Origin of the sequence: Mesorhizobium erdmanii USDA 3471, from assembly GCF_000472705.1 — a bacterium.
In the GTDB taxonomy this organism is placed as follows: domain Bacteria; phylum Pseudomonadota; class Alphaproteobacteria; order Rhizobiales; family Rhizobiaceae; genus Mesorhizobium; species Mesorhizobium erdmanii.
This window is the reverse complement of sequence record NZ_KI421453.1, coordinates 226,066-339,306: the sequence shown is the minus strand read 5'-3', so window position 1 is coordinate 339,306 and position 113,241 is coordinate 226,066. Positions and strand designations below refer to the sequence as shown.

Genomic DNA, 113,241 nt, shown 5'->3' with positions numbered 1-113,241 from the left:
CGTCATGCCGACACTGCGCATGAAGTTCGAGCGCGCCTATCCCGAGGTGCGGTTCCGCCAGTTCGAGCGCAACCAGGGCCAACTGCTCGAAATGCTGCAGCGCGGTGAAATCGACGCGGCGCTAACCTACGATCTCGAATTGTCGCAGGACACGACCTTCGAACCGCTGATGCTGGTGCCGGCCTATGTCATGCTGCCGCAGGGGCACCGCTTCGCCGGCAAGGCGTCGATCACGACGGAAGAACTGGCCGTCGAGCCGATGGTGCTGCTCGACCTGCCGTATAGCCGCGAATATTTCCTCTCCGCCTTTCATTCGCGCGGCATCAGGCCGAACATTGCCGAGCGCACCGGCGACATCGCGGTGATGCGTTCGATGGTCGCGAACGGCTTTGGCTATGGCATCGCCAACATGCGGCCGCTCAACACTTTGGCGCCCGACGGCAAGCCGCTGGTCTTCGTGCCGCTGGAGGGGGATTTGCGGCCCCTCACCATGGGAGTCGCCTTGCCCAATGCCGAGCACCGCACACAGACCGTGCAGGCCTTCATCGATCACTGCCGCCGTTTCGTGGTCGAACAGGGCGTGTTCGGCAGCGGGCGGGTCGTGGAATAGCCGCGTTCCCTCACATCGCCTGAAGCCAGTGATCGGCAAGCCGCCGCAAGAGAGTGTCCAGCATGTCGTCGCAGCGGCGCAGCTGTTCGACGCTGACGAATTCGTCCGGCCTGTGCCCTTGTGCCATCGATCCCGGTCCGCACACGATGGTCGGCGTGCCGAGGTCGCGGCTGAACAACCCACCTTCTGTGCCGTAGGCAACCTTGATGGTGTCGTTGGCGCCGGTCAACGACTTGACGAAGGCCACGGCCCGCGAATTCGCCGGCGTGTCCAGGCCCGGATAGGTGTTGGTGATGTCGATGTCGATGGCCGCCTCCGGCGCGATCGTCGAAGCGGCAGCGGCAATACGGGTGGCCTGCGCACGCAGCCCATCGAGGATTTGATCGGCATTGTCGGCCGCGACGTTGCGGATCTCGAAATCGAGTTGGCACAGGTTCGGCACGATGTTGAGCGCCACGCCGGCATTGATCTTGCCGACATGGACGGTGGTGTAGGGAACGTCATAGTCGCCGTCACGCGCGCCATCGCGCGCCAGCCGATCCTGTTCCTGACGCAGTGCGGAGATGAAGTCGCAGCCGAGATGAATGGCGTTGAGAGCCAGGGGAGCCAGCGCGGAATGGCCTTCCCGTCCCTTGCAGAGGGCGCGCGCCGCAAGCTTGCCCTTATGCCCGGTCGCCACCTGCATGTTGGTCGGCTCGCCGACGATGCACAGCAACGGCCGGTGCGGTGCGGCCTTCAGCATGTCGATCAAGCTGTGCACGCCGATGCAGCCGATCTCCTCGTCATAGGAAAGCGCCAGATGCAAGGGCGTTTGCAGGTTCATTTTCGCGGCCTTGACAAAGGCCGCGAGCGCGCAGGCGACGAAACCCTTCATGTCGGACGCGCCGCGGCCGTAGAGTCTGCCGTTGCGCGCGGTCATCTCGAAGGGCGGCAGCGTCCAGTCCTGGCCGTCGATGGGGACGACATCGGTGTGGCCGGACAGCATGACGCCTGGAGTGTCGGCCGGCCCGATGGTGGCGAACAGGTTGGCCTTGTGGCCATCCGCGCTGCGGATGATCTGGCAGGCAATGCCTTGTGCCGCCAGCAACTCCGTCACGTAGCCGATGAGGTCGAGGTTCGAAACGCGGCTCACCGTCGGGAATGCGATCAGCTTTTCAAGGATCTGGATACTGTCCATGCGTCTCACATCTTATTAGTCAGGCACTGTCTAGCATCGCGCGGCCACGGCGTTGAAGTCGCATTTGGCTCAGCGGGGATTCACCGGAGGCTAACCCGGCCGGCTTGGAGATTAGGCCGGTCCTAATCGGCACAGAAGAAATCTGTAATTTTCCGGCGCTGGCGGCAACTTATGAGTAGGTTCACGGCATCTGCCACCGGGCGGACCGGCTTGGGCCAAGGTTTTGAAACCATCGCCGCGCATGCCGCGATGCGACGCTGGCAGGAAGGAATCTTATATGCGCGACCCACGCTACGCCATTCTGTTCGAACCCGTGAAAATCGGTCCGGTGACCGCCAAGAACCGCTTCTACCAGGTGCCGCACTGCAATGGCGGCGGCTACCGCGATCCGTCCGCTGCCGCCGAGATGCGGCGCATCAAGTCGGAAGGTGGTTGGGGCGTCATCTTCACCGAACAAACCGAGATGCACCACACCTCGGAGATCACCCCCTTCATCGAGCTCAGGCTGTGGGACGATGCCGACATCCCGGCGCTCGCCAGGATGGCCAAGGCCATGCACCAGCATGGCGCGCTGGCCGGCATCCAGCTCGCCTATTCCGGTATTAATGGTCCGAACCTCTACACCAAGGAAGTGCCGCGCGGACCGTCGGCCTTGCCCATTCGAACCTTCACCAACGATCCGGTCCAGGCCCGCGCCATGGACAAAGCGGACATACGCGACCTCAGGCGCTGGCACCGCAATGCCTTCAAACGCGCCAAGCTGGCGGGTTTCGACCTGGTCTGTCTCTATGGCGCGCATGGCTTCGGCATCATCCAGCATTTCCTCTCGACCGCCACCAACCAGCGCAGCGACGAATATGGCGGCTCGCTGGAAAACCGTTCGCGGCTGATGCGCGAGCTGATCGAGGAGGGCAGGGATGCGATCGGCGACACCTGTGGCCTGACGCTCAGGCTATCGCTGGACGAGATGATCGGCGATCTCGGCTTCGCCAATTCCGAAGTTCGCGACATGATCGAGATGCATGCCGACCTGCCCGACCTCTGGGACCTGGCCCATGGTGCCTGGGAGGATTGTTCGGGGCCGTCGCGGTTCAAGGAGGAGGCGGCGCAGGAGAGCCTGGTGTCGGGTATCAAGACGCTGACCTCGAAGCCGGTTGTCGGCGTCGGCCGCTTCACCTCGCCGGATGTCATGGTCAGGATGATCAAGTCCGGCACGCTCGATTTCATTGGCTGCGCGCGTCCATCGATCGCCGATCCCTTCCTGCCGAGGAAGGTGGAGGAGGGGAGGATCGAGGATATCCGCGAGTGCATCGGCTGCAACATCTGCATCACCGGCGACATGACCATGTCGATCTCGCGTTGCACGCAGAACCCGACCTTCATGGAGGAGTGGCGCAAGGGCTGGCATCCCGAACGCATGCAGGCCAAGGGCGACAGCGACAGCGTGCTGATCGTCGGCGCCGGCCCGGCCGGGCTGGAGGCTGCCCGCGCGCTTGGCCTGCGCGGCTATCAGGTGGCCATCGCCGAGGCCGGCACCGAACTCGGCGGCCGCGTCGCGCGCGAATGCCCTCTGCCGGGGCTGTCTGCCTGGGGCCGCGTGCGCGACTATCGCCAGTACCAGCTCAGCCAGATGCCCAATGTCGATATCTACTTCGAAAGCCGACTGTCGGCCGAGGAGATCCTGGCCTTTGGCTTTCAGAACATCGCGCTCGCCACCGGCTCGTATTGGCGCCGCGACGGCGTGGCGCGCGCCCATGTCGTGCCGATGCCGATAGATCCGGCCATGCCGGTCTACACCCCGGACGATCTGATGGCCGGCAGCGTGCCGACAGGCAACATCGTGCTGTTCGACGACGACCACTACTACATGGGTGGCGTCCTGGCCGAGCTGATGGCGCGCAACGGCGCCAAGGTGACGCTGGTGACGCCGTCCGCCTATGTGTCGGACTGGACCCGCAACACGCTGGAGCAGGGCGCCATCCACCGCCGTCTGGCCGAGCTCGGCGTCGAGATCGTGCTGAACCGGACTGTGACGCGCATCGTGCCGGGCGGCGTTGCCACCGCCTGCGCCTACACCGGCGCCGAACGCGACATCGCCGCCGACGCCGTGGTGCTGGTGACCTCGCGCCAACAGGACGACGCGGTGTGGCGCGACCTGAAAGCGCGGCGCGACGAATGGGCCGACAATGGCATTCGCTCGATCAAAATCATCGGCGACGCCGAGGCGCCAGGCCCGATCGCCTGGGCGACCTATGCCGGCCATCGCTTCGCGCGGGAAATGGACGAACACGATATCGGCGATGCGCTGCCGTTCCGGCGGGAAGTGACAGCCCTGGCGGCGGAATAGGCGGGGGTTGCGCCTGGCAACCATGGTCCGTAGACAGGCGGCCGTGAAGCACGTTTGCCGATGGCGGAGAAGAAACCATGCCGGACCGGATGAAGACCATCTCCTCTGCCAAGTCGCATGGCGGCGTGCAGGGCGTCTATTCGCACGCTTCGGATGCCTGCTCCTGCGAAATGACTTTTGCCGCCTTCGTGCCGCCACAGGCACGTGAAAAACCTTGCCCGGTCGTCTGGTATCTTTCCGGCCTCACCTGCACGCATGCCAATGTCATGGACAAGGGCGAGTACAGGCGGATGGCCGCGGAGCTTGGCCTGATCGTCGTCTGTCCCGACACCAGCCCGCGCGGCGCCGATGTTCCCGACGAGGCGGACAATTGGCAGTTCGGTTGCGGCGCCGGCTTTTACGTCGACGCCACGCAAGCGCCCTACGCAACGAACTACCGCATGTATTCCTACGTCACCGAGGAATTGCCGGCGTTGATCGCGCGGGAGTTTCCGGCCGATATGACGCGCCAGGCGATCTTTGGCCACTCGATGGGCGGGCATGGCGCGCTGACGATCGCACTCAAAAATCCCGAACGCTTCAAAAGCTGCTCGGCCTTCGCGCCGATCGTGCAACCAAGCACCGCCGGCTGGTCGCGGCCGGCTTTCGAAAAATATCTCGGCGCTGACGAGGGATCATGGCGGGGCTACGATGCCACCTTGCTCATCGAGGACGGCCACCGCTTCCCCGAGCTTTTCGTCGATCAAGGCACGTCGGACGGTTTTCTCAAGGATGGGCTGAGGCCTTGGCTTCTGGAAGCCGGCTGCGCCAAGGCCGGCATCCCGCTGACCCTGCGCATGCAGGACGGCTACGACCACTCGTACTTCTTCATTTCGACGTTCATGGACGACCATCTGAGATGGCATGCCCATAGATTGTCCGACCCGGCGCTCGGCACCGGGCCACGCTGAACCCAAAAACCGAGCGGGTCTAATCCCGCAGCAGGTCGAACATCAGCTTGAAGAAACGGTCGGCGTCGACCTCATGGGCGATACGCGCATTGTCCTTCTCGCCGCGCTCGCTCCAGAAATCGGCAACCGTCGCGCCGAAAGCATAGGTGCCGGACAGGTCGACGCCGATATGGGCCGGGCGCGTACGCACCAGTGTCGGGTCGATGGCCAGCGCCAGTGCCAAAGGATCGTGCATGGCGCCGCCGACGCCCATCGAGTTGCGGTGCAGCTTCTCGTAGAACAGCAGCCAGTCGTTGACGAGCTTGCCGAGCGGCGTGTCGATGGTAGCCAGTTCGGCATATTGCGGCGCCTCGATCAGCACCTGCATGGTGACATCGAGCCCGACCATAAGGATCGGGACGCCGCTGTCCAGCACGATCTTCAGCGCCTCCGGGTCGCAGAAGGCATTGAATTCCGTCGGCGTGATGATCTCGCTCTTGCGGTAGAACACGCCGCCCATCCAGATCAATTCCTTGATCTTGGGCAGCACGTCGCGATGCTTGAGGATCATGAGGCCGATATTGGACAGCGGGCCGGTGGCGACGACCAGGATCGGTTCGGGCGCGGCGCGCAGCTTGTCGGCCAGGAAATCGACGGCGTGCTGGTCGACCGGTTTGATCGTGGCCTGCGGCAGATAGGGCGAGCCTTCGAGGCCGCTCGGGCCATCGGCGGTGCCAAGCACCAGCGGCCGCGCCAGCGGGCGGTGGCAGCCTTGGGCGACGGGCACGTCGCCGGCGCCGATATACTCCAGGATGCGCAGCGCATTGGCCGTCGTCTTTTCGACCTCGGCATTGCCGCAGGTCGTGGTGACGCCGATGAGTTCGATGGCGGGCGAGCGATGCGCCATGACCAGCGCGATGGCGTCGTCGTGGCCGGGGTCGCAGTCGCGCGTGGTTTTCGGTCCGCCGCCGGGCAGCAGCTGCCGGCCGCGATGGGCAACCGTCTGTCCGCGTGCGAGGCGCCCGTCCAGCACGACATCGACGAAGAGCGGCTCGGTCATCGTGGCAAGGGCCGGGTCGAAAGCCAGCGCCACGGTGATCGCGTCGTCCATCGGGAATCCGACCAGGTCGAAGAACTCGCGCCAGATGTCGATATAGATCGGAAAACTGTCGGCGATCATGTCGACGACGGCGTTCTTTCGGGCAACGGCCTGCATGTCGGCGATGTCGTCGCGCGTCAGCATCGAGGCAGCGACCCGGTTGTCCTCACAGATATCGAGCGGCACCAGGATCTTCTCGACATCGGCGTTGAGCACGATGCGCGACGCCTCCGGATCGGCCCAGATATTGTACTCCGACAGCGGCGTGATGTTGCCCGGCGTCTGGAAGTTGCCGCCCAGCACCAAGAGCTGCTTGAGCGCGACCGTCAGGCGCGGCTCCTGCAGCAGCGCCATCGCGGCATTGGTCAGCGGCCCCGTCGTCACCAGCGTGATCTCGCCCGGATTGGCCATGACCGTCTCGATGATGAAGTCGACCGCATGTCCGGGCGTTGCCGGGCGGACGGGAGGTGGTGCCGGCGGATTGAATTTCTTGAGCCGGTCGCCGAAGCGAGCGACGAGCCGCTTCTCGAAATGCACCGGCGCCTCCATGTCGGCCTTGGCATTGCCGACGATCGGCCGCCACGCGCCGGCGTGAACCGGGATATCGTCGCGCCCGGCAAGCGTCAGCGTGTTGAGGACGACATTGGTAACCTGTTCGATCGGCCCGGCTGCACCGGTCACCGTGGTGACGCCTTCGAGCCTCACATTCGGGTTCGCCGCGGCAAACAGCACGGCCAGAATGTCGTCGCCGGCAGAATCCACGTCGAGGATTATGCGTTCCATGAGAGTTCCTTCATTGCGGATTTTTATCGACCTGGGCGCTGTTCCTGTCCGCCGACAGCAGTTTCTGCATCGACGCCAGCGTCTCCTTGATGATTTTTGGCCGCGCCCGGTAGGACAGCGCGAACAATGCCGTTAGCGCGACGACGTAGGGCACGGTAAGCACCAGATAGGATGGGAAGCCAAAGGTCTGCAGGCGCAGCGAGAAGGCATCGGCGAAACCGAACAGCAGGCAGCCGGCCAGCACCTTCAGCGGATCGCCGTTGGAGAAGATCAGGATCGCCACCGCCATGAAGCCGCGGCCCGAGGACATGTTTTCGGTGAACATGGTGATGTAGCCGAGCGACAGATGCGCGCCGGCGAGTCCCGCCAGCAATCCGCACAGCAGCGAGGCGATGTAGCGGACGCGGGTGATCGAGATGCCGAGTGCCTCGGCGGCTTCGGGCTTTTCGCCGACGACGCGGATATAGAGCCCGAGCCGGGTGCGGTTGTAGAACAGCACCAGCAACGGCACGGCGAGGAACGCGACGTAGACGATCGGCGTGAAGCCGGAGATCAGCGGCGCCCACGAGCCGAGCAGCGCCTGGGCGCCTGGTATTTGCACCTTGGGCAGGCCGACAATGCCGTGGCCGACGATCGATCCGCGCGTGCCGAAAATCGCTTTCATCAGCGAAATTGTCATGCCGCCGGCAAGGATGTTGAGCGCCAGCCCGACGACGACCTCATTGGCCCGGAACGTCACCACCAGCACGGCAAAGGCAAGCGCGAAGGCGAGGGCGGCGGCGACCCCGCAAGCGACGCCCGCGAACGCCGAACCTGTCCAGATCGAGCCGATGACGGCGAAGAAGGCGCGGGCCAGCATCTGCCCTTCGAGGCCGATGTTGAAGATGCCGGCCTTGGTCGTGAACGACCCGCCGAGCGCCACCAGCAGGATCGGTGCGGTGGTGCGCAGCGTCGCCGCGATCAGCGCGACGTTGATCAGCTTGTCTAGAATTTCCATCGCCGCTCCCCCGCCTGGCTGTCGCCACGGCGTTTGATCAGAACCTGCGCCGATACGCTGAGGATGATCAGCGCCTGGATCACGGTGATGATTTCCCGCGACGCTGTGGTGTCGACCTCGAGCAGCAGTGACCCGCTGCGCAGCGCGCCGAAGAAAAGCGCCGTGACGATGGTGGCGACCGGCGAGCCGTTGGCGAGCAGGGCGGCGATCAGCCCGTCGAAGCCGAAACCGGGAGCAAAGCCTTCCATGAAACGGTGATGCACGCCAAGCGTCTCGACGCCGCCGGCAAGGCCCCCGACGGCGCCCGAAAGCAAGAGCACGACAAAGCCCTGCCGTTTGACGTTGACGCCGCCATATTCCGCGAATTTCGGCGCCGATCCGACCATGGTCACGCCGTAGCCCCAACTGGTGTAGCGGAAGATCAGCGCGGCACCGACCGCCAGCACGAGGCCGATGAACAGCCCCCAGTTCAGCCGCGAGAACGAAAAGATCTCGGGCAGGTAGGCTGTTGCCAGGATCGGCGGCGTCTCCGACCAGCCGCCGGGCCGCTTGAACAGGAAGATGGTGAAATAGGAGGTGAGCAACACGGCGATGTAGTTCGACAGGATGGTCGAGACCACTTCGTTGGTGTTGTAGCGGGCGCGGAAATAGGCCGGGATGGCGACCCAGGCCGCGCCCGCGACGACCGCAAGGGCAAGTGCGGCCAGCGTATGGATGCCCGCGGGCAGGGAAAAGCTGAAACCGACCCAGGCGGCGGCAAACCCGCCGAGGAACAGCTGGCCCTCGATGCCGACATTGAACATGCCGCCGCGCAGGCCGATGCAGGCCGCGACGCCGCAGATCAGGATCGGCGTCGTCTGCAGCAAGGTGCCGGCAATCTTTTCCTGGTCGCCAAAGGCGCCGCGCAGCAGCGTCATCAAGACATGGACCGGGCTTTCGCCGACCAGGAGGATGATGATGGCCCCCATCAGCAGGGCTACGCCCACGGCGATGATCTGGCCGGAAATGGCGCGCAGGCGGTCAGTCATCACGCGGGCTCCAACTGCGGCATCACGCCCGCCATCATCATGCCGATCCTGTCCTCGTCGGCATCGTCGCCGGCGACTTCGCCCATGATCCGTCCGTTGAACATGACCAAAATGCGGTCGGCGAGCGCCGCCAGTTCGTCAAGCTGCACGGAAATCAGCAGGATCGCACGGCCGGCAGCGCGCTGGCGCATGATCTCGTCATGGATGGCCTCCTGGGCACCGATGTCGACACCGCGCGTCGGCTGGTCGATCAGCAGGAAGTCGGCGCCATTGGTGAATTCGCGCGCCAGCACGACCTTCTGGATGTTGCCGCCGGAAAGGCGCTTGACCGCATCGTCCGCTCCCTGCGCGCGGATGTCGAAGCCCTTGATCAGCGCTCCGGCATTCCCGGCAATCGCTTTCCAGTCGAGCATGCCGTTGCGGCTCCACGGCGCGCGGTGCTGGCGGCCCATCAGCGTGTTTGCCGCGATCGACGCATTGCGATCGACCCCGCGCACCATGCGGTCGCCCGGAACATGGGCAAGGCCGGCCTCGCGGATCGCGGCGGGGGAGAGTGTGGTGAGGTCCTGGCCTTTCAGCCAGGCTTCGCCATGGCTTGCCGGGCGCAGGCCCGACAGCACTTCCGCCAACTCCGTCTGCCCATTGCCGGCGACGCCCGCAATTCCCACCACCTCGCCGGAGCGGACGGTAAAACTGGCGCCACGGACAGCCGGCAGCCGGCGATCGTCGCGCGCCCAGAGATCCTTGACGTCCAGCACGATGTCGCCGTCAGGCGCCGCCCGCGGCCGCCGGTCGAAACTGACCTCGCGGCCGACCATCATGCGCACCAGCTCGTCCTTGCTGAGTTCCGATGTCGGGCGGGTCGCCACCTTGCGGCCGTTGCGCAGCACCGTCACCGTGTCGGACACCTCCATCACCTCTTCCAGATGATGTGAGATGAAGATCACGGTCATGCCCTCGGCGACGAAACTGCGCAGCGTCTGGAACAGTTCGCGGCTTTCCTGCGGCGTCAGCACCGCGGTCGGCTCATCGAGGATGATGGTGCGGGCGCCACGCACCAACACTTTCAGGATTTCGATGCGCTGCTCGATGCCGACCGAGAGCAGCCCAACGCGCTCGGTCGGATCGACATGCAGCCCGAAACGCTTCGACAACTCCTGCGTGCGCGCGATCTGCGCTTTATGGTCGATCAGCCCATGACGGCGGATTTCCATGCCGAGAAAGACATTGTCGGCGACCGAGAGGGAAGGCACCAGCTTGAAATGCTGGTGCACCATGCCGAGCCCCGCCTTGATGGCGGCCGCCGGATCGGCGACCACCGTCGCTTCGCCATTCAGCCGGATCGACCCTTCGTCGGGCTGCAGCAGGCCGAACAGGATGTTCATCAGCGTCGTCTTGCCGGCGCCGTTCTCGCCGATGATGGCGTGTATTTCGCCCCGGCGAACGGCAAGGTCGATGCCGTCATTGGCAACGAAGGCGCCAAAACGCTTTGTGATGCCTGTCAACTCGACGGCCATTGCGGCTGTGCTGTGGAGGGTCGGGGACCCCGGCGCGTTCGACACCATGCTCTCGCGGATTGAGGGGGCTCTCGCAGATTGGACACTGATCCGCCGCGGCTTGCCGCGGCGGATCAGTGTAGCGCTTTCTTGGGAGGGATGCGCTGTTGCTGGCCTATTTCGCCTTGGCGATCACGATCTTGCCGTCGAGGATGCCCTTCTTGATGTCGTCCAGCTTGGCCGTCACTTCGGCCGGGATCTTCGGCGCGATGTCGTCGCAGACCTTGAACTCGACACCGCCCGACTTGAGGTCGAAGGTGCGCGTGCCGGCGGTGACCTTGTTGCCCCCGACCTCGTCCTTGATCAGCGTGTAGACGGCGATGTCACCGCGCTTCAGCATGCTGCCGAGCACATTTCCGGGAGCCGTGCCGCACATGTCGATATCGACGCCGATCGAGTATTTGTCGGCGGCGGCACTTGCCTGCATCACACCTTCGCCGGTCGGGCCGGCGACATTGTAGACGATGTCGGAGCCTTGGCCGTACAGCGCCTGGGCGAGTTCGCTGCCCTTGGCCGGGTCATCGAACGTGCCGGCGAAGACGGAGTTCACCTTCACGTCGGGCGCGGCGTATTTGGCGCCCTGTTCGTAGCCGCCAAGGAAGTTGCGGATGACCGGGATGTCGCGGCCGCCGACGAAGCCGATTGCCTTGCCGTCGCCGATCTTGGGAATTCGCTGCCCTTGGCCTCGATCATGCTGGCCAGCGCGCCGGCGACGAAGGAACCTTGTTCCTCGGCGAAATTGGCATAGATCATCTTGGGATTGTCGAGCACACCATCGATGAAGACGAAGCGCTGGTCGGGATATTCCTTGCTGACCTTCTGCAGCGAATCCACCAGTTCCCAGCCCATCACGAAGATGAGGTCGTACTGTTTGCCCTTGGCGAGATTTTCGAACTGCTCCTGGTAGTCCAGGGCGCGGTTGCCGGTGTCGACCAGCTTGAGGTCGATGCCGAAATCGGTCTTGGCCTTGTTGAGGCCGTTGACGATCGAAACGCCAAAGCCCTGTGCAAAATAACCCGAGATGGCGGCGACCGAAACCTTGGTCTGTGCGGCGGCCGATCCCAACGAAACGGCCAGCATCGTACCGGCCAGACATAAACTTTTGAGCGCCCTTGTCATGTTATTCCCCTTCAGCTTTTTTCAGCTTTTGAAGCCACGCCTTGACCATCCCCACATGTCGCCGGAACGTCGGCGAGTTCGTTGATGGTCATATGAGTTTAGGAGCGGCCCGACAGGCTGTCAATCGTCCTCCCATGCAGTTTTCCAGGCCCGTCATCGGCATCCTCCGCCTCCGTGCTTGACAAATATCGGCGATCCATAATTGTTGATACTCTAACGGATTTCGAGAGCGACGGGACGAAGGATACGCGCAATGCCAGCAGTGGTGGTCAGGAAATTTCTGGTCCAGGTCGAAGAGATTTTCCATGAGGGCGGTCCGCCTGCGGCACGCCCGCCAAAGCGCGGGGCGATCGTCGCCGTCATCGCCAACCCTTTTGCCGGACGCTACGTCGAGGAGATCACCGGCTTCATGGAGGATCTGAAGCCGCTCGGCCTCGAAATGGCGCGGCGCCTGATCGATGCCATGGGGGATGGCGTGGCCGCTGTCGAAGGCTATGGCAAGGGCGCCATCGTCGGTGCCGCCGGCGAGCTCGAGCATGGCGCACTGTGGCACAATCCCGGCGGTTACGCGATGCGCGAACTCCTCGGCAACGCCAGGGCCATTGTGCCCTCGACCAAGAAGGTTGGCGGCCCCGGAACGCGCATCGACATTCCGATCACGCACATCAACGCCTCCTATGTGCGCAGCCATTTCGACGCGATCGAGATCGGCGTCGGCGATGCGCCGCGGGGCGACGAGATGGCGGTCATCCTGGCGATGACCACCGGTGCGCGCGTTCATGCACGGGTCGGCGGCCTGGCTGCCGCCGACATCAAGGGCGAGGACGGATTGCGATGAGCACGGAAATCCGCCGCATCATCACCATCGTCGAGGAAACCCGGATGGAGGGCGGCCGCCCGGTCGACCCGCCGACGCGGCGTGCCGCGGCGATCGCGGTGATCCGCAACCCTTATGCCGGCACGTTCGTCGAGGACCTGTCGGCATTGAGCGATATCGGTGAAGCGCTGGGCGACATATTGCCGAAGCGGGCCGTCGCTGCGCTTGGCATTGCCGGCGATCAGGTCGAGAGCTTCGGCAAGGCAGCCGCCGTCGGCGCCGATGGCGAGCTTGAACATGCCGCCGCCATCCTGCATCCGAAGCTCGGCGCGCCGTTCCGCGATGTGCTGGGCAAGGGTGCGGCGCTCATTCCTTCCTCGAAGAAGCGCGGCGGCCTCGGCGTGCCGCTCGACATTCCGCTCGGCCACAAGGACGCGGCGCGGGTGCGTAGCCATTTCGACGGCATGGAGGTCCGTGTCCCCGATGCCCCGCGTGCCGACGAGATCGTCGTCGCCATCGCCGTCACCGATTCCGGCCGGCCTCACCCGCGCGTCGGCGGGCTGACCAAGGACAAGATCGTCGGCAAGGACGGCGTCGGTTGATGCGCTCGCGGGCGGCTGCCGCCAGGCAGCCTTGATCTCTACGCCGCCTTGACTTCCGGCACCCGCATCGCCGGCGGCGTGTTGCGGCTTCGGCCGGTCCGCACCTCGCCGTCGATGACGACCATGCCGATGCCCGGCAGATTGCCGAGCGCCACGCTGTCGAGCAGCCCGTCACCGGCGCCGCCGATCGCCTGATCGATGAAGATCAGGTCGGCGGCACGGCCAACTTCGATGATGCCGCGGTCAGCCAGCCCACGCACGCGCGCCGTGTTGCCGCTGGCGAGACAGAACGCCACTTCCGGCGCGATGCCGCCCAGCGACGCCAGCATGGTCAGGGTCCGCAGGATGCCGAGCGGCTGAACGCCGGATCCGGCCGGGCTGTCGGTGCCGAGGATGACGCGCGAAAGTTCGCCGCGCTGCCTGGCTAGGTCGAGCACGAACAGGCCGGTGCGCAGATTGCCGTTGTGAACGATTTCCAGCGCGCGCGAGCCGCTTTCGCAGATCCGCCGGATTTCGGCCTCGGGCAGCGCCGTCGGTCCGCCATTGACGTGGGCGACGATGTCGGCGTCGACCTCCAGCACGACATCGGCGCCGATGCGGCCGGAGCCGGGCAGGGAAGGGCCGCCGGTATGGGTCATCGAGGTCATGCCGTATTTGCGTGCCCAGGCGATCATCTGGCGGCCGGTCGGACCATCCTTGACACCGCCAAGCCCGACCTCGCCGACAAGCGTCACGCCGGCTTCGGCGAGGTACCGGAAATCTTCCTCGACCAGGCCGTGTTCCAGGATGGGGGCGCCGGCCAGGATCTTCATGCCGTTGGGGCGGAAGTTGGAAAAGGTCCGCTGCGCCGCGATCGCCAGCGCCTTCAGCCCGATCAGGTCGCGCGGGCGGCCAGGCGTGTGGACCTCTCCCGCCGAAATGATTGAAGTGACGCCGCCATGCACGGTGGAATCCATCCAGCCGATCTGGTTTTGCCGCGGCGTCCAGTCGCCGGCCACCGGATGGACATGGTTGTCGATAAGACCCGGCGCCACCGCGCAGCCCATCGCATCGATGATCGTCGTCGCATTGCCGCTGTCGACGGCGCCGGCCTTGCCAATGGATGATATGCGCCCGTCGGTAACGGTGATGGTGTCGGCATCGAGGATCGGCTGGCCGAGGTCACCGCTCAGCAGCAGGCCGATATTGCGGACGACGAGCGAGTTGGCAGACGACTTGGGGTCGGACGACATCGGATCTCACTTCTACTGGTATGGGAAAGGTCTGGACGCGACTTACTTGCCGCCGTCGCCATTCGATGGATCGTCGTCATTGATGCGCTTGAGCAGGCGAAGCAGCGTTGCCTGCTCGGCGGGTGAAAGCGGCGACAGGAAACGGCGTCCGACCTCGACGCTGCGTGCGAGCCGCTCGAGCGTGTATTCGGTTCCTTTCTCGGTCAGCGCGATCATCGACAGGCGCTGGTCGGTGTCGGAAGCGCTGCGTGTGATCAGATCGTGTTTGAGCAATTTGCGCATGACGATGCTGATGGTCGATGGGTCCATCGCCGTCAGCCGGCCGAGATGGTTCTGCGAGACCTCGCCATGTTTGAGGATGGTGGCAAGGGCCGCGAACTGGGTCGGCGAAAGGTCTTCGCCAGCCATGACCTGCTGGAAACGCAGCGTCGCGCGCTGATGCGCCTTGCGGATGACGTGGGCCGGGTGCTCGTCCAAAGCGTAGCCGGTCTCGGCGTATCGCTCCAGCACCTGCTCGCGAGTCAGGGGTTCCACCTTGCCGCCTTGCCGCTTCGGCATCGCGCTTTTCTCGGATCTTTTTTCGGTCGTCAAACCGGACTCCTGTTGCCTGTCTCGGATGCCGCTGGCTCTGGATCGTTCAAGCCGCGACTTCGGTCGGTTGCAGCGACGTCCCATCGCGCAGCGCCGCGACGACATCAGCCGAATCGCTGACCACGCCGAAATGCGTCGCTATATCGTAGAGCGAGCTTTCCTGCTCGCGCGGTCCCGTCGCCGCGCAGCAGTCGCTCGGTACCACCACTTCATAGCCCTGGAAGAAGGCGTCGTGGACGGTCGATCGCACGCAGATGTTGGTGACCACGCCGAAGATGACCAGTTGGTCGATCTGCATGTCCTTGAGCGTCAAATCGAGGTCGGTCTGAAAGAAGGCCGAGTAGCGCCGCTTGATGACATGGATCTCGTCGTCGCGGGCGCCGAGATCCTCGATGATTTCGGGTCCCCAGCTGCCCTCCACGCAATGCGGTGTGCGCTTGACCCATTCGCGCTCGCGGCGCATGCCCGGCCTGTGCGCGTCGTGAACCCAGATCACCGGCACGCCGCTCGCGCGCGCCGCCTCGATGACGGCCAGTTGCGGGCCGACCAGCGTCTCGTATCCGGGCAGGACCATCGCCCCGCCCGGTTTGCAGAACTCGTTCACCATGTCGATGACGATAATGGCCGCGCGTTGCGGATCAAGGTGCACCGCGTCGTCGTGCCGATGTGAGGAAAAAACATCCACGGCCATGGCGGACTCCTTTGGTCGATCGTTGATGCTCATACAAAAAACCCTGGCGGATGCCAAGTCAATCCCGTTCGACGCAAAGCTCTGGCCACCAGCCTTGCGTACGCCGCTCGCACGAGCGTATGCGCTATTTGTCCAGCGCGAAATGGCCTTGACAAGGAATGGCAACCATGTGCTCGATTTGTATGACCATCAATGATATTCAAGCCGCCGGGCTTGCCGTGCCGAGGGCCATGATATGAGGACGATCGTCACCGGTGCCAGTGGCCTGCTAGGCCGCCATGTGGCGGAGGCCTTGCTTGCCGCCGGCCATGATGTGCTGGGCATCGATACCGTGGCGCCGCTAGGGGGTGCATGGCCGCACGCCACCGCCGACCTGGCGGATCTGGGATCGACCCTGCAGCTGGTGCGCGATTGCGATGCCGTCGTGCATGTCGCGGCGATTCCGCGCCCGACCGGGCGGGCCGGCGGCGAGGTGTTCAGGACCAATGTCGCCACCGCCTACAATGTCGTCGAGGCCGCCGCCATGGCCGGCATCAAGCGCTTCGTTTATGCCTCGTCCTTCAGCGTCTTCGGCTACCCGTTCTTCGAGAAGGCTGTCGTTCCGCCCTATCTGCCGGTCGACATGAACCACCCAGTCGGCGCGCAGGATCCGTACGGCCTGTCCAAATGGCTGGGCGAGGAAATCGTCGACGCGGCGGTGCGCCGCGGCGCCTTTTCGGCGGTCAGCATCCGCATGCCATGGATCCAGACCCCGCAAACCTTCTTTGCCGGCGTCGGTCCGCGCCGCGCCACCGCCGACAGTGCCCGCGACCTATGGGCCTATCTCGACGCGCGCGATGCCGGGCAAGGTTTCCTGCGGGCGCTCGAATGGCGAGGCGAGGGCCATCTGCGCGTCCTGCTCAGCGCCGCCGACACTTTCATGGAGGAGGAGACCGAAGCGCTCATGCGTCGGGTCTATCCAGGCGTCGCCCTGTCGCGGCCGATCGCCGGTTTCGGCTCCGTGCTCGATACGGCCCATGCGCGCGAAACCATCGGCTTCGCGCCGGAGCATTCATGGCGTGCCTATCAAAAACCGGAGACCGAGGGATGAAAAGGTTCGACCAGAAGAGGGTCCTTGTCACCGGTGGCGCTGGCGCCATTGGCGGTGCCGCCGTCCGGCGTTTCCTCGACGAAGGTGCCAAGGTGGCGATCGTCGACCGCGATGGCGTGGCCGCGCGGGAATTGGCTCGCTCGCTCGGCGAGGACGCCATCGCCATTGAAGCCGACGTCACCGACGAAGGCCAGGTGCGAGGCGCCGTCGAAGGGGCGCTCGCGAAGCTCGGCGGGCTCGATGTGGTGTTCAACAATGCCGGCATTTCGGGTGCGGTCGCCCCGGTTCATGAATTGCCGGTCGCGGACTGGGACACCATAATCCGCATCAATCTGCGCGGCATCTTCCTCGTCCTGCAGGCGTCGCTTCGGGCGATGATCAAGGCCGGGGCCGGTGGCTCGATCGTCAATATGGGATCGTCCATGGCCGGTTGGGACGTGCTTGCCGGCGGCGCCGGCTATGTCGCGTCGAAGCATGGCGTGGTCGGGCTGACGCGGGTCGCCGCACTCGATGCCGCGCCCTACGGCATACGGGTCAACGCCATCTGCCCCGGCGTGATCGAGACGACGCTCGGCGTACCGGCTTCCGGCGACGGCGATTTCAAGAGCAGCGTCCAGCACTTCGCCGACCGGATCCCGTTGCGCCGCATCGGCCAGCCGGACGATGTCGCGGCCGCCGTTGCCTTTCTCGCCTCCGACGAGGCGAGGCACGTCACCGGCGTCGACTGGCTGATCGACGGCGGCCAGACCTTGCAGAGCTGGGCCAACGCGCCGGCCGGCAACGCGTTTCCGAAATTTCGCTAGAGCAATTCCAGGAAAAGTGTGGAACGGTTTTCCGTCTGGAATTGCGTCAAACAGAAGATCTAGACCTCGATCTCTCGTCCTGGCTTGCGTCTCAAAGTCGCTTCGGCGGCATTGCCTGGATGATCCGGACCGCAAGGTCGAGATCGGCGAGGCCGCCTGAAAGCGGCGTGCGCGGTGTTGCCCCGGCCAGGATGCAGTCAGCGAAATGCTGCCATTCGCGGCGGAACGAGGTGTCGGAGATTCCCGGTATGACGCGCTCGGAGGCGGCTTCGCCCACCGCCTCGCGCAGGCGCACGATTGCTGAGGCGTTGCGGAAATAGGGGTTCTGGAATTCGATTCGCACCTCGTCGCGCTCGCCATGCACGTGGATCCACTCGTCCCACCATTCATACTGGGCGAGCGCCATGTCGAAGAGGCAAGGAACGCCGCCATAGTCGAGCACGGCCAGCAACTGGTTGGGACCGGTCTGCTGCGCATGGACGATGCGGTCCGGCGTGCCGAAGGCGCCACGCATGACCGCAAGGTCATGGCTGCTGAGACCGAGCAGCAGGAGATAGAGGTCGCGATAGCCGGCATGATCGCCTCCGAGTGCCGCCTCGACGCGCCGGGCGACCGCTTCGCGTCCCGCCGCAAGCATCTCGGCCGGCACGTCGGCGATGCGGGTCTGCGTGTAGAGCTTGCCGTAGCGGTCGAAGCGGCCGGCGAAATCATGGACATGGATCGACTTCGGCCGGCCGATCGCGGCAATGCGTTCCAGCCCGGTCTCGTAGCCGGGATCGTAGAATTTCATGTAGCCGACAAGGGCGACGAGGCCGCTCCGCTCCGCCTGTTCGACCAGAGGCCGTGCCTCTTCGGGCGTAAACGACAGCGGCTTCTCGACGATCAGGTGCTTGCCGGCACGGATCGCGTCGGCGACCATTTCGCCATGATCGTAGGTGCAGATCACCACCGCATCGACATCAGGATCGGCGAGCAGCGCGCGATGATCCGTATAGCGGGCCGCGACACCGTATTGCTCGCCGACCGCGTCGACGGTGCCAGGCGAGATGTCACACAGGGCGGCGATGCGAAACGCCGGCAATTCCATGAGATACGGCAAATGCATCAGCTGGGCGATCTCCCCGCAGCCGATGACGCCAACGCCAATAATGCGATCCTGCATGTCAACCCTTCACCGCGCCGGCTGTCAGGCCGGCGATGAACTGCCGTTGCATGGCGAGGAAGACGACGATCACCGGCAGTGTCGTGATCGTCAACGCGGCGAAATAGAGGGTCCAGAGCGAATCGTATTGCTGGAAGAAGGAGACCAGCCCGAGCGGGATGGTTTGCACCGACGGGTCGCGCAGCAGCAGGAAGGCGAGGAAGAAATCGTTCCAGATCTCGATGAAGCCGAAGATCAGGATCAGCGCGACGCCCGGCCGCACCAGCGGCAGCATGATGTGGATCAGGATCTCGAGCCGGCTCGCCCCGTCGACGCGCGCGGCATCCTCGAGATCGGCCGGCAGCGTGACGAAGAAGCTGCGCAGGATGAAGACCGACAGCGGCAGCGACGTAGCCGCATAGACGAAGGCGACGCCGAGCCGGTTGTTGATCAGGCCAAGGTCGCGCGCCACCATGAACAGCGGGATCGCCATCACCTGCGGCGGCACCAGCATGGCCGCCACCGCCACTGCCAGCACCAGGCCGCGTCCGGGAAACCGCAGCCGCGCCAGCGCATAGGCGCAGGGCGTTGCCACGACGACAAGGATGACCAAGGCCGAACCGGTGACCAGCACGCTGCTGACGATGCGCGATCCCATGCCGGCGATGCGCCAGGCATCGGCATAGTTCTGCAACACCAAGCTCGACGGCGGGCCCCAGATGTTGCTCAGCATCTCCTCCTTGGTCTTGAGCGAACCGAACAGCACCCAAAGCAGGGGATAAAGTGTCTCGATGAGCACGAGAGCTAGCGCCGCGTAGATGCCCGCGACTTCGAGCAGCCCGCGTGCGCCGAGGCGCCGGGGGCGGCGGGCCGCGCCGGCATCATGGGAAAGCACAGGCTCGGCTGCTCCGCTCATCAGACATCCAGCCTTTGCCGCCGCATCAAGGCGAGCAGGCCGACGCTGGCCAGCCCGACGATCAGGAACAGCACATAGCCGATCGCCGCGGCATAGCTCATGGCGCCCTCCTGGAAGGCCTTGCTCATCATGTAGGTGAGCACGACTTCGGTGGCATGGTTGGGGCCGCCCTTGGTCAGCACATAGACGATGTCGAAGTTGCGCACGAAGGCGCCGGACAGACCGAGAATGGTGTTGATGAAGATGATCGGCATCATCATCGGCACGGTGATGTGCCGGAAGCGCTGCAGCGGGCCGGCGCCGTCCATCTTGGCGGATTCATAGAGTTCCGAAGGGATCGTCTGCAGTCCCGCGAGATAGATGACGGCATGGAAGCCCAGCCATTTCCAGACGTCGACGACGATGATCGAGTAGAGCGCGATGTCGGCGTCGCCGAGCCATGACCGTTTCAACCCGCCGAGGCCGAACAGATCGAGCGCGCCGTTGAGCAGGCCGAAGACCGGATTGTAGATCCAGGACCAGAGCAGCCCGACGGCGACGAAGGACATCGTCACCGGAACGAAGGCGGCGGCACGAAAGAAAGCGCGGCCGACCAGCGCCCGGTCAAGCAGCAGCGCCAGCCCGAGGCCGAGCACGTTCTTGAGGAGGACGACGGCGACGACGAAGATCAGATTGTTGCGCAGCGCGCCAAGGAAGATGCGGTCGTGCAAGAGGCGCTGGTAGTTGGAAAGGCCCGCCCAGGTCGGGTCGGAAAACCCGTCCCAATTGTGCAGGCTGAGCCAGAAGCCATTGACGAAGGGCCAGAGGTAGAAAAGGCAAAACAGGATCGCGGCGGGCAGGATCATCAAGAAGGCCACCGCTCCGTCCCCGGCAAGAAAGCGCCAAGGGTCGGAACGGCCAGAAGCAGCGGCCTTTTGCGATCGCGTGGTCATGCGGCCTTGGCGTTTGGTGGCGTCAGCACCAGTCCGAGCGTGTCCCTGACATAGGCGATGCTTTCCAGCGTGCTTTGTTCCGCCGTCTTCTTCGACGCGTCCAACTCGATGATGGCGAGACCGTCGTAATCTGCCTCCAGCAGCACGTCGACGATGCCGGCAAGATCGACGACGCCGGCGCCGAGTTCGCAGAACGCACCGTAGCGGTCATAGCCCTTCAAGCCAGGGTCCACCCTGGTGTCCTTGAAATGCATGTAACGCACGGCCGACATGTAGGTCCGGACCGCGTCGACCGGATCGGAGTTGGTGTGGGCAAGATGCGCCGGGTCGATGCAGAGGCCGGCGAGATCGGTATCGAGCTCATCCATCATGCGGTCGAGCTGGTCGCGGCGCTCGATGAAAGTGTCGAGATGCGGGTGATAGACGGTCTCGATGCCGAGGTCCTTTGTCCGCCGGCCGATGTCCTCCAGGGCCCGGCAAAAGGCGCGGTAGTCGTCGGCGGTGTGGGCACCGGCAATCGCTTCCGAGGGACCGCCGCCGAGAACCAGCACAGGCGACCCAAAACCCTTCAGCATCCTGGTCAGCGCCACCAGCACGTCGCGTTCGTAGGCCCAGGCGACGGGGTTGGTGAAGATCGCATTGACGTAGAACGAGGAGAGCTTGATGCCATGCTCGCTCTGGCCTTCAGAAAGCAGTGCGTAGCGCCGCAGGATGTCGGTGTCGGTGGTGACCCCCATCGGCGGCTGGTTGCCCAGCTGCATGTATTTGCGGGCATACTGGTCCGACAGGCTGGTGAAGGCGAGGATCTCGAACCAGCCGAAACCCTGCTCGGCGAGGAACTTGATGGCTGGCCTCAGCGGCAGGCCAGTCAGATCCCAGCTGTTCAGATGATAGCCGATCGAGAAGCGCTGTCGTTCGGCACGCGTTTGCGTCATGGGATCTCTCCGGTTGATGAGGCGGCCCGAAACGGGCTGCCTCTGTTTGTCATGCCGCGCGGCTCAGCCTGGCAGGATGCGCGCCGGGAAGCGCTTACTTCGGCGGCCAGTTGCCCTGCGCCTTGAGGTCGTCGAAGGTGGTCTGGATCGAGGCCGCCGCATCCTCGGGCGTCGTCGTGCCGCCGACGATGCCGGCGATGGCCGAAGCCGTGGCCGTAGCGACCTCCGATGGCCAGATCCAGTCGAGGAACTTGATCGTGCTCGGGAAGGCCTGCTTGCGCAGCTCGACGGCATAAGCATCCTCGACCTGCGGCACGCCCTTGATCGAGGCAGCGATCGGCTGCTCCGGGGCAAGGTAGAGCGTCGCCACCTCCGGCCGGGTCAGGTATTCGATGAACTTGACCGCCGCATCGAGCTTTTCGGGCGGGATCGACGAGGCGACGCACATGCCGTTGTCGGCGCCGCCGCCATGGCCCGGCGCGCCCGGCGTTCCGTCCATCTTCGGAAAGGCGAAGACGCCCCATTTGAACGCCGTGACGCTGGTCTGCAGCGAGGGGATTTCCCAGGTGCCGCCATAGTACATCGCGCTCTTGCCGGCGGCGAAAGCTGCCCGCATGCCGTCCTGGTCGACCGAAAGCGAGTCCTTGGACAGGATGCCGTCGTCGACCCATTGCTTGATCAGCTTGAAGCCTTCGACATCGGGCGCGTCGGTGAACTTCGCCGTGCCTTCGAGGTTCTTCTGGGTCTTGCCGATGGCGTCGCCCGAGGCCTGCGAGAAGGTTTCGAAATACCACATCGGCCACATCACGGTGTTCGAGCCCTGATGCAGGAGCGGGATCACGCCCGCCGTCTTGAATTTCGGCACGGCCGCCTTGAGGTCGTCATAGGTCGGCGGAACGGGGATGCCGAGTTTCTGGAAGAGGTCGACATTGTAGAAGATCGTCGATGTCGACAGCGTCGAGATCGGCACCCCATAGACCTGGCCGCTGATGGTGAAGGCGCCGAGCGCGGCGGCGTCGATTCGGTCCTGGAAGGGCTTGATCTTGTCGGTGATCGGCATCACCAGCTTGCGCCGGACATAGGCGCCATTGGTGTAGAAGGCTGGGCAGGCGATCAGGTCCATTTCCTGGTTTGCGAGCTTGGCGGTCATCAGCCGCTGGATCGAATCGGTCTGCGGCCCCTGTGCGTCCCACTCGACAGCGGTCACCTCGGGATTGGCCTTGAGGAAGCCGTCAATGACCTGCTGCTGGATTTTCTTCTGCTCGTCCGGCGGCTGGCGCGGCGCGAGCTCGTCGAGGGCCGAGCCGCCGAAAACCTTGAGCGTGATCCCGTCGGCATGGGCGTGGCCGGGTATTGTGATCAGGCTTAGGCTTAGCAGTGCGGCGGCAAGGATGGGGCTGGCGGGGCTTTGTTTGGAACGATGGGTCACTCTCTGCTGAATGGGCATATGGCTCTCCTTTTCGCCAATGCCGAGGGGCAACCTCGGGACCAAGATCGTTGATGGTCATATGATCTTGGTCGCCTGTTATGATTTTTGTCAATCGGCAAGTGTGCCTATAATTTGATCGGTCGCGCGGGAGTTCCACGGATGCCAAAATGGCTTGGCCCGCCTTCGAGTATGCGCGCGTTCGAGTGTGAAAAAGCCGTGCCAGCAAGACCAGAGCCCGCCAGGCCGGGCTTGCGATCTGGCGGGCTGTCAGGCTTGGCGGGCTCCGCGCGTCAGATGCCGAACCGGTCCTTCAGCCGCCCCGAAAGAATCGCGGCCTTCACGCCCAGCGGCCAGAAGCGGTGGAACCGGATCGGCTTGAGCGGCGATATCGGCATCGGGAACGGCGACGTGTCTTCGCCTCGCAGCCGCTGCGCCAGGACAACCCCCATCGCCGAGGCCATGGCGACGCCGCGGCCGTTATAGCCAAGGCAGATCAGCACGCCGTCTTCCGGTTCGTGAATGTGCGGAAGATGGTCCTTGGTGATCGCGACGCGGCCGTTCCAGCCATGTGTCCAGCGTGTTCCCGCAAGTGCTGGCCAGAGCCGCAGCGCATAGTCGGTGAGGTAGCGGATGGCGGAAGCATCTCCGATCGGCCTCATCGGTCCTCGGCCGCCCATGAGGAGACGGTTCTGGCAGTCGATGCGGTAGTACACGGTGATGTTGCCCGCTTCGTAGACGACAGGCCTATCGGGGAGGATCGCGGCCGCGACTCCCGGTGCAAGCGGTTCGGTCGCCGCGATGGCACTGAACACGGGGACGAGCGACTGCTCGAGGCCTGGCCACAGGGCTCCTGTATAGCCATTGGTCGCGACAAGGACTTTCTCGGCGCTGACGGAGCCATTGGCGGTTTTGAGCACCCATCGGCCGGCCTCCCTCTTCAGCGAGAGGACTTCACCGCCGCCGAATATCCGCGCGCCGGCGTTTTGAGCGGCGGCCGCCAGGCCAAGGTTGTATTTCAGCGGATGAAGGTCACCGCCGCGACTGTCGAACAAGCCGGCTATGTAGCGGTCGGTTCCGGTTCGCGCCGCCATCGCCTGTGCGTCCAGCATTTTGACCGGCATCCCACGCCGTTCGCATTGCGCGGCGGTGGTCCGCACCGCGGTTTCCGGCTTCGGCCGGATCGCCGCGCGGATGGTGCCGTTCTGCCGCGCTTCGCAGGCGATCGACAGGCGCCTGATCAGACCGAAGGTGAAATCCGGCGCGCCATGGGAGAAATCGATCATCCGTGGCCCGAGCTCGGGGCCGAACATCGCCTCGATCGTGTCGGGGTCGTATTTGAGACCGGGATTGACCTGGCCGCCATTCCTGCCCGACGCGCCCCAGCCCGGCTGCTGGGCCTCGAGCACGGCAACGTCGTCGCCGGCTTCCGCCAGATGCAAGGCGGTGGAAAGGCCGGTGAAGCCGCCACCGACAATGGCGATCCTTGCCCGCTGCGCGCCGGCAAGCGCAGGGTAGTTGCCGGTGCCGCTTGCCGTTTCGCGGTAGAGGCTCCGGGGCGGGATGCTGTCGGACATATGGTTAGGCTCTTCCGGTAACAGGCTGATGGAACGCGTCACCGCGCACCGAGAAGAAACTCCATGCGGAACGGCAGTCCTTCGAATATCGGCCAGGCGCGCCAGGCAATTCAGCATGGCTTCCGGAAAATCACAACAGCTGCGACAGCGCACTCATGAAGTGGTCGTTTTCAAATGGCGAGCCGATGCTGACACGCACATAGTTGTCGAAGCCTTCCTGTTTCCACGGCTTTACGATGACGCCTTCGCGCAGCAGGCCTTCGACGAAGGCGCTGGCGTTTTGCCGGCAGTTGAAGAACAGGAAATTACCACGCGAGGGGGCAACTTCGAGGCCCTTGCTCCGGAGGAAATTCTCGACACGCGCTCTTTCCGCCTTGGCCAGCGCGACGACGTGAGCGAGGTGTTCCTCATCCGTGAGTGCAGCCAGCGCCGCGGCCTGGGCCATGCCGTTGACATTGAAAGGCGTGCGCACCCGATCAAGCAACGCGCGCAATTCCGGATCGCCGACAATGCCGAAGCCGATGCGCAATCCGGCAAGTCCGAACGCTTTGGAAAATGTCCGCAGCGCGATCCACGACCGGTCAGATGTGGCGAGGTGGGGCAGGGACGAGGCATAGTCGTCGCCCTCGGCATATTCGGCGTAGGCTTCATCGACGACGATCAGCGTCTCGTCGCCGACCGCATCCAGAACCCTCGACAGATCTTCGCCGGAGAGCCAACTGCCGACCGGGTTCATCGGATTGGAGAACAGCAGCATGCGGGGCCGCTCGCGCACCGCCGCGATCAAGGCCTCGACATTGATGGTGAGATCTTCGTTGACGGCTACACGTTTGACGTTCGCGCCCATCAGCGTCGCATAATCCTCATGCAGCGGGAACGATGGATAGAGCGTGACGAGGGTATCGCCGGGCCGCAACACGGCGCGGCTGATGACGGAAAGAAGATCCTCCGAGCCGTTACCGAGGATGACCTGGTCCTCGCCGAATTCATACCTGGCGGCGATGGCCTGGCGCAGCGCGCGGGCGGCCGGGTCCGGATAGAGCCGGAACATCTCGGCGCCGGCCTCGATCGTCGTGGCCAGGGTCGGGCTCGGACCAAGCGGGTTTTCATTCGAGCCCAGCTTGGCGATCCTGGCCGGAGCGTATCGCAGCATGACCTCGCCGATGGTCAGCCCGGAATTGTAGGGCGACAGGCGCACGACTTCGGTTCTGACCATATCCGAGGCTTTCGACACGGGACGGGCTCTCCTCTGCGGCTGGCCGACAGGCGCACTGGCGCGGCGGACGAAGTCACAAATAGCCTAGCCGAAATGGTTTGTATATGCTTGTATATGTAACCTGCCATCTGTTAGTCTCGGACCTGACGCCGGAGCCGAGGCTGTCAAGGAGGATCACATGCGCAATGCTTCTCTGTTCGATCTTGCCGGCAGGAAAGCGCTTGTCACCGGGGCCAGCCGCGGCATCGGGCGCAGCATCGCCGAGGCGCTGAGTGCCGCCGGCGCCGACGTCGCCATCACGGCGCGCAGCCTGGCCTCCCTCGACGAGACGACAACGGCCATCCGCGCAGCCGGTGGTGTCGCGCATGCCGTCGCTCTCGACGTCAGCGATGTCGGCCGTTGCCGGACGGCGACCGCCGAGGCCGCCGGCCTGCTCGGCGGTCTCGATATCCTCGTCAACAATGCCGGGATGGAAGAAGTCCGGCCCTCGCTCGACGTCGATGAAGCGCTGTGGGACCGGATCCTCGACACCAATCTAAAGGGCGCGTTCTTCTGCGCCCAGGCCGCTGCGCGGCAGATGCGCGACGCCGGGCGGGGCGGCGCCATCATCAATCTCTGCTCGCTGACGTCGGAAGTCGGCATCCCCACCGCTGTGCCCTATGGCTCGTCGAAGTCCGGCCTGCTCGGCATGACCCGGGCGCTGGCCGCAGAGTGGGGGGATCTGGGCATCCGGGTCAACGCCATCGCCCCGGGCTATTTCAGGACGGCGATGACCGATGTGTTCTACAGCAACGAGGCCTGGCAGCAGTCCATGCTCGCCAAGATCCCGCAGCATCGTTTCGGCGATCTCCGCGACCTGCATGGCATCGCCGTGTTCCTTGCTTCGGATGCCGCGGCCTACATTACCGGCCAGTCCATTCCGGTGGACGGCGGTTTCCTGGCATCGATCTGAGACGGCTTCCCCATGCGGTCGAAACCGAAGTCTTCCGCTGGTGTGACCGCCCGGCACATCGCGTTCTAACAAAAGGGAATACCCAATGTCCGACGTCAGCTTCCACGATCTGTCATCCCTCGACGCAACCCAGCGGGCCGGCCTGCTGAAACGCGCCGAGGCCGATCTGTCGGTCTTCGTCGAAAAGGTCCGCCCGATCATCCAGGCGGTCAAGGACGAGGGCGACGCCGCGCTGATCCGCTTCGCCAGGGAACTCGACAAGGCCAATGTCGCCGAAGGCGGACTCAAGGTGTCGGAAGCCGAGTTCGACGCGGCCTTCGACAAGGTCGAGAAGGATGTCGTCGAAAGCATCGGTTTCGGCATCGACAACATCAGGCACTTCCATGAGGAGCAGAAGCCGGAAACGATGTGGCTGAAGGAGGTCCGGCCGGGCGCCTATGCCGGTGACCGATATACGCCGATCGATTCCGTCGCGCTGTACGTGCCGCGCGGCAAGGGCGCCTTTCCGTCTGTGACAATGATGACGTCGGTTCCGGCCGTCATTGCCGGCGTGCCGCGGATCGCCATCGTGACGCCGCCGACATCGGATGGTTCGGTGGATGCGGCGACGCTGGTCGCGGCGCGCCTGGCCGGGGTGAACACTGTTTACAAATGCGGCGGCGCGCAGGCCGTTGCCGCTGTCGCCTATGGTACCGAGACCGTCAAGCCGGCGCTCAAGATCGTCGGTCCGGGCAGCCCTTGGGTGGTGGCGGCCAAGAGTGTGTTGTCCTCCATCATCGACACCGGTCTGCCGGCCGGCCCGTCGGAAGCCATCATCTTTGCCGATGACAGCGTCGACGGCGGCCTTGCCGCGCTCGACCTCTTGATCGAGGCCGAGCACGGGCCGGATTCCTCGGCCTATCTGGTCACGCATAGCCGCAAGGTCGCCGAGGCAGCGCTCGCCGCGCTTCCCGACCACTGGTCGCGGATGACCGAACAGCGTGTCGAGTTCTCGCGCGCGGTGGTGACGGGAAAACGCGGCGGCATCGTGCTGACCGCGTCGCTGGAGGACAGCTACCGCTTCATCAACGACTATGCGCCCGAACATCTGGAAATCCTGTCGAAAGAGCCGTTCGCGCATCTCGGCCACATCACCGAGGCGGCCGAGATCCTGATGGGTCCACACACGCCGGTGACGCTTGCCAACTTCGTCCTCGGGCCGAATGCGGTGCTGCCGACCAGCCGCTGGGCGCGAACCTATGGGCCGCTTTCGGTGACGGATTTCGTCAAGCGTTCGTCGGTCGGATATGTCACGTCGGCGGCCTATCCGGAACTGGCGAAGCATGCCCGCAGGCTTGCCCGGTATGAGGGCTTCAGTTCGCACGAGAACGCGGTTTCGGAAATCCGCGACCGCTATCTCGCCGGTTGAGGGAAAGGTGATCGCGATGAAGGCGGCACGGCTTTACGGACCCGGCGATCTGCGTGTCGAGGACGTCGCCCCGCCGGGCGCGCCGGATGCGGGCTGGGTGAAACTCAGGGTCGACGCCGCCGGCATTTGCGGTTCGGACCTGCACAATTTCCGCACCGGCCAATGGATAAGCCGCTCGCCCTCGACATCAGGCCATGAGCTGACCGGCACGGTGATCGAGCTTGGCGAGGGCGTCGACACCGTCGCCGTCGGCGACAGGGTGGTTGCCGATTCCCGTTTCTGGTGCGGAGAGTGCGCGCAGTGTCATGCCGGCAGGCGCCATCTCTGCGCTTCGCTGGGCTTCGTCGGCGAAGTCTGCGACGGAGGCTTCGCCGAACAGGCGGTGCTGCCCGCGCGTCTGTTGCATATCGTCGATGCCGCGCTCGATGAACGGGTCGCGGCGATGGCTGAGCCGTTGGCGGTCGCGCTGCACGCGGTGCGGCGCCTGCCGAAGACGGCAGGCTCGGTGCTTGTTGTCGGCTGCGGGCCGATCGGCGGCCTTGCCGCGTTGCTTTTGTCGCGAAGCTTCGCCGGCACCGTTCTTGTCGCCGACCGCAACCAGGCGCGCTCTGCCCGCGTAGCGCGGGTGACCGGTGCGACAATTGTCGACCTCGACCGCGATGCGATTGCCGCCGCGATGGCAAATGCCCCTTTGCTGGCGGCTGTCGAGGCGACCGGCAGCATCGCCGCATTCACCCAGTTGCTCGGCGTTCTCGATTCCGGCGGCGCGGTGGCGATGGTCGGCATCTTCCACGGTCGTCTCGACATCGATCCCAATCTCCTGGTCGAGCGTGAAATCGCATTGCTGGGATGCCACGCCTTTGCCGACGAACTGCCCGACGCCGTGCGCATGCTGGGCGAACTCAGCGACCCGCTGCTGGCCCTGATCGATCGCGTAATCGGTCTCGACGAGATTCCCGCAGCCTATGAGCGGCTGTTGGCGGGAAAGAGCGACGGCTTGAAAACAATCATCCGCATGCGGCAACCTGTCGAGCCGGCGTGATTTCCGATAGTTTGCCGGAAAGGACTTTGAAATGATCGATCTGCCCGATACGGCGAGCCCCCTCTACGAGAAGGTGAAGGACTATATCCTGGCCAACATCGGAACGGGCCGGTGGGGCAAGGATCGCAAGCTGCCGTCCGAGAACGAGCTGGTGGTTTCGCTTGGTGTCTCGCGGATGACGGTGCACCGGGCCTTGCGGGAGCTGACCGCGGCGGGATTCCTGATCCGCCTGCAAGGCGTCGGCACGTTCATCGCGCCGCCCCGGCCGCAATCGACGCTGATCGAGATCAACAACATCGCGGCCGAGATCGTCGAGCGCGGCAACAGGCATCGCTCCGAGGTCCTCGTGCTGGAGACCATCACGCCGACCAAGGAACTCGCGTTGACGTTCGAGTTCTCAAAGCGTGTCCCGATCTATCACTCCGTCGTCGTCAATTTCGAGAACGATTTGCCGGTGCAGTTGGAGGAGCGCTTCGTCAATCCGAGCCTGATCCCCGATTACGACAAGCAGGATTTCTCGAAGACCGCGACCTACGACTACCTCATGCAGAAGACCCCGGTGACCGAGGTCGAGCATATCATCTCCGCCATCCCGGCCGATGCCGAGACGGCGCGGCATCTGAACATCGACGTCGGCAGCTGCTGTCTGTTTCTGCACCGCCGGACGTGGACGGGCGCGATCGTCGCCACCATCAGCAAGCTGACTTATGCCGGCAGCCGTTATTCCCTTGGCAGCCGCTATTCCCCCTCCAGAACCAGCTGACGCCGACAGGCCATGCACGTCACGAAGGTTTCGCAACAAATGTATGTACATGTATTGATAAGAACCGCCTTGGCGGTGGGCTTGGCCGGAAGGGACGACCGATGACTCAGACATCGAGCCGCACGGCACGGATCAGGGCCCTCGCGCAGCATGATGTCGCCGAGGCGCAGCGCGCGCTGGCGGCTTTGCTGGGCGACCTGTTCGCGATGAGCCCTTCAAATGTCCGCATCAATTTCGACAAATACAGCCTCAATTCCCTGAACGGCTTCTTCGACAGCGAGGGTCAGGCCTACTTTTTCAAGTTCCATCAGGAGGAACGCGAGGAGGCCATGACCGGTGAGTACTACCGGGCAGAAATTCTGTCGCGTGCCGGCCTGCCGGTCGACCAGCCCGTCCATATGTCGGCGGAGCCGGGCGAGCAGATCCTCGTCTATCGACGCCGCACCGACCCGAGATTTTCGGATGTGCTGTTCGCGCTGGATGTCGAGGACGATGCCGGCACACGGCGCGAGGCGGTTCTTGCCGAGCGCGACCTCTCCGCCAGGCTGCTCGAGGTCTATCTTGGGACGCTGCATCCGGTGACGGTCGAGGAGGTGTCGGCGGAGCCGATCCATCGGCTGTTTTACGAGCGGCTGATCGACGCCGATACGCGTTTGTCGCCGGGCGGGCGGCTGGCCGACTTCTATGTCGGCAAGCGGTTTGTCTTTCCGGGCGCGGAACTCGATTGGGATCGGTTCTCCCTGTTGAAATTCGTCATCAACGGGCAGCTCTACCTCAACAGCATCGGTGAGCTTTTCGATGCCGCGGCCGCACGCTTGCGGCCGGAGAGACTGGCCGATGCCGGCGGCGTGGTCGCGCATGGCGACGCCCACAACGCCAATGTCTGGTACACGGCGAGGGCGGGGAGGGCGGAACTGTCCTTCTTCGATCCTGCCTTCGCCGGCTCGCATATCCCGACGCTGCTGGCGGAGGTGAAGGCGACGTTCCACAACATCTTCGCCCACCCGTTCTGGCTATACGATCCGGCCACCGCGACGGAGGCTTTTCGCGCGCAGGCGCGGCTGGACGGAAACCTTTTTCATGTCGACACGGACTGGGATTTGAGCCCGGTCCGTCGCGACCTGCTGGAGGTCAAGGCGACAGCTTTGTGGCGGCCCTTGCTGCTCGAGCTCAAGCGGCGCGGCATGCTGCCGGCGGATTGGCGAGTTGTCCTGCGCTCGGGGCTTTTCCTGTCGCCGACCCTGGTGATGAACCTGCGGGCGGGCGCGCGCAGCCACACGCCGGTCTCCTCCCTTATTGCTTTTTCGGTAGCGGTCATGGTCGGCAGCGAGCCGGATGGCGGAGCCGATCGAGTGACCGGGTTCCTCGATCTTATCGACCCGGAAAGAACGTGAATTTGTATCGCGCAGAGGTGGTGCGGATGCGCCCGATCAAAGTCGAAAATCGAGTCACGCCAACTTGTATATGCATGTATGTATTTTAGCCTTGACATCCGCTCCCGCTGACGCTGAAATATCCCCGCACTTCACCATGAAGTGGCGGGCAAGACGCCGGGGCACAGTGCCACGAGAGCAGAAACCTGCAGTCTCACCAGACCGGACGCCTGGGTAAAAGCGGTCTGATCATCAAGGGGAACGAGAGATGCGTAACCTAGCAGGACAATTTCGCGCGCTCATGATGGCCGCCGCCATCGGGCTCGCCACCGCGCCAGTGGCTCATGCCGCCGATGCGGCCATTCCCACGACGCCCGAGGCCGGGTCGTTCAAGATCGGCATCGAGCCCTGGCTCGGCTACGGCCAGTGGCATGTAGCCGACGCCAAGGGGCTGTTCAAGACGAACGGCCTGTCGGACGTCCAGATCGTCAACTTCGCCGAGGACAAGGATATCAACGCGGCACTGGCCAGCGGCCAGCTCGACGCCGCCAACATCGCCACCCATACGGCTATGGGCATGGTTGCCGCCGGCCTGCCGGTGAAGATCGTGCTGCTGCTCGATGTCTCAATGACGGCCGACGCCATCATCGCCGGCAAGGACGTCACTTCCATCGCCGACCTCAAGGGCAAGCAGGTCGCCTTCGAGGAAGGCACGACGAGCGACATCCTGCTCAAATACGCGCTCGCCAAGAACGGCATGTCGGTCGCCGATGTCCAGCCGGTTCCGATGCCTGCCGCAGATGCCGGTGGCGCCCTGATCGCTGGCCGCGTGCCGGTCGCCGTCACCTACGAGCCGTATCTCACCGTTGCCATGGCGCAGAACAAGGACGTCAAGCTGCTGTTCACCGCCGGCGAGGATCCCGGCCTGATCAGCGACGTGCTGGTGGTGCGCGACGAGGTGATCAAGTCGCGGCCCGGCCAGGTGCTAGCGATGATCAAGAGCTGGGATGCCGCGCTCAAGGATTACAATGCCGACACGCCCGGTGGCCGCGCCATCATCGCCAAGGCGGTCGGTTCCGACGTCAAGGACCTGAACACCGCTTTCGACGGGGTGCGCTACTACTCGCTCGCCGAAAACAAGACGGCGCTGACCGGCGATTTCACCACCAAGACATTCGCCGATGTCGAAGCGGCGGCCAAGAACGCCAAGCTGCTGCAGGCCGATGTGACGCCGGAGCAGATGATCGACCCGTCCTTCGTCAAGGCGGCGCAATGACCGAGGCCGGATCGCGGTGGTAACGCAGATGTCCGCGGAGCCCCCCGCGAAAACCAACCCGGCGCGCTCGGCGCCGGGGGCGGCCGCAAAACAAGCCAGGCGCCGCCGATCCTCCGGGATCGGCGTGCCCATCGCCAGGTCGCGTTTCCTGATGATCGCGGTGGCCGTCTTTGTCGGGCTTGGCCTCGGCTGGTGGGCGGCGACCGGGCTGGAATGGGTGAAGCCCATCTTCCTGCCGTCGCCCGGCAGCGTCGCGACCCAGATCGCCAAGCTCGCCACCGACGGCACGCTGTGGCTGGACCTCACGGCCTCGGCGTACCGCATCTCCATCGGCTTCCTCATCGCCTCGGCGCTGTCGATCCCGATCGGCGTGCTGATCGGCAGCTTCCGCTCCTGGGAGGCGGCCATCGAGCCGCTGGTGGATTTCATCCGCTACATGCCGGTCGTCGCTTTCGTGCCGCTCTCCATTTTGTGGGCAGGCACCGGCGATACTCAGAAATTCCTGATAATCTTCATCGGCACCTTCTTCCAACAGGTGCTGATGATCATGGACAATGTGAAGCGGGTTCCCGCCGATTTCATCGGCCTTGGCCGCACGCTCGGCCTGCCGGACCGCAAGATCCTGACGCGCATCGTCGTGCCCAGCGCCTTGCCCGGCATCTGGGATACGCTGCGCATCAGCCTCGGCTGGGCATGGACCTGGCTGGTGCTGGCCGAACTTGTCGCGGCGACATCGGGGTTGGGCTATCGCATCACCGTGTCGCAGCGTTATTTCCAGACAAACACCATCATCGGCTACATCCTGCTGCTCGGCGTGCTCGGTCTTATCACCGATCAGGTCATGAAGGCCCTGGAAAAGGTTCTGTTCCGGCAGGACGGCCATTCGCAATGAGGAGCCGCCTATGACTGTTCCCAAATTGCGCATCGCCGGTCTCGACAAGAGCTTCGGCACGGGCGAGCGGCGCACGGAAGTGCTGCGCGACATCAATCTCGATCTTGCCGACAATGAGTTCGTCTCGCTTGTAGGCACGTCCGGCTGCGGCAAGAGCACGCTGCTGTCGATCGTCGCCGGACTGCAGGACTTCGACGCCGGCGACCTCAGCATCGATGGCGCGCCGATCCTGCAGCCCGGCCTAGACCGCGGCGTCGTCTTCCAGTCCTACACGCTGCTGCCCTGGCTGACGGCTCGGCAGAACATCGAGTTTGCCCTCAAGGCCGCCGGCTACGATCACACGGCTTGCCGCGAGATCGCGCTCGAGCATCTCGACCTCGTCAAGCTGTCGCAGAGCGCCGACCGCTATCCGTCCGAACTGTCGGGCGGCATGAAGCAGCGCGTCGCCATTGCGCGCGCGCTTTCCTATCGCCCCAAGATGCTCTTGATGGACGAGCCGTTCGGCGCGCTCGATGCCTTGACCCGGCATCAGATGCAGGAATTGCTGACCCAGATCTGGGAGGAGCACAGGCTGACCGTGCTGTTCGTCACGCATGATGTGGAGGAGGCGGTCTATCTGTCGGACCGCATCGTCGTCATGGGGATCGGCCCGGGACGCATCATGCAGACCTTCGACGTCGACATCGAGCGCCCGCGCCGGGAAGAGGTGATGGAAACCCCGGCTTTCATGGATTTGCAGCGCGGCGTGCACAAGGCGATCCGCGAAGCGTCAAGACGTCCCGAAATGGCTTAGCGCTCGGGCGCTCAGCGTTGCCGATCCCGACGAGCCTTTGCACCCCGAGCGCCGGCGCCGGTCAAGATTTGTTGATTTCCGGCAGGGTGGAAATGGCTACCCCCAGCCTATTTGTCGGACCATAAGGCGCCCGTGCGATCAGGCTCTGGCTGGCTGGCACAAGCGAGGCAATCTTGCCTTTGGACCGGGATGCGCCACTTTGGCCAGAGCATAAGCCACCTGCATGACGGAATTGGCCACGGCATTGGAACAGCCTCAATTTGCCACCGAGCGTGATCCGAGGCTGAGGCTTATCATCCCGATCATCGTCGCCATCGCCTTTCAGATGGAGCAGCTCGATTCCACCATCATCACCACCGCGATCCCGGCCATCGCCCATAGCCTCGACATCACGCCGGTCCGGCTGAACCTTGCGATCACCACCTACATTCTGACGCTCGCCGTGTTCATTCCCGTCAGCGGCTGGTTCGCCGACAGGTTCGGCGCGCGCCGGGTGTTCGCGCTGGCGCTGTTCACCTTCACCCTCGGCTCGGCACTGTGCGGCATGGCCAACAGTTTCGGCATGCTTTTGGCCATGCGCGCACTGCAGGGGCTGGGCGGCGCCATGATGACGCCGGTCGGGCGGCTGATCCTGCTGCGCAGCTTTCCGCGCAGCGGCCTGATCACCGCCATGACCTACATGACCTTGCCGGCGATCATGGGGCCGGTCATCGGGCCGCTGCTCGGTGGCCTGCTGACCACCTACGCGTCGTGGCGCTGGATATTCTACGTCAATGTGCCGTTCGGCTGCCTCGGCATTCTGGCGGCGCTGCGCTTCGTCGACGATTTCCACGAGGAAAAGGTGCAGCGTTTCGACTTCGCCGGCTTCCTGATGGTGGGGTTCGGCGTGGCGCTGCTGCAATTCGGGCTGGAAAACATCGGCCGGCCGATCATTCCCGTGTCGGCCACGGTGCTGGTGCTGGCGGCTTCCGTCCTGCTGCTGCTCGCCTTCGGGCGTTACGCGCGCCGCGTCGCGGCACCGGCGGTTGACCTGACGCTGTTTCGGTTCCGCTCCTTCTGGGTCGGCACGCTGGCCGGCGGCCTGTGCCGCGTCGGCCTCAACGGCGTTCCCTTCCTCGTGCCGCTGATGTTGCAGCTCGGCTTCGGCATGAGCCCGGTCGCATCAGGCTCGCTGACATTCGTCGGCAGTTTCGGCGCCTTGCTGATGCGGCCGCTGCTGTCACCGCTGCTGCGTCGCTTCGGCTTCAGCGTCGTGCTGATCGGCAGCGCCGTCGTCGGCTCCGCCACGGTGGCGGGTTTTGCTTTGATGGGTCCCGATACGCCGCATTGGATGATCGGCGTTTATGTCTTCCTGTTCGGCATCGTCCGCTCGGCGCAGTTCATGACCTCCAACACTCTATCCTATGCCGACCTGCCGGCCGACAAGCTCAGCCGCGCCACCAGCCTTGGCGGCGTGCTGCAGCAGCTCAGCGTTTCACTCGGCGTCTCGATCGCCGCCATGCTGCTGGGCCTGATCGCGGGGGAAAGCCACGTGCTCACGCCGGAACGTTTTCATCAGGTGTTCCTGCTGACCGCGGTCATCCCGCTGATCTCCATTCCGGGCTTTCTCTACCTGCGCGCGGAGGACGGCGTGCAGGTCAGCGGCCACGTCAGGGGAACGCGTGGATAGGTTTCTTCCGGAAGGCGACAGCGATCCTGCTGGCACCGCTCACGTCGCTTTGCCGGCCGCCGCGTCCATTTCCATCTCTTCTTGCGAAATGTCGTCGAACGAGGCGTAGTTCATGTTGTAGAGGCGGGCGTAGAGGCCGTTCCTCTGCATCAGCTGTTCGTGGTTGCCGCTTTCGACGATCTCGCCATTCTGCAGGACGATGATGCGGTCGGCGCCGCGGATGGTGGCGAGCCGATGGGCGATGACCAGCCCGGTGCGGCCCTCGAGCAGTTTGATCAGCGCTTTCTGGATCAGCATCTCGGTGTAGGAATCGATGCTGGCGGTGGCTTCGTCGAGCACCAGGATCTTGGCGTCGGCCACCAGCGCGCGCGCGAAACTGATCAGCTGGCGCTGGCCGAGCGAGAGGTTGCCGCCACGCTGCTCGAGCTCGGTGTCGTAGCCGTGAGGCAACTGCTCGATGAAGTCGTGCGCGCCGACCGTCTGTGCCGCGCGCACCACCTCCTCGCGGCTGGCTGATGTCTTGTGGTAGCGGATGTTCTCCAGCACCGTGCCGGAGAAGAGGAACGGCTCCTGCAGCACCATGGCGACCTGGTCGCCGAGTGAATCCTGCGTCAGGTCGCGCACATCATGGCCGCCGACCAGGACCTCGCCGGACCAGACATCGTAGAAACGGTGCACCAGTGCCATCGAGCTCGACTTGCCCGACCCGGTCGGGCCGACAAGCGCGACCGTCTCGCCCGGATTGACGCGGAAGGAGATGTTCTTCAGCACCGGCTGGTTCGGCCGGTAGCCGAAGGTGACGTTCCTGAACTCGACCGAGCCGTCCATGTCGCGCGACAGTGCCACCGCATTGTCCTTGTCGCTGACATCCACCGGCACGTCGAGCACTTCGGAGATGCGTTGGCCCGAAGCCATGGCGCGCTGCATGACGCTGTACTGCATGGTGAGCGAGCGGATTGGATCGAAGAAGCGCTGGATGTAGAACAGGAACGCCACCATGACGCCGACATCGAGGCTGTGCGACAGCACCATCGAACCGCCGACGACGATGACCGTCGCCATGGCGATGCCGGTCAGCGTATCGACGATCGGCACCATCACCTGCGCGTATTTCGCCGAGCGAAGGTGAGCGTTGAGATTGGCCAGCACCTTCTCGTCATAGAGGTCGAAATTGACATGCTGGCGCTCCAGGCTCTGCACAGTGCGCACGCCGTGGATACCTTCGGCGAGCGCGCCGTTGGCGATCGAGTTGGTCTCATGCGCGGCCATGAAGGCGACCTTGGCGCGCGGCAGCCAGAACAGGCGCACGATGAACAGGATCGGCATGGTCGACAGCGTCAGCAATCCGAGCCGGAAATCGAGCCAAAGCAGGACGGTGACGATGCCGAACAGAAGCACGATGTCGCCGACCGACATGACGGAGGTTTCGAGGAATTCCTGCATCGAATTGACGTCGCCCTGCAGGCGCGACATCAGCCGGCCGACCTCCGTCTTGTCCATGAAGCTGAGCGAGACGCGCTGCAGGTGACTGAACATGGCGCGGCGCAGGTCTGACAGCACGTTTTCCGCCACCTTGCCGACGACGCTCTCCTGCACGTGGCTAGCGACATAGTTGATGAGAATGATGACGGTGAAAATGACGATCGCCGAGACCATCACCGAGCGGTCGAGCCTGCCGGGAGCCATGCCATGGTCGATAGCGTAGCGGATGACCAGCGGGATCGCCAACTGCGTCAGCGTGAACACCAGCACCGCCGCGACCGAGATGAAGATCCGGCCCTGATACGGCCTGACGAAGCTCCAGATGCGCCTGATGATGCGCGGATCATAGGCCTTGCCGAAGACCTCTTCTTCGTCGCGATGAGAGCCGACCACGGCCTTGGTCGGCCGCCCGCTTTTGTCTTCTTTTTCGTCGTCGTCCTGCGTTGACGTCATGCGGCTCCCTCCAGCCGGTCTTCGTCCGGCCGCAACTGCAAGTCGTAAAGCGCGCGATAGCGCCCCCCGAGAGCCAGCAATTCCTCATGCGTGCCGCGCTCGACGATGCGGCCGCCCTCGACGAACAGGATCTGGTCGGCATGCATCAGCGAACTCAGCCGGTGCGAGATGATCAGCGTGACGCGATCCCTGGCGAAGCGCTTCATCGCCGCCCGGATCCGCTGCTCGGTGCCGGCATCGATGGCCGCGGTCGAATCGTCGAAGACCAGAACCGAAGGCCGCAGCATCAGGCTGCGCGCGATGGTCAGACGCTGGCGCTGGCCGCCGGAAAGCGACGCGCCGCGTTCGCCGACAACCGTGGTGTAACCGGCCGGAAGCCCGATAATATAGTTGTGGAGCTGCGCATATTCGGCGGCCTGCCCAATCCGGTTCTCGCGAGCCCACGGGTTGCCATAGGCGATGTTGTTTTCGATCGAGGTGGTGAACAGGAATGCATCCTGCTGCACGACGCCGACCACCTTGCGCAGCGATTGCAGCGTCACCCCGCGGATGTCCTGTCCGTCGATGGTGATCGCGCCTGACGTGACGTCGTAGAAGCGCGGGATCAGATGCGCGATGGTGGACTTGCCGCTGCCGGGCGGGCCGACAATGCCTATTGTCTCGCCGGGCTTGGCCTCGAAGGAGATGCCCGACAGGGTCGGACGGTCGCCCGCGCCCTCATAGCGGAAGCCGACATTGTCGAAGCGCAGAACGCCCTCGGTGATGACGAGTTCCTTGGCATCAGGCGCGTCCTTGATGTCGAGCTCGGTGTCGAGCAGCTCGAACAGCCGCGTTCCGCAGGTCGAGGCTCGGGCGAACGAGTTGACCATCAGGCCGAGCTGGCGCACCGGCATCTGCAGGATGGTCATGAAGGTGAGAAACTGCGCCAGCGTGCCGACGCTGATCTGGCCCGCGATCACCTTCTGGCCGCCGAACCAGAGCACCAGCCCCATGGCCGCCAGGAACGAAAAATTCATGGCGCTGGTGTTGGAGACGCGGATGTCGACGCGCTCATTGGCCAGCTCCAGCGCATCCCGCTTGGCGCGGTCGAATTTTTTGAGCTCATGGCGTTGCGCCGCGAAGGCCCGCACGACCCGGATGCCGCCGAGATTCTCGTCCATCACCCGGCTCAGCACCGACAAACGTTCCTGCAGCGTCAGCCAGGTGCTGCGCAATTTGAGCTGGGTCACCGAGGAGCGCCAGGCGACGAACGGTACGAAGCTGAGGCTGAGCAGCCCGAGTACAAGATCGGTGCTGATCAGGAGATAGGCGCCGACGCCAATCAGCACGCTGAGCAGGACCACGCGCAGGATGCCGGTGGAGAAGAACATGCGCACGCCGTCGAGATCGAGCAGTCCGAGCGTGATGAGGTCGCCGGTATGGACCTTGTCGTGATAGGCGTAGCTCAGCCGCTGAATCTTCTCGTAGAAGGCTAGGCGCAATTCATAACCGGTCCGATGGCCGACAGCCTCACCGTAATAATTCTGCGCCATGGTGAAGAGGCCGCGCAGGATGCTGACGACCAGCAGTGTGAGCGCCGTATGCCACAGCGCCTGCTCCGCCGCCGTGCTGGCACCGGCAGCCATCACGCCTTGCGCCTGGTCGATGGCGCGTCCCAGCAGGCGGGGGATGAAAAGCTGCAGCGTCGCGGCGATGAAGGTCGAGACGAGGGTGATGGCGGCCTGCCAGGGATGGCGCAGCGTCATGCGCACGATACGCAGCAACGTGCTGAGCCCCTTGCCCCAGGAAGCTTCCGCCACATGGGCAAACGATTTGCCGCGCTTCGTCGCGCCGCTGGTTGCATCCGTAGGCAAGGAAAATATCCAGTCCAATCCGGACATTAGCCCGGACGAATGAAGCAGACTCAGTTCTGATGAGGCGATGTTACGCGTGTCCGACTTGACCCTTCAAGGGGCCAATGGCGCCATCGCACTGTGCCTGACAGGCCGTGCCGCTATCGGTCGCCGGACGTTTGCGGCCTTGTCGCCCGAATGGGTGCCGGGACGACATTTGCTGGCACAAACAATTCACGGCATTGACGCGCGGATTCTCCAGCTCGACCCAGCCTGGAGGGACTATCAGTTCTGTCACGCATCGCCGATATTCCATCCAGGCCGCCAGTCCGGCGGCAAGGCCGGCGCCGCCGTGGAACACCGAGAGGTTAGTCTTCCTTGACAAGTTTTCCCTTCACCGAAGCCATGCCGATCCAGTTTCAAGCGCCACTGCCGAAGGCTTCGGAGGTTGTGGTCATCGGTGGTGGCGTCATCGGCGTGACCACCGCCTTGTTCCTGGCGCGACGTAAAATTTCGGTGACCTTGCTGGAAAAGGGTCGCATTGCCGGCGAGCAATCGTCGCGGAACTGGGGCTGGATCCGGCAGCAGGGTCGCGATGCCGCTGAACTGCCGATCGTGATCGAAGCGCAACGCCTCTGGCGTCAACTCGCCGAGGAATGCGGCCAGGACATCGGGTTGAAGCAGACGGGCGTTACCTATCTTGCGCGAACGGACAAGGAGATGGCCCGGTTCGCCAAGTTCCTGAAGATCGCCGAGATGCACGGCGTCGATACACGCCTGCTTGACCAAGGCGGAGCAGCCAAGCTGATCCCGGCTATGTCGCGCACTTTCAAGGGCGCAATGACCACCCCATCGGACATGCGCGCCGAGCCTTGGGTCGCGGTGCCCGCGCTTGCCCGCCTGGCCGCCCGGCACGGTGTCACCATCATCGAGAATTGTGCGGCGCGCATGCTCGATACAGCGGCTGGACGCATCAGCGGCGTCTGGACCGAGCAAGGCCGTATCGCCACCTCGAATGCTGTCGTGGCGAGTGGGGCGTGGACGTCGCTCTTCCTGCGCGCTCACGGTGTATCCATCCCGCAACTCAGCGTCAGGGCGACCGTCGCCGCGACCGAACCCATGCCCGAGGTTCATTCGGGTGCCGTCGCCGACGAACATATCGCATTCCGGCGTAGGCATGATGGCGGGTACACGCTGGCATCGGGAGGTGCCAACCAGCTGTATGTCGGGCCTGACGCGTTTCGTCATGCGACCAAATACCTACCCGCGCTGATGGCCAATCCTTTTGGCACCCGCTATCTGCCCGCAGCGCCGCGCGGCTATCCCGACAGCTGGTCGACTCTACGCCGATGGAACGCCGATGAGGAAAGCCCGTTCGAACGGATGCGCATCCTCAATCCCGCTCCCAAGGCCTCGGCGCTGCGCGATATGGACCGCGAATTCAGGGCACTTTTCCCACAATTCGAGACAGTGCCCCTCAAGGCGAGCTGGGCGGGCATGATCGACGCGATGCCGGACGTCGTCCCGATCGTTGATCGTGCCGCCGAGATTCCCGGCCTCGTCATCGCCACCGGGATGAGCGGTCACGGCTTCGGCATCGGACCCGGGATGGGCCGCGTCGTGTCCGACCTCGTCCAGGGCAACGAGATCGGGCACAACCTTCACAGGTTCCGGCAATCCCGGTTCAGCGACGGCAGCTCACTCGAGCTGGGACCCAGTCTCTAGAGGGGCTACCTTTGCCCGTCGGTGGCCACAAAGCCTGCCCTCGCTACATCTCGGTCACGAACTTCGTCCGCAGATAGGCGTCGAGCCCTTCGATGCCGCTCTCCGAGCCATAGCCGGATTCGTTGACGCCGCCGAACGGCGTTTCCGGTGTCGACACCATCATGTGATTGACGCCGACCATGCCCGCCTCGAGCGCCGCCTCGGTCTTCTGGGCAAGGCTGAGATTGCGGGTGAAGACGAAGGAGGCGAGACCGTAAGGCAGCGCGTTCGCACGCTCTATCATGTCGTCGAAGGTCGAGAATGTGGTGGTCGGCGCGATCGGCCCGAACGGCTCTTCGGACATGATGCGCGCAGTGTCCGGCACGTCCTTCAGCAATGTCGGCGCGTAGAAATAGCCCTTGTTGCCGATCCGCTTGCCGCCAGTGACGACGGTTGCTCCTTTCGCCGTTGCATCGCTGACGAAACCGTCCATGGCGTCGAGCCGCCGCGGCGCGATCATCGGGCCCATCTGCACGTTTGCGTCGAGGCCGTCGCCGATCTTGAGCTTTTCGGCGCGCGTGGCAAAGCCGTCGATGAAGCGGTCGTAGACGGCCTCATGCACATAGAAGCGGGTCGGCGAGGTACAGACCTGGCCGGCATTACGGAACTTGAAGGCGACGACCGTGTCCAGCGTCCTGTCGAGATCGGCGTCCTCATGGACGATCACGGGGGCGTGGCCGCCAAGCTCCATGGTGCAACGCTTCAGCGTGTCAGCCGCCTGTTTCTGCAACAGCTTTCCAACCGCCGTCGAGCCGGTCAGCGAGACTTTCTTTGGGATCGGTGAGGCGATCAGATAGGACGAGACCTTGGCCGGCTCGCCGAACACGATGTTGAGCACGCCGGCCGGCAGTCCGGCGTCCTGGAAGCAGCGGGCGATGGCGACGGCGGTTCCCGGCGTTTCTTCCGCCGGCTTCAGGATGATCGAGCAACCGGCGCCGAGAGCGCCCGAGATCTTGCGGATGACATTGCTGGCCGGAAAGTTCCAGGCAGCGAAGGCGACGACCGGGCCTACAGGTTCTTTGAACACCATCTGCCGCACGCCGGGCAGCCGGGCAGGGACGATGCGGCCATAGGCGCGCTTACCCTCCTCGGCGTACCAGCGGGTCGCGTCCGCCGCGAACTGCACCTCGCCGGTGGCCTCGGCTAGTGCCTTGCCGTTCTCCATCGTCAGGATGCGGGCGATGGTGCCCTTGCGCTGCTCGATCAGGTCCGCGGCCTTGTCCGTGATCGCCCAGCGCTGCATCGCGGTCATCGTCTTCCACAGCTTGAAGCCCTTGAGCGAGGCCGCGAGAGCACGGTCAAGGTCGGCTTCCGTGGCATGCGGCACGGTCGCCAGCACTTCCTCGGTGGCGGGATTGATCAAGGGTTCGGACTTGCCGTCCGACCCTTGGCACCACACGCCGTCAATCAACAGCTCGATCGTCTCTGGATACATGTCTTGGCCCTTTCCGGCCCGGCGGCTCGCGAAAGGCCGCCGGCAGATTGCACGTCACAAGAAAGTTTCCGCGATGGCTTGACCTGTACATTGTATACAGTATGGTGTCGACATGATTTTAGCGCGCATCCAGAAATTGTCGGTAGCCATCCCGGAGAATCTCGCCGAGATGCTCGAGGAAGAGATCATCTTCGGCCGCCTCAAGTCGCGGGAGCGCTTGACCGAGGAAATGGTCGCCGCGCGCTACGGCGTCAGCCGGTCGCCGGTGCGCGAGGCGCTTCGGCTGCTGGAGCGCGACGGTCTGGTGATGCGTGAGGCCAGGCGCGGCATCTGGGTTTCACCGATGTCGCAGCGCGATTTCGACGAGGTCTACACCTGCCGCATCGAACTCGAAGGGCTGGTGGCCAAGCAGGCGGCCGAATTCGCCGACATCGAGAAGAAGGCCGAGTTCAAGAACCTTTTGTCTGAGCTGAAACAGGCCCAGGCCAGGAACGATGCGCGGCAGTTCTTCATCGTCGACGTGCGCGGCTCATTCCTGACCTACACATTGGCCGGCAACAAGACGCTGACGCGCCTGCTCGGTGGGCTGGAAAAGCAGGCCTTGCGCTATCGCTATCATGCCTACGAGCAGGATCCCAAGATCATCCAACTGTCGCTCGACGACACGGCCCGCATCTACGATGCGATCACCGCCGGCGATGGCGAAAGCGCCAAGGCGATGACCGAAAACCTCATCCGGGAAATCTGGCAGAGCATGCGGGCTGGCATTCGCGATGCCTTCGGAGAGGGCTAGGTCGTGTCCAGCTTCGCCTCGGCGTTCAGCGTCATCGATTCCCACACGGCCGGCCATCCCACACGGGTCATCTTGAGCGGCGTTCCGAAGCTTTTCGGCTCCAGCGTGCGGGACAAGCGGGACCATTTTCGCCAGCACTTCGACCATCTTCGTCCGGCATTGCTGCATGAGCCGCGCGGTCATGCCGCCATGGTCGGTCTCGTGCCGGTGGCCTCGGAGGTCGCCGACTATGGTGCCTTTTTCATCTCGTCCTATGTCTATCTCGACATGTGCGGTCACGGCACGATCGGTCTTGCCAGGACGCTGGCCTTCACAGGCCAGATCTCCGCCGAAACCGGTGACAGCTTCACGCTGGAAACGCCGGCCGGAGTGGTGACCGTTCATCTGATCTGGAACGAAGACGGCACGCTGGAGCGTGTGCGGATCGCCAATGTCCCGAGCTATGTCGGGCTGGAGCACATCAGCGTTGCCGTCGAAGATATCGGCAACATTGATGCCGCCATCGTCTACGCCGGTATGTGGTACGCGTTGGTGGACGCCGCGCCACTTGGCTTCAAGCTGGTCCCGGACAATGCGTCGGCCCTGATGCAGGCCGGCGCCAGGATCAAGGACGCGATCAAGGCAGCGACGAAGGACCTGCCGCTGCTGGCCGGTGCGGCTGCGCCGAGCGTGCTTTTTTACGACGCCGACAGCGAGACTTCAGCGACGCATTTTCTTGTCCTGGAATCCAACAAGTACGACCGCTCGCCTTGCGGCACCGGCACGTCGGCGCGCCTGACCGCGCTGCTCGAGAAGGGGCTGATCAGCCCCGGCCAGACTTATCACGCAAGCAACATCTTCGGCATTCCGTTCGAGGCGCGCCTGCAACGGCGCGTCGAGGCGCAAGGCCGCGAGGCGATGATCATCGAGATCGAGGGCTCCGCTTTCATCACCTCGACCCAGACAATCTACTTCGAGAAGAGCGACCCTCTCTCGAAGGGATTTCTAGCCCGGTAATCACCAAAAAAACTCAGAAAGGGGAATGACATGAAATTCACAGTAATGCGTACGCTCATGGCCGCTTTGACCATTGGCTTCGGCCTGCTCACCGCACCAATCGCCGCATACGCGGACGACAATCCATCCGCCGTCATCGACCAGATCCGCGCCAGCGGCGTGCTCAAGGTTCCGGTGATGACCGGCGAGGAGCCAGGCTACATCAAGGATCCGGCCACCGGGCAGTGGAGCGGCTTCTACTACGAATTCCTCGGCGAGATCGCCACCCAACTCGGCGTCAAGCTCGAGCCTGTCGAGACGACCTGGGGCAATCTGGCTGCCGACTTCCAGTCCAACAAGATCGACATCGCCATCGGCGTCAATCCGAACCCGAAGCGCGGTCTGGTTGTCGACTATCTGTGGGAACCGCTGTTCACCGACGCCTGGGCCGTGCTGACGCCTCCCGGCAAGCCGGTCAAGACCTGGGCCGAGCTCAACGCGCCCGACAAGACCGTCGTCGTGCAGAAGGGCAGCACCATGCAGGTGGTTGCCGAAGCGCTGCTGCCGAAGGCCAAGATCACGCCGGTGGAGGATCGCGGCCTGGCGCTGATGGAGTTGCAGGCCGGCCGCGCCGACGGCGTCGTGCTTTCCATTTTCGATGCGCTGCAGATCACCAACCAGAAAATCGGCAATGTCTCGTTGCCTGAGCCGATCCTGCGCAATCCGGCAACGCTTGCGGTCGCCCGCAAGCCGGGCAATGCCGGGTTCATCAACTTCCTGACCAACTGGATCCTGCAGGAACGCTCGCTCGGCCTTGCCCAAGGCAAGCTTGCCCGCTCCTGGGAAGCCCGCGGCATCGACCTGTCGATCCTCCCGGCAGGTTTCTCCTTCTAATCGCAACAGCCTGACCGCCGCCCAGCGCGGCGGTCAGGCCACCACTGGACGTGCATCGAACCAGTGAGGACGCCATGTTCGACTATACGGTCATAACCAACAATATCGGGCTGCTCTGGCAGGGCCTGCTGATGACGCTCTACTTCACCGTCATCACCATCGGTGCCGGCATGCTGATCGGCCTGTTCATCGGGCTTATCCAGCTCAGCACATTCAAGCCGCTGGTCATCCTCGGCCAGGTCTATGTCGAGTTCTTCCGCAACATTCCGCTGCTCGTCACGCTGTTGTGGGTCTACTACGCCTTCCCGATCTTCGCCGGCATCAATGTCACCAAATTCTGGGCCGGCTTCATCGGGCTGAGCTGCTATGTCGGCTCCTTCTATGCTGAAATCCTGCGCGCCGGCGTCCAGTCGGTCGACCCCGGCCAGACGGATGCGGCGACCGCCATCGGCATGTCCTATGGCCAGCGCATGCGCCGCATCATCCTGCCGCAGGCCTTCCGCAAGATGATCCCGCCGCTCGCCGGCCAGTCGATCATCCAGATGAAGAACACCACGCTTTTGTCGATGATAACGGTTCCCGACCTTCTCTATCAGGCGAGCTACATCTCGAGCTTCACCTATCGGCCGATGGAAGTTTACACCGCCGTCGGCGTCATCTTCCTGATCATCCTGGTGCCGCTGACGCTGCTGTCCCGGAAACTCGAAAAGAGCGGGAGCTTGAAATGAGCGCCAGTGACGCAATCGCCAGGGAAGCAGGCGCCGTGACGGACAAGAGCGACAAGCCTGTCCTGCGGCTGGACGGCATCTGTCTCAAGTTCGGCGACAAGCGCGTGCTGAACGGCATCGATCTCTCGGTCGTCGAAGGAGAGGTGGTCGTGCTGATCGGCGCCAGCGGATCGGGCAAGACGTCGCTGCTGCGCTGCATTAACCTGCTCAATGTGCCGACCAGCGGCAGCATCGTCATCGACGACGAGACGCTGTTCGACAGGCAGGCCGATGGCAAGGGCGCCCAGATACCGGCTCAGGAGGTCAACCGCATCCGGTCCAAGACCGGCATGGTCTTCCAACAGTTCAATCTGTTCCCGCACATGACGGCGCTTGAGAACGTCATGGAAGGCCCGGTCATCGTCAAGAAGGAGCCCAAGGAGCAGGCGCGGCAGAAGGCGCTTCAGTTGCTGGATCTCATGGGGCTGGCGCAGCACGTGGAGAAATATCCGCGCCAGCTTTCCGGTGGTCAGCAGCAGCGCGTCGCCATTGCGAGAGCCATGGCCATGCAACCGAAGGTGATGCTGTTCGACGAGCCGACCTCGGCGCTCGATCCTGAACTGGTCGGCGAAGTCATGAAGGCGATGGTGGAACTGGCCAGGAGCGGCATGACCATGGTGATCGTCACCCACGAATTGGGATTCGCCTTCGAGGTCGCCGATCGGGTCGTCTTTCTCGACCAGGGATTGGTCGCCGAGCAGGGGCCGCCCGCCGAGGTGCTGCTGCATCCCGAACATCCGCGTCTGAAGAGTTTTGTTGGGCGCTTCCATGAATCGGCCGACCTGCTTCGCCCGTTCCTCGAGGCGCGTGAAGCCGAGAAGGCGTGCTGAGGGCGCCGCTTCACGCAAACAGTCAAGCGGACATCGTCGAATGCGCCCCCCTTGGGGTTGGCCGCAAAAGGAAGACATCATGACACTGAGTTTCGATCCCGCCAAAATCGCCGTTCCCAGCGGCCATCATATCGGCGGCCAGTATGTTGAACTGCCCGGCGCGGCGATCGAGGTTCTGCGCCCCTCCGATCTCCAGCCCATGGGCGTGATCACCGACGGCGGCGAAGCCGCTGTGCAGCAGGCCGTCGATGCCGCGAAAAAGGCACTGGCGCAGAGCCGCTGGGCAAAGGTCGCGCCGCGTGACCGGGCCGCCGTGCTCATGCGTTTCGCCGCGTTGATCGAGGAGAATGCGACCTATCTCGGACAGCTGGAAGCGATGGGGTCGAGCCGGCTGATTTCGATGACGATTGCGCGTGATGCGGTGCGTACCGCCGGCGTCGTGCGTTACTACGCCGAGTTCTGCGACAAGGTCGAAGGCACGGTCACCGCGACAGAGGCGAACACACTCAGCATTGTCAGGCATGAACCCTACGGCATTGTCGGCGCGATCGTTCCCTGGAACTTCCCGATGATCACCGCGGCCTGGAAATTCGCCCCGGCGCTGGCCGCCGGCAATGCTGTGGTGATGAAGACCTCGGAACTGACCCCGCACAGCCTTCTGGCGTTGGCGGAGCTTGCCGCCAGGGCCGGCATTCCCGCCGGCCTGTTCAATGTCGTCAACGGTTATGGTCACACGACGGGCGCGGCGATCGTGCGCCATCCCGACATTCTGAAAATCTCCTTTACCGGTTCGACGCAGACGGGTGCCGCCATCATGACGCTTGCCGCCCAGTCCGGCATCAAGCCCGTCACGCTCGAACTCGGCGGCAAGAGCCCGCAACTGGTGCTGGCCGATGCCGGGGATATCGATGTGGTGGCCGGCCGTGTCGCCGCTGCCTTCATGGACAATGCCGGCCAGGTCTGCACGGCCGGTTCGCGGCTGATCGTCGAAGACAAGATCGCCGACCAGCTCGTCGAGCGCGTCATCGCCCGCACCAAGGCGATCAAGGCAGGACCGACCTGGGATGAGAAGACCACCTTCGCGCCGATCATCAGCCGCAAGCAGCTCGAACGCATCGACACGATGGTCCGCGCCAGTGTCGGTGAGGGCGCCTCGGTCGTCACTGGCGGCACGGTACTGGAAGGCCGCAACGAAGGCAGCTTCTATGCGCCGACGATCCTGGGAAACGTGTCCGACGACAATATCGGTTTCAAGGACGAGTTCTTTGGTCCGGTGCTGACAGTGCGCAGCTTCACCGATCTCGAGGAAGGCCTCGCCCAGGCGGCGCATCCGGCCTACGGGCTTGCCGCCAGCGTCCACACCACGGATCTGAAGAAGGCGCTCAAGGCGGCGGATTCCATCGAGGCCGGCATGGTCTGGATCAACCAGCACGGGCGCGGGCCGGAATTCACCTATCCGGCCGGCGGCTACAAGGGCTCCGGCTTCGGCAAGGATATGGGCCGTGCCGGCATCGAGGCGTTCCTGCGCCAGAAGGCCATCTGGGCCAATTACGCCTGAGCGAGCGCAAGTACATGCAATTCGATTACATCATCGTCGGCGGCGGCTCGGCGGGCGCCGTTCTCGCCAGCCGGCTCTCGGAAAGCGGCAGCAGGCAAGTGGCGCTGTTCGAGGCCGGTCCCGACACGCCTCCCGACGACGTTCCGGAAGTGATCGCCGACAGCTATCCCGGCCTTTCCTATTTTGACCCGAAATACCACTGGACGGAACTGCGCGTCTTCAACCGATCGCCCAGGCAGAACGCGCAGGTGACCAAGACCGCCAAGCTCGAACAGGCCAAGGTGATGGGCGGCGGCTCCAGTATCAACGGCCAGTTCGCGGTGCGCGGCCTGCCGCACGACTATGACGAATGGGAAGCTTTCGGCCTCGCCGGCTGGGGATGGGAGGGCATGCTGCCCTATCTCAGGAAGCTCGAACGCGATCTCGATTTCGACGGCGAGCTTCACAACAAGACCGGCCGGATTCCGATCCGCCGCGTCTTCCCGCAGGACTGGGCCGGCTTCACCAGATCCGTCCTCAAGGTGACGCAACGCGACTACCCCTACCGGCCGGACTATAATGGCAGTTTCGAGGATGGCTCGTTCCCGCTGCCCCTGTCGAACGAGAACGACCGCCGCGTCTCGACCGCGGTCGGCTATCTCGACGCCGCGGTGCGCGCGCGCAAGAACCTGCACATCTTTGCCAACGCCTTTGTCGAAGGTTTGGTGACAGAGGGAACGCGCATCACCGGCGCCACGGTGACGATATCAGGCCGGACGCAGGTCTATAGCGCCGGCGAGACCATCGTGTCCGCAGGCGCCTTGCACTCGCCGGCCATCCTGCTTCGGGCCGGCATCGGGCCGGCGGCGCAGCTGAAGCGGCTGGGCATCGAAGTGGTCGCCGATCGCCCCGGCGTCGGCGAGAATCTGACCGACCATCCGCATCTGGCCGTCGGCGCGCATTTCAAGAAATCGGCGCGGCTCAAGCCCGGCCAGCGGCGTCATATCTTCCTCGGCGTCAGATACTCTTCCAATTACGCGGATTGCCACCCCGGCGACATGCTCTTGATGCCGGTCAACCGCGCCGGCTGGCATCCGCTGGGCAAAGCAATGGGTGCGCTCAATGTCTGTGTCAACAAGTCCTATTCGCGCGGCACGGTAACGCTGAAGTCGACGGTCCAGACGGATGAACCGATCGTCGATCTGAACCTGGCTTCAGATGGCCGCGACCTGATGCGGCTGGTGGACGGCTTCAAGCGCATCTGCAGGATCATGCAATCGCCTGATGTCCAGCAGCACGTCAACACCTGGTTCCTGGCCGGCTACAGCGACGAGGCGCGTGCGCTCAGTGTGCGCAAGCCGTCGAACTGGATCAAGACCGCGACCGCCGCGTACCTCTTCGACTATGCGCCGTTCTTCCGCGAGACCTTGCTCAAGCGAAAGTTCGGCACCACCGACCGCATCCAGGCAATGCTCGGCAATGAGGATCTGATCGCCGACTGGGTGAGGCAATCCGTCTGGTCGGGCTGGCATGTCTCCGGCACCTGCAAGATGGGCAATGACCGGGATCCGCTGGCGGTGCTCGACGCAGACTGCCGCGTGCGCGGCGTGCAGGGCCTGCGCGTCGTCGATGCTTCGATCATGCCGACGATCGTCGCCGCCAACACCAACATCACGACGATCGCGATCGCTGAAAAAGCGGCGGACCTGATTTTGAATTCCCGACAATAGCAAAGGACCTCGAGCTATGCGCAAGAACAAGGTGAAGGACATCTGGGCCGCCGGCGGCGAAGTGGTAACGGGCTGGCTCGGCATTCCGTCGTCGATCTCGGCCGAACTGATGGCGCAGCAGGGCTGGGACGCGCTGACCGTCGATCTACAGCATGGCGCGACCGACTATGTCGATGCCGTGCCGATGCTGCAGGCGATCTCGACGACCGATACGACGCCGATGGTGCGCGTGCCGTGGAACGATCCGGCGATCATCGGCAAGGTGCTCGACGCCGGCGCCTATGGCGTCATCTGTCCGATGGTCAACACCGCCGAGGAAGCGGACGCCTTCGTCAAGGCCTGCCGCTATTTCCCCAAGGGCGGCCGTAGCGTCGGCCCGTTGCGCGCCTCGCTCTATGCTGGCGCCGACTATTTCCAGCATGCCAACGATACCATCATCACCATGGCGATGATCGAAAGCGAACAGGCGGTGAAGAATCTGGAGGATATTCTGAACACGCCGAACCTCGATGCCATCTTCGTCGGTCCGTCGGACCTTGCGGTGACCATGGGCGAGGCGCCCGGTTTCGATCCGCGCTATCCGGCCGTCTACGAGGCGATCGAATACATCGCCGCCAAATGCAAGGAAGCCGGCGTCATTCCGGGCATCCATTGCGGCTCGGTCGCTTACGGCGTCGACATGCGCAAGCTGGGCTATCGCTTCATGGCCTATCTCTCCGACTTCCGCATGTTGCAGCAGATGGTGGCGCGGTCGCTGCCGGCCTTCCGTGCCGGCACGCCGAGCGTGATCGCACCCTGACCGGCACAACGGATCGATCGCCATGACATCGACAGGCACGCCGCGCGGCAAGGTGACGGTCATCGGCGCCGGTATCATCGGTGTCTGCGCCGCGAACTACCTGCTCGAGCAGGGGGTCGCCGTCGAGGTGGTCGACCCGGCCCTGCCGGGCTCGGAAGAGCAATGCTCCTTCGGCAATGCCGGCGGCATCTGCCCGGGATCCTGCATTCCGAATTCGATGCCGGGCGTGCTTCGCAATGTGCCGAAATGGCTGATGGACCCGGAAGGCCCGTTGATCGTGCGGCTGGCCTATGTGCCGCACGCGCTGCCCTGGCTGCTGCGTTTTCTTGCGGCCAGCCGCAAACCGCGCGTCGAAGAGATATCGGCGGCAATGCGGTCGCTGCACCGCTATACATTCGAGTGCTACGAGCCGCTGATCAAGGCCGCCGGCTGCGAGGATCTTCTGCAGAAACGCGGCCAGCTCTTCGTTCATGAGACGGCCGACGGGCCGTCGAAGGGTGCCTACGGCCTTCGGCTGCGGCGCGAGCATGGCGTCAAGATGGACATCCTCGATGCCGACGAAATCCGTCAGCTCGAACCAGCTTTGGCGCCGATCTTCAAGAGTGCGGTCTACCTGCCCGAACAGGGACAGTGTCCCAATCCCGGCCGTCTCGTCGCGAAGCTCGCCGAACACGCGGCACGCCAGGGCGCCCGCTTCATCAGGGCAAAAGTGCTCGGCTTCGACATGGCGCCCAACGGGCCGTCGGCGTTGCGCCTCGAAGGCGGCGGTCGCATGCCGGTCGAGACGGTGGTGCTGTGCGCCGGCGCCTGGTCCGGCGATCTCGCCCGCCAGCTTGGCGACCGCATTCCACTGGAGAGCGAACGTGGCTACCACATCATGGTCAAGGGGGCCGATACCGGCCTGCGTATCCAGACCATTTCGGCCGACCGCAAATTCGTCGCATCGCCAATGGAGGAGGGCCTGCGGATCGCCGGCAACGTCGAATTCGCCGGCCTGAAAGCGCCCGCTAACATGAACCGGGCGGACGTTCTTCTCAAACAGGCGCGGCCGATGTTCCGAAGGCTGGAGGTCGGCGAGGTCACGCGCTGGATGGGGCATCGGCCCGGCACGCCCGACAGCATTCCGGTCATCGACCGGGCATCGCGAGCCAGGAACGTCATCTACGCCTTCGGCCATGGCCACCAAGGCCTCATTGGCGGCGCCGTCACCGGCAAGATCGTGTCGCAACTTGCCACCGGTTTGCCGCCGGCGATCGATCTGACGCCGTTCCGAGCGGATAGGTTCTGACTATTCAGGACACGCTGCTGCCGCAGCAGGCCTGCCGTTCTCGCATGAGGGAAGCGACGTGACCGCGAACACCAGCACACAGGCCGTGGAGCCGATCGACCCGCAAAGCGTCTTCACCGTCCTGATATGCGATCTGGTCGGCCTGCGCTTCGGACCCGACGGCACACCCGATCCGAGCGAAGTACGCGCCCATATCGAGGCCAAGGGCGGACGCTTCCACGCGGCTGCGCTTGGCGACAAAACGGGGCTCGAGCAAGGCCGGGTGCATTTCTTCTACCAGCCGGACCTTAGCGGCCGGCAAGAGCTGATCGAAGCCGCCGGCGACGGGCGCTATGACGCCGTCATCGCCGCCGCCACCTTCCTGCCCGCCGAGACCGTCTTTCCACTGGCCGGCGTGCGGATCGGCGCCGGCACCGGCAATATGGGCTCGCGCTCCTGGGGCGGCGGGAGCGGCGAGGGTGGCACCGCGGTGCTCATGAACACGCCGGGCATCAACAGCCGCGCCACCGCGCAGATGGTGATGAAGGCGATCCTGAAAGTGCTGCCGGATCTCCCTGTCGACTTGCTTCACGATAGGGTGGCGCGCGGCGCCTTCGACACTGGTAGGGAACTGCGCGATTTTCCGACCGAGAAGCTCGAAGGCAAAACCATCGCGATCATCGGCTACGGCAATATCGGCCGCGAGGTGGCCAAGCTTGCCCGCGCCTTCGGCATGCGCGTGGTGATCCACGCACGGCCCCGGCATCGCGACTGGATAGAGGCCGAGGGTTTCGTCTTCGCGCCGGACCTTGTCGAGGCAGCTGATAGCGCCGATGTGCTGAGCGTCCATGTCGGCCTCGGCAAGCAGGACGCGCAGACCGGCCGCTACGCCAATGCCGGGCTCATCGGCGCGGAGGTTCTCTCCCGCATGAACAAGGGCGCGGTGCTGGTCAACTACGATCGCGGCGAGCTTGTCGACGTCGCGGCGCTTGGCGGCGCGCTGGATGCAGGGCAGGTGCGCCACGCCGCCATCGATGCCGACCTGTTCAGCGACGCTTCAACCGGTGGCTTGTCCGGTCCGATGCTGCCCTATCTCGACCTCGTCGAGAGGCATGGCGACAAGCTGGAGCTTCTGCCGCATGCCGCGGCCGATACGGATCATCCCTCGCGCGTCGCCGGCGCCAGGCAGGCCATCGACCAGCTTTTCGACGTCATCTGCCGCAAATCGGTGACGAACGCGAAGGGCACCGTGCCGCCAGGCTATCTTTCCGTGGGGGCGACGACGCCTCCCGGCATTGGACCAGTGACGGCGGAACACCTTTTGAAGTTGACTTCCAGCGACTGTTCCGAGCTGGCGGATGTCTGCGATCGGCAAAGCCGGCTGTGGAAGGCTTTGTCGGACGCGCCGGCCACAGAGCGGGACAAAATCGTCGCCGAACGGGGCGAGGAACTGGTCCGGCTGATCGACCGCTTTTGCCTTCTGACCGAGAAACTGAATCTCAGGGGTCCGTATCAATAGTCTTGGCCTTCGCTGAAGAGCCCGCGGCCGAGTGGACCTCCAGGCTCAGTATCGGGGCCCGGCCACCATGCGGGCCACCCGTGTCATGTCGGTGCTCATCTCGCGGTCGTCGTCGAGCGGGCTGACGAGTGCGCGTATGGCGGCGAAAGTGCGCTGCGGTCCTTCGCCCATGCTGTCGACGACGCCGCGCAACTCGACGCCCGTTGCGGCGAAGATCAATTCCATGGCAACGAGATAGCGCATGCGCTCGATGATCTCGGCGGTCTTGGACACCACTCGGGGTGCCATCGACGACTGGTCCTCGATGCCGTCGGAAACCGCGAGCGGGCTGAGCGACATCGGGTTGGCCAGATGCCGAATCTCGGCTTCCAGCGCGGATAAAGGCTTTTGCAGCTCCGCATAGCCCTGGCGGCTGCCGCCCCTGGCCGACAGGAAGCGAGGCAGGTCGGCTATAGCAGGCGACATCAGCTTCATGCAGCGGTTGGAAACCACCCGTTCGCCCTCGGCCAGGATCACGGGATTGTCGCCTGAATGGGTCAGTTCGATCTCGGTGGCGAGCCGCGCCTGTTCGAACGCATTGAGCAGGCCGCCCCAGACCTGGGGTACACAGCGATAGCTGAGCGGATCCTGCAGGCGCCGCGCTGCTCTGTCCTTCCACAGGCCGCTTCCCGCCAGCTCCACGCGCAGCCGCGCGCCGATCTCGCGCTGGCCGAAGGCTGGCCGTGCCGCCAGCGCATGCTCGTCGATCGCGGTGAGCGAAGAGCGGAACGCCTCATAGTTGAGGGCGACCGCCGCCATTGCCCAGTCGATAAGATGGGCGACGTCTTCGAGACACAGGCACGCCGTTCCCGTCGACAGGCTGTTGGCGACAATGATGGCGTGGCCGTCCTTTTCGCGCAGGTCGAGCGGCTCGAGCCCGGCCAGAGCAAGCGCCTCGGTGGAAGGCATGATCCTGCCCTGGAACTCCGCCTCGCCGTCGCCGCGCAGCGACCTTGCCATATGGCCGAGATGGGCAAGGTCCGCCGCGCCGATCGAACCCCAGGTCGGGATGATCGGATGGACGCCGGCGTTGAGCGCCGCCACCAGGCCCATGACCACGCGCTCGGAAGTGCCGGTGCCGCCGGCGGCCATGCCTGAAATGCGCGCGGTCATCATCGCCCGCACCGCGTCGGTCGGCAGTGCCGGGCCGATGCCCATGCTGTGGCTGAGCGGCACGCTGTGCTGGAAGGCGATCAGGTCGGCCGGCGCGAGCGGTGTATCGACACAGGCGCCGAGCCCCGTCGTGACGCCGTACATCGGTTTGCCAAGCCCGGTCAGATGCTCGATCAGGGCGCGGCTTGCCCGGATGCGGCGCATCGCCTGTTCGCCCAGCATGAGCCGGGCGTTGCGGCGTGCGATCTCGGCCACATCAGCCGCGCCGAGCGGCTTGGCGTCGAGAAGTATCATTCGGCCTGTCATGTCTCGCCCGTATCCCGTGACCAGATGCCCGGACCAGTATGACAACGGGCGTCGCCGTTTGTGACGGCTCGCGGAGACGACTGCAAGCCATTCCCGTTGGGGCAGCGGCGAGAAGGCGGCCAGAGCCAAGGGTGGGGGATTCTTGGATTTACGCCGGCCGCTCCGCGACAGCATCAGGCACCACCACTAGCTTGCCGACAAAATCCTTGGCGACGAAGTCGGCCTGTGCGCGGTGGAAATCGGAGAGCCTGTAGACGCCGCCGACCAGCGGCCGGATCTTTTTCGCTTCGATATACCCGACGATGCGGCGGAAATCGGCCCGCGTGCCCTGGCTCGAGCCATGCAGCTGCAGCTGCTTCAGATACATGGTCCTGAGATCGAGCTGCACGACCGGGCCGGCAATCGCGCCGGCGGTGGTGTAGCGGCCTTCCGGCCTGAGAATACGCAGCAGGTCGTTGAAGATCGCGCCGCCGACGAGGTCGGCCACCACGTCGATCGGCTGGCCGCCGGTCGCTTCATTCACGGCTTGCGGCAGGTCGGCGACGCCACGGGTGATGACCGCCTCGGCGCCGATGTCGAGCACCGCCTGTTCCTTACCCTTGCCGACGAGGGCATAGGGAATGGCGCCGCGCGCCCGTGCCAATTGCACGATGCCCGAGCCGACGCCGCCCGAGGCGCCGGTGACCAGCACGCGCTCGCCGGCCTTCAGGCCGGCGCGTTCCAGCATCTGCTCGCCGGTCAGGTAGGCGCAGCAGAAGGTGGCGAGTTCGACGTCGCTCATCTCCGTGTCGACGACATGCGCGTTCTGCGCCGGCACTGTCTGGTACTCGGCGTAACCGCCATCACGGCCATGGCCCATATAGTCGATGTCGGCGAGTGAATCGTCGTCGCGGTTGTAGATGGAGAAATCGACCATCACCCGTTCGCCGATACGATCAGGCGAAATGCCTTCGCCGACGGCAACGATGGCACCGACCGTGTCGGTGCCCTGGATGCGCGGGAAAACAAGCGTGTTGCCCTGCCGCCGCCAGGTCGACACGGCGGAAGCGTCTTCCTCCGTGCCATAGGCGCCCTGGCGGACCCAGACATCGGTGTTGTTCATGCCGCAAGCGGTGACCTTGACCAACACCTCACCGGAGGCAGGCGCGGGCACCTTCACATCGGTGCGGTAGACGAGCTTTTCCGGTCCGCCGTGCCCGGTGAGCAGCACGGCGGCCATCGTGGCGGGGAGGGTTTTGGTCATGGCATTCATGGATCGATCTCAGAGATTGGCAAACACGATTTTCACCGCATCCGCCGTCTTCGAAACGACGATATCGGCTTCCTCTCGGGTCAGGCAGAGCGGCGGCGCGAAGCCGAGTATGTCGCCCTGCGGCATGGCGCGGCCGATGACGCCGCTGGCGGCAAGCGCCGTCGCCACTTGCGGACCGATCTTTTGCGAAGCGTCGAAGAACACCCGGTCGTCCTTGTCGGCGACGAACTCGACCGCCGCCAGCATGCCGTCGCCGCGCACGTCGCCGACGTGTCTGTGGCCGCCGACGGCCTTTGCCAGTTCGGCCCGGAAATAGGCGCCGGTCTCGCGGGCATTTGTCACCAGATCCATCTCGTCGATCAGTTCGAGATTGGCCACACCCGCGGCAACGCAGATCGGATGCGCCGAATAGGTCCAGCCATGGCCGAGCGAGCCGAGCTTGTCGGAGCCTTGCACCAGCACCTGCCACATCTTGTCGGCGACAATGACGCCCGAAAGCGGCGCATAGGCCGAGGTCAGGCCCTTGGCGATGGTGATGAGGTCAGGCTTGATGCCGTAATGGTCGGAGCCGAACATGGTGCCCAGCCGGCCAAAACCCGTCACCACCTCGTCGGCGACCAAAAGCACGTCATACTTCTTCAGCACGGCCTGGATCTTCTCCCAGTAGCCGGCCGGCGGCGGCACGATGCCACCGGTGCCGAGGATCGGCTCACCGATGAAGGCGGCGACCGTTTCCGGCCCTTCGGCCAGGATCATCTCCTCGAGCTTGTCGGCGCAGTGCTGCGAAAACTGCTCCTCGCTCATCGACCGGTCGGCGCGGCGGAAATAGTAAGGTGCTTCGGTGTGCAGGACCGGCGCGCGCGGCAGGTCGAAGGCGTTATGGAACAGGTCGAGCCCGGTCAGCGATCCGGTCATCACGCCCGACCCGTGATAGCCGCGCCAGCGCGAGATGATCTTCTTCTTCTCCGGCCGGCCCAGCACATTGTTGTAGTACCAGATCAGCTTGATGTTGGTTTCGTTGGCGTCCGAACCGGAGAGGCCAAAATAGACCCTCGACATGCCCTTGGGCGCGCGATCGATGATCATCTTGGCCAAAGTGATCGAGGCCTCGGTGCCGTGGCCGACATAGGCGTGGTAATAGGCGAGGTTCTTCGCCTGCTCTGCAATGGCATCCGCGATCTTCTGGCGGCCATAGCCGACATTGACGCAATAGAGGCCGGCGAAGGCATCGAGGCTCTTCCTGCCATTGTTGTCCCAGACGGTGACGCCTTCGCCGCCGGCCATGATGCGGTTCGGGCTCTCGCCCCGCGCATGCGTGCCCATATGGGTCGAGGGATGGAAGAAATGGTCGCGATCCCAGGCGGCGAGTTCGTTGGACTGATCGAGCATCTTTTTGACTCCTTGAAAGACAAACCGGGCGCGGCTTAAGCCACATCCAGGCAGAGATATTTGAGATCGGTGAAAGCCTCCAGCCCGTGGCGCGAACCTTCGCGGCCGATGCCGGATTGCTTGACGCCGCCAAACGGGATCGGCGCGCCGGTAATCTTGACGCGGTTGATGGCGACCATGCCGTAGTCGAGCGCGCGGCCCATGCGCAACTGGCGGGCGCCGTTCTCGGTCACGACATAGGCGACCAGGCCATATTCGGTGGCATTGGCGCGGCTGATCACCTCGTCCTCGCTGTCGAACGGCGACACAGCGGCGACCGGGCCAAACGTCTCTTCGCGCATGATCAGCGCTTCGTTGGCGACGTCGGCCAACAGCGTCGGCTGGTAGAACAGCGGCCCGGCCTGATGCCGCTTGCCGCCGGTGAGGCAGCGAGCGCCATGGGCAAGCGCATCGGCGACCTGCTCCTCGACCTTGGTGACAGCGCGCTCATGCATCAGTGGTCCTATATCAATCCTGTCGGCGAGCCCATTGCCGATCCGCAGCGCCTCGATGCGTCTGGCGAAGGCCTCGCAGAAGTGCTCGTAGATCGGGCGCTGGACATAGATGCGGTTGGCGGCGAGGCAGTCCTGGCCCGATGTGGCGAATTTGGCGTCGATGGCAATGCTCACGGCCTTGTCGAGATCGGCGTCGGCAAAGACGATCAGCGGCGCGTGGCCGCCAAGCTCCATCACCAGCCGCTTCATCGTCGGCGCACTCTGTGCAGCGATCAGCCGGCCGATTTCGGTCGAGCCTGTGAAACTCATGGCGCGCACGCGCGGGTCTTCGCACAACCGCCCGACGATCGTCGCGGCCTTGCCGGTGACGATGTTGAGGACCCCAGCCGGTAGGCCGGCGCGCTCGCCGAGTTCGGCCAGCGCCAGCGCCGACAGCGGTGTTTCCGAGGAAGGATGCGCGACGATGGTGCAGCCGGCGGCAAGGGCCGCGGCCGCCTTGCGCGTCAGCATCGCCGACGGAAAATTCCACGGCGTGACGATACCGACGACGCCGAGCGGCTCGCGCCGCACCATCATTTCCGCGTTCGGCAGATGGCTGGTGACGCTCTCCGCATTCAGGCGTTTTGCTTCCTCCGCGTACCACTCGACGAAGGAAGCGGCATAGTCGATCTCGCCCTGCGACTCCTGCAGCGGCTTGCCCTGTTCCAAAGTCATCAGCAGCGCCAGATCGTCCTTGGCCTCGATGATCAGTTCGAACCATTTTCGCAGGATTTCTGCCCGCGCCTGCGGCAGCAGGGAACGCCAGGCCGGAAAGGCGCGCGACGCAGCATCGATTGCCTTTGCCGTCTGGCGGTCGTCCAGCGCGGCGACGAAGGCGACCGTGGTGCCGGTCGCCGGATCGGAAACTTCGAAACTTTCGGCCGCTTCGCTCGCCGTCCAGTGGCCGTCGACATAGGCGAGTTCGCGCAGCAGCCGGCGGTCGACGAGACGGTCGAGCGCTTCATGGCGATGCGAGCGGGCGAAATGCGCGGACATGATCGAAGCCTCCCGGTGCGGTCTGATACCGGGAGACTATCCATCGCGGTCGGACAGAGAGGCTGTTTGGGCCCGCGCTGGTAGAGAGAGTCTCTCTATTGAGCCAGCAATGCAGACGATCTCTCCGGCGCTACGTCGGCGCCGGCAACAGGTCGGCGATGGGCAGGGCGATGTCATCCTTCACCGTCTTGATCACGATGTAGGTGAAGTAGCGGTCGATGCCGATTTCGCGCTCCAGCAAGCTGTCGACCAGCCGCTGATAGGCGTCGATGTCGCGCGCCATCACCTTCAGCACGTAGTCGACGCCGCCGCCCACCGACCAGCAGGCGACGATCTCGCTGATATCGCGGATGGCGCGCTCGAAGCGGTCGAAATCGGCCTGCCGGTGGCTGGCGAGCGTCACCTCCATCAGCACGGTGGCGACCGGCGCCACGACGCGCATGGCGATCTTGGCGTGATAGCCCGAAACGATGCCGGCCCTTTCCAGCTTGCGCAGCCGCATCCAGCATGGCGTCGGCGACAGCCCCACCTGCTCGGCCAGCGCCAGCTTGGTGATGCGCCCGTCGCGCTGGATGGCATCGAGGATTTTGAGGTCGATCGCGTCGAGTTTCGCAGCAGTCATCAGCGCCCACTTTTTCGTCCAGAATACCATGATGGCGCATTATTTCGATTGTCAATTGCACTGATTTCGATCTCTAATAAGTCATGACATTGTGGCAACCCGATCCCGCGCTCATCCGGCGGCCAGCCTATCAGTCGCTGGCCGACCAGTTCGCGCGCGCCATTCATGACGGGCGCTTGGCCAATGGCGCGCGGCTGCCGACGCATCGCCGGCTCGCCGACGATCTCAAGCTGTCGGTGCAGACGGTCAGCCGCGCCTATGAGGAACTGATCCGGCGCGGGCTGATCTCGGGCGAGATCGGCCGTGGCAGCTTCGTGCAGACGCAGCGTCGCGAGCCGGAACCGCCCTATCTGCCGGAACGTCTCGGCGAGGTCATCGATCTCTCCATCCTGAAACCGGTGTGCGAGCCGATGCACCTGGAGCGGCTGAAGCAAGCGCTGGGCTGGCTCGCCGAAAACCTCCCGTCGAGTTCGGCGCTGTCGTTCCGGCCGAACATGGTGTTTCCACGCCACCGCGCCGTCGCCGTCGAGTGGCTGAGACTGTGCGGGCTCGATGCCTCCGCGCAAAACATCAGCCTGACCAACGGCGCCACCGCCGGCATGACGGTGGCGCTGATGAGCGTGGCGCCGCCGGGATCGACCGTTGCCACCGAGGCGATCGGCCACCACACGCTGGTGCCGCTGGCGCGTTATCTTGGCTTCAACCTCGAAGGCCTGCCGATCGACGGCAATGGCCTGATCCCGGAGGCGCTGGACGAGGCTTGCAAGCTGTCCGACATTCGCGCCGTGTTCGTGCAGCCTTCGGTGATCAACCCCACGGCAACGCTGATGGATGCGCGGCGGCGCGAGGAAATCGCTGCGGTCGCGCGCAAGCATGACATCGCCATCATCGAGAACGACGTGCTGGGGCCATTGGTCGAGGACCGGCCACCGCCGGTCGCCGCCTTTGCTCCGGAGCGGACGCTCTACGTCACCTCTTTCACCAAGATCACCGTGCCCGGCCTGCGCATCGGCTATCTCGCGGCGCCCGACCGTTACGTCGCCGCCGTTGCCAACCGGCACCTCGTCTCCAACTGGATGGCAACGCCGCTGGTGGCCGAGATCGCCACCAAATGGGTAACCGACGGCACCGCGATGGAACTCGTGCGCTGGCAGCGCGCCGCCCTGCGGCGGCGGCAGGACATCGCCGCCGAGGTGCTTGCCGGGATCGACTATCGCGCCCGGCGCGACGGGCTGCACATCTGGCTGCAACTGCCCGACGACCGTGCCGAGGAAAGCTTTGTCGCCCAGGCGCGGCTGCAGGGCGTGGCGATCGCGCCGGGCACATCCTTCCGGATTTCCGATGCGCCATGGCATCCGGCGGTGCGCATCTCGTTGGGCTCGACCACCGAAGGGGAACTGCGCGCCGGCCTCGGCGTTGTCACCAAGCTGTTGCTTGGCGATCCGGAGCACCTGCTGCTCGCCATTTAGGGCGGTATTGCTCCCGAATTGTGCGGAATGGGAAATATTGTCATGATATTATTTTCCCAATTGACATGATTTGACTCGTTCCGCATCGTTAAGGGCACAAGCTTCTCCAGCAGGGGAAATTCATTTGTCCACACCCATCATCAAGGTCGATGCCATTTCGAAGAGCTTCGGTGCCTTCAAGGTGCTGGACGGTCTGTCGATGCAGGTCATGCCGCGCGAGAAGCTGGCGCTGATCGGGCCCTCCGGGTCGGGCAAGACGACGATCCTGCGCATCCTGATGACGCTGGAGCGCATCGACGGCGGTCATATCCAGATCGAGGGCGAGCAGCTCTACCACATGGAACGCAACGGCCAGCTGCTGCCGGCCGACGAGCGCCATCTGGCGCGGATGCGCCAGAAGATCGGCATGGTGTTCCAGTTGTTCAACCTGTTTCCGCACAAGAGCGTCATCGACAATGTGACGCTGGCGCCGATGCTGACCAAGGGCACGCCGCGCGCCGCCGCCGAGAAACGGGCGATGGAATTGCTCGACATGGTCGGCATGGCCGACAAGGCCAAGGCGATGCCGGCGCAACTATCCGGCGGCCAGAAGCAGCGCGTGGCGATCGCCAGGGCACTCGCTCTGCAGCCCAAGATCATGCTGTTTGACGAGGTGACATCGGCGCTCGATCCGGAACTGGTCGAGGAGGTGCTCAACGTCTTGTGGCGGCTCTGCGCCGAGACCGACATGACCATGCTGCTGGTCACGCATGAGATGGGCTTCGCCCACGACTTCGCCGACCGGGTGCTGTTCTTCGATCGCGGCAGGATCGTCGAGGAGGGCAAGCCCGACGAGATTTTCCGCCATCCCAAGCAGGAGCGCACACAAGGCTTCCTGAAGAAGATCATCGCGGCCGGACATCGCGTCTGACCGTCATGGAAAGGGTGGCGGGAAGCCATCCTTCGACAAAACCAAGACAAGAAACAAGGAGTTGGGAACAATGAAGAAACTTGGCATTCTGGCCGGCGTCGCCGGCCTCGCACTGACGGCGGTGCTGGCCGCATCGATCCCGGGTTCGGCTGCTGACAGCAAGCTCGAGCAGTTGAAGTCGCAGGGCTTCGCCCGGGTCGCCATCGCCAATGAGCCGCCCTATACGGCGGTCGCCGCCGACGGCAAGGTTTCAGGCGCGGCACCCGACGTGGCGCGCGAGATATTCAAGCGGCTCGGCGTCGCCGATATCGTCGCTTCGATCTCCGAATATGGCGCGATGATCCCCGGTCTGCAGGCCGGACGCTTCGATGTCGTCACCGCCGGCCTGTTCATGAAGCCGGAGCGCTGCGCGGCGGTCGCCTATTCCGAACCGGTTCTGTGCGACGCCGAGGCGATGCTGGTGAAGAAGGGCAATCCGAAAGGCTTCAAGAGCTACGAGGACGTCGCCAAGGATACGTCGGCCACGATCGGCGCGCCTGGCGGTGGCACCGAGGAGAAGCTGGCGCTCAATGCTGGCGTGCCGCGCGAACGCGTCATCGTCGTGCCGGACGGCCAGAGCGGCCTGAAGATGGTGCAGGATGGCCGCATCGACGCCTATTCGCTCCCGGTCCTGTCGATCAACGACCTGATGAAGAAGGCCAACGATCCGAACCTCGAAGTCATCGCTCCGGTGCAGGGCGCGCCGGTCTATTGCGACGGCGCCGCCTTCAAGAAGGGCGACGAAGCCTTGCGCGATGCTTTCGACGTCGAACTCGCCAAGATGAAGAAATCAGGCGAATTCGCCAAGATCATCGAGCCCTACGGCTTCTCGGCCGCCGCGGCGATGTCGACGACCCGCGACAAGCTCTGCGCGGCAAAGTGATTTTTGCCTTCTCCCCGTTTACGGGGAGAAGGTGGCCCGAAGGGCCGGATGAGGGGCAGCGCCAAGGCTCGCAAAGCTAGCGCCGCCCCTCATCTGCCTGCCGGCATCTTCTCCCCGTTGTACGGGGAGAAGGAACCCAAACCACCAACGTTGGAACCTAGATGACCCAGTGGTCCGGCTATTTCGGCCTGATAGTGCAGGGCGCGATTGTCACCATCGAGCTGACGCTGATGGGGTCGGTGCTTGCGCTGATCATGGCCTTTTTGGCCGGCCTGGGGCGGCTGTCGCGCTTGTTTCTGCTGCGCGCATTGGCCACCGCCTATATCGAATTCTTCCGCGGCACCTCGATTTTCGTGCAGCTGTTCTTCGCCTATTTCGTGCTGCCGCTGATTGGCCTGGAGCTGACCCCGCTGCAGGCCGGCGTGCTGGCGCTCGGCCTGAATGTCGGCGCCTATGCCGCCGAAGTGGTGCGCGGCGCCGTGCAGTCGATCGGCCGCGAGCAGCATGAGGCCTGCATCGCGCTCAATCTCGGTCGCTGGCAGGGCCTGCGCCACGTCATCCTGCCGCAGGCGTTTCTGGTGATGCTACCGACCTTCGGCAACAACGCCATCGAGTTGCTCAAGGCAACATCGGTCGTCTCGCTGATCTCGCTTGCCGACCTGACCTTCCAGGCGCAGGTGGTGCGTGCCCAGACCGGCAACACCATGGTGCCGTTCGCCACCATCCTGGTCATCTATTTCATCCTGGCACTGCTCATTTCGTGGGGCGTGCGATCGCTGGAACGCCGCATGGCGCGCGGCCTCGATGGGGTGCGCGTCTAATGGCCGATGGACCTGCTGATAAATTTGGTTCGCTGATGGCCAAGGTTTTCTGATGGATTGGGACTGGAATTTCGTATGGCAGATCATGCCGACGCTGATCCAGGGGGTGAAGATCACCATCCTGGCGACGCTGCTCGGCTCGGTGCTGGCGGCGATCGTCGGCCTCGGCATCGCGCTGGCGCGCCGCTCACCCAACAAGGCGCTGTCGCGCACCGTCGGCTGGGCAGCCGAATTCATCCGTGGCACGCCGCTGCTGGTTCAGCTCTATTTCATCTTCTACGTACTGCCTGACATCGGCATCCTGCTGCCGCCGCTCGTCGCCGGCGTCATCGGGCTCGGGCTGCACTACGGCACCTATACGGCGGAGGTCTACCGCGCTGGCATCGAGAATGTGCCGCGCGGCCAGTGGGAGGCCGCCAAGGCGTGCAATCTCAGCGCCCGGCAGACCTGGACGCACATCATCATCCCGCAGGCCATCCCGCCAATGATCCCGGCGCTGGCCAATTACTTCATCGCCATGTTCAAGGAGACGCCTTTGCTTTCGGCGATCACCGTGCTGGAGCTGATGAACCAGGCGAAAAGCGTCGCCAACACCTACTATCGCTACCTGGAGCCGATCACGCTGGTCGGCGCCTTCTTCCTCGCCATCAGTCTTTGTTCGGTCGTGCTGCTGCGCTGGCTCGAGCGTCGTTACGGCAAGATCGAGAGGTAACCGATGAAACCCTTGCCCGAAATCACAGTCCATCCAAAACGGTCATCACTCGATGATCGTCCGCTCGACAGGCGCATCGGCCTGATCATCCTGGCCACGGACCACACCAGCGAGCCGGATTTTCGCCGCATGGTGGCGAACGACCGCATCGGCGTCTATGTCGCGCGCATTCCCTATGCCAATCCCACGACGCCGGAAAACCTGCGCAAGATGCAGCCGGCGCTGACGGCGGGCGCGGCCTTGATCCTGCCCGACGAGACGCTCGACGCGATCTGCTATTCCTGCACTTCGGCCTCGGTGGTGATCGGCGATGCCGAGATCGAGGCGGCGATCCAGGCTGCCAAGCCCGGCGTGCCAGTCGTCACGCCGCCAGCGGCCGGCGTGCGCGGGCTGAACGCCTTTGGCGTGCGCAGGATCAGCGTCCTCACGCCCTACACGGTCGAGACCTCCAGGCCGATGGCGACCTATTTCGCCGAGCGTGGTTTCGAGATCGCCAGCTTCACCTGTCTCGGCTTTGAGGACGATCGCGAGATGGCGCGCATTCCGCCGGCAGCCCTTGTCGATCTCGCACGTGAGGCGACCCATCCACAGGCTGACGCCCTTTTCGTCTCCTGCACGGCGCTGCGCGGCGCGCTCGCGGTCACCGGCATGGAACAGGCGATCGGCCGTCCGGTGGTGACCAGTAACCAGGCGAGTGCGTGGAACTGCCTGCGCCTGTGCGGTGATGATTCAGCCCACCCCGAATTCGGCCGTCTGATGACGCTGCCTTTGACGCGCGATTGACGATCATGGTGACAGTGACCCTCGACGACATTCGGTCTGCACGCGAACGTATCGCCGGCAAGGTGGAGCGCACTGCGACCGTGCTTTCCCCGAGTCTTTCCGAACAACTCGGCGTGCCGGTTCATCTCAAGCTCGAACACCGCCAGACCACGGGCAGCTTCAAGCTGCGCGGCGCCTCGAATGCCGTCGCTTCGCTGAGCGCGCGGGAGAAGCAACGCGGCGTGGTCGCTGCATCGACCGGCAATCATGGCCGCGCGCTGGCTCATGCGGCCAAGCTCGAAGGCATGCGCGCGGTGATCTGCATGTCGCGTCTGGTGCCTCAGAACAAGCTCGACGAGATCCGCCGGCTCGGCGCGGAAGTCCGCATTGTCGGCAACAGCCAGGACGACGCCCAGCAAGAGGTTGAGCGGCTGGTGACGGAGGAGGGACTGGTGATGCGGCCGCCCTTCGACCATCCCGCCATCATCGCAGGGCAAGGCACGCTCGGGCTGGAGATGATCGAGCAGGTACCGGATGCTGGTCTCGTGCTGGTACAGCTTTCCGGCGGCGGCCTGGCCTCCGGCATTGCCGCAGCCGTCAAGGGCGTCAGCCCCGAAACAAAGGTCATCGGCGTCTCGATGGCGCGCGGTGCCGCGATGAAAGCGAGCCTCGACGCTGGCCATCCGGTGCCGGTTGAAGAATTGCCGACGCTGGCGGATTCGCTCGGCGGCGGCATCGGCCTCGATAACCGGCTGACCTTCGCCATGTGCCGCGACCTGCTCGACGACGTCATCCTGCTCAGCGAGGACGAAATCGCCGCCGGCGTCCGCCATGCCTATGCACAGGAGCGCGAGATCGTCGAGGGCGCCGGCGCGGTCGGCATCGCGGCGCTGCTCGCCGGCAAGGTCAGGGCAAACGGACCGGTGGTTGTTCTTCTCTCTGGCCGCAACATCGACATGAACGCACATCGCAGGATCGTCTGCGGTGCGGCAATCGGGGAGCGCGCCGCATGAGCCGCATGACGGTACTGACCGAGAGAGAATTACGTGAGATCGTGACGCTCGATCTCGATGCCGTCGCCTGCGTCGAGAACGCTTTTCGCGCACTTGCCACTTTGCCGGTTGCGATGCCGCCGATCCTGCGCCTCGACATCCCCGAACATCACGGCGAGGTCGACGTCAAGTCCGCTTACGTACCCGGTATCGACGGTTTCGCCGTCAAGATCAGCTCCGGCTTCTTCGACAATCCAAAGCTCGGCCTGCCGAGCGGTGGCGGCATGATGGTGCTGCTTTCGGCAAAGACCGGGGTGGTCGAGGCGCTGCTGCTCGACAATGGCTACCTGACCGATGTCCGCACCGCCGCGGCCGGCGCGGTCGCCGCGAAGCATCTGGCTCGCGAAGACTCCACCGTAGCGGCGATCTTCGGCGCCGGTTTGCAGGCAGGTCTGCAATTGGAAGCACTGCGCCTTGTCAGGCCAATCGAGGAAGCGCGCATCTGGGCACGCGACGCCGCCAAGGCCGAGGCCACCGCTGCCCGCTTGCGCGAAAGACTGGGCATTGTCGTGCGCGCTGTATCAGACGCGGCGAAGGCGGTTGCCGGCGCCGACATCATCGTCACCACGACGCCCTCGACCGAGCCCCTGATCAAAGCCGGCTTCGTCGCCGCCGGCCAGCACATCACCGCCATGGGCTCGGACGCCGAGCACAAGAACGAGATTGCCCCTGCCATCCTGCGCATGGCCGATCTCTATGTCGCCGACAGTGCCCGCCAGACGCGGCGGCTGGGAGAACTCCATCATGCGATCGCCGCTGGCGTGATGGCAGCCGACGGCGAGATCACCGAACTCGGCCAGATCGTCGCCGGCGAGAAACACGCAAGACGCTCGGCCAGCGACATCACCATCGCCGACCTGACCGGCACTGGCGTGCAGGATACCGCGATCGCCACGCTCGCCCGCGACCGCGCGCGGGCAACCAATGCCGGAACCATTTTTGAAAGCTGATGCTGGCCGCACGAGCATGATCCGGAAAAGTGGGAAACCGGTTTTCCGAAAAGGATCATGCTCAAGCCCAACAAACGAGGACCAAGAACAATGCAACCAAATCTGAAATTTTCGCGCGGCGAATTTGCGGACCGCCTCGCCAAGACGCGGCGAGCCATGGCGGCGAAGGGCGTCGATCTATTGATCGTCAGCGACCCCTCCAACATGGCCTGGCTGACCGGCTATGACGGCTGGTCCTTCTATGTGCACCAGGCGGTCATCGTGCCGCCGTCGGGGGAGCCCGTCTGGTACGGACGTGGCCAGGATGCCAACGGCGCCAAACGCACCGCCTATCTCGCGCAGGACAACATCGTCGGCTATGCCGACCATTACGTGCAGTCGACCGAGCGTCATCCGATGGATTTCCTGTCCAGCGTGTTGACCGATCGCGGCTGGGGCAAACTCACCATCGGCGTCGAGATGGACAATTACTGGTTCTCCGCCGCCGCCTTCGCCTCGCTGCAGAAGCATCTGCCCAATGCCCGTTTTGTCGATGCAACAGCGCTGGTTAACTGGCAGAGGGCGGTGAAGAGCCCGACGGAGATCGACTATATGCGCAAGGCCGCCCGTATCGTCGAAGCCATGCACCAGCGCATCGTCGACAAGATAGAAGTCGGCATGCGCAAATGCGATCTCGTCGCCGAAATCTACGATGCCGGCACGCGCGGCGTCGACAACATTGGCGGCGACTACCCGGCGATCGTGCCGCTGCTGCCGTCAGGTGCGGATGCCTCGGCGCCACACCTAACCTGGGACGACCAGCCGATGAAGCGAGGCGAGGGCACCTTCTTCGAGATTGCCGGCTGCTATAACCGTTATCACTGTCCTCTGTCGCGCACCGTCTTCCTTGGCAAGCCGACGCAGGAATTCCTTGATGCCGAGAAGGCCACACTGGAAGGCATGGAGGCGGGGCTTGCAGCTGCAAAGCCCGGCAACGCCTGCGAGGACATCGCCAATGCTTTCTTCGCCGTGTTGAGGAAGTACGGCATCGTCAAGGACAACCGCACCGGCTATTCGATCGGTCTTTCCTATCCGCCGGACTGGGGCGAGCGCACGATGAGCCTGCGCCCCGGCGACCGCACCGAACTCAAGCCCGGCATGAGCTTCCACTTCATGACCGGCCTGTGGCTGGAAACGATGGGGCTGGAGATCACGGAGTCGATCCTCATCACTGAAACCAGTGTAGAGTGCCTTGCCAACGTGCCGCGCAAACTGGTGGTGAAGAATTGAGCCCGATGTCCAGCCTCCGTCCATCGCCCATCGCGCCGACTGTCGATTTCGACAAGGATGGCGTGCAGCACGGTTTCCTGCGCTTGCCCTATAGCCGCGACGACTCCGCCTGGGGCTCGGTGATGATCCCGATCTGCGTCATCCGCAACGGCAAGGGACCGACGGCTCTGCTTTCCGGCGGCAACCATGGCGACGAATATGAAGGGCCGCTGGCGCTCTACGATCTTGCCCGCACGCTCGACCCCAGGCAGGTCAGCGGCACGGTGATCGTTGTGCCGGCGATGAACTATCCGGCCTTTCGTGCCGGCACGCGCACGTCGCCGATCGACAAGGGCAACATGAACCGCAGCTTTCCCGGCCGTCCCGACGGTACGGTGACTGAAAAGATCGCCGATTACTTCCAGCGTGAATTGCTGCCCCGCGCCGACATCGTCTTCGACTTCCATTCCGGCGGCAGGACGCTGGACTTCGTGCCGTTCTGCGCCGCACACACTTTGCCCGACAAGGCGCTGGAACAGAAAGCCTTCGACGCGGTCGCGGCATTCTCGGCCCCGTTTTCGATGCGCATGATCGAGATCGACTCGGTCGGCATGTATGACACGGCGGCCGAGGAAATGGGCAAGGTCTTCGTCAGCACGGAACTGGGCGGCGGCGGCACCTCGCGTGCGCAAACCGTGCGGATCGCGCGGCGCGGTATCTTCAACGTGCTGCGCCATGCCGGCATCGTCGATGGTGCGATCGAGACGGGCAGAACGCAGTGGCTGGACATGCCGTCGGGCGATTGTTTCTCCTTCGCCGAGGAAGACGGCATGATCGAAACCATGATCGATCTCGGTGATCCCATCGAGAAGGGCGCGGTGCTGGCACGTATCCATTCCGTTGGTCGCACCGGCATTGCCCCTCAGGAACTCCGGGCAAAAATGTCGGGCATGCTGGCAGCGCGGCATTTTCCCGGCCTGGTCAAGGCCGGCGACTGTGCGGCGGTGGTTGCTGTCGAGGCGGAGGGTTAGGCGCGCCCTCAAGGCACGGCCTGCATATCGACCTGGACGCGCCAGAGGGCGGCAGGCGCGACGTCGACCTTGCGCTGGAAAGCGCCAGAAGTGAATTTTCACGGAAAATAGAAGCCAAAATTAACGAGGAACGGACAGTGTGGCCGCGGGCAGGCGGGAATGCCCGCCGTTGCCTATGCGGGTCGGCCGCAGTGGCGACGATCGTGCAAGGCGCGGGGCACTTGGTCTGAATCATGAAGTCTTCGACTGGAGAACATTATCCGGCGCTGGACCATGTTCGTGGCCTGGCGGCCTTCCTGGTCTTCACGTGGCATTTTCTCCATCAGTCCCCCGATGGTCCCGTTCCGTATGGCTTCGTACCGGCTTTGCCCATCTTCAGCCTTCTGGATGAAGGCAATACCGGCGTTTCGCTGTTCATGGCGCTCTCCGGTTATCTGTTTGCCAAGCTCCTTGATGGAAAACAGGTCCGCTATCTGCCCTTCTTCGCCAACCGGGCGCTGAGGCTGCTTCCGCTTCTGCTGGCCGTGATAGCCATCGAGGCTTGCCGCAGATATGAGGCGGGCCAGCCCTTGGACGAGTATTTCACCGACGTTGGCAAGGGCGTGATCTTCCCCACCCTTCCGAACGGCGGTTGGTCGTTGACCGTGGAAGCCCATTTCTACGTTCTGCTGCCGTTCCTGCTGATGGCGTGCAGGCGGTTCCTGTTCGCGCCCTTGCTGTTCGTCGGGGCAATGATCTTGCTGAGGTCGGCGCTCTATGTGCATTTCGGCGAGGTGCAGTCGGCTGCTGCCTGGACCATCATAGGGCACGCCGATCAGTTTCTGGCCGGCATTCTCGCCTTTCATTTCCGCGCCCATGCGAAAGGCCGGCACTGGCTGGCACTGGCCGTTCTCGTCGCATTTTCGATGTTCTTCGGGTGGTTCGATGCCGCCGGAGGATTTTACCAGCTTGGGCACTATCCTTCGTCGCATTGCATATGGATCATCCTGCCAACCGTAGAGGCGGCGGCCTATGCGTTTGGGATCGCCTATTACGACACCACTTTCCCGAGGAAACGAGAAGGCCTGCCGTTCAAGATCCTGGAGAAGGCGGGAGCCTACAGCTATTCGATCTACCTTCTGCATCTGTTCTTCGTCATGCAGCTTGCGGAGTTCATAAACACGAACGTTATGAGCATAAGCAATTTCTACATTGCCTGCCTCTGGTCCCTGCTGTGCTTTCTGGCGACGATCCCGATCGGCTATCTCAGCTACACCTGTATCGAAGCGCCATTCCTGCGCCTGCGCATACGCTACGCGGAGCCGGCCGCTGCTGATCCGATCCTGTTCAAGGACCAGCCGGCCACGGCCGTATAGGCGGGCGTGCCTCCAACGGGGCAGCGCGCTGCAGAGATATCCGACAAGAAGTATCGGCTTGGGCTTCGGGCATCCCGTCGTTAACGCTCGCTGGTCCGCAGCGGCTCGGGCCAGAACTCGTACACGAGGATACTTATATCCCAATTGGTTTTCCATTACGCTGGACGCCGCGTGAGGGGAGCATCGATTGCGCGGATTTGCGGAAAGCCCGATCGAGAAGCCGAAGACGGTTGCCGAGCAGGTCGCCAACGTTCTGCGCGAGGCCATAGCTAGCGGGACGCTGAAGGCCGGCACGGCTTTGCGCCAGGACGAACTGGCCGAAGAGTTCGGCTTCAGTCGCATGCCGATTCGCGACGCGCTTCGCCAGTTGGAAGCCGAGGGCATCGTGTCCATACATCCGACCAAGGGCGCGCATGTCACCCGGATGGACGGCGCCGAGATCGGCGAAATCTACGCGGTGCGTGAACTGCTAGAATGCGAGGCGCTCCGCCTCTCCATTCCGGCTATATCGGATGGCAAGCTCGATGAGGCCGAACAGGCACTCGACCAGATCGACGCGGAGCGCAATGTCGGCCGCTGGGGGGCGCTGAACCGGACCTTTCATCTGTTGCTCTATCATGCCTGCGGCAACCAGCGTCTGCTCGGCCTGATCGAGGCGCATCATAACGCCGCCGACCGCTATGTCCGCATCCTCTTGTCGAGTCTCGACTATCGCACCCGCTCGCAGAGCGAGCATCGCGACCTGCTCGCCGCCTGCCGTCAGCGCGACGGCAGAAAGGCCGTGAACGTTCTGCGGCAGCATCTGCGCGAAGGCAGCGCGACGCTCGTCAACGCGATTGAGGATGGCGGCATGTCGCGAAGGCCTTAGCCCTGGCAGGCAAGACCGAAACCGACCCCGAAAGGTCACGCTAATGTCTGATGGTTTCATCGGCTGTGGCGCGCTGGTCGAGGCGAAGCCGTCGACGGCACGGAAGGCCGAGGTAGCCGAGATTGCTGTCGCCGCTCAATCCGGCGACATAGAGCGCGCCATGTCGAGAAAGGCACGCACCAGCTTGCCGCCGCTTCGCTCGCGCAGGCAGATCAGCGCTTCGTCCATAAGGGTTTCAGGGGCGTCGATGGTGATCGGCACCAGACGCGAATCCTGGCCGAATTCGGCCGCCGAGACAAAGCCGATGCCGGCGCCCGAGGCGACGATCTCGCGCACCGCCTCGCGCCCCTCGGCTTCGATCACTGGCCTGAGTTCGACCTTTGACGCCGCGGCCAGGTCCTCCAGCTTTTGGCGCGTCTTCGAGCCGCGCTCGCGCATGACCAGTGGTTCCTGCGCCAGTTGCTTCAGCGTCACCGACTTTTTTCCCGACAGCGGATGGTCGATGGAGGTGAAGGCGATGATCGGCGTCGAGTTCAGCTTCAGCACCTCGAAATCGCGCCCGGCCGGTATCTCGCCCAGGACGCCGATGTCGGCATCATAGCTGTAGAGGCTGCTGATCACCGTTTCGGTGTTGCCGGAGCGCACCGAGACCTGGACGCCGGGGTAGCGCGTCCGGAAGCTGCCGAGGATGTGCAGCAGGTGGTGCGCCGCATCGGCGACGATGCGCAGCGTGCCGGAACGCAGCGCGCGCGACTCGGTCAGCAACTCTAGCGCCTGCTGTTCGGTATCGAACATGCGGTGGGTTATCTCAAGCAGCTTCTGGCCCGAATGGGTCAGCGTGACCTGCTTCTTGTTGCGGTTGAACAGCAGCACATCATACTCTTCCTCGAGCTTGCGCACCTGGTCCGATATGGCCGGCTGGGTCAGGAACAGTGCTTCCGCGGCCCGAGAAAAACCGCCTGAGATCGCCACCTGATGGAAGGCTCGCAGCTGAACGTAGCGCATTCTTTTTCACCGTCGGGATATCCGGAATCGTGTAGCAATCTACCATAAGCCCAGGTTTCCAGAAGGCCGAGACAAACGATTTGGCTTATGGTCAAAAAGCGAATTTATCCGGCTTCACAGCCGTGTCATGACCGCGATGCAATTTGTATCACGTGGCTCGTCCTACTATCGCAAAAATCGATACTTCGATACAAAATAACGATTTTACAAATATGTCGTTCAGGCCAAGAATAAGGCCACATCAAAATGCAGTGATCTGTCGGAGGACACCATGCTCGCCGAAACGAAGTTTGCCGCGGAGCCGCTGGCCAAGCCGGCACTGGGCGAGCCCTATCTGCTGACGCCGGGTCCGCTCACCACGGCCTATTCGGTCAAGCAGGCGATGCTGCGGGACTGGGGGTCCTGGGATGGCGACTTCCGTGCCATGACCGCCGACATGCGGCGCCGGCTGCTGGCGCTGACCGGGGACGCGAAAGGCGAATTCGACTGCGTGCCGATGCAAGGCTCGGGCTCGTTCTGCGTCGAGGCGATGCTCGGTTCCTTCGTGCCCGGGGACGGCAAGGTGCTGGTGCTGGCCAATGGCGCATACGGGCTGCGCGCCGCGCAGACCATGCAGTATCTCGGCCGCGCCTACACGCTGATCGACAAGGGCGACTACCTACCGCCGCGCGGCGACGAGGTGGCGGCCGCTCTCGATGCCGATCCGGCCATCACCCATGTCATCGCTATCCATTGCGAGACCAGTTCCGGCATTTTGAATCCGGTCGCCGAGATTGCCGAGGCCGTCCATGCCAAGGGCCGCAAGCTGCTGGTCGATTCCATGAGCGCCTTCGGCGCCATCGCGCTCGACGTCAACGAAATCCGTTACGAGGCGATGGTTTCCTCCGCCAACAAATGCATCGAGGGCGTGCCGGGCTTCGGCTTCATCATCGCCCGCAAGACCGAACTCGAAGCCGCCAAGGGCCGCAGCCACTCGCTGTCGCTCGACGTCCATGCGCAGTGGGCGCACATGAACAAATCAGGCCAGTGGCGCTACACGCCGCCGACGCATGTCGTTGCCGCCTTCCTCGAAGCGTTGCGCCAGCATGAGGCCGAGGGCGGCGTCGCCGGCCGCGGCGCTCGCTACACAAGGAACCGCGACGTCATGGTGGCCGGCATGCGCGAGCTCGGCTTCGAGACGTTGCTGAAAGACCGCTGGCTGTCGCCGATCATCGTCACCTTCTTCAACCCGGCCCATCCCAACTTCACCTTCGATCGCTTCTACGAGCTGATGAAGGACAAGGGCTTCATCATCTATCCGGGCAAACTGACCGTGGTTGATAGTTTCCGGGTCGGCTGCATCGGCCAGATGGACGAACATGTCATGCGCCGCGTCGTCGAGGCGGCGGCTCTCTCGCTCCATGAAATGGGCGTCGACACCGCCGCTCCGCCCGCCGCGGCAATCGCCGAACGCGCCAAACTTGCCGCCTGAGGCGGCAGATCTCGAGGATTTTCGATGAATCAGATGTCTCCCATCAACGTCGCCGTCAACGGCCGCACCTACGCATGGCCGCGTGTGCCGGCGATCGCCATCTGCCTGGACGGCTGCGAGCCGGCCTATCTCGACGAAGCGATCAAGGCCGGGCTGATGCCGGCCTTGGTCAGGATCAAGCAGAAGGGCACGGTGCGCTTTGCGCACTCGGTCATCCCGAGCTTCACCAACCCCAACAATCTGTCGATCGCCACCGGTCGCCCGCCTTCAGTGCATGGCATTTGCGGCAACTATCTCTACGAGCGCGAGACCGGCAAGGAAGTGATGATGAACGACCCGCGCTTCCTGCGCGCGCCGACCGTTTTCCAGGCCTTCTATGATGCCGGCGCCAAGGTCGCCGTGGTCACCGCCAAGGACAAGCTGCGCGCGCTGCTCGGCAAGGGGCTCGCCTTCGACGAAGGCCGCGCGCTGTGCTTCTCGGCCGAAAAGTCCGATACCACGACTCTAGCCCAGCATGGCATCGACAACGCCTCGAAGCATTTCGGCCTGCCGGTGCCCGAGGTTTATTCGGCCGAATTGTCTGAATTCGTATTCGCCGCCGGCGTCCAGTTGCTCAGGGAATTCCGCCCCGACATCATGTACCTGACGACGACGGACTATGTGCAGCACAAATACGCGCCGGGCGTTCCCCAGGCCAACGCCTTCTACGAGATGTTCGACAAGTACTTGACCGAGCTCGATGCGCTGGGCGCGGCGATCGTCGTCACCGCCGACCACGGCATGAAGCCCAAGCACAAGGCGGATGGTTCGCCCGACGTGGTCTACGTCCAGGACTTGCTCGACGAATGGCTGGGCAAGGACGCGGCCAGGGTCATCCTGCCGATCACCGACCCCTATGTCGTGCATCACGGGGCGCTGGGCTCATTCGCCACGGCCTATCTGCCTGACGGCGCCGACCAGGCCGGCATCATGGCACGGCTGGCGAAGATCGACGGCATCATGCTGGTTGTCGATAGCCCGACCGCCTGCGAGCGTTTCGAACTGCCGGCCGACCGCATCGGCGACATCGTGCTGATCTCCACCGAAAACAAGACGATCGGCACCTCGGAGCATCGCCACGATCTGGCGGCGCTGAACGAACCGCTGCGCTCGCATGGCGGGCTGACCGAGCAGGAGGTGCCGTTCATCGTCAATCGCGTGCTGCCGGACCTGCCGAACGAACCCACGCTGCGCAATTTCGACGCCTTCTACTACGCGACGATGGCGGCTGCGCTGGCGTGAGCGTTGAGTTGGGTGTCAGCAAGGTATGTAGGCATTCATGATGGTGCTGGCCGACACGCGATGGCCCGCCGACAAGAGATCAATGTTGCTCGCTGAGCATCGGAAACACTGACATGACCCAACTCGACCCTTCCATCAAAGTTCGCCACGAGCCGATGCGTATCGCCGGCAAGAAGGTCGATGCCGATGGCATCGTCGAGGTGCGCTACCCCTGGAACGACACCGTTATCGGCACCGTGCCCGCCGGTCGCGCCGAGCATGCGCGACGAGCCTTCGAGATCGCTGCCGGTTACAAGTCGAAGCTGACCCGTTACGAGCGCCAGCAGATCCTGTTCCGCACCGCAGAGGCGCTGGCCTCGCGCCGGGAGGAGATATCCGATCTCATCACGCTGGAACTCGGCATCTCCAAGACGGATTCGCTCTATGAGGTCGGCCGCGCCTATGACGTGTTCACGCTGTCGGCGCAGATGTGCATCCAAGATGACGGCCAGATATTCTCCTGCGATCTCACCCCGCACGGCAAGGCGCGCAAGATCTTCACCATCCGCGAGCCGCTGAAGGCGATCTCGGCGATTACGCCGTTCAACCATCCGCTCAACATGGTCTCGCACAAGGTGGCGCCGGCGATCGCCACCAACAATTGCGTGGTAGTCAAGCCGACCGAACTGACGCCGATGACGGCGCTGCTTCTGGCCGACATCCTCTACGAGGCCGGCCTGCCGCCGGAAATGCTGTCGGTGGTGACCGGCTGGCCGGCCGATATCGGCAACGAGATGATCACCAACGACAACATCGACCTGATCACCTTCACCGGCGGTGTTCCCGTCGGCAAGATGATCGCTCGCACCGCCGGCTACAAGCGCCAGGTGCTGGAACTCGGCGGCAATGATCCCCTGATCATCCTCAACGATTTGTCGGACGAGGATCTGGCAAGGGCAGCTGACCTGGCGGTGGCCGGAGCGACGAAAAACTCCGGCCAGCGCTGCACGGCGGTCAAGCGCATCCTGGTCCAGGAAAGCGTCGCCGACCGTTTCGTGCCGTTGGTGCTTGAGCGGGCGAAGAAGATCCGCTTCGGCGACCCGATGGACCGCTCGACCGACCTCGGCACCGTCGTGCACGAGAAGGCGGCCGCACTCTTCGAAGCCCGCGTTCACATGGCCGCCGAACAAGGCGCCGACATCCTCTACAACCCCGGCCGCCAGGGTGCGCTGCTGCCGCCGATCGTCGTCGATCGCGTGCCGCACACCTCCGAGCTGGTCATGGAAGAAACGTTTGGGCCGATCATCCCGATCGTGCGCGCTCCCGATGATGACGAGGCGTTGATCAAGCTATCCAACTCGACCGCCTTCGGACTTTCGTCGGGCGTCTGCACCAACTCGTTTCCCCGCATGCAGAAATACATCGCCGGCCTCGAGGTTGGCACGGTCAACATCTGGGAAGTGCCGGGCTACCGTATCGAGATGTCGCCTTTCGGCGGCATCAAGGACAGCGGCAATGGCTACAAGGAAGGCGTCATCGAGGCGATGAAGAGCTACACCAACGTCAAGACTTTTTCGCTGCCGTGGTAGGCTCGATGGACCGCTACGATCTCGCCGTCGTCGGCTCGGGCATCGTCGGGCTGGCGCATGCGCTGGCGGCGGTGCGGCGCGGGCTCGGCGTCGTTGTCGTCGACCGCGACCAGAAGGCGAATGGCGCCTCGATCCGCAATTTCGGCCTTGTCGTCGTCACCGGGCAGGATTCTGGCCTGTCGCGCCGGCGCGCCGAACGCAGCCGGCAGGTCTGGCTCGACCTCGCCGGCGAGGCAGGGTTGGAAATTCTGCAGCGCGGCAAGCTGGTCGCCGCGCAGCGCCCGGAAGCGCTGGCTCTGCTGGAGGCCTTCAGGTCCGGACAGGATGGCCAGGACTGCAAGCTGCTGACGGCACGCGAAGCGGCCGCACACCTTGATGGCCTGGATGAGAAGGCGCTTGTCGGCGGGCTCTACAGCCCATTCGAATTGCGGGTCGAATCGCGTGAGGTTCTGCCCAGGCTGACGTCGTTCCTGGCCGAAATGCACGGCGTCGAATTTCGCAACGGCATCTCGGTGACATCGATCGCCGCGCCGGTCGTCGAGACCAGTTCGGGCCGTCTGTATGCCGAAAAGATCGTGGTCTGCCCCGGTGATGATTTTGCCTCGCTCTATCCCGAGCGGATGGGCCAATATGGTATCAGGCGCTGCAAGCTTCAGATGCTGCGGCTTGCCGACCCCGGACACCGGTTTCGCTCGGCCCTGACCTCCGATCTCAGCCTGCTGCGATACGGCGGCTTCTCCTGCCTGCCGGAGGCCGGCGCCTTGCGGAAAAGATTGACCGAACAGTGCGGCGCGGCGCTGGAAAACGGCGTCCATCTGATCGTCGTGCAAAGCGCCGACGGCTCTCTGGTCATCGGCGATTCCCATCACTACGGCATGACGCTCGATCCATTCGGGTCGGATGCGGTAGACCAGCTTATCCTCGATGAATTCAAGACCTTGTTCGGCGGCAAGGCGCCTGAGGTGGTCGCGCGTTGGACGGGAACCTATGCGTCGGCGGGCTCTGCGATGATCCGCGACGCCCCGCATGACGATGTGCGGCTCGTCATAGTCACCAGCGGCACGGGTGCCAGCACCGGATTCGCCATTGGCGAGGAGACCGTCGCGGAGCTGTTTGGATGATTGATATCTTATGGTGCAAGGCTTCGCTGCACCGGCAAAGGCGCGACAATACGTGTGAGGAACAATGACCCTCGTCCATACCGAAGGTGAATCGAACAGTTCCGCCGCGCGCGGCGCCTGGACGGCAAAACAGGATGACGCGCCAACGCGTCGCCTGCTTGCGCGCGATGCCGCCGCCTTCCTGCACCAGAGCCTGTCCAGCCCGTGTGTCTCGGCCATCGCCAAGGCCGAAGGCATCTGGATCGAGGATATCGCCGGGCGGCGCTACATGGATTTCCATGGCAACAGCGTGCACCACATCGGCTACGGCCATCCGCGCCTGAAGGAAGCGATCCGCGCGCAGATGGACGCCTTGCCCTTCGCGCCGCGCCGTTTCGCCTGCGAGCCGGCGGTGGAGCTCGCCGAGACGCTCGGCGAACTGGCGCCGGGAAATCTCGGCAAGGTGCTGTTCACCACCGGCGGGTCCGATGCGATCGAGGTAGCGCTGAAGCTGGCGCGTGCGGCCACCGGCCGCTTCAAGACGCTGTCCTTCTGGGATGCCTTCCATGGTGCCGGCTTTGGCGCGTCGAGCGTCGGCGGCGAGGCGACCTTCCGGTCGGGCATTGCCGGGCCGCTTCTGCCTGGCGCCGAGCATGTCGCGCCGTGGGCGCCGCACAACTGCCCCTATGGCACCACTTCGCTGGAGGAGTCTGCCCGCGCCTGCGCCAGCATGATCTCCTACGTGCTCGGCCGCGAAGGTGATTTTGCTGCCTTCATCGCCGAACCGATGCGGGCGACGCCGCTGGTGCCGGCGCCCGGTTTCTGGAAGGCGGTGCGCGAGGCCTGCGACCGCCACGGCACACTGCTGATCTTCGACGAGATACCGACCGGCCTTGGCAAGACCGGAAAATTCTTTGCGTCCGAGCATGACGGCGTCACGCCCGACATGATCGTGCTCGGCAAGTCTCTGGGTGGGGGCATCCTGCCCATCGCCTCGGTGATCGCGCGGCGCGACCTCGACGTCGCCGGCGACTACGCCATCGGCCACTACACGCATGAGAAGAACCCGGTCACCGCGCGCGCCGCGCTGACCACTATCGCCATCGTGCGCGAGGAGGGACTGGCCGAGCGCGCCGCCGAGCTCGGCGCCCATGCCATGGCACGCATGAACGACCTCATGCGGCGCTCGCCCTTCGTTGGCGACGTCAGGGGCAGGGGATTGCTGTTCGGCGTCGAGATGGTCGAGGACAAGGCAAGCCGCGCGCCGGCGCGCGCGCTCGCCGAAAAGGTCTATTACCGTTGCCTCGAACAAGGGCTGAGCTTCAAGATCAGCCAGGGCAATGCGCTCACCCTTTCGCCGCCGCTCGTTATCGCGCGGGCCGACCTCGACCGGGCGCTGGACATCGTCGAGGCCGCGGTGCTCGCTGGCTGAGCATGAGGAGTGTTGTCGATAATGAAGGCCGTGCGCACCGACCGGGAACTCGAATGTCCCGAAATTGATGCCGGCTTGCGGGCGAGGGGCGTCGAACTGGTGACGCTGCCGGATGGCATTTCCGAAGACGATCTCATCGATGCGGTCGCCGATGCCGATCTTCTGCTCATGTGCTACACGCCGATCACCGCACGGGTGATCGAGGCGGCTCCCAGATTGAAGGGCATCGTCAAATACGGTGTCGGCATCGACGCCATCGACATCCCGGCTGCGATGCGGCGCGGCATTCCTGTCGTCAATGTGCCCGACTATGCCGAGGAAACCGTGGCTGAGGGCGCCTTCGCCCTGATGATATCGCTGGCCAAGCGGCTGCCGGCGATCACCGCGGCGGTTTTGCGCGATGGCTGGGTCTGGCCCGCGCAACGCTGGCTCGGGCGCGACATTTCCGGGGCCACGCTGGGGCTCGTCGGCTGCGGCAAGATCGGCCGCAGCATGGCGCGCATGGCCGGCCACGGGTTTCGTGCCCGGGTGCTCGGCCTCGATCCCGGAGTCGATGCGGCGACGATGCAGGGCGCCGGCATCGAGAAGGTCGACGATCTGCAGGCCATGCTGCGTGCCTGCGATTTCGTTTCCCTCCATTGTGTACTCAATGACGGGACGCGTGGTCTGATCGGCAAGGCCGAACTCGCCTGCCTCAAACCTTCCGCCATCATCATCAATGTTTCGCGCGGCGCGCTCGTCGACGAGGCGGCGCTTGTCGAGGCGATCGTTGCCGGGGCGATTGGCGGCGCCGGGCTCGATGTCTATTCGGTCGAGCCGCTGGCCAGATCAGGCCATCCGATGAGCGCCCTGTTCGATCGCGACAATGTGATCCTGTTTCCGCATCTCACCTTCTTCACGCATGAAGCGATGCGCCGGCTCGGGGACGATACGCTTGCGCGCTGCTTCGAGATACTCGAGGACCGGCCGGTGACCATCCGCTCGCATGATCCGCGTCTGCGAGCGCAGGCATCGGGCGTTTCATTCGGCCGATAGTCTTTGTTCTTCAAACAGATAGACGCCTTGCCCATAACTGCTTTGGCGCCCGCGACAAGCATGCGACAGTTCCATGACAAATATCAGAAGAAGTTTGTCTGTCATAAAATAAATAGATTTTACTTATCGATCACCGATCCCCACAGTTGTCACAACGACGACATCCAATCGGCTCAACGTCCGCCAGAGACGAAGGTGGTCGGTCCTAGTGCATCGCAGAATGTGCCTTCAATCACAGGGGAACTGATCCATGAAATCGCGCAATGCAAGCATCGCAATGGCCCTCGCCGTGTCGCTCTTGGCTTCGTCGGCTCTCGTCGGCCCGGCCTTCGCCGACGGCGTCGTCACTATCTATTCCGCCGACGGCCTCCATGACGGCAATGGCAGCTGGTACGAGACCGAATTCGCCGCCTTCACCAAGGCCACAGGCATCACCGTGCAGTATATCGAGGCTGGCTCCGGCGGCGTCGTCGAGCGTGTCGCCAAGGAAAAATCGAACCCGCAGGCCGACGTGCTGGTGACGCTGCCGCCCTTCGTCCAGCGCGCCGCCGCCGGCGGCTTGCTGCAGGACTACAAGCCGGAAGGCGCCGACCAGATCGACGGCGGCACCGACAAGTATCGGCCTGTCGTCAACAACTACATGAACTTCATCTACAACAGCGCCGTGCTGTCGGAAGCGCCGAAAAGCTACAACGACCTGCTCGATCCCAAGTTCAAGGGCAAGATCCAGTATTCTACCCCCGGTCAGGCCGGCGACGGCACTGCCGTGATGCTGCAGGTCATCCATGCCTTTGGCGGCGAGGATGCCGGCTTCGAGTTCATGAAGAAGCTGCAGGACAACAATGTCGGCCCGTCCGCCTCAACGGGCAAGCTGACCGCGCTGGTCAACAAGGGCGAACTGCACGTCGCCAATGGCGATCTGCAGATGAACATGTCGCAGATGGCCGACAATCCCAACATCAAGGTGTTCTGGCCGGCCGGACCTGACGGCGTGCGCTCCACTTTCGCGCTGCCCTATGAGATCGGCCTGGTCACCAGTGCGCCCAATGCCGACAACGGCAAGAAGCTGATCGACTTCCTGCTCGCCAAGGAAGCCCAGTCCACCATAAGCTCGGTTGCTCTCGGTATGCCCGCCCGCAAGGATGTCAAACCCGATGACGCCAACTTCGCCAAGCTGCAGGAGGCGATGAAGGGCCTGACCATCTGGTCGCCGAACTGGGACGAGGCGCTGAGCAAGCTTCCCGACTACGTCAAGAAGTGGAACGAGGCGACCGGGAGCTGACACCCGAGGGCAGAAATCCGGAGGACCAAGCCATGTCGGCCGCCGCCTTTACTGGTACCAGTGTCATGGACATCGACGCCGCGAAAATTCGCGGCGCCGGCTCCAATGTCCACTTCGACAAGGTCAGCGTCGCCTATGGCGCACATGTCGTCTTGCACCCGCTGACGCTCGACATCGCGCCCGGTGAAATCCTGGCGATGATCGGTCCCTCCGGCTCCGGCAAGACCACCGCTCTGCGCGCCGTCGCCGGCTTCGTGCGGCCGGTCAGCGGCCGCATCCGTATCGGCGCCACGGACGTCACCGATCTGCCGCCCTACGAACGCGGCCTCGGCATGGTGGTGCAGAACTACGCGCTGTTTCCGCACATGCGGGTGGAAGACAACGTTGCCTTTGGGCTGCGGGCGCAAGGTGCCGAAAAGGCGCTGATCGCCGAGCGGGTCAAGGATGCGCTCGGCACTGTCGGCATGGCGACTTTTGCCCGGCGCTATCCGCGCGAGCTGTCGGGCGGGCAGCAGCAGCGTGTGGCGATTGCTCGGGCGCTTGCCGTCAGACCGCGTGTGCTGCTGCTCGACGAGCCGCTGTCGGCGCTCGACGCGCAGATTCGCCGCAACATGGTCGAGGAGATCGCTCGCCTGCACCGCAGCCTGCCGGGCCTGACGATCCTCTATGTCACCCACGACCAGACCGAGGCGCTGACGCTTGCCGACAAGATCGCCATCATGCGCGATGGCAGGGTCTGTTCGCATGGCCCAACGACGGAACTCTACCGCCGCCCGCCGAACCGCTTCACCGCCGAGTTTCTCGGCCGTGCCAACCTTCTGCCGGTCACGGTTGCCGAGGCCGTCGGCTCGAAGGGCTTTGCCACGGCAAGGCATGGCGACGCGGTGCTGACGGGCGCCGGCCGCGACGAGAAGGCCGGTGACAGGAGCCTGCTCTGCATCCGGCCGCAGCATCTCAGCCTGACTGCCGAAAGCCAGCATACCAACCGCATCGTCGGCACATTGCGGGAAGTGCACTGGCAGGGTGAACTCACGCATCTTGTGCTCGATGTCGGCGGCACGCCGGTGCGCGTCTCGGCAACGAAATTGCCCATCGCCTTGCCCGAACCCGGCGCCCAGTTGCCGCTGTTCTTCGCCCCTGCCGACACCTCGCTGCTGCCGGAAGACGCCGGTGTCTGACGCGGTCGCCATCGGTTCGCCGGTCACCATCAGGCGGGAACCCGGCAAATTCTGGATCGTGCCGCCGGCGGCGCTGCTGGCGCTGCTGTTCTTCTATCCACTGGCGCTCATCGCCCGGCAGGCCTTCCTCGACGACAGCGGTGTCGCCAATGCCGCCGAGATCTTTCGCGTGCTGCATTCGCGCTTCTTCCTCAACGCGCTGGTCAACACGGTGACGATCTCGATTGCCGCGACGGCCGGATGCCTGATCGTTGGCCTCGTGCTGGCGCTGATCCTTGCCTTCGTGCCGTTCCCCGGCTCAGGCTTCATCGCCCGGCTGATCGACACCTTCATCGCGCTGCCGACCTTCCTGGTGACGCTTGCCTTCACCTTTCTCTACGGTTCCGCCGGCATGCTCAACACCGGGCTGATGGAGGCCTTCTCGCTGCCGCTGCCGCCTGTCGATTTCCTCTATTCGACCTGGGGCGTGGTCCTGGCCGAAGTCACCGTCTACACGCCCTTCATCTTGCGGCCGCTGCTCGCCGCCTTTTCGCTGGTCGACCGCGGCCAGATCGAAGCGGCAAGCGTGCTTGGCGCGCGCCCGTTCCGCATTGTCCGCCAGGTCATCCTGCCGGCTGCGATCCCCGCGCTCATAGCCGGCGGCAGCCTGTGCCTGCTGCTCACCGTCAACGAATTCGGCATCGTGCTGTTCATCGGCGCCAAGGGTGTCATCACGCTGCCTCTGCTGATCTACGGCAAGGCGATCCAGGAATCCGCTTACCAGGTTGCCTGTATCATCGCCGTGATCAACATCGCGCTGTCGCTCGGACTGTTCGGCCTCTACCGTTTCGCCGCCGGCCGGTTGGGGGCTTAGCGATGCTGGTTTGGTCGCGCCCCGGTCGCATTGTGCTGTGGATGCTTTTCGCGCTGATCTTCGGCGTGCTGTTCCTGGCGCCGCTGGCTGTCATCCTGCTGTCCAGCCTTGCCGACCAGTGGAACGGCGTTCTGCCCAATGGCCTGACGACGGAGCATTACACCGATGTGGTTCGGGGCTCGGCGTGGAACGCGGTCAAGGCCAGCCTGATCACCGGTTTCCTGGCCAGTGCGCTGGCCCTGGTCAGCGGCACCTGGGCGGCTCTGTCGCTTCGCCTCCAGGGTCACGCCTTGAGGCGCCTGCTCGGTCTGCTGTTCTTCATCCCCAGCGCAGTGCCTTCGGTGTCGGTCGGCCTTGGCCTGCTGGTTGCCTTTAGCCACCCGCCGCTCTTGCTCAACGGCACGATAGCGATGGTCATGATCGCGCATTTCGTGCTGATCTCGGCATTCACCTTCGGCAATGTCTCGGCCGGCCTGGCGCGGCTTTCGCCCGACTTCGAACAGGTGGCGTCGAGCCTGGGCGCGCGGCCGGCCTACAGGCTCTGGCATGTCACGCTGCCCTTGCTGGCGCCTTATCTGGTTGCCGCTTTCGGACTGAGCTTCGCGCTATCGATGGGCGAACTCGGCGCCACCGTCATGGTCTATCCGCCGGGCTGGGTGACGCTGCCGGTATCGATTTTCAGCCTCACCGACCGCGGCGACATTTTTGCCGGCGCAGCGCTCACCATGATCCTGGTTGCGGCGACACTGGTGCTGCTGCTCGGGCTGGAGCGCATCACCGCGCGTGCCACCGGCTCTTAGGGCTCGCTGCGTTTCAGCTCTGCGCCGGCTTGCGTTCGACGATGTAGATATGGTCGGCGGCGAGCACGACGTCGCCGCGCTGGTTGATTACCTCGCAGCGCTCGATCACCCGTCCTGAATCCGGCCGCTTGGGATCGTCCTCCTTGGCCGTGATGGTGGTGCGCGTGCGGATGGTGTCACCGATGAACACCGGCTTGATGAAGCGCAGCCGGTCATAACCGTAGGAAAAGGCGACAGGGTTGACGATAGCAGCCGTCAGCCCGATGCCGACCGAGAATACCAGCGTCCCATGGGCGATGCGCTGGCCGAACGGCGTCGTCTTCATATACTCGGCGTCCATGTGGTGCGGGAAGAAATCGCCGGTGTGGCCGGCATGGACGATGAAGTCGGTCTCGGTGATGGTGCGGCCGCTGGTCAAGCGTGACGAACCGATCTCGTAGTCTTCGAAATAGGTGATCTGTTCCATCAGGGTCTTTCCGCGATCGGCGTCGCTGGAGCGGCACTTGAACGATAGGCGGCTTCCACCAGCGCCATGGTGTTCCAGGCGTCCTCGACCGAACTGACCAGCTTGTCGTCTTCTCCGGCCGCAAAGCGCTGGACATTGGCCATGCGTCCGACGAAGGCGTCGGGGAACCATTCGCCGGCCAAAGGCACGGCAATCCAGTCCGTCCCACCCTTGGGATAGATTTCCAGAATGTCCGGCTCACCAGTGGGATAGTCGAGATTAAGGCCGAGCTTGAGATAGGCCGCGCCCTCGGTGCCGCAGATACGGAACTCGCAGGCCTGGTGCCGGCGCCCGAATTTGTGGTCGTGGTTGATCGACAGCGCACAGCGCACGGTGTCGCCATAGTCGAGGATGGCGCTGGTACGCGTCTGCGCCACCTTGTGGTTGGGATGGCCGAGTGTCTTGGCGTGGACGCCTTGCGCATCGCCGAGCAATTGCCTGATCAGGTCGAGATAGTGGATCGAATGCATGGCGATCTCGACGCGCGGCGCCTTGAGCAGGAATTCCCACAATTCCCAAGGCGTGGCCAGTGCCAGCCAGGCGTCGAAGTCGACGACCTCACCCAGCCAGCCCTTGGCGATGGCATCCTGCAGCGCCAGCATCACCGGTGCGAAGCGAAGCTGGAAATTCACCGCCGCCTTGAGGTCCTTGCCGCGGCAGATCTCCAGGATTTCGGTTGCCTCGCCGAGATAGTTGCCCATCGGCTTTTGGATCAGTGCGACCGCGCCGCCGGGCAGTGCCTTCAGGATCTCACCGTGCCGCCCGGGCGGCGTGGCCAGATCGAAGATCGCATCCTTGATATCAGCGGCCTCGTCCACCGAGCGGAACGCGGTGATGCCCCATTTCCCGGCCAGGGCCTGCGCCTTGGCCTGGTCCGGATCGTAGAGGCCGGCAATCGGGAATCCCGCTTTGCGATAGGCGGGAAAATGCGCGTCGCCGACGATCGAGCCGGCGCCGAAGGTGACGATCGGCCGGGGCTTTGACGGTTTGGGCCAGGACTGGACGAGCGAGGCAGGGTCGAAACCGCCCTTAGTCCCTTCAGTCATGGTGAAAGACCTCGTCCATCTCGGCCCACCATTCGCCCTCCTTGCGTGTCGCCAGCGGCTCCTGGCAAGGTATGCAGACCGCCCACCACTCCTGCGTCCTGGGATCAGCGGCCATTTTGGCCATGTCGGCGGCATAGTCGGTGCCATGATATTCGAAATTGGAGAACAGCAGGTTTTCCGGCCGCTTCAGGTAGATCGAGTAGTTCTTGATGTTGCAGGCCGAAATCATGGTCAGCACGTCAGGCCAGACGGCGGCATGCAGGCGGACATATTCCTCGACCTTTTCCGGCTTTAGCCCAAGTACAAATCCCATCCGCCGCATATCAGCTCCTTTATGCCGTGATCGCCGTGGTGAATTCGGCGATGCTGATGCTCTTCACCGCGTCCCAGTCCCAGTCGATGCCGATACCCGGTTCGTCGGGCGCCAGCGCGTGCCCATCCTCGATGCGCATACGCTTGCCGGTCAACTCGTCGAGTTGCGGAATGTACTCGACATAGCGACCGTTCTGAACAGCGCAAGTCAGGCTGACATGCAGTTCCATCAGGAAATGTGGACAGACCGGAATGTCGAAGGCTTCGGCCGCATGGGCGATCTTCAGCCATGGCGTGATGCCGCCGATGCGGCCGACATCGACCTGCACGATCGAGCAGGCGCCTTTCTGCATGTACTCACGGAAATGCCGGATCGAATAGAGCGACTCGCCGATGGCGATTGGCGTCGGTGTCGAATTCGACAACCGCACATGCCCGTCAATGTCGTCGGCCGGCAGCGGCTCCTCGATCCAGGCAAGATCGAGTTCGCGCAGCCTGGCCGCGCGCCGGATCGCCTCGTCGACCGAAAACCCCTGATTGGCGTCGGTCATGATCTCGTAGCCGTCGCCGACCGCCTTGCGCACCGCCGACAGACGGGCAAGATCCTCCGACCCGTGCGGCCTGCCGATCTTCACCTTCGAACCGCGAAATCCCTTGGCCTTGGCTGCCAGTGCGTCGTCGACCAGCGCGGCCGTCTCGATGTGCAACCAGCCGCCCTCGGTGGTGTAGAGCGGGCAGCGGTCCTTGGCGCCGCCCGCAAGTTTCCACAGCGGCAGCCCCTGCTTCTTCGCCCTCAGATCCCAGAGTGCCGTATCGATCGCCGCGATCGCGATGGCCGTGATCGCGCCGATCGTGGTGGCGTGGGTGGCGAATTCGAGATCGTGCCAGATCGCCTCGATCATGTCGGGGTCGCGGCCGATCAGGCGCTGTGCCAGATGGTCGGATAAAAGCCGCATCACCGACGAACCGCCAGTGCCGATCGTGTAGCTGTAACCGGTGCCGACCGCGCCATCGGAATCGGTGATCGTGACGATTGGCGTTTCCTGGCTGACGAAACTCTGGATGGCGTCGGTACGCTTGACCTTGGGCACAAGGTCCACCATCCGCAGTTCGACTTTCTCGATTCTAGCCATGTCGGTCAGCTCCGCAATGTCTTTCCGGTATCGGTGGCAAACAGGTGCGCCTGCGACAGGTCGAGGCTCATGGCAACGCGCTCGCCCGATTTCAGAGGTTTCGGGTTCAGCATGCGCGAGACCCAATCGCTGCCGTTGAATTCCACGAACACCAGCGTCTCGTTGCCGAGCGGTTCGGTGACGGTGATCGGCAGTTCGATCTGGTGAACGTCGGCGGCGCCGCCGGAACTGATACCATGGCCCGTCGGATAGATGTCGTCCGGCCGCAGTCCGAACACGACCCTGTCGCCGGTGGTAACATTGGCCTTGAACTGGCCAGGCAGCGGCAGCTTTTCGCCGCTGGCGAAAACCAGTTGGCCATTGTCGATCGTCGCCTCATGCAAGTTCATCGGCGGCGAGCCGATGAAGCCGGCGACGAAGCGTGTCGATGGCCGCCGGAACACCTCCTCGGGCGTGCCGACCTGTTCGATGTGGCCGTCGCGCATGATGACGATGCGGTCAGCCAGCGTCATCGCCTCGACCTGGTCATGGGTGACGTAGATCACCGTCGACTGCACCTTGGCGTGCAGCTTCTTGATCTCGGTGCGCATCTGCGTTCGCAACTTCGCATCCAGATTGGAAAGCGGTTCGTCGAACAGGAACACGTCGGGATCGCGCACGATGGCGCGCCCCATGGCGACGCGCTGGCGCTGGCCGCCGGAGAGTTGCGAGGGGCGGCGGTCGAGCAGCGCGTCGAGACCGAGGATGGCCGAGGCCTCGGCGACGCGGCGGTCCATGTCTTCCTTGGCGACGCCCGCGATCTTCAGGGAGAAGCCGAGATTCTCGCGCACCGTCATGTGCGGATAGAGCGCGTAGGACTGGAACACCATCGAGATGTTGCGCGAACGCGGCGGCAGATCGTTGACGACACGGCCGCCGATTTCGATCGAGCCGGCGCTGATCTCTTCCAGCCCGGCGATCATGCGCAGCGTCGTCGACTTGCCGCAGCCGGACGGCCCGACCAGTGCGATGAATTCGCGGTCGGTGATATCGAGATCGATGCCATGCACGATCCCGACATTGCCGTAGCGTTTGGTCAGCTTTTTGAGGGAAACGGTTGCCATGGGATCAGCCTTTCACCGCGCCGGAGGTCAGGCCGCCGACAAGGTGTTTCTGGACGATGTAGGTGAGGGTGAGCGCCGGGATGATCATCACCACGGCCAGCGCGCACATGCCACGCCAGTCGATGGTGAACTCGGCGGTGTAGTCGAGCAGGCCAACCGGCAGCGTCTTGGCGCTCACCGAACGGGTCAACTGCGAGGCCAGCGCGAACTCGTTCCAGCAAGTAAGGAAGGCGAAGATCGCGGCCGACGCAATACCAGGTCCCGCAAGCGGGAACTCGACCTGCCAGAACGCCTGCCAGCGCGTGCAGCCATCGATCTGCGCGGCTTCCGCGAGATCCTTCGGCACCTGGCGGAAGAAGCCGTCGATCAGCCAGATCGTGAACGGCACGTTGAGCGCGACATAGGCAAGGATCAGCCCGAAATGCGTGTCGATGATGCCGAGCCGCACATAAAGGAAGAACAGCGGCAGCGACAGCGCGATGCCCGGCACCGTGCGCGTCAGCATCAGCCCGAGGAACACGCTCGACTTGCCGCGAAAGCGATAGCGCGCGAATGCGTAGCCGCCGGCCATGCCGATGGCGACCGCGATCACCGTCGAGGTGACCGAGATGATCAGCGAGTTGCGGAAATACTCGATGACGGGGATGCCACCCTTGCCGATGCCTGAGAACATGGCGACGTAGGCGTCGAAGGAAATATCCTGGGGTATCCACACCGGCGGCTTGGCCATGATCTCGACAGTCGGCCGCAAGGACGACAGCACGATCCACAAGCCGGGCAGGCAGATGGTCAGCATCGCCAGGAACAGGCCGATGCGATAGACGATGCCGGTGAGCCGGCGCTTCAGGCGGGCGGCGGAATTTTCGTCCATCACCACTCCGCACCGATCTGCGTGCGCGCCGCGGCGAGCTTGTTGAAGAAATAGACGGTGAAGGCGATCGACAGCAGGATCGAGAAATAGGCCATGGCATTGGCCATGCCCATGCGCCCGTCGCTATAGGCGGTGCGCGCCACCAGCGTCCACAACAGTTCGGTGCGGCCGGCCGGTCCGCCATCGGTCATGATCTTGACGATGTCATAGGCGCGCGCGACGTCCAGCGAGCGGATGGTCATGGCTATGTAGGCGAAGGGCATGACGAACGGCCACGTCACATAGCGGAATGTCTGCCACGGCGTGCAGCCATCGACGCGCGCCGCCTCGATCGGCTCCTTCGGCATGGCGAGCAGGCCGGCCAGGATCAGGATGGCGAAGATCGCCGTCGACGACCATATCTCGGCGATCGAAATGGCGATGAAAGCGAGATGGCCCTCGATCAGCCATGGGATCGCGTCCTGCGTGAGCCCCAGCGATTGCAGGGCATTGTTCACCAGGCCGATATTGTCGTTGAACATGAACTTGAACTGGAAGCCGACGAGGATCGGCGAGAACATCATCGGAAACATCATCAGCGTGCGAAGGATGCGCTGGCCGCGCGTCGCCTTCTCGACCAGCATGGCAAGGCCGAGGCCAAGCAGCATTTCGAGATTGAGAGCGATGGTCAGCAGCAGCACCGTGCGGCCGAACGCCCACCAGAAATCGGTGTTGGACAGGATCGAAAGATAGTTCCGGAAGCCGACAAAGACGAAGAAGGTTTCGGGCTTGGTCAGGCGGAAAGGCGTGAAGCTGGAATAGAGCGACAAGAGCAACGGCACCACGACGACCGCCGCCAGCACGATCATGGCCGGAAGCAGCAGCAGGAATGGCGCGGATGGCTTGAAGCCCTTCATCAGAATCCTGTGAGGTTTTGACATTGAATTCCGGGCATTTCCGGGCCGCCTGTTGGCCGAGACCCAGGCCGGGACGAACGGGATAGTCCGTACCTGCAAGGCGCGATCGCCTCCCCCATCGGCGATGGGGGAGGCAGCCTTGGGAACGGTTGCTAGAGCTTGCCGGCGTCCTGGAGGATTTGCGTCGCCTTGGCGGCGGCTTCATCCAATGCCTGCTTGGAGGTCTTGTCGCCGAGGATCGCCGCCTGCAGTTCCGGATAGACGGCGTTCGAGATCTCGATCCATTCAGGCGTCTGCGGCACGGCGAAGGCGTGCTCGGCTTCTTCCTGGAACGCGGACAGAACCTCCTTCTTGTAAGGATCGTTCTCGGCCTGCTTCAGGTCCCAGTCCCAGACAGCGGTGCGGGTCGGCAGCGGGCCGGCCGCGGCCTCGAGCTTCTGGCTGTCCTCATTGGTCAGCCACCAGACCAGCGAAGCGGCGGCCTCCTTGTGCGGGCAGTTCTCGGTCACCGAGAAACCGTGGAAACCCGACCAGCCGGTACGCTTGCCGGAAGACCCCTTCGGCGCGACCTTGACGCCGACATTGCCGGCGACCTTCGACGACTTCGGATCGTTGAAGAAACCGGCCCAGCCCGGCCAGTCGAGATTGATGGCGACGGTGCCCGAGGCAAAACCCTGGCCGAGATCGTCCCAGAGGTAGTTGGTGGTGCCGGCCGGCACGGCCTTGGCCTTGTAGAGGTTGACGAACCAGTCGAGCGCCCGGATGCCGGCCTCGGAGTTGAAGACGGGCTTGCCGTCCTTGTCGAGATACTCGCCACCTTCGGCGACCACCATCTCGTAGAAACGGCCGTTGATGGCCTCTTCCTTGCCGGCGAACTGCGTGCCGTAGAAATTGGGCGGGTTGGCGAAGAACTCGGCCTGGTCGGTGACTTCCTTCCAGGTGTCCGGAGGCACCAGGTCATAGCCGTATTTCGCCTTGAACTTGGCCTTGTTGTCGGCGTTCTCGTAGAGGCTCTTCTGGTAGTAGAGCGCCGAGACGTCGAATTGCGCGCGCGGCAGCATCTCGAGCTTGCCGTCTATGGTTGCCGCCTTGATCGTCGACGGTACGAACGCGTCGATCTCTTCCTTGGGCAGCAATTTGCCGAGGTCGGTGTAGAGGCCGGTATATTGCGGCGCGAATGACGAATGGTTCCAGCCGACGCACCAGTTGGTGCTGCCCGAGGCGATGTCGGATTTGAGCTCCTTGTCGATGTCGAAGCCATTCTTCTTGGTCAGGATGTTGACCTTGGCGCCGGTCGCCTTCTCCCATTCGGGGATGCGCTCGTAGAGCTTTTCGTATTGCTGGCCGCCGATCAGCTTCACGTCGACGGTAACGCCTTCGAACTTGCCTGGCAGGTCGCCGGCAAGGGCCGTGCCTGCACCAAATGCAAGCACCAGTGCGCCGGCGGAGACGCCGGAAAGCAGTCTGTTCATTGGTTTCCTCCCTGGGTGCGCCTCGCGGCGACCGCAACTTGTCCGCGTGACAAGAAATGCTACATTCATATACAAACAAAACATTCATACGTACGTCAAGGCGAAATTTGTTTCCGCCGGTCGCGATCTTGCGTATATGAAGAATCGAATTCACTGGAGAGATGGCGCCATGGATGACAGCGAAGACGAGCGTTACCGCGCGCCGGCGCTCGACAAGGGGCTCGACATCCTCGAACTGCTGGCGGGCGTCGACGGCGGCCTGACCCAGGCCGAAATCGCCAAGAAACTCGACCGCAGCCCGAACGAATTCTACCGAATGCTCGACCGGCTGGTGCGGCGCGGCTATGTCACGAGGCTGGACGGCGACCGCTATTCGCTGACCCTGAAACTGTTCGGCCTGGCGCAATTGCACGCTCCGGTGCGCAGGCTGGTCTCTTACGCCACACCGCTGATGCGCGAGCTGGCCGAGACCTCGCAGCAGGCCAACCAACTCGTTGTTTTTGATCGCGGTTCCGCCGTGGTGATTGGCCAGCAGGAGGCGCCGAACTACTGGGGAATCTCGATCCGCGTCGGCTCCCACATCAGTCTGTTCGACACCGGGTCCGGCCATGTCCTCCTCGCCTTCCGCTCACCCGAAGAACGGCAAATGATGATTTCCGAGCATGTCCGCAGCACCGACAAGACAGCGCAGTCGCCCGAGTTCTTCACCCGTCTCGACCAGATCCGTGACCGTGGCTACGAGATGATGGCCTCTATGCAGACCGCCGGGGTCTACAATCTCTCCGCACCGGTGCGCGGCTCCGACGGCAAGGCGATCGCGGCTCTGTCGATCCCCTACATCAGCGTGATCAACACGCCTTCCGCGCCGGACATTACTCGGACCATCGAACTCTTGCTGGCAACCTGCGAGAAGCTGTCGCATCTGGCGGGTTCGACTGTTGGCTCATCCGCATGAATTCTTATTTGAATGAAGAATTCTCCCGTGAGATGATATGAAAACGCCGGAGGGAGGAGCCTCACTGTGATCATCGACACCCATCTGCATCTCATCGACCGCTCGGCCCTGCGCTACCCCTGGCTTGCCGGGGTGCCGGCGCTCAACCGCGATTTTTCCTATGAGGACTATGCCACGGAGGCACAGCGCGTTGGCGTCGGGCGCGTGCTGCATATGGAGGTTGACGTCGATCCGGCCGACATCGAGGCGGAGACAGCGCGCGTCGAAGGCCTGTCGCGGCAAGCCGGCAGCATGCTGGCTGGGGTGATCGCATCCTGCCGGCCGGAGGAGGCCGGCTTTGCCGCCTATCTCGAACGCCAGCGGGCAAATCCTTTCGTCAAGGGTTTCCGCCGCGTCCTCCATGTCGTTCCGGACGACCTCTCGGAAGGCGCGATGTTTCGCGACAACATCAAGCGGCTTGGCGGCACCGGCCTGACCTTCGATCTCGTCGTGCTGCCGCACCAGATCCCCAAGGCGATCGCTCTTGCCGATCTTGCCCCCGACGTGCGGTTCGTGCTCGACCATTGCGGTGTCCCCGACATCAAGGGAAATGGCGAGCATCCCTGGCGCGAGCATATGGGCGAGATCGCGCGGCGTGCGAACGTCATGGCCAAGATATCGGGCGTCGTCGCCTATGCCGATCCTGGCAGTTGGACCGTCGAGACGCTGCGGCCTTACGTCGAACACACCATCGCTGCGTTCGGCTGGGACCGTGTCGTCTGGGGCAGCGACTGGCCGGTCTGCACGCTCGGCGGTGGCCTCTCGACCTGGGTGGCGGCGACTAATGCGCTGCTTTCCGGCTGCAGTGTCTCGGAGCGTGACAGCTTGCTGTCGGGCAATGCCCGCAAGTTGTGGCGTCTCGACTGACTGAACCCGCTCGACGTCTGGTCAGATCGTCGTCGAGACGTGTCGTTCACGGCCGTAAAGCGACACCAGCAGGACGATGATGAGGCCCAGTGCCGCCTGCACCGCCGACGGCTGGAAGCCGAGGCCGATCAGCAGCGTGTTGATTTCGGTCAGCACCAGCACGCCGGCGATGGTGCCGAGATAGCTGCCGCGTCCGCCGACAAGTGCGGCGCCGCCGACGACGACGGCCGCAATGGTCTGGAACAGGTAGGGTTGGCCGACATCGCCATAGGCCGAGCCTGTGAAGCCGAGCAGCAGCACGCCCGCGACGGCGGCAAAGAAAGCGCTTGCCGCATAGGTGATGACCCACATGCGAACCGGGTCGATCAGCGCCAGCGGTGCGGCGCCCGGATTGCTGCCCAGCGCATAGAGCCGGCGGCCATAAGGCGTCCGCTCCAGCACCAGCACGACAATTGCCGCCACCACGACCAGGCTCGGCACCAGCCATGGCACCGGCAGCGGTCCCGCCGATCCGCCGATCGACACGAAGCTGGAAACCGCTTGCGGTGCCGAGCCAGACGGGAAGCCGGCTGTCCACAGCAGCACCAGCCCCTGCACAACCATGCCGATGCCGAGCGTGACGATGAGCGGCTGGATGTCGAGGCTGCGCGCGATCAGTCCATTCAGGCCGCCGATGAGAACTGCCAGCACGCCGACGAGGCCGCAGACCAGGACAAAATTCCAGCCATCGCCATAGAGCTGCGCGGCCACGACATTGGCAAATCCGATGACGAAGGGGATAGAGAGGTCGATGCCGCCCATGATGACGACCAGCGTCTGCCCGATCGAGGCAACTGCGAGCAGCGAGGCGAGCACCAGCATGGCGCGCACGGCAAAAGGCGAGGAATAACCCGGAATGAGCATTGTGCCGGCAAGATGCAGAAGGGCCGCGACGCAGAAGGCACCGACGACCCGGGCATTGGTTGTCGCGAACAGATTTCGGCCGGCCATGTCAGCGCCCCCTCATGGCAAGACGTTCCTGCAGCGCGGTCAGCATCACCGCCAGAACCAGTATGGCACCATAGGCTATCTGCAGCACGAAGGTCGAGACGTTGAATGTCGTCAGCACGCTCTGCAGCAGGAAGATGTCGATCGCGCCGATCGCGGCGCCGGCGATGCCGCCACGACCTCCGGCCAGGCTGACGCCTCCCAGGGCGACGGCGGCGATGGCGATCAGCGTGTAGGTCGGTCCGATGTTGGGATCGGCCGAACCGATCAGCGCCGTCAACATCAGGCCGGCGCATCCGCCAAGGATGCCAGTCATCACATAGGCGATGAAGCGTACGCGCGTGACATCGACGCCGGCGGTGTAGGCGGCGCGGTCGTCGCTGCCGACCGCCATCAACTGGTCGTGGTACGGTGTGCGGCGCACCAGCCACCAGGCAATGAACATCAAGGCCAGTGGCAGCATCGACAGCGGGCCCGACAGGGTTTTGAGCCAGGCCGGCGCCGGGCCGATCGGCGCCGGCAGGATCGTCAGCGTGACGCCGGTGAGGATCAGATAGGTGCCGAGCGTGGCGACGATCGGCTGGATGCGAACGATTGTCGCCAGGAACCCGTTCGCCGCGCCGACCAGCGCACCGATGAGCAGCGCCGCCGGGACAAGCAGCAGCGGCGAGGAGATGCCGGCCTTGAGGAAAAGCATCTGGATCACAACGGCATTGACGAAGCCCATCAGCGGCCCGACCGAGATGTCGATGCCGCCACGCCCGGCCAGGATTACCGGCGTCGAGGCGATAGCCGCACCGATCAGCGGCGCGGCCAGTCCGACCAGCGCACCCCATGATCCCGGCTGGAACCGCGCCGGACTGAGGATGAGATTGACCGCAAGCAGGACGGCCAGCAGCACGACAGCGAAACCGACGCTGCGCCCAAGCGACAAGAGGCGTGCGAGAGGGCTCATGCCGCGCGTCCGAACATGGCGGAGATAACGCTCTCGGTGGTCATCGCCTCACCGGAGATTTCCGCCGCGACCTCGTTTTCGCGAAACACCAGCACGCGCTGGCACAGCAGCAGAATCTCCGCGATCTCGCTGGACAGGATGACCAGCCCCATGCCGTCGGCAGCCAGCCCGCGAAAGACCTCGTAGAGAACATGCCGCGTCGCCACGTCGACGCCGCGCGTCGGGTCGTTGAGGAGCAGGATGGCGGGGTCGAGCGCCAACGCCCGGGCCAAAAGCACCTTCTGCTGGTTGCCGCCCGACAGTGTGGTGATCGGCGCATCGGGCCGTGGCGCCACGATCGACAGTTTCTCACGGTAGATGTTGTAGCGCGCCTTGCGCGCCGCCGGACTGATCAGGCCGAGACGCGCGTCACGCGACAAGGTCGAAACGGCAAAATTGTCGAGCACCGATTGCGTGGGAAAAATGCCGTTGGCGCGTCTGTCGCGCGGCAGGTAGGCGATGCCGCTGGCGACCGCTTTGCGGAGCCCGGTGATCTTACGAAATGTGCCGGACACGCCGAGTTCGATCGAGCCGCTAAGCGGCTGCTCCAGACCTGCGAGCATCTTGAGGAACAGTTCCTGGCCATGGCCATCGAGGCCGGCAAGTCCGACGATCTCACCGGGAGCGACCTCTTGCGTTATTGCGCTTGCGGAAGGCGCGATGACCAGATCGCGGACGGCGAGGCCAGCAGCCGTGTGATCAGCCATGCGCCAGCTCCGCCGCCGTCCGCGGCGCCATCGCCCTGAGCAATTCCGCTGGCGTGGACGCGCCGCGCTCTTCGGTCCGCACCACGCTGCCGCCGCGCAGGATCGAGATGCGATCCGACAGCGACATTACCTCGTCCATGCGGTGGGTGATGAACAGGATCAGGCAGCCTTCGCCTGCCAGCGCGCGCATCAGCGAAAAGACGGATTCGCGGTCGGCGAAGTCGAGCGCCGCTGTGACCTCGTCGAGAATCAGGATTTTTGGGTTACGCACGATCGCGCGGGCGAGAACGACCAGTTGCTGCGCGGCAAGCGGCAGCAGGCCAGCGGGCATGTCGAGGGGGACGTCGGTGACGGCGAAGCGCTTCAAGGCGGCCGCAGCCCTGTCACGACGCTCGTTGCGGGGAACGATGCGTCGGACCAGCCCGTCGAGGCCGAGCAGGATGTTATCGGTCACGCTGCGGTCCGGCGCGATCAGCACCTCCTGGAACACAGTGGCAAAGCCTTGCTCCTGGAAGGCCGAGGGGCTGGCGCCTGAGAAGGGCTTGCCTTGCAGCAGGATCGCGCCGCTGTCCGGCTGGACGATGCCGGACAACAGCTTGACCATCGTGCTCTTGCCCGAACCGTTTTCCCCCAAAATGGTATGGATGGTCCCCGCCCGGAACGCGATCGAGGCATCCGCGAGCGCGACCGTCTCGCCATAGCGTTTGGATATGGTTTTGATTTCAAGCATGCCGTGTTTCAAGGCTGGCAAGCCGGCTCCGTGAAAGGAGCCAGCTTGTTGAGGCTGTCGCGGGGATCACTTCGCGCAGGGGTTACTTTGCACAGGCATCTGGCACTTTCGAATAGTCCCAGCCCTTGGTCGGCGCCGGATTGGAGAAATAGGCGTCGAGCCACTCCTCCGGCATCGGATCCTTGGGTGGGATCGGGAAGATCGAGACGGCATCGGTCGTCATGCATTCCTTGTACCATTGGCCGAGATCGGCGCTGTGCACCGGCGGGATCGGGATCAGCAGCGTATTCAGCTTAGGCTTCTGGCCGTCGAGCATGCGTTCGCCGACGCGAAACAGCGTCTCGGCCGTCCAGTGCGGCAGCACCGCATGGCCTTCGAAGCGGTATTTGTCGGGATTGGCCTTCCAGTAGCCCAGCGCATCGCCGGTGATCGAGCCGGTGATCAGCGGCGCCGGCCGGCCGGCTTCGGCGAAAGCCTCGGCGACGACGCGGCTTTCGCTGCCGGTCGTCCACACCGCATCGATCGGCGCCGGATTGGTGGCGATCGCTTGCAGCACCACCGTCTTGGTGACATTGGCGGTCCAGTTGCCGTTGACGTTGCGCGAAATCTTCAGCTTCGGATTTTCGGCTAACGCCTTGTCCGCGCCCTGGCGCTCCTGCACCACGATCGGGTGGCCGGCAATGCCTTCGACGAGCAGGATACTGGCGCCGTCGGGCTGAGCCTTGCCGATCGCCGTCATCATGTCATAGCCCCAGCGCGCATAGTTGGAATCGACGTTGACCGCGTTCGGGCTGGTCACGGAGCCGGCGGCGGTAATGAACGGGATGCCGGCCTTGGCGGCGGCATCGATCGCGTCATCGAGTGCTGTCGCCGAGCCCGGGATCGAGGTGATGATCGAGCACTTCTTGTCGATGAAGGCGCGGATCTGGTTGATCTGCTGGCTGGCATCGTTGTTGGAATCGGACACTTCGAAACTCGACACCGTGCCGTCGGCGATCAGCCCGTCGACCAGGCGCTTCAACTCCTTGGTGACGGTGACCCGCCATGGATTACCCTGGTAGGATTCCGAGTGGCACCACTTCCATGGCTTCGGCGGCGGCGTGAAATTGTCCCAGGCCGAGGGCAGCACCTTCTGCGGCGCGCCGTCATACTGCGCCTTGAGCTCTGTTGGCAGCCCGCCGATGACGCCTTGCACGTCCTGGGCAAAGGCGGTCGTCGCAAGCGAGGCGAGTGCGGTTGCGGCGAGCATGCCGCCTAACATTCTTGTCATCTTGTTCTCCTCCGTTCGGTTTGGTTCAGGCTCCTCCACCGGCAGCGCCGGACACCTGCACGGGAGAACTCTCCCGGAACAGGCGATTGAGATCGGCAACGACCTGACCGGCTTGGTGCCCTGAGGTCATGCCTGAAAGGATGCGGTCGGACGCTGCCTGCTGGAACGCCATGTAGCCATCATGGCGTGGCCGCACCCATGCGCCCTCCAGCGTCGCGAGGGTGTTCCTGTAGAAGTTGCCAGTCGCGGCATTGACGGTCTGGTCCTCCCAGCCGGCGGCGTGACCCGGCTGTCCGCCGGCGGCGGCATAGGGACCGCGCTGGACGTCGCCGCTCGCGACCCAGTAGGCAAAGTCGATCGCGGCATCCATGCCCCTGGAAAAAGCCGAGACGGCGATGCCGGTACCGCCGAGCGCCGAGCCGATCGGGCCGCTGGACCCAATGACCGGGATGTCGGTGAAGGCCAGCCGGTTCGCGCGGAACCCGGCAATCGCGTAAGAGACATAACCGTAGATCAACGGTGCGCACACGATCCGCGAACCGGCCAGCGCCATGCGTTCCGAAACGGCGATCGGATCCATCTCGAAGCAGCCCGGTTCGACCAGCGCGGCAATCTCGCGCATCGCCTCGAAGACTTCGCTGCCGGCCTGGACATCGATCAGATCGGTGGACGGATCGGTCGCGCACGGATGACCGAGATTGCCGGCAAGCGTGTAGAACACCATCAGCACGTGCGGCGGCCGCAACGGCAAGAGCACGCGGCCTTGCCGGGCGAGATCGAGCACCTCGCTCCAGTGCGCCGGCGGCGCATCGAGCGCATCCGGCCGCCAGGCCTGGACCTGGGCCGCCGCATCGATCGGAAACGCCCATTGCCGCTCTTGCCAAGCATAGCTCGGATAGGATTGGCCGACACTGCCCGAGGCGAGCGCAGTGCGCTCCGCTTCGCGGCCGGCAACATCCAGCGGCGCAAGACAGCTTTCCGCGGTGATCTGGCCGACATGGGGATGGTCGATGACGATCAGATCATAGGCGCGCGCCAGTTCCTCGACCGGAAAGGATTCGAAATCCTGCAGCGAGCGCTTGTCCCATTCGATGCCAACGCCGGTCTTTTGCTGCCACAGAGCCGAGCACGCGACCATCGGATCGTAGCCGCGCGGATGGCTCCAGGTCATACCCTTGAGCGTGGTCACAGGCCGAACTCCGCGCGGATCGCATCGCTGTGCTCGCCGATGCGCGGTGCCGCCCGATCGACCTTGGCTCTGATGCCATCGACCCTGAGAGGCGAACTGGTGGTGAGGATTGAGACATCATCCTCGCGCGTCACTGTCTGCAGCATGTCGAGCGACTGGAAACCTTCGCTCGCCAGCATTTCCGGCCAGGTCAGCACCTTGGCGCACCAGATGTCGGCTGGTTCCAGAATGGCCAGCCATTCGTCGATCGTCTTCGTCGCGATCCGCTGCGCGATGATCGCCTTGATGTCGTCGCGCGCGGTGAACCACGATGCCGGTTTGTCGCGATAGGGCGCCAACTCGTTGAGTGATAGCAGATCGGCGAGTTTCGGGATCGGCGTCATGGCGATGGCCAGGTAGCCGTCCTTGGCCGGATAGACGCCGTAAGGCGCCGAGAGATAGGCATGCGCGCTGCGGAAATTGGAACGCTTGGGCAAGCGGCGGCCATCATTGAGATGCGTCGTCAGCACCTCGAACTGGAAGTCGACAAGCGCTTCCAGCAGGCTGGTTTCGATATGGCTGCCCTGGCCGGTGATGCCGCGCCGCACCAGGGCGGCCAGAATGCCTTGCGCGCAGGCAGCGCCCGCCAGCATGTCGCCGATGGCGAGGCCGAACGGTACCGGTCCCTGGTCCTCGTCGCCATTCAGCCACATGACACCCGAGCGCGACTGCGCCAGCAGGTCCTGGCCGGGCCGCTTGACCCAGGGACCTTCCTCGCCATAGCCGCTGATCGAGGCATAGACCAAACGCGGGTTGATCTTGCGCACGGCCTCATAGTCGAGGCCGAGCCGTTCGATGACACCTGGCCGAAAATTCTGGATCAGCACATCGGCCTTGGCCAGCAGGCCGCGCAACGCCTCGAGATCGGCCTCGTTCTTGAGGTCGATGGCAAGACTTTCCTTGGCCCGGTTGATGGCATGGAAAATGGTGGAATCGCCGCCGATCTCGGTGTCGCTGAGATAGAGCCGGCGCGACAGGTCGCCGCCGTCCGGACGCTCGATCTTGATGACGCGGGCGCCGAGATCGAGCAGCCGGAGCGAGCAGTACGGCCCGGACAGGAACTGGCTCATGTCGACGACGACGAGGCCGGCAAGCGGCAATTCGGCCTGAGCCGGCATTTCTATTTCTCCGTCTTGCCGGCGAAATCGGCCGGGTTGCGGTACTTCACCGTCTGCAGATGTTCGCAATACAAAACGAGCTCGCCTTCGCCCTTGAACACCTCGTAGCTGGCGCGGATCAGCCCCATCTCCTTGTAGCGGGGCTTTTTGTCGAGGTTGGAGCGGATCGAATAAATCGTGTCACCAATGAAGACAGGCTTTATGAAACGAAGCTTGTCGTAGCCATAGGAAAATGCGTTGACGCAGTTGGTGGCGACCAGCCCCAGCCCGGCCGAGAAGACGAACGCGCCGGCGATCAGCCGCTTGCCGAAAATGCCCTCGCTTTCGGCAAACATCTGGTCCTGCACATAGGGGTGGATGTCGAGCACCAGCGTGTTGAAAAGGTGGCTGTCGCCTTCAGCCATCGTGCGCCGCAACGAGCGGATTTTCTGGCCGACCGGCCAGTCCTCGTAGAACCAGTTCTCGGCGTTCCACACCGGCAGCGCGGCATGATCTTCGGGCATGTTCCTGGGGTGCGTCGAGGCAACGCCGACAGTGGGCGCGAAGTCGTTCATGGCTGGCTCCGCCGGTCCTGGAGGAGGCACAGCGCAGCCATCTCAACGCGCGTCGAGGCGTATGAAAGCAAGACGTCTCCTCCTGTCAATCTTCTTTTGTAAATAGTATTTTCACATATGGGGTTGCGTTGCAAGCGAGGACAGGCGAAATTTTGGTTGTTCCCACGGTGCCAAAGCGCCGGCGGGCAGGGGAGGAAATCATGAGCGGTGCATGTCTGGTGTTTGTCGGCAGCCTGAACCGGGAAGCGCCCTACTTTCAGGGCGCGCGCGGTGTCGGCCTCGGCGTCTACAGCTTCGACGAGGCAACTCTGGAAATCCGGAAACTGGCCGAGACCAGCGACGTCGACAATCCGACCTTCCTGTCGGTGACGCCGGACGGCTCGCGGATCTATGCCAATTCGGAAGTATTTGCCTGGCGCGAGGGCACCATCTCCGCCTACCGCTTCGATCGTGGCTCAGCCACGCTCACCTATCTGAACAAGCAGCCATCGCTCGGCAGCATCACCGCGCACAACACCATCACCCGCGACGGCACGAAACTGCTGGTCGCCAATTACGGCATGGGCGAGGGCGGTCCGGATCGCGCCGTGGCCGTGTATGGCTTCGACAGGGATGGCGCACTATCGCCACCGCTGGCCAGCGTGTCGCACAAGGGCACCGGCCCGAATGCGGCGCGGCAGGAACGCTCGCATGCGCACAGCGTCACCGAAACCATTGCCGGTGGAGCGGCCATCGTCGCCGATCTCGGCACTGACCGCCTGGTGTCATACCGGATCGAGCAGGATGGAAATCTGACCAAGCTTGCCGATTCCGCTTTGCCGTCAGGCGCCGGTCCGCGCCATCTCGCACTGCATCCGAACGGACGCTTCGTCTTTGTGATGAACGAGCTGGATTCGACCGTGGTTTCGACGGTGCTGGACGAGGCCACGGGAAAACTCTCGGTCATCGACGCCAAGCCAGCGGTTCCGGCCGAGGCGCGCGACAGCAATCATTGCGCCGATATCCAGATCTCGCCGGATGGCCGCTTCATCTACGGCTCCAACCGTGGCCATGACAGCGTCGTCATCATGGCCGTCGACCAGCAGACCGGTACGCTCGGTCTTGTCGGTTATGTCCCCTGCGGCGGCGCTACGCCGCGCAATCTGGCGCTGACGCCGTCAGGCGGCCACCTGTTCTCCGCCAACCAGAATGCCGACCGCATCTCGATCTTCGCTCGCGATGCCGGGACCGGCATGCTGACCGACACCGGACGCGCCATCGAGATCGGCACGCCGATGTGCGTCAGGATCGTGCGCTGAAGCGCTCGTGGGTCAGAACGGCCGGACTCAGGCCTGCTGTATTGCCGAGAGCTTCCAGTTGGAGCCGCTCTGACGCGTGAAGGTCCACAGTTCGGTGGTCTCCGTCGGGTGATCCTCGTCGCCGTCGACGACCTTGCCGCTGGCCCGTTCGCGCGTCACGTCGCGAGACTCGTAACGCAAGGCGGCGGTGGCGTAGTCGCGGTCGTCCTCGCGCCAGCTTTCGGCGATATCGGCCTGCAGCAAGGCGATGTCGGAGACCTCGTTCCTGAGACCTCTCTGGGCGTTGTCGGCCAGCTCCTCCGAGAGATAGGACACCATCTCGGGCGTGACTGCCCGACGCAGCGCGGCATGGTCTTCGCGTCCGAATGCTTCCTGGACATCGGTTAACAACTGCTGGAAGGCGTCAAGGTCGGATTGAGCCAACGTGATCTCTTCGGAAACGGCGGCCGGCGAGCCTCCGCCCGAACCGCCGCCAAAGCCGGGAATTGTGAAGGAGCCCGCAGCCTGCGGCTGGCCCATTGCGCGGTTCTCAAAACTCGACGCCGGGGCGTTGCCGGCACCGGCGAGCGCGGGGCCACGTGCCGATTGCGACCGGAAGAAGCGGATGGCCAACATGATCGCGCCGCCGATGAGCAGGGCCTGCAGCAGGAAACCGAACATGCCGGCCAGGCCGCCAAAACCTTGGCCGACGAGTAGGCCGATCAGGCCGCCGAGCAGCAGGCCGCGCATCATTGTTCCGCCGAAGCCGCTCATGAAGCCGGGCCTTTGCGGGCCGGCCTGCGGCTGCCGGGCGGCGGAGTTCACACCGGTGTTGGGCGTCATCGAACGTTCGACCGGAGCGGTCGGCGCCGGAGCGGTCCTGGTCGGTGGCGCCGATTGGAAGGTGCGCGTGCCGCGACTGCCGAAACTGCCGCCGCGCCGTGCCTCGGCATGATCGATCGCGACCATTGAGAAGGCAAGGAACAGGCCTGCGAAAAGAGTGGCAAATCGGCTGGTGCGGGAAAGCATCGGTATGGACCTTTGTCGATGTGGCTTTGGAAATTTCGGCAGATGCCGGCGGGCTTGCCCGCGTCATGCAGTCAATCGAACAGTTCTTCGAAGAATGATTTCTTGCGCTTCGGATAGCGGTGGCCTTGAGAGCGCGAATAATCGTCATCGCGGCCTTGGCCATGGTGCGGCTGGGAGTATGCCGCCGGTTGCGCCTGCGTGGCGGGCGGCGCTTCCTTGGCCGATCGCTCGATGATCTTGTCGAGTTCGCCTCGATCGAGCCAGACGCCGCGGCACTGCGGACAATAATCGATCTCGATACCTTGCCGTTCGCTCATCACGAGCGCGACGCGGCAGGAGGGGCAAACCAGACCAAGCAGGGAAGTTGTCATACGGGGCTCCAAACCGAAAGTATGAGCCCGCTTGACCGAAAAGGAAGGAACGGGCCCGTTAAAGCGGTCCGACATCACAATCACCAGAAGCGATCGTCAGAGGGGCCCGGCCCGCACCCGACAATTAGGAATGCGGAGCTGTGCCTTCAAGGGCGATAGTGCCGGCAAGAATGATTTGTTCGCCGTTGCCGTTGCTCAGATCGTCACTACGCCCCTCGTTCGAGCCGGTGCGCTGGTGGCGCTGTTGCCGGACCACCCGCGCCATCTCTACGACTGCCACGCCCTTTGGCTGCAAACGCCGCATCTGCCGCTCAAGGTGCGGCTTGCCGTCGACGCGTTGGCGGCAGCCTTGCCGAAACTTATGGCCTGATTGCGAGCCGTGCGGGCTTGCGCTCTTTGAGGCGCAGCTTTCCAATGCCATATGAAGGCGGAATTCACGCATTGCAGGAGAGGCGGTTCATGACCAAAGGTTCGGATCTGTTCGTCGCGGCCCTCGAGAATGAGGGGGTCGACCGGATCTTCGGCATTCCGGGCGAAGAAAATCTCGACATCGTCGAATCGATCCGCCGTTCGTCGATCCAGCTGATCCTGACCCGCCACGAACAGGCGGCCGCCTTCATGGCCGCCACCTATGGCAGGCTCACCGGCAAGGCAGGCGTGTGCATCACCACGCTTGGTCCGGGCGCGCTCAATCTGACGACGGGTGCTGCCTACGCGTTGCTCGGCGCCATGCCGATGATCATGCTCACCGGCCAGAAGGGCATATTGTCGTCGCGGCAGGCGCGCTTCCAGATCGTCGATATCGTCGCGGCGATGAAGCCGCTGACCAAGCTGTCGCGCCAGATCGTATCGCCCAGGATGATCCCATCGCTAGTGCGCGAAGCTTTTCGCGTCGCCCAGGAAGAGCGGCCGGGTCCCGTGCATCTGGAACTGCCGGAAGACATTGCGGCGGCGGAATGCGAGCCGGTGGCGCTGGTGCCGACACATCCGGTCGAACTGCCCACGGCAAGTGCTGCCGCGCTCGATCGTGCCGCCCGCATGATCATGGAGGCCAGGCGTCCGCTGCTGATGTTCGGCGCGGCGGCGTCGCGGCCGCGCGTGACCCCCGATGTCGCCCAGTTCGTGCTGCGCACGCAAATTCCGTATTTCACCACACAGATGGGCAAGGGCACCGTGCCCGGCGGCACCGAGCTCTATATGGGAACGGCAGCCCTTTCGGAGCGCGACTATGTGCACGAGGCCATCGAGCAGGCTGACCTGATCATCACCATCGGCCACGACACGGTCGAGAAACCGCCCTTCATCATGGGCGCCAACGGACCGAAGGTGATCCATGTCGGCTACCACTCGGCCGATGTAGAACAGGTCTATTTCCCACAGGCCGAGATCGTCGGCGACCTCGGCCCGTCGCTGGCGCTGCTGGCCGACCGCGTCGAGGGCAAGATTCCCAATGCGCAGGCCCTGCTGCCGCTCAGGGAAGGTATTTTGAGCCGGATCGCCGCGCGTGCCACCGAAGACCGCTTCACGCCGCAGCGCATCGTGCATGATGTGCGCGCCGTCATGCCCGCGGACGGAATTCTCGCTCTGGACAACGGCATGTACAAGATCTGGTTCGCGCGCAACTACCGCACCCGCATGGCAAACACACTGCTGCTCGACAATGCGCTGGCGACCATGGGCGCCGGCCTTCCCTCGGCGATGATGGCGGCGCTGCTCTATCCCAACCGCCGAGTCATGGCCATCTGCGGTGACGGCGGCTTCATGATGAACAGCCAGGAACTGGAAACCGCCGTCCGGCTCAAGCTCAACCTCGTCGTTCTGCTGCTGGAAGACCATGCCTATGGCATGATCCGCTGGAAGCAGGCGGTCGACGAATTTCCGGATTTCGGCATGACCTTCGGCAATCCCGATTTCGTCAAATACGCCGAGGCCTATGGCGCCAGGGGGACCAGGGTTGCCGAGATCGCCGCCTTGCGGCCGGCGCTGGAACAGGCCTTTGCCGGCGGCGGCGTGCATCTCGTCGTCGTGCCTATAGACTATTCCGAAAACACCAGGGTGCTTGTCGACGAATTGCGCGAGCGGCTGCCGGCCCCAAAGTCGACCTGACGGCGGCGAAGCCGCCGTCAGGATGCCGAGGTCCTACAGCTTGCAGTAAGGCGTTACCGGCGCGATCTGGCCGAAATCCTTGACGATTTCGTAGCTGATGCCGTCGGCCGCCGCCTTGCCGACATAGGAATGGCAAAGCGTGTGGTTGTTGGAGGCGTCGACGCGGATCTTGCCTTGCGGCGCGTCGAACTCGATCGTCGGCAGCGCCTTGAGCACATCGTCGTCTTTCAGCGATCCGGCCTTCTCGGCGGCCAGCGCATAGAGGTGCAGGCCGTTATAGCCGGCCTCGCCGATGCCGTTGACCATTTTCTCCTGGCCGAATTTCTCGCGGAAGCTCGCGATGAACTTCTTGTTGACCGGATTGTCGAGTGCCATCCAGTAGGGCTGCGGCGCATAGGTGCCGGCGGCGACGCCGGGTGGCAGCGCGTCCTTGTTGAAGACTTCGTCGAGCGGCGCGATCAGCGGCTGCTTGATATCGAAAGAGCGATACTGCTTGAGCTGGGTGACGGCGTCGTTGCCGACCACCATCGACCACACGACATCGGGCTTCAGCGACTTGATCTTCTGGAAGGCCGGGCCGAAATCCGTGGTGCCGAACGGATAGTAATCGGCGCCGATGACCTTGCCGCCGGCCTTCTCATAGGCAGCCGTGATCGCCTCGGTCATCTTCTGCGGCCAGGCATAGTCGGAGGCCATGACATAGATCGTCTTGCCAAGATTCTCGGCTACCCAGGGCATCATCGGGTCGACCTGCTGCATCGGGATCGGGCCGGTGGCGACGAAGTAGCGGTTGCATTCGCCACCCTCGAAATTGGTCGGGTAGAAGAACAGCTTCTTGGCCTTCGAGGTCACCGACAGCGTCGCGCTGCGCTCGGGCGAAATGATCGTGCCCATGATCACGTCGACCTTGTCTTCATTGAGAAGCTTGCGCGCCTTGTCGATCGAACCCTTGGTGGTTGTCTGGTTGTCCTCGATGAACAATTCGACCTGGCGGCCGCCAATGCCGTTGGCGGCGTTGAGTTCGGCGGCGGCGAGCTTGTAGCAATTGAGCAGCGTCTCGCCGAGGATCGCTTGCAGGCCGGTGATCGGGATCGACAGGCCGACCTTGACGGTGTCGGCGGCGCGCAGGATCGATGGCGCGCCGACCATGGCGAAGGCGGCGGCCGCGCCGCCGGATTTCAGGATGGTTCTTCTGCTTATCATTGTTGTGTTCCCTTCCAGTCCAGGCGCGCCCCATGCACGCCTTACAAAGTCAAAAAATCCCCGGCGCGCTTCACGTGCGCCTTACAGGGCCAACAGGTCTTTCAGCAGGCTCTCGTCGGCGAACGCCTCCGGCGTGCCTTCGTGCACGATCTTGCCCTTCTCCATCACCAGGCAGCGGTCCGCCGCCTTGAGCACGAGATCGAGATTCTGCTCGACCAGAACGATCGCGATGCCGCGCTCGCGGGCGATGCGCGGCACCAGTTCGGCGATCGATTGCACGATGTTCGGCTGGATGCCTTCCGAGGGTTCGTCGAGCAAAAGCACGGAAGGCAGGCCGCAGAGAGCGCGGCCGATCGCCAGCATCTGCTGCTGGCCGCCCGAAAGCGTGCCGGCGACCTGCGCTTCGCGTTCGCGCAGGATCGGAAAATAGTCGAAAATGTCGTCCGGAATGCCGCCATCGCCGCGATCCCTGGCGGCGCGGGTGCCGACTTCCAGGTTCTGCCGCACGGTCAGCTGGTTGAAGATGCCGCGCCCCTGCGGCACATGGGCGATGCCTGCTCGCGCCCGGCGGAAGGCCGGGGCGTTGGTAAGGTCCTGGTCGCCGAGAAGCACGGCGCCACCGCTCGCCTTCAGCCCGCCGGCGATGACGCGCAACAGCGTCGTCTTGCCGGCGCCGTTGCGGCCGAGCAGGCCGACGACTTCGCCTGATGCGACGCTGAGATCGATGCCGTTCAGCACCGGGAGCAGGCCATAGCCGGCTGAGATCGCCAGTGTCCGCAGCATGGTCAGCGCCTTCCCAGATAGACGTCGCGGACCATTTCGTCGGTCTCGATGTCGTGGAAAGGACCGCTGCGCAGCCGGCGCCCCTGATGCAGCACCAGCGTCTCGCAATTCAGCGCCCGCACGAAGCGGATGTCGTGTTCGACGGCGACGATCGAGAACTCCCCCTTGAGCCGCAGCAGCATCTCGGCGGTCGCCAGCGTCTCCTGCGGTGTCATGCCGGCGGTCGGCTCGTCGAGCAGCAAAAGCCGCGGTTCGATCGCCAGCGCCATGCCGATCTCCAGCCATTGCTTCTGGCCATGCGCCAGTTCGCCGGCCAGCGTGGCCGCGCGGCTACCGAGCGCGACCAAGTCCAGCAACTCGCCAAGCGGGCGAACCGGCGCGGGCGCGCCCCACCGTGCAACCTTCAGATTGTCTTCCACCGACAGGCTCGGAAAGACCGACGGGATCTGGAATTTTCGCGCAATGCCGAGCCGCGCGATGCGGTGCAGCGGCAGGCCGGCAATGTCGTGGCCGAGGAAGCGCACGCTGCCGCTGGTCGGCCGGAGCGTGCCGGTCAAAACGTTGAGGAAGGTGCTCTTGCCGGCGCCATTCGGCCCGATGATGCAACACAATTCCTTGTCGCGCACCGTCAGGTTCAGCCCTTCCAGCGCCTGCAATCCGCCAAAACGGATACCGACATTCTCGGCCAGGAGCAGGACGTCGCTCATGGCGCGTGCCTCCGGCTTTTGAACAGGCCTTTCAGCCGCGCATAGATCGACAGGATACCGTCGGGCAGCACGAAGACGATGATGACGAAGACGCAGCCGAGCAGCAGCGGCCACAGGCTCGGGTTGAAGCTTGAGATCGTCTGCTGCGCGCGCTGGATGAAGATGGCGCCCAGCACCGGACCTAGCAGCGTGCCACGCCCGCCAACCGCCACCCAGACGATGACTTCGGTCGACAGCAGCAGGCCGGAGAGATCGGGCGCTACCAGTCCGGCCATGCAGACATAGAGCGCGCCCGCAAGCCCGGCGATCGCCGCCGAGAGGATGAAGGTAACGAGCAGCCGCAGCGGTGCATTGTGGCCAAGCGCTGCCGCCCGGACTTCATTGTCCTGGATGGCGGTGAGCACCGTACCCCAGCGGCCGCGGCTGATCGACCACAGCGCCAGCACGACAATCGCGACGATGGCCGCGACGAAGACATAGCTCGGCAGGTCCTGGCTGAGATCCACGTGCACCCCGCCAACATCGAACGCGATCGGCGGGATGCCGATCAGGCCGCTGTCGCCGCCGGTGACCGAACTCCACGAGACGGCGGCCTGCTGGCAGATGACGCCCATCGCCAACGTGACGATGGTGAAGTAGCTGCCGCGGATGCCGCCGAAGAACAGGAAGTAGCCGATGATGGCGGCAACGAAGGCCGCGCCGGCCACGGCGCCCAGAATGCCGAGCAGGCTGCCGAAGGGAATGGCGTCGTTGAGCGTGATCAACGCCATGATGTAGCCGCCGATGCCGAAGAAGGCGGCGTGGCCGAAGCACAGGATGCCGGTGCGGCCCCAGAAGAAGTCGAGGCTCGCCGCGAACAGGCCGAAGATCAGCGCGTCGCGGATGACGGTCAGCTGGTAGCCGTCGGCGAACAACGGATAGACGACGGCTAGCGCTACGCAGACGGCGAAGATCAGCAGCCAGTTGCGGTCGCGGGCGATCATCGCGATGCTCCGTTGAACAGGCCGTTGGGCCGCAGCCGTACGGCGACGATGGCCGCGAGCAGCACGATCGCTTGTGCCAGCGAGGGCGAGATCTGGTAGTTGAGGATGCTGGTCAGTCCCCCAACGAAAACGCTGCCGGCGACGAGGCCGCCAATCGAGCCGACGCCGCCGACAATGACGACGAAAAAGGCGTTGGCGAGATAATTCACCCCCATCTGCGGCAGCACGATCGCCAGTGGCGCGACCAGCCCGCCGGCAAGCCCGGCGATGGCCGCGCCGAAGGTGAACGCAATGGCGTAGGTGCGCCTCGTGTTGATGCCGACGCCTTCGGCCATCTCGCGGTTCTGGATGACGGTGCGGATGTCAAGCCCGAACGACGTCCGGCTGATCAGCAGCACGACGCCGAGCAAGGTCAGCATGGCAATCGCGATCAGGATCAGCCGGTAGGCCGGATAGACGGTGAAGAACAGGTCGAACGTGCCCTCGATCGGCGGCGTCACCGGCTTGGCGCCGAGGCCGAAGGTCAGTTCCAGCCCTTGCTGCAGGATCAGGCTGACACCCCAGGTGGCGAGCACCGTCGAGACCGGCCGCGAATAGAGATGGCGGATGATGGCGAATTCCAGGACGCAGCCGACCACTGCACCGGCGAGGGGGGCAGCAAGCAGCCCCAGCCAGAACGAGCCGCCGATGCTCTGGACGAAATAGACCGCGAAGGCGCCGACGGTGACAAATTCGCCATGCGCCAGATTGGTGACGTTCATCAGGCCGAAGCTGATCGCCAGCCCGAGGCCGACCAGCATCAGGATGCTGATCAGTGTCAGCGCGTTGAGGAGCGTGGTGACCAGAAAATCCATCGCGTCAGGCAGCACTTGCAAGCCGTTGGCGCAGGCCCGCGAGCAGGCCTTCGGCCGCGTCGATCACAGCCGCCTGATGCGGCTGCAGCTCCTGCCCGGCCCATTCGTCGATATGGTCGGACAGGGGATCGACCACTTCAGTGCGATGATTGGCCAGCGTCTCGATCACGGCATGGCCGCAGAACGGCACATAGCCTTCGGAGTAACCGCCTTCGTGGGTCATCATCAGCCGCCCGTTCGACGTCTCGGCGGCCAGCGCCACCATGCGCGCGGCAAGGCGCCGGAAGCATTCGCTGTTGAGCATCATGCGGCCGAGCGGATCGAAGCCCGAAGCATCGAAGCCGGACGCGACAATGACGAGATCCGGCTTGAAGGCGCGCAGCGCCGGGGCAATGATGCGGTCGAACGTCGCTTCATAGGCGCCGGTGCCGCTGCCGGCGGGCAGCGGGATGTTGATGTTGTAGCCTTCGCCTTCGCCCTTGCCATTATCGGCCTGCGCGCCGCGCCCGGTCGGATAGAGATTGTCCTGGTGCAGGGAAATGGTCAGCACCGAAGGGTCGGAATAAAACACCGTTTCGGTGCCGTTGCCGTGGTGCACGTCCCAGTCGACTATCGCCGCGCGGCCGAGCAGGCCTTCATGCTGCAGCCGGCGCACCGACACGCCGATGTTGGAAAACAGGCAGTTGCCCATCGCCTGGTCGGGCTCGGCATGATGCCCGGGCGGCCGCGCCAGCGCGTAGGCGTTGTCGACACGGCCCGTCAGCACCGCGCGCATCGCCGCATAGGTGGTGCCCGCCGAGAGCAGGGCGATGTCGAAACTGTTGAGGCCGATCGGCGCCTGCGGCCCGGCGAAGCCGCATCCCCGTTCGCTGAGCATCCTGATGTCGTCGATATGGCGCTGCGTGTGGACGCGCAGCAGGTCCTCGACCGTCACCGGCTCGGCAAGGATCGGCACCAGATGGCGCGCCAGGCCGCTGACCTGGATAAGGTTGTTCAGCCGGCGCTTCGACCCGGGCGATTCCAGGTGCCGCCCGGGTTCCACGAAACGGCCGGGAGGCATCATGTCGGCACTGGAGCCGGTGTCATGCCACATCAGCTGTTCGTGAAAAACGTAACCTGTCGCCATCCGCAGCGTCCTCTACAATCCGCAGGAGGCTAGCAGGCTAACGAAACGATGGCCCGACCCGAAAGAGGGGTTGCATCAGATGTCTATACCCCTCCTTTCGGAGGGGGACGAAGGTTTGAGGCGACCTGGGCGGCACGCACGGCTTGCACGCGGTTCGATACCGAGAGCTTGCCGAAAATGTTCTTCAAATGCCATTTCACCGTCGTCTCGCTCACCGACAGGGCGACCGCGATATCGCGATTGGACATGCCTTCCGACAGGCAGCGCAGCAGTTCGGATTCGCGCTGGGTGAGCTGCTCCTTTTCGGCCGTCGGTGCTGCCGGCTTGCGCGTCGGTACGGGCATCGTCTGCGCGGCATCGATGATGCGCGTCGCATAGGCCGACAGGGACGGGTCGGTCTTTGCTTGAGCGGCCCGCAGCCGCATCAACGCTTCGACGACAGGCCTGCCTTCGTCGACGAAGGATCGGATGAAGCCGGAGGGCTGGGCAAGGCGCAGCGCTTCCAGAAGACGCCGGTCGGCCTCGCGCTGGTCATGGCCGGCGTTCTTGGCGCGCAGGATCAGCGCCAGTATGTGGCGGCGCATGCGCCCGCTGCTTTTCGTTCGCTCCAGCAACGTGTCCAAAAGTGTCGCGGCCGCCGCATAGGACTTTTCAGCCGTCAGCAGCCGGCCCTCGGCGAAGAACTCGAATTCGTTGGCTACGGTGGGGGCGGTCTCAGTGCTTTCGCCGCGATGCTCGTCGAGCAGGTCGCGTGCCTCCAAGATTCGGTTCTGGTCTAGCAGAAGCCGGATGCGATCATGC

105 protein-coding genes and 2 pseudogenes (2 of these 107 cut by a window edge) are annotated in these 113,241 nt (G+C 64.0%); 55 read left to right on the top strand and 52 right to left on the bottom strand.

What is annotated here, in order from left to right; genetic code table 11:
* A protein-coding gene (locus A3AU_RS0129040; RefSeq protein WP_027056021.1) for a LysR substrate-binding domain-containing protein crosses the window boundary here: on the top strand, positions 1 to 610 show its 3' portion. It extends 326 nt beyond the left edge of the window; the window shows 610 of its 936 coding nt (coding positions 327-936); its start codon lies beyond the left edge, outside the window; the stop codon is at positions 608 to 610.
* Between the two features lie 10 nt (positions 611 to 620).
* Here A3AU_RS0129040 and argE read toward each other — a convergent pair whose 3' ends face one another.
* Positions 621 to 1,787, bottom strand: coding sequence for an acetylornithine deacetylase (argE, locus tag A3AU_RS0129035; RefSeq protein ID WP_032918315.1), 1,167 nt, complete (start codon positions 1,785 to 1,787; stop codon positions 621 to 623).
* A 277-nt stretch (positions 1,788 to 2,064) separates the two neighbouring features.
* On the opposite strand from argE, the gene A3AU_RS0129030 reads away from it, so the two are divergent.
* Entirely contained in the window at positions 2,065 to 4,134 is a 2,070-nt protein-coding gene (locus A3AU_RS0129030) for an oxidoreductase (protein ID WP_027056019.1), read from the top strand.
* A 77-nt stretch (positions 4,135 to 4,211) separates the two neighbouring features.
* Positions 4,212 to 5,084 carry an S-formylglutathione hydrolase gene (fghA, locus tag A3AU_RS0129025; protein ID WP_027056018.1) on the top strand — a complete coding sequence of 291 codons (873 nt, stop codon included), beginning with the start codon at positions 4,212 to 4,214 and terminating at the stop codon, positions 5,082 to 5,084.
* 19 nt (positions 5,085 to 5,103) lie between these two features.
* On the opposite strand, the gene A3AU_RS1000000140905 is transcribed toward fghA, so the two are convergent.
* From A3AU_RS1000000140905 to A3AU_RS1000000140810, 7 genes and pseudogenes are all read right to left on the bottom strand, one after another.
* The gene (locus tag A3AU_RS1000000140905; RefSeq protein WP_335337262.1) at positions 5,104 to 6,039 is read right to left on the bottom strand and encodes a nucleoside hydrolase; all 936 of its coding nucleotides are present in this window, start codon (positions 6,037 to 6,039) and stop codon (positions 5,104 to 5,106) included.
* 63 nt (positions 6,040 to 6,102) lie between these two features.
* Positions 6,103 to 6,945, bottom strand: a pseudogene (locus A3AU_RS1000000140900) (nucleoside hydrolase); the annotation flags it as partial.
* A 10-nt stretch (positions 6,946 to 6,955) separates the two neighbouring features.
* Positions 6,956 to 7,942 (bottom strand): ABC transporter permease, encoded by a 987-nt coding sequence (locus tag A3AU_RS0129010; RefSeq protein WP_027056017.1) that lies wholly within the window; start codon positions 7,940 to 7,942, stop codon positions 6,956 to 6,958.
* Entirely contained in the window at positions 7,930 to 8,970 is a 1,041-nt protein-coding gene (locus A3AU_RS0129005; RefSeq protein WP_027056016.1) for an ABC transporter permease, read from the bottom strand. Before A3AU_RS0129005 ends, A3AU_RS0129010 begins: the two co-directional genes overlap by 13 nt.
* On the bottom strand, positions 8,970 to 10,535 hold the full coding sequence (locus A3AU_RS0129000; protein ID WP_027056015.1) for an ABC transporter ATP-binding protein: 1,566 nt from the start codon (positions 10,533 to 10,535) through the stop codon (positions 8,970 to 8,972). The genes A3AU_RS0129005 and A3AU_RS0129000 overlap by 1 nt, the downstream gene beginning before the upstream one ends.
* 106 nt (positions 10,536 to 10,641) lie before the next feature.
* Positions 10,642 to 11,136 carry a BMP family lipoprotein gene (locus A3AU_RS1000000140815; RefSeq protein ID WP_272481102.1) on the bottom strand — a complete coding sequence of 165 codons (495 nt, stop codon included), beginning with the start codon at positions 11,134 to 11,136 and terminating at the stop codon, positions 10,642 to 10,644.
* Entirely contained in the window at positions 11,079 to 11,645 is a 567-nt protein-coding gene (locus A3AU_RS1000000140810) for a BMP family lipoprotein (protein ID WP_272481101.1), read from the bottom strand. The genes A3AU_RS1000000140815 and A3AU_RS1000000140810 overlap by 58 nt, the downstream gene beginning before the upstream one ends.
* Before the next feature lie 253 nt (positions 11,646 to 11,898).
* Between A3AU_RS1000000140810 and A3AU_RS0128990 the strand changes: the two genes are divergently transcribed.
* Entirely contained in the window at positions 11,899 to 12,483 is a 585-nt protein-coding gene (locus A3AU_RS0128990; protein WP_027056014.1) for an amino acid synthesis family protein, read from the top strand.
* Positions 12,480 to 13,064, top strand: coding sequence for an amino acid synthesis family protein (locus A3AU_RS0128985; RefSeq protein ID WP_027056013.1), 585 nt, complete (start codon positions 12,480 to 12,482; stop codon positions 13,062 to 13,064). The genes A3AU_RS0128990 and A3AU_RS0128985 overlap by 4 nt, the downstream gene beginning before the upstream one ends.
* Before the next feature lie 38 nt (positions 13,065 to 13,102).
* On the opposite strand, the gene A3AU_RS0128980 is transcribed toward A3AU_RS0128985, so the two are convergent.
* The 3 genes from A3AU_RS0128980 to A3AU_RS0128970 form a co-directional block, all read right to left on the bottom strand.
* Entirely contained in the window at positions 13,103 to 14,296 is a 1,194-nt protein-coding gene (locus tag A3AU_RS0128980) for an amidohydrolase family protein (RefSeq protein ID WP_027056012.1), read from the bottom strand.
* Positions 14,297 to 14,338: 42 nt separating this feature from the next.
* Complete coding sequence (locus A3AU_RS0128975; protein ID WP_245235593.1) at positions 14,339 to 14,854, bottom strand: MarR family winged helix-turn-helix transcriptional regulator; 516 nt, start codon at positions 14,852 to 14,854, stop codon at positions 14,339 to 14,341.
* 79 nt (positions 14,855 to 14,933) lie between these two features.
* Positions 14,934 to 15,578 (bottom strand): cysteine hydrolase family protein, encoded by a 645-nt coding sequence (locus A3AU_RS0128970; RefSeq protein ID WP_027056010.1) that lies wholly within the window; start codon positions 15,576 to 15,578, stop codon positions 14,934 to 14,936.
* Here A3AU_RS0128970 and A3AU_RS1000000139615 point away from each other — a divergent pair.
* Genes A3AU_RS1000000139615 through A3AU_RS0128960 form a run of 3 tightly spaced genes read left to right on the top strand, consistent with a single transcriptional unit; the run spans position 15,577 to position 17,471 of the window.
* Positions 15,577 to 15,774: a hypothetical protein gene (locus tag A3AU_RS1000000139615; RefSeq protein ID WP_155765280.1), complete on the top strand. Its 198-nt coding sequence runs from the start codon at positions 15,577 to 15,579 to the stop codon at positions 15,772 to 15,774. The two genes, A3AU_RS0128970 and A3AU_RS1000000139615, sit on opposite strands and share 2 nt — an antisense overlap.
* A 39-nt stretch (positions 15,775 to 15,813) precedes the next feature.
* Positions 15,814 to 16,668, top strand: a complete 855-nt coding sequence (locus A3AU_RS0128965; protein WP_027056009.1) for an NAD-dependent epimerase/dehydratase family protein — start codon at positions 15,814 to 15,816, stop codon at positions 16,666 to 16,668.
* Positions 16,665 to 17,471, top strand: coding sequence for an SDR family NAD(P)-dependent oxidoreductase (locus A3AU_RS0128960; protein ID WP_027056008.1), 807 nt, complete (start codon positions 16,665 to 16,667; stop codon positions 17,469 to 17,471). The genes A3AU_RS0128965 and A3AU_RS0128960 overlap by 4 nt, the downstream gene beginning before the upstream one ends.
* Before the next feature lie 91 nt (positions 17,472 to 17,562).
* On the opposite strand, the gene A3AU_RS0128955 is transcribed toward A3AU_RS0128960, so the two are convergent.
* The 7 genes from A3AU_RS0128955 to A3AU_RS0128925 all read right to left on the bottom strand — a co-directional run bounded on the left by A3AU_RS0128955 (position 17,563) and on the right by A3AU_RS0128925 (position 25,632).
* Positions 17,563 to 18,633: a Gfo/Idh/MocA family protein gene (locus A3AU_RS0128955; RefSeq protein WP_027056007.1), complete on the bottom strand. Its 1,071-nt coding sequence runs from the start codon at positions 18,631 to 18,633 to the stop codon at positions 17,563 to 17,565.
* Position 18,634: 1 nt separating this feature from the next.
* A complete protein-coding gene (locus A3AU_RS0128950; protein WP_027056006.1) occupies positions 18,635 to 19,528 on the bottom strand; it encodes a carbohydrate ABC transporter permease in 894 nt (297 codons plus the stop codon).
* On the bottom strand, positions 19,528 to 20,385 hold the full coding sequence (locus A3AU_RS0128945; RefSeq protein WP_245235592.1) for a carbohydrate ABC transporter permease: 858 nt from the start codon (positions 20,383 to 20,385) through the stop codon (positions 19,528 to 19,530). Before A3AU_RS0128945 ends, A3AU_RS0128950 begins: the two co-directional genes overlap by 1 nt.
* Before the next feature lie 71 nt (positions 20,386 to 20,456).
* Positions 20,457 to 21,395, bottom strand: coding sequence for a sugar phosphate isomerase/epimerase family protein (locus tag A3AU_RS0128940; RefSeq protein WP_027056004.1), 939 nt, complete (start codon positions 21,393 to 21,395; stop codon positions 20,457 to 20,459).
* Between the two features lie 94 nt (positions 21,396 to 21,489).
* Positions 21,490 to 22,842, bottom strand: coding sequence for an ABC transporter substrate-binding protein (locus A3AU_RS0128935; RefSeq protein WP_027056003.1), 1,353 nt, complete (start codon positions 22,840 to 22,842; stop codon positions 21,490 to 21,492).
* A gap of 272 nt (positions 22,843 to 23,114) precedes the next feature.
* The gene (locus A3AU_RS0128930; protein WP_027056002.1) at positions 23,115 to 24,398 is read right to left on the bottom strand and encodes an NAD(P)/FAD-dependent oxidoreductase; all 1,284 of its coding nucleotides are present in this window, start codon (positions 24,396 to 24,398) and stop codon (positions 23,115 to 23,117) included.
* Positions 24,399 to 24,528: 130 nt separating this feature from the next.
* Positions 24,529 to 25,632 carry a histidinol-phosphate transaminase gene (locus A3AU_RS0128925; protein ID WP_027056001.1) on the bottom strand — a complete coding sequence of 368 codons (1,104 nt, stop codon included), beginning with the start codon at positions 25,630 to 25,632 and terminating at the stop codon, positions 24,529 to 24,531.
* A 160-nt stretch (positions 25,633 to 25,792) separates the two neighbouring features.
* Between A3AU_RS0128925 and A3AU_RS0128920 the strand changes: the two genes are divergently transcribed.
* The 9 genes from A3AU_RS0128920 (at position 25,793) to A3AU_RS0128880 (ending at position 35,782) form a co-directional block, all read left to right on the top strand.
* A complete protein-coding gene (locus A3AU_RS0128920) occupies positions 25,793 to 26,566 on the top strand; it encodes an SDR family NAD(P)-dependent oxidoreductase (protein ID WP_027056000.1) in 774 nt (257 codons plus the stop codon).
* 85 nt (positions 26,567 to 26,651) lie between these two features.
* Positions 26,652 to 27,974 carry a histidinol dehydrogenase gene (gene hisD / locus A3AU_RS0128915; protein ID WP_027055999.1) on the top strand — a complete coding sequence of 441 codons (1,323 nt, stop codon included), beginning with the start codon at positions 26,652 to 26,654 and terminating at the stop codon, positions 27,972 to 27,974.
* Positions 27,975 to 27,990: 16 nt separating this feature from the next.
* Entirely contained in the window at positions 27,991 to 29,016 is a 1,026-nt protein-coding gene (locus A3AU_RS0128910; RefSeq protein ID WP_027055998.1) for a zinc-dependent alcohol dehydrogenase, read from the top strand.
* Positions 29,017 to 29,047: 31 nt separating this feature from the next.
* Positions 29,048 to 29,779 carry a histidine utilization repressor gene (hutC, locus tag A3AU_RS0128905; RefSeq protein WP_027055997.1) on the top strand — a complete coding sequence of 244 codons (732 nt, stop codon included), beginning with the start codon at positions 29,048 to 29,050 and terminating at the stop codon, positions 29,777 to 29,779.
* Between the two features lie 101 nt (positions 29,780 to 29,880).
* Entirely contained in the window at positions 29,881 to 31,173 is a 1,293-nt protein-coding gene (locus A3AU_RS0128900) for a hypothetical protein (RefSeq protein ID WP_027055996.1), read from the top strand.
* A 247-nt stretch (positions 31,174 to 31,420) separates the two neighbouring features.
* Complete coding sequence (locus tag A3AU_RS0128895) at positions 31,421 to 32,428, top strand: ABC transporter substrate-binding protein (protein WP_027055995.1); 1,008 nt, start codon at positions 31,421 to 31,423, stop codon at positions 32,426 to 32,428.
* 124 nt (positions 32,429 to 32,552) lie between these two features.
* On the top strand, positions 32,553 to 33,320 hold the full coding sequence (locus tag A3AU_RS0128890; protein ID WP_032918387.1) for an ABC transporter permease: 768 nt from the start codon (positions 32,553 to 32,555) through the stop codon (positions 33,318 to 33,320).
* A 10-nt stretch (positions 33,321 to 33,330) separates the two neighbouring features.
* Positions 33,331 to 34,113 (top strand): ABC transporter ATP-binding protein, encoded by a 783-nt coding sequence (locus tag A3AU_RS0128885; protein WP_027055993.1) that lies wholly within the window; start codon positions 33,331 to 33,333, stop codon positions 34,111 to 34,113.
* A 223-nt stretch (positions 34,114 to 34,336) separates the two neighbouring features.
* Entirely contained in the window at positions 34,337 to 35,782 is a 1,446-nt protein-coding gene (locus tag A3AU_RS0128880) for a DHA2 family efflux MFS transporter permease subunit (RefSeq protein WP_027055992.1), read from the top strand.
* A gap of 39 nt (positions 35,783 to 35,821) precedes the next feature.
* On the opposite strand, the gene A3AU_RS0128875 is transcribed toward A3AU_RS0128880, so the two are convergent.
* Together A3AU_RS0128875 and A3AU_RS0128870 are read right to left on the bottom strand one after the other, a co-directional pair.
* Positions 35,822 to 37,717, bottom strand: a complete 1,896-nt coding sequence (locus A3AU_RS0128875; protein WP_027055991.1) for an ABC transporter ATP-binding protein — start codon at positions 37,715 to 37,717, stop codon at positions 35,822 to 35,824.
* Positions 37,714 to 39,597 (bottom strand): ABC transporter ATP-binding protein, encoded by a 1,884-nt coding sequence (locus tag A3AU_RS0128870; RefSeq protein WP_418001082.1) that lies wholly within the window; start codon positions 39,595 to 39,597, stop codon positions 37,714 to 37,716. Before A3AU_RS0128870 ends, A3AU_RS0128875 begins: the two co-directional genes overlap by 4 nt.
* Positions 39,598 to 39,927: 330 nt before the next feature.
* Between A3AU_RS0128870 and A3AU_RS0128865 the strand changes: the two genes are divergently transcribed.
* Entirely contained in the window at positions 39,928 to 41,274 is a 1,347-nt protein-coding gene (locus tag A3AU_RS0128865) for an NAD(P)/FAD-dependent oxidoreductase (RefSeq protein WP_027055989.1), read from the top strand.
* 43 nt (positions 41,275 to 41,317) lie between these two features.
* On the opposite strand, the gene A3AU_RS0128860 is transcribed toward A3AU_RS0128865, so the two are convergent.
* The gene (locus tag A3AU_RS0128860) at positions 41,318 to 42,748 is read right to left on the bottom strand and encodes an NAD-dependent succinate-semialdehyde dehydrogenase (protein WP_027055988.1); all 1,431 of its coding nucleotides are present in this window, start codon (positions 42,746 to 42,748) and stop codon (positions 41,318 to 41,320) included.
* Positions 42,749 to 42,860: 112 nt separating this feature from the next.
* Between A3AU_RS0128860 and A3AU_RS0128855 the strand changes: the two genes are divergently transcribed.
* From A3AU_RS0128855 to A3AU_RS0128810, 10 genes are all read left to right on the top strand, one after another.
* Entirely contained in the window at positions 42,861 to 43,541 is a 681-nt protein-coding gene (locus A3AU_RS0128855) for a GntR family transcriptional regulator (protein ID WP_027055987.1), read from the top strand.
* Positions 43,542 to 43,544: 3 nt separating this feature from the next.
* Complete coding sequence (locus A3AU_RS0128850) at positions 43,545 to 44,537, top strand: proline racemase family protein (protein ID WP_027055986.1); 993 nt, start codon at positions 43,545 to 43,547, stop codon at positions 44,535 to 44,537.
* 30 nt (positions 44,538 to 44,567) lie between these two features.
* The gene (locus tag A3AU_RS0128845) at positions 44,568 to 45,410 is read left to right on the top strand and encodes a transporter substrate-binding domain-containing protein (RefSeq protein ID WP_027055985.1); all 843 of its coding nucleotides are present in this window, start codon (positions 44,568 to 44,570) and stop codon (positions 45,408 to 45,410) included.
* A 74-nt stretch (positions 45,411 to 45,484) separates the two neighbouring features.
* Positions 45,485 to 46,138: an amino acid ABC transporter permease gene (locus A3AU_RS0128840; protein WP_027055984.1), complete on the top strand. Its 654-nt coding sequence runs from the start codon at positions 45,485 to 45,487 to the stop codon at positions 46,136 to 46,138.
* Entirely contained in the window at positions 46,135 to 47,007 is an 873-nt protein-coding gene (locus A3AU_RS0128835; RefSeq protein WP_051355495.1) for an amino acid ABC transporter ATP-binding protein, read from the top strand. The genes A3AU_RS0128840 and A3AU_RS0128835 overlap by 4 nt, the downstream gene beginning before the upstream one ends.
* A 79-nt stretch (positions 47,008 to 47,086) precedes the next feature.
* Positions 47,087 to 48,565, top strand: a complete 1,479-nt coding sequence (locus tag A3AU_RS0128830; protein ID WP_027055982.1) for an aldehyde dehydrogenase family protein — start codon at positions 47,087 to 47,089, stop codon at positions 48,563 to 48,565.
* Between the two features lie 14 nt (positions 48,566 to 48,579).
* Positions 48,580 to 50,274, top strand: coding sequence for a GMC family oxidoreductase (locus tag A3AU_RS0128825; RefSeq protein WP_051355494.1), 1,695 nt, complete (start codon positions 48,580 to 48,582; stop codon positions 50,272 to 50,274).
* 16 nt (positions 50,275 to 50,290) lie between these two features.
* Positions 50,291 to 51,073: an HpcH/HpaI aldolase family protein gene (locus A3AU_RS0128820; protein ID WP_027055980.1), complete on the top strand. Its 783-nt coding sequence runs from the start codon at positions 50,291 to 50,293 to the stop codon at positions 51,071 to 51,073.
* A gap of 22 nt (positions 51,074 to 51,095) precedes the next feature.
* A complete protein-coding gene (locus tag A3AU_RS0128815; protein WP_027055979.1) occupies positions 51,096 to 52,361 on the top strand; it encodes an NAD(P)/FAD-dependent oxidoreductase in 1,266 nt (421 codons plus the stop codon).
* A 58-nt stretch (positions 52,362 to 52,419) separates the two neighbouring features.
* Positions 52,420 to 53,859 (top strand): NAD(P)-dependent oxidoreductase, encoded by a 1,440-nt coding sequence (locus tag A3AU_RS0128810; protein ID WP_027055978.1) that lies wholly within the window; start codon positions 52,420 to 52,422, stop codon positions 53,857 to 53,859.
* A gap of 45 nt (positions 53,860 to 53,904) precedes the next feature.
* Here A3AU_RS0128810 and A3AU_RS0128805 read toward each other — a convergent pair whose 3' ends face one another.
* From A3AU_RS0128805 to A3AU_RS0128785, 5 genes are all read right to left on the bottom strand, one after another.
* The gene (locus A3AU_RS0128805) at positions 53,905 to 55,317 is read right to left on the bottom strand and encodes an HAL/PAL/TAL family ammonia-lyase (RefSeq protein WP_027055977.1); all 1,413 of its coding nucleotides are present in this window, start codon (positions 55,315 to 55,317) and stop codon (positions 53,905 to 53,907) included.
* Positions 55,318 to 55,465: 148 nt separating this feature from the next.
* A complete protein-coding gene (locus A3AU_RS0128800) occupies positions 55,466 to 56,569 on the bottom strand; it encodes an alcohol dehydrogenase family protein (RefSeq protein ID WP_027055976.1) in 1,104 nt (367 codons plus the stop codon).
* A gap of 9 nt (positions 56,570 to 56,578) precedes the next feature.
* Positions 56,579 to 57,958 carry an aspartate aminotransferase family protein gene (locus tag A3AU_RS0128795; RefSeq protein ID WP_027055975.1) on the bottom strand — a complete coding sequence of 460 codons (1,380 nt, stop codon included), beginning with the start codon at positions 57,956 to 57,958 and terminating at the stop codon, positions 56,579 to 56,581.
* 35 nt (positions 57,959 to 57,993) lie between these two features.
* Positions 57,994 to 59,487, bottom strand: coding sequence for an NAD-dependent succinate-semialdehyde dehydrogenase (locus A3AU_RS0128790; protein ID WP_027055974.1), 1,494 nt, complete (start codon positions 59,485 to 59,487; stop codon positions 57,994 to 57,996).
* Between the two features lie 130 nt (positions 59,488 to 59,617).
* The gene (locus tag A3AU_RS0128785; protein ID WP_032918386.1) at positions 59,618 to 60,109 is read right to left on the bottom strand and encodes an Lrp/AsnC family transcriptional regulator; all 492 of its coding nucleotides are present in this window, start codon (positions 60,107 to 60,109) and stop codon (positions 59,618 to 59,620) included.
* Between the two features lie 83 nt (positions 60,110 to 60,192).
* On the opposite strand from A3AU_RS0128785, the gene ehuR reads away from it, so the two are divergent.
* The 12 genes from ehuR to A3AU_RS0128725 all read left to right on the top strand — a co-directional run bounded on the left by ehuR (position 60,193) and on the right by A3AU_RS0128725 (position 72,209).
* Positions 60,193 to 61,578, top strand: a complete 1,386-nt coding sequence (ehuR, locus tag A3AU_RS0128780) for a MocR-like ectoine utilization transcription factor EhuR (protein ID WP_027055972.1) — start codon at positions 60,193 to 60,195, stop codon at positions 61,576 to 61,578.
* Positions 61,579 to 61,702: 124 nt separating this feature from the next.
* A complete protein-coding gene (gene ehuA, locus A3AU_RS0128775) occupies positions 61,703 to 62,488 on the top strand; it encodes an ectoine/hydroxyectoine ABC transporter ATP-binding protein EhuA (protein ID WP_027055971.1) in 786 nt (261 codons plus the stop codon).
* A 70-nt stretch (positions 62,489 to 62,558) separates the two neighbouring features.
* Positions 62,559 to 63,410 (top strand): ectoine/hydroxyectoine ABC transporter substrate-binding protein EhuB, encoded by an 852-nt coding sequence (gene ehuB / locus A3AU_RS0128770; RefSeq protein WP_027055970.1) that lies wholly within the window; start codon positions 62,559 to 62,561, stop codon positions 63,408 to 63,410.
* Positions 63,411 to 63,571: 161 nt separating this feature from the next.
* The gene (ehuC, locus tag A3AU_RS0128765; RefSeq protein ID WP_027055969.1) at positions 63,572 to 64,231 is read left to right on the top strand and encodes an ectoine/hydroxyectoine ABC transporter permease subunit EhuC; all 660 of its coding nucleotides are present in this window, start codon (positions 63,572 to 63,574) and stop codon (positions 64,229 to 64,231) included.
* 52 nt (positions 64,232 to 64,283) lie between these two features.
* The gene (ehuD, locus tag A3AU_RS0128760) at positions 64,284 to 64,943 is read left to right on the top strand and encodes an ectoine/hydroxyectoine ABC transporter permease subunit EhuD (RefSeq protein WP_027055968.1); all 660 of its coding nucleotides are present in this window, start codon (positions 64,284 to 64,286) and stop codon (positions 64,941 to 64,943) included.
* Positions 64,944 to 64,946: 3 nt separating this feature from the next.
* Positions 64,947 to 65,726: an ectoine utilization protein EutA gene (gene eutA / locus A3AU_RS0128755; RefSeq protein WP_027055967.1), complete on the top strand. Its 780-nt coding sequence runs from the start codon at positions 64,947 to 64,949 to the stop codon at positions 65,724 to 65,726.
* Positions 65,727 to 65,731: 5 nt separating this feature from the next.
* A complete protein-coding gene (eutB, locus tag A3AU_RS0128750; protein ID WP_027055966.1) occupies positions 65,732 to 66,718 on the top strand; it encodes a hydroxyectoine utilization dehydratase EutB in 987 nt (328 codons plus the stop codon).
* On the top strand, positions 66,715 to 67,707 hold the full coding sequence (locus A3AU_RS0128745; protein ID WP_027055965.1) for a cyclodeaminase: 993 nt from the start codon (positions 66,715 to 66,717) through the stop codon (positions 67,705 to 67,707). The genes eutB and A3AU_RS0128745 overlap by 4 nt, the downstream gene beginning before the upstream one ends.
* A gap of 90 nt (positions 67,708 to 67,797) precedes the next feature.
* Entirely contained in the window at positions 67,798 to 68,976 is a 1,179-nt protein-coding gene (gene doeA / locus A3AU_RS0128740; protein WP_027055964.1) for an ectoine hydrolase DoeA, read from the top strand.
* Between the two features lie 5 nt (positions 68,977 to 68,981).
* Positions 68,982 to 69,986, top strand: a complete 1,005-nt coding sequence (doeB, locus tag A3AU_RS0128735; protein WP_027055963.1) for a N(2)-acetyl-L-2,4-diaminobutanoate deacetylase DoeB — start codon at positions 68,982 to 68,984, stop codon at positions 69,984 to 69,986.
* A gap of 233 nt (positions 69,987 to 70,219) precedes the next feature.
* A complete protein-coding gene (locus A3AU_RS0128730) occupies positions 70,220 to 71,341 on the top strand; it encodes an acyltransferase family protein (RefSeq protein WP_027055962.1) in 1,122 nt (373 codons plus the stop codon).
* Positions 71,342 to 71,528: 187 nt separating this feature from the next.
* A complete protein-coding gene (locus tag A3AU_RS0128725) occupies positions 71,529 to 72,209 on the top strand; it encodes a GntR family transcriptional regulator (RefSeq protein ID WP_027055961.1) in 681 nt (226 codons plus the stop codon).
* Between the two features lie 135 nt (positions 72,210 to 72,344).
* Here A3AU_RS0128725 and A3AU_RS0128720 read toward each other — a convergent pair whose 3' ends face one another.
* Positions 72,345 to 73,214 (bottom strand): LysR substrate-binding domain-containing protein, encoded by an 870-nt coding sequence (locus A3AU_RS0128720; protein WP_027055960.1) that lies wholly within the window; start codon positions 73,212 to 73,214, stop codon positions 72,345 to 72,347.
* Between the two features lie 271 nt (positions 73,215 to 73,485).
* Between A3AU_RS0128720 and A3AU_RS0128715 the strand changes: the two genes are divergently transcribed.
* The 10 genes from A3AU_RS0128715 (at position 73,486) to A3AU_RS0128670 (ending at position 85,214) form a co-directional block, all read left to right on the top strand.
* A complete protein-coding gene (locus A3AU_RS0128715; RefSeq protein ID WP_027055959.1) occupies positions 73,486 to 74,685 on the top strand; it encodes a 2-aminoethylphosphonate--pyruvate transaminase in 1,200 nt (399 codons plus the stop codon).
* Between the two features lie 24 nt (positions 74,686 to 74,709).
* On the top strand, positions 74,710 to 75,966 hold the full coding sequence (gene phnA, locus A3AU_RS0128710; RefSeq protein ID WP_027055958.1) for a phosphonoacetate hydrolase: 1,257 nt from the start codon (positions 74,710 to 74,712) through the stop codon (positions 75,964 to 75,966).
* 113 nt (positions 75,967 to 76,079) lie between these two features.
* Positions 76,080 to 77,534, top strand: coding sequence for a phosphonoacetaldehyde dehydrogenase (gene phnY, locus A3AU_RS0128705; protein WP_027055957.1), 1,455 nt, complete (start codon positions 76,080 to 76,082; stop codon positions 77,532 to 77,534).
* A gap of 5 nt (positions 77,535 to 77,539) precedes the next feature.
* Entirely contained in the window at positions 77,540 to 78,655 is a 1,116-nt protein-coding gene (locus A3AU_RS0128700) for a TIGR03364 family FAD-dependent oxidoreductase (protein ID WP_032918299.1), read from the top strand.
* Between the two features lie 64 nt (positions 78,656 to 78,719).
* Positions 78,720 to 80,066, top strand: a complete 1,347-nt coding sequence (pbfA, locus tag A3AU_RS0128695; protein WP_027055955.1) for a (R)-1-hydroxy-2-aminoethylphosphonate ammonia-lyase — start codon at positions 78,720 to 78,722, stop codon at positions 80,064 to 80,066.
* 21 nt (positions 80,067 to 80,087) lie between these two features.
* A complete protein-coding gene (locus A3AU_RS0128690; protein ID WP_027055954.1) occupies positions 80,088 to 81,101 on the top strand; it encodes a 2-hydroxyacid dehydrogenase in 1,014 nt (337 codons plus the stop codon).
* Between the two features lie 250 nt (positions 81,102 to 81,351).
* Positions 81,352 to 82,383, top strand: a complete 1,032-nt coding sequence (locus tag A3AU_RS0128685) for a 2-aminoethylphosphonate ABC transporter substrate-binding protein (protein ID WP_081709701.1) — start codon at positions 81,352 to 81,354, stop codon at positions 82,381 to 82,383.
* Between the two features lie 32 nt (positions 82,384 to 82,415).
* Positions 82,416 to 83,561, top strand: coding sequence for an ABC transporter ATP-binding protein (locus A3AU_RS0128680; protein WP_081709700.1), 1,146 nt, complete (start codon positions 82,416 to 82,418; stop codon positions 83,559 to 83,561).
* A complete protein-coding gene (locus A3AU_RS0128675; protein WP_027055951.1) occupies positions 83,554 to 84,414 on the top strand; it encodes a 2-aminoethylphosphonate ABC transporter permease subunit in 861 nt (286 codons plus the stop codon). The genes A3AU_RS0128680 and A3AU_RS0128675 overlap by 8 nt, the downstream gene beginning before the upstream one ends.
* A gap of 2 nt (positions 84,415 to 84,416) precedes the next feature.
* Positions 84,417 to 85,214: an ABC transporter permease subunit gene (locus tag A3AU_RS0128670; RefSeq protein ID WP_027055950.1), complete on the top strand. Its 798-nt coding sequence runs from the start codon at positions 84,417 to 84,419 to the stop codon at positions 85,212 to 85,214.
* A 13-nt stretch (positions 85,215 to 85,227) separates the two neighbouring features.
* Here A3AU_RS0128670 and A3AU_RS0128665 read toward each other — a convergent pair whose 3' ends face one another.
* The 8 genes from A3AU_RS0128665 to A3AU_RS0128630 form a co-directional block, all read right to left on the bottom strand.
* Positions 85,228 to 85,683, bottom strand: a complete 456-nt coding sequence (locus A3AU_RS0128665) for a MaoC/PaaZ C-terminal domain-containing protein (protein WP_027055949.1) — start codon at positions 85,681 to 85,683, stop codon at positions 85,228 to 85,230.
* On the bottom strand, positions 85,680 to 86,765 hold the full coding sequence (locus A3AU_RS0128660; protein ID WP_027055948.1) for a Gfo/Idh/MocA family protein: 1,086 nt from the start codon (positions 86,763 to 86,765) through the stop codon (positions 85,680 to 85,682). The genes A3AU_RS0128665 and A3AU_RS0128660 overlap by 4 nt, the downstream gene beginning before the upstream one ends.
* Positions 86,758 to 87,087 carry an L-rhamnose mutarotase gene (locus A3AU_RS0128655; RefSeq protein ID WP_027055947.1) on the bottom strand — a complete coding sequence of 110 codons (330 nt, stop codon included), beginning with the start codon at positions 87,085 to 87,087 and terminating at the stop codon, positions 86,758 to 86,760. Before A3AU_RS0128655 ends, A3AU_RS0128660 begins: the two co-directional genes overlap by 8 nt.
* Positions 87,088 to 87,097: 10 nt before the next feature.
* Positions 87,098 to 88,210, bottom strand: a complete 1,113-nt coding sequence (locus A3AU_RS0128650) for a mandelate racemase/muconate lactonizing enzyme family protein (RefSeq protein WP_027055946.1) — start codon at positions 88,208 to 88,210, stop codon at positions 87,098 to 87,100.
* A 5-nt stretch (positions 88,211 to 88,215) separates the two neighbouring features.
* Positions 88,216 to 89,313, bottom strand: coding sequence for an ABC transporter ATP-binding protein (locus A3AU_RS0128645; RefSeq protein WP_027055945.1), 1,098 nt, complete (start codon positions 89,311 to 89,313; stop codon positions 88,216 to 88,218).
* Between the two features lie 4 nt (positions 89,314 to 89,317).
* Positions 89,318 to 90,184 (bottom strand): carbohydrate ABC transporter permease, encoded by an 867-nt coding sequence (locus A3AU_RS0128640; RefSeq protein WP_027055944.1) that lies wholly within the window; start codon positions 90,182 to 90,184, stop codon positions 89,318 to 89,320.
* Positions 90,184 to 91,080, bottom strand: a complete 897-nt coding sequence (locus tag A3AU_RS0128635) for a carbohydrate ABC transporter permease (protein ID WP_027055943.1) — start codon at positions 91,078 to 91,080, stop codon at positions 90,184 to 90,186. The genes A3AU_RS0128640 and A3AU_RS0128635 overlap by 1 nt, the downstream gene beginning before the upstream one ends.
* A 152-nt stretch (positions 91,081 to 91,232) precedes the next feature.
* Positions 91,233 to 92,552, bottom strand: coding sequence for an ABC transporter substrate-binding protein (locus A3AU_RS0128630; RefSeq protein WP_027055942.1), 1,320 nt, complete (start codon positions 92,550 to 92,552; stop codon positions 91,233 to 91,235).
* 169 nt (positions 92,553 to 92,721) lie between these two features.
* On the opposite strand from A3AU_RS0128630, the gene A3AU_RS0128625 reads away from it, so the two are divergent.
* Positions 92,722 to 93,507, top strand: coding sequence for an IclR family transcriptional regulator (locus tag A3AU_RS0128625; RefSeq protein WP_027055941.1), 786 nt, complete (start codon positions 92,722 to 92,724; stop codon positions 93,505 to 93,507).
* 66 nt (positions 93,508 to 93,573) lie between these two features.
* The gene (locus A3AU_RS0128620) at positions 93,574 to 94,413 is read left to right on the top strand and encodes an amidohydrolase family protein (protein WP_027055940.1); all 840 of its coding nucleotides are present in this window, start codon (positions 93,574 to 93,576) and stop codon (positions 94,411 to 94,413) included.
* 21 nt (positions 94,414 to 94,434) lie between these two features.
* Here the strand turns inward: A3AU_RS0128620 and A3AU_RS0128615 are convergent, their stop codons facing one another.
* From A3AU_RS0128615 to A3AU_RS0128580, 8 genes are all read right to left on the bottom strand, one after another.
* On the bottom strand, positions 94,435 to 95,403 hold the full coding sequence (locus tag A3AU_RS0128615) for an ABC transporter permease (RefSeq protein WP_027055939.1): 969 nt from the start codon (positions 95,401 to 95,403) through the stop codon (positions 94,435 to 94,437).
* Between the two features lies 1 nt (position 95,404).
* Positions 95,405 to 96,355, bottom strand: coding sequence for an ABC transporter permease (locus A3AU_RS0128610; RefSeq protein WP_027055938.1), 951 nt, complete (start codon positions 96,353 to 96,355; stop codon positions 95,405 to 95,407).
* Positions 96,352 to 97,101 (bottom strand): ATP-binding cassette domain-containing protein, encoded by a 750-nt coding sequence (locus A3AU_RS0128605; protein WP_027055937.1) that lies wholly within the window; start codon positions 97,099 to 97,101, stop codon positions 96,352 to 96,354. Before A3AU_RS0128605 ends, A3AU_RS0128610 begins: the two co-directional genes overlap by 4 nt.
* Positions 97,094 to 97,831 carry an ATP-binding cassette domain-containing protein gene (locus tag A3AU_RS0128600; protein WP_027055936.1) on the bottom strand — a complete coding sequence of 246 codons (738 nt, stop codon included), beginning with the start codon at positions 97,829 to 97,831 and terminating at the stop codon, positions 97,094 to 97,096. The genes A3AU_RS0128605 and A3AU_RS0128600 overlap by 8 nt, the downstream gene beginning before the upstream one ends.
* A gap of 82 nt (positions 97,832 to 97,913) precedes the next feature.
* Positions 97,914 to 99,101 carry an ABC transporter substrate-binding protein gene (locus tag A3AU_RS0128595; protein WP_027055935.1) on the bottom strand — a complete coding sequence of 396 codons (1,188 nt, stop codon included), beginning with the start codon at positions 99,099 to 99,101 and terminating at the stop codon, positions 97,914 to 97,916.
* 25 nt (positions 99,102 to 99,126) lie between these two features.
* Complete coding sequence (locus A3AU_RS0128590) at positions 99,127 to 100,272, bottom strand: type 2 periplasmic-binding domain-containing protein (RefSeq protein WP_032918385.1); 1,146 nt, start codon at positions 100,270 to 100,272, stop codon at positions 99,127 to 99,129.
* A gap of 14 nt (positions 100,273 to 100,286) precedes the next feature.
* Positions 100,287 to 101,447 (bottom strand): CaiB/BaiF CoA transferase family protein, encoded by a 1,161-nt coding sequence (locus A3AU_RS0128585; RefSeq protein ID WP_027055933.1) that lies wholly within the window; start codon positions 101,445 to 101,447, stop codon positions 100,287 to 100,289.
* A gap of 2 nt (positions 101,448 to 101,449) precedes the next feature.
* Complete coding sequence (locus tag A3AU_RS0128580) at positions 101,450 to 102,001, bottom strand: MaoC family dehydratase (RefSeq protein ID WP_027055932.1); 552 nt, start codon at positions 101,999 to 102,001, stop codon at positions 101,450 to 101,452.
* Between the two features lie 200 nt (positions 102,002 to 102,201).
* Here A3AU_RS0128580 and A3AU_RS0128575 point away from each other — a divergent pair, with 200 nt between their 5' ends.
* Complete coding sequence (locus tag A3AU_RS0128575) at positions 102,202 to 103,299, top strand: lactonase family protein (RefSeq protein WP_027055931.1); 1,098 nt, start codon at positions 102,202 to 102,204, stop codon at positions 103,297 to 103,299.
* A 27-nt stretch (positions 103,300 to 103,326) separates the two neighbouring features.
* Here the strand turns inward: A3AU_RS0128575 and A3AU_RS0128570 are convergent, their stop codons facing one another.
* Positions 103,327 to 104,307: a Tim44 domain-containing protein gene (locus A3AU_RS0128570; protein ID WP_027055930.1), complete on the bottom strand. Its 981-nt coding sequence runs from the start codon at positions 104,305 to 104,307 to the stop codon at positions 103,327 to 103,329.
* A 71-nt stretch (positions 104,308 to 104,378) separates the two neighbouring features.
* A complete protein-coding gene (locus A3AU_RS0128565) occupies positions 104,379 to 104,678 on the bottom strand; it encodes a TFIIB-type zinc ribbon-containing protein (protein WP_027055929.1) in 300 nt (99 codons plus the stop codon).
* 217 nt (positions 104,679 to 104,895) lie between these two features.
* Between A3AU_RS0128565 and A3AU_RS1000000139220 the strand changes: the two are divergent.
* Positions 104,896 to 105,048, top strand: a pseudogene (locus tag A3AU_RS1000000139220) (LysR family transcriptional regulator); the annotation flags it as partial.
* Between the two features lie 89 nt (positions 105,049 to 105,137).
* Positions 105,138 to 106,784, top strand: a complete 1,647-nt coding sequence (locus A3AU_RS0128555; RefSeq protein WP_027055927.1) for an acetolactate synthase large subunit — start codon at positions 105,138 to 105,140, stop codon at positions 106,782 to 106,784.
* A gap of 33 nt (positions 106,785 to 106,817) precedes the next feature.
* Here the strand turns inward: A3AU_RS0128555 and A3AU_RS0128550 are convergent, their stop codons facing one another.
* From A3AU_RS0128550 to A3AU_RS0128520, 7 genes are all read right to left on the bottom strand, one after another.
* Entirely contained in the window at positions 106,818 to 107,987 is a 1,170-nt protein-coding gene (locus A3AU_RS0128550) for a substrate-binding protein (RefSeq protein WP_027055926.1), read from the bottom strand.
* A gap of 81 nt (positions 107,988 to 108,068) precedes the next feature.
* The gene (locus A3AU_RS0128545; protein ID WP_027055925.1) at positions 108,069 to 108,770 is read right to left on the bottom strand and encodes an ABC transporter ATP-binding protein; all 702 of its coding nucleotides are present in this window, start codon (positions 108,768 to 108,770) and stop codon (positions 108,069 to 108,071) included.
* Positions 108,771 to 108,772: 2 nt separating this feature from the next.
* Positions 108,773 to 109,477 (bottom strand): ATP-binding cassette domain-containing protein, encoded by a 705-nt coding sequence (locus A3AU_RS0128540; protein ID WP_027055924.1) that lies wholly within the window; start codon positions 109,475 to 109,477, stop codon positions 108,773 to 108,775.
* Entirely contained in the window at positions 109,474 to 110,460 is a 987-nt protein-coding gene (locus A3AU_RS0128535) for a branched-chain amino acid ABC transporter permease (protein ID WP_027055923.1), read from the bottom strand. The genes A3AU_RS0128540 and A3AU_RS0128535 overlap by 4 nt, the downstream gene beginning before the upstream one ends.
* Positions 110,457 to 111,329, bottom strand: a complete 873-nt coding sequence (gene urtB / locus A3AU_RS0128530; RefSeq protein ID WP_244277578.1) for an urea ABC transporter permease subunit UrtB — start codon at positions 111,327 to 111,329, stop codon at positions 110,457 to 110,459. The genes A3AU_RS0128535 and urtB overlap by 4 nt, the downstream gene beginning before the upstream one ends.
* On the bottom strand, positions 111,319 to 112,440 hold the full coding sequence (locus A3AU_RS0128525; protein WP_027055921.1) for a class II histone deacetylase: 1,122 nt from the start codon (positions 112,438 to 112,440) through the stop codon (positions 111,319 to 111,321). The genes urtB and A3AU_RS0128525 overlap by 11 nt, the downstream gene beginning before the upstream one ends.
* Positions 112,441 to 112,523: 83 nt before the next feature.
* Positions 112,524 to 113,241, bottom strand: the end of a protein-coding gene (locus A3AU_RS0128520) for a winged helix-turn-helix domain-containing protein (RefSeq protein WP_245235591.1). Its footprint extends 1,943 nt past the window's final position; the window shows 718 of its 2,661 coding nt (coding positions 1,944-2,661); the start codon falls outside the window, past its right edge; the stop codon is at positions 112,524 to 112,526.

Bases quoted from the DNA above. Each gene is read 5' to 3' on its own strand.
- A3AU_RS0128805 (WP_027055977.1), bottom strand. From the start codon at position 55,317: ATGACAGGCCGAATGATACTTCTCGACGCCAAGCCGCTCGGCGCGGCT.
- argE (WP_032918315.1), bottom strand. From the start codon at position 1,787: ATGGACAGTATCCAGATCCTTGAAAAGCTGATCGCATTCCCGACGGTG.
- A3AU_RS0128745 (WP_027055965.1), top strand. From the start codon at position 66,715: ATGAGCCGCATGACGGTACTGACCGAGAGAGAATTACGTGAGATCGTG.
- A3AU_RS0128990 (WP_027056014.1), top strand. From the start codon at position 11,899: ATGCCAGCAGTGGTGGTCAGGAAATTTCTGGTCCAGGTCGAAGAGATT.
- A3AU_RS0128565 (WP_027055929.1), bottom strand. From the start codon at position 104,678: ATGACAACTTCCCTGCTTGGTCTGGTTTGCCCCTCCTGCCGCGTCGCG.
- A3AU_RS0128960 (WP_027056008.1), top strand. From the start codon at position 16,665: ATGAAAAGGTTCGACCAGAAGAGGGTCCTTGTCACCGGTGGCGCTGGC.
- A3AU_RS0128900 (WP_027055996.1), top strand. From the start codon at position 29,881: ATGACTCAGACATCGAGCCGCACGGCACGGATCAGGGCCCTCGCGCAG.
- A3AU_RS0128975 (WP_245235593.1), bottom strand. From the start codon at position 14,854: ATGCCGAAGCGGCAAGGCGGCAAGGTGGAACCCCTGACTCGCGAGCAG.
- A3AU_RS0129000 (WP_027056015.1), bottom strand. From the start codon at position 10,535: ATGGTGTCGAACGCGCCGGGGTCCCCGACCCTCCACAGCACAGCCGCA.
- ehuD (WP_027055968.1), top strand. From the start codon at position 64,284: ATGGATTGGGACTGGAATTTCGTATGGCAGATCATGCCGACGCTGATC.
- A3AU_RS0128690 (WP_027055954.1), top strand. From the start codon at position 80,088: ATGAAGGCCGTGCGCACCGACCGGGAACTCGAATGTCCCGAAATTGAT.
- A3AU_RS0129010 (WP_027056017.1), bottom strand. From the start codon at position 7,942: ATGGAAATTCTAGACAAGCTGATCAACGTCGCGCTGATCGCGGCGACG.
- A3AU_RS0128940 (WP_027056004.1), bottom strand. From the start codon at position 21,395: ATGACGCAAACGCGTGCCGAACGACAGCGCTTCTCGATCGGCTATCAT.
- A3AU_RS0128820 (WP_027055980.1), top strand. From the start codon at position 50,291: ATGCGCAAGAACAAGGTGAAGGACATCTGGGCCGCCGGCGGCGAAGTG.
- A3AU_RS0128685 (WP_081709701.1), top strand. From the start codon at position 81,352: ATGAAATCGCGCAATGCAAGCATCGCAATGGCCCTCGCCGTGTCGCTC.
- A3AU_RS0128895 (WP_027055995.1), top strand. From the start codon at position 31,421: ATGCGTAACCTAGCAGGACAATTTCGCGCGCTCATGATGGCCGCCGCC.
- A3AU_RS0128970 (WP_027056010.1), bottom strand. From the start codon at position 15,578: ATGGCCGTGGATGTTTTTTCCTCACATCGGCACGACGACGCGGTGCAC.
- A3AU_RS0128965 (WP_027056009.1), top strand. From the start codon at position 15,814: ATGAGGACGATCGTCACCGGTGCCAGTGGCCTGCTAGGCCGCCATGTG.
- A3AU_RS0128555 (WP_027055927.1), top strand. From the start codon at position 105,138: ATGACCAAAGGTTCGGATCTGTTCGTCGCGGCCCTCGAGAATGAGGGG.
- A3AU_RS0128575 (WP_027055931.1), top strand. From the start codon at position 102,202: ATGAGCGGTGCATGTCTGGTGTTTGTCGGCAGCCTGAACCGGGAAGCG.
- A3AU_RS0128580 (WP_027055932.1), bottom strand. From the start codon at position 102,001: ATGAACGACTTCGCGCCCACTGTCGGCGTTGCCTCGACGCACCCCAGG.
- A3AU_RS0128955 (WP_027056007.1), bottom strand. From the start codon at position 18,633: ATGCAGGATCGCATTATTGGCGTTGGCGTCATCGGCTGCGGGGAGATC.
- A3AU_RS0128655 (WP_027055947.1), bottom strand. From the start codon at position 87,087: ATGCGGCGGATGGGATTTGTACTTGGGCTAAAGCCGGAAAAGGTCGAG.
- eutA (WP_027055967.1), top strand. From the start codon at position 64,947: ATGAAACCCTTGCCCGAAATCACAGTCCATCCAAAACGGTCATCACTC.
- A3AU_RS0128650 (WP_027055946.1), bottom strand. From the start codon at position 88,210: ATGGCTAGAATCGAGAAAGTCGAACTGCGGATGGTGGACCTTGTGCCC.
- A3AU_RS0128860 (WP_027055988.1), bottom strand. From the start codon at position 42,748: ATGTATCCAGAGACGATCGAGCTGTTGATTGACGGCGTGTGGTGCCAA.
- ehuB (WP_027055970.1), top strand. From the start codon at position 62,559: ATGAAGAAACTTGGCATTCTGGCCGGCGTCGCCGGCCTCGCACTGACG.
- A3AU_RS0128815 (WP_027055979.1), top strand. From the start codon at position 51,096: ATGACATCGACAGGCACGCCGCGCGGCAAGGTGACGGTCATCGGCGCC.
- A3AU_RS0128545 (WP_027055925.1), bottom strand. From the start codon at position 108,770: ATGCTGCGGACACTGGCGATCTCAGCCGGCTATGGCCTGCTCCCGGTG.
- A3AU_RS0128985 (WP_027056013.1), top strand. From the start codon at position 12,480: ATGAGCACGGAAATCCGCCGCATCATCACCATCGTCGAGGAAACCCGG.
- A3AU_RS0128880 (WP_027055992.1), top strand. From the start codon at position 34,337: ATGACGGAATTGGCCACGGCATTGGAACAGCCTCAATTTGCCACCGAG.
- A3AU_RS1000000139615 (WP_155765280.1), top strand. From the start codon at position 15,577: ATGGCGGACTCCTTTGGTCGATCGTTGATGCTCATACAAAAAACCCTG.
- A3AU_RS0128630 (WP_027055942.1), bottom strand. From the start codon at position 92,552: ATGAACAGACTGCTTTCCGGCGTCTCCGCCGGCGCACTGGTGCTTGCA.
- fghA (WP_027056018.1), top strand. From the start codon at position 4,212: ATGCCGGACCGGATGAAGACCATCTCCTCTGCCAAGTCGCATGGCGGC.
- phnY (WP_027055957.1), top strand. From the start codon at position 76,080: ATGACCCAACTCGACCCTTCCATCAAAGTTCGCCACGAGCCGATGCGT.
- ehuR (WP_027055972.1), top strand. From the start codon at position 60,193: ATGACATTGTGGCAACCCGATCCCGCGCTCATCCGGCGGCCAGCCTAT.
- A3AU_RS0128855 (WP_027055987.1), top strand. From the start codon at position 42,861: ATGATTTTAGCGCGCATCCAGAAATTGTCGGTAGCCATCCCGGAGAAT.
- A3AU_RS0128845 (WP_027055985.1), top strand. From the start codon at position 44,568: ATGAAATTCACAGTAATGCGTACGCTCATGGCCGCTTTGACCATTGGC.
- A3AU_RS0128680 (WP_081709700.1), top strand. From the start codon at position 82,416: ATGTCGGCCGCCGCCTTTACTGGTACCAGTGTCATGGACATCGACGCC.
- A3AU_RS0128715 (WP_027055959.1), top strand. From the start codon at position 73,486: ATGCTCGCCGAAACGAAGTTTGCCGCGGAGCCGCTGGCCAAGCCGGCA.
- A3AU_RS0129030 (WP_027056019.1), top strand. From the start codon at position 2,065: ATGCGCGACCCACGCTACGCCATTCTGTTCGAACCCGTGAAAATCGGT.
- A3AU_RS0128935 (WP_027056003.1), bottom strand. From the start codon at position 22,842: ATGCCCATTCAGCAGAGAGTGACCCATCGTTCCAAACAAAGCCCCGCC.
- A3AU_RS0128595 (WP_027055935.1), bottom strand. From the start codon at position 99,101: ATGACAAGAATGTTAGGCGGCATGCTCGCCGCAACCGCACTCGCCTCG.
- A3AU_RS0128550 (WP_027055926.1), bottom strand. From the start codon at position 107,987: ATGATAAGCAGAAGAACCATCCTGAAATCCGGCGGCGCGGCCGCCGCC.
- A3AU_RS1000000140810 (WP_272481101.1), bottom strand. From the start codon at position 11,645: ATGACAAGGGCGCTCAAAAGTTTATGTCTGGCCGGTACGATGCTGGCC.
- doeB (WP_027055963.1), top strand. From the start codon at position 68,982: ATGTCCAGCCTCCGTCCATCGCCCATCGCGCCGACTGTCGATTTCGAC.
- A3AU_RS0128540 (WP_027055924.1), bottom strand. From the start codon at position 109,477: ATGAGCGACGTCCTGCTCCTGGCCGAGAATGTCGGTATCCGTTTTGGC.
- A3AU_RS0128870 (WP_418001082.1), bottom strand. From the start codon at position 39,597: ATGTCCGGATTGGACTGGATATTTTCCTTGCCTACGGATGCAACCAGC.
- A3AU_RS0128645 (WP_027055945.1), bottom strand. From the start codon at position 89,313: ATGGCAACCGTTTCCCTCAAAAAGCTGACCAAACGCTACGGCAATGTC.
- A3AU_RS0128825 (WP_051355494.1), top strand. From the start codon at position 48,580: ATGCAATTCGATTACATCATCGTCGGCGGCGGCTCGGCGGGCGCCGTT.
- A3AU_RS0128800 (WP_027055976.1), bottom strand. From the start codon at position 56,569: ATGAATGCCATGACCAAAACCCTCCCCGCCACGATGGCCGCCGTGCTG.
- A3AU_RS0128610 (WP_027055938.1), bottom strand. From the start codon at position 96,355: ATGAGCCCTCTCGCACGCCTCTTGTCGCTTGGGCGCAGCGTCGGTTTC.
- A3AU_RS0128585 (WP_027055933.1), bottom strand. From the start codon at position 101,447: ATGCCGGCTCAGGCCGAATTGCCGCTTGCCGGCCTCGTCGTCGTCGAC.
- A3AU_RS0128660 (WP_027055948.1), bottom strand. From the start codon at position 86,765: ATGACTGAAGGGACTAAGGGCGGTTTCGACCCTGCCTCGCTCGTCCAG.
- A3AU_RS0128980 (WP_027056012.1), bottom strand. From the start codon at position 14,296: ATGTCGTCCGACCCCAAGTCGTCTGCCAACTCGCTCGTCGTCCGCAAT.
- A3AU_RS0128920 (WP_027056000.1), top strand. From the start codon at position 25,793: ATGCGCAATGCTTCTCTGTTCGATCTTGCCGGCAGGAAAGCGCTTGTC.
- A3AU_RS0128875 (WP_027055991.1), bottom strand. From the start codon at position 37,717: ATGACGTCAACGCAGGACGACGACGAAAAAGAAGACAAAAGCGGGCGG.
- A3AU_RS0128790 (WP_027055974.1), bottom strand. From the start codon at position 59,487: ATGTCCGCGCATTTCGCCCGCTCGCATCGCCATGAAGCGCTCGACCGT.
- A3AU_RS0128670 (WP_027055950.1), top strand. From the start codon at position 84,417: ATGCTGGTTTGGTCGCGCCCCGGTCGCATTGTGCTGTGGATGCTTTTC.
- eutB (WP_027055966.1), top strand. From the start codon at position 65,732: ATGGTGACAGTGACCCTCGACGACATTCGGTCTGCACGCGAACGTATC.
- A3AU_RS0128640 (WP_027055944.1), bottom strand. From the start codon at position 90,184: ATGGACGAAAATTCCGCCGCCCGCCTGAAGCGCCGGCTCACCGGCATC.
- A3AU_RS0128625 (WP_027055941.1), top strand. From the start codon at position 92,722: ATGGATGACAGCGAAGACGAGCGTTACCGCGCGCCGGCGCTCGACAAG.
- A3AU_RS0128910 (WP_027055998.1), top strand. From the start codon at position 27,991: ATGAAGGCGGCACGGCTTTACGGACCCGGCGATCTGCGTGTCGAGGAC.
- pbfA (WP_027055955.1), top strand. From the start codon at position 78,720: ATGACCCTCGTCCATACCGAAGGTGAATCGAACAGTTCCGCCGCGCGC.
- A3AU_RS0128830 (WP_027055982.1), top strand. From the start codon at position 47,087: ATGACACTGAGTTTCGATCCCGCCAAAATCGCCGTTCCCAGCGGCCAT.
- A3AU_RS0128730 (WP_027055962.1), top strand. From the start codon at position 70,220: ATGAAGTCTTCGACTGGAGAACATTATCCGGCGCTGGACCATGTTCGT.
- A3AU_RS0128840 (WP_027055984.1), top strand. From the start codon at position 45,485: ATGTTCGACTATACGGTCATAACCAACAATATCGGGCTGCTCTGGCAG.
- A3AU_RS0128525 (WP_027055921.1), bottom strand. From the start codon at position 112,440: ATGGCGACAGGTTACGTTTTTCACGAACAGCTGATGTGGCATGACACC.
- hisD (WP_027055999.1), top strand. From the start codon at position 26,652: ATGTCCGACGTCAGCTTCCACGATCTGTCATCCCTCGACGCAACCCAG.
- A3AU_RS0128720 (WP_027055960.1), bottom strand. From the start codon at position 73,214: ATGCGCTACGTTCAGCTGCGAGCCTTCCATCAGGTGGCGATCTCAGGC.
- A3AU_RS0128930 (WP_027056002.1), bottom strand. From the start codon at position 24,398: ATGTCCGACAGCATCCCGCCCCGGAGCCTCTACCGCGAAACGGCAAGC.
- A3AU_RS0128615 (WP_027055939.1), bottom strand. From the start codon at position 95,403: ATGGCCGGCCGAAATCTGTTCGCGACAACCAATGCCCGGGTCGTCGGT.
- A3AU_RS0128635 (WP_027055943.1), bottom strand. From the start codon at position 91,080: ATGAAGGGCTTCAAGCCATCCGCGCCATTCCTGCTGCTGCTTCCGGCC.
- A3AU_RS0128570 (WP_027055930.1), bottom strand. From the start codon at position 104,307: ATGCTTTCCCGCACCAGCCGATTTGCCACTCTTTTCGCAGGCCTGTTC.
- hutC (WP_027055997.1), top strand. From the start codon at position 29,048: ATGATCGATCTGCCCGATACGGCGAGCCCCCTCTACGAGAAGGTGAAG.
- A3AU_RS0128535 (WP_027055923.1), bottom strand. From the start codon at position 110,460: ATGATCGCCCGCGACCGCAACTGGCTGCTGATCTTCGCCGTCTGCGTA.
- A3AU_RS0128605 (WP_027055937.1), bottom strand. From the start codon at position 97,101: ATGGCTGATCACACGGCTGCTGGCCTCGCCGTCCGCGATCTGGTCATC.
- A3AU_RS0128600 (WP_027055936.1), bottom strand. From the start codon at position 97,831: ATGCTTGAAATCAAAACCATATCCAAACGCTATGGCGAGACGGTCGCG.
- A3AU_RS0128785 (WP_032918386.1), bottom strand. From the start codon at position 60,109: ATGACTGCTGCGAAACTCGACGCGATCGACCTCAAAATCCTCGATGCC.
- A3AU_RS0128590 (WP_032918385.1), bottom strand. From the start codon at position 100,272: ATGACCTGGAGCCATCCGCGCGGCTACGATCCGATGGTCGCGTGCTCG.
- A3AU_RS0128950 (WP_027056006.1), bottom strand. From the start codon at position 19,528: ATGAGCGGAGCAGCCGAGCCTGTGCTTTCCCATGATGCCGGCGCGGCC.
- A3AU_RS0128700 (WP_032918299.1), top strand. From the start codon at position 77,540: ATGGACCGCTACGATCTCGCCGTCGTCGGCTCGGGCATCGTCGGGCTG.
- ehuC (WP_027055969.1), top strand. From the start codon at position 63,572: ATGACCCAGTGGTCCGGCTATTTCGGCCTGATAGTGCAGGGCGCGATT.
- A3AU_RS0129005 (WP_027056016.1), bottom strand. From the start codon at position 8,970: ATGACTGACCGCCTGCGCGCCATTTCCGGCCAGATCATCGCCGTGGGC.
- doeA (WP_027055964.1), top strand. From the start codon at position 67,798: ATGCAACCAAATCTGAAATTTTCGCGCGGCGAATTTGCGGACCGCCTC.
- A3AU_RS0128835 (WP_051355495.1), top strand. From the start codon at position 46,135: ATGAGCGCCAGTGACGCAATCGCCAGGGAAGCAGGCGCCGTGACGGAC.
- A3AU_RS0128795 (WP_027055975.1), bottom strand. From the start codon at position 57,958: ATGCTCGATCAGTCCAACGAACTCGCCGCCTGGGATCGCGACCATTTC.
- phnA (WP_027055958.1), top strand. From the start codon at position 74,710: ATGAATCAGATGTCTCCCATCAACGTCGCCGTCAACGGCCGCACCTAC.
- A3AU_RS0128885 (WP_027055993.1), top strand. From the start codon at position 33,331: ATGACTGTTCCCAAATTGCGCATCGCCGGTCTCGACAAGAGCTTCGGC.